Annotated in this window: 119 protein-coding genes, 2 tRNA genes, 1 other RNA gene and 1 pseudogene (1 of these 123 running past the window's edge); 74 read left to right on the forward strand and 49 right to left on the reverse strand. The window is 69.8% G+C overall.

Features of this window, described 5'->3' with window-relative positions:
* Positions 1-715: 715 nt before the first annotated feature.
* From A3G1_RS40250 to A3G1_RS0100610, 4 genes are all read left to right on the forward strand, one after another.
* On the forward strand, positions 716-895 hold the full coding sequence (locus A3G1_RS40250; RefSeq protein ID WP_281167824.1) for a putative dsRNA-binding protein: 180 nt from the start codon (positions 716-718) through the stop codon (positions 893-895).
* 334 nt (positions 896-1,229) lie between these two features.
* A complete protein-coding gene (locus A3G1_RS0100600) occupies positions 1,230-1,724 on the forward strand; it encodes a hypothetical protein (RefSeq protein WP_157640817.1) in 495 nt (164 codons plus the stop codon).
* Between the two features lie 159 nt (positions 1,725-1,883).
* Positions 1,884-2,318: a hypothetical protein gene (locus A3G1_RS0100605; RefSeq protein ID WP_018347514.1), complete on the forward strand. Its 435-nt coding sequence runs from the start codon at positions 1,884-1,886 to the stop codon at positions 2,316-2,318.
* A gap of 12 nt (positions 2,319-2,330) precedes the next feature.
* Positions 2,331-2,582, forward strand: coding sequence for a hypothetical protein (locus tag A3G1_RS0100610; RefSeq protein ID WP_157640818.1), 252 nt, complete (start codon positions 2,331-2,333; stop codon positions 2,580-2,582).
* Positions 2,583-2,682: 100 nt separating this feature from the next.
* On the opposite strand, the gene A3G1_RS37955 is transcribed toward A3G1_RS0100610, so the two are convergent.
* Positions 2,683-5,427, reverse strand: a complete 2,745-nt coding sequence (locus A3G1_RS37955; RefSeq protein ID WP_157640820.1) for an SEL1-like repeat protein — start codon at positions 5,425-5,427, stop codon at positions 2,683-2,685.
* 471 nt (positions 5,428-5,898) lie between these two features.
* Here A3G1_RS37955 and A3G1_RS0100620 point away from each other — a divergent pair, with 471 nt between their 5' ends.
* Positions 5,899-7,341 (forward strand): hypothetical protein, encoded by a 1,443-nt coding sequence (locus A3G1_RS0100620; RefSeq protein ID WP_026211664.1) that lies wholly within the window; start codon positions 5,899-5,901, stop codon positions 7,339-7,341.
* 533 nt (positions 7,342-7,874) lie between these two features.
* Here A3G1_RS0100620 and A3G1_RS37960 read toward each other — a convergent pair.
* On the reverse strand, positions 7,875-8,864 hold the full coding sequence (locus tag A3G1_RS37960; RefSeq protein WP_018347519.1) for a GNAT family N-acetyltransferase: 990 nt from the start codon (positions 8,862-8,864) through the stop codon (positions 7,875-7,877).
* A 54-nt stretch (positions 8,865-8,918) separates the two neighbouring features.
* Positions 8,919-9,626 (reverse strand): LysR substrate-binding domain-containing protein, encoded by a 708-nt coding sequence (locus A3G1_RS0100635; RefSeq protein ID WP_018347520.1) that lies wholly within the window; start codon positions 9,624-9,626, stop codon positions 8,919-8,921.
* A 58-nt stretch (positions 9,627-9,684) separates the two neighbouring features.
* Here A3G1_RS0100635 and A3G1_RS0100640 point away from each other — a divergent pair, with 58 nt between their 5' ends.
* The 3 genes from A3G1_RS0100640 (at position 9,685) to A3G1_RS41565 (ending at position 10,612) form a co-directional block, all read left to right on the forward strand.
* On the forward strand, positions 9,685-10,062 hold the full coding sequence (locus A3G1_RS0100640; protein ID WP_026211665.1) for a DUF5997 family protein: 378 nt from the start codon (positions 9,685-9,687) through the stop codon (positions 10,060-10,062).
* A gap of 97 nt (positions 10,063-10,159) precedes the next feature.
* Positions 10,160-10,375, forward strand: a complete 216-nt coding sequence (locus A3G1_RS40255; protein WP_018347522.1) for a hypothetical protein — start codon at positions 10,160-10,162, stop codon at positions 10,373-10,375.
* 114 nt (positions 10,376-10,489) lie between these two features.
* A complete protein-coding gene (locus tag A3G1_RS41565; RefSeq protein WP_018347523.1) occupies positions 10,490-10,612 on the forward strand; it encodes a hypothetical protein in 123 nt (40 codons plus the stop codon).
* A gap of 56 nt (positions 10,613-10,668) precedes the next feature.
* Here the strand turns inward: A3G1_RS41565 and A3G1_RS40260 are convergent, their stop codons facing one another.
* The 5 genes from A3G1_RS40260 to A3G1_RS0100675 all read right to left on the reverse strand — a co-directional run bounded on the left by A3G1_RS40260 (position 10,669) and on the right by A3G1_RS0100675 (position 17,694).
* Positions 10,669-10,806: a hypothetical protein gene (locus A3G1_RS40260; RefSeq protein WP_018347524.1), complete on the reverse strand. Its 138-nt coding sequence runs from the start codon at positions 10,804-10,806 to the stop codon at positions 10,669-10,671.
* A gap of 105 nt (positions 10,807-10,911) precedes the next feature.
* On the reverse strand, positions 10,912-13,797 hold the full coding sequence (locus A3G1_RS32500; RefSeq protein WP_051110380.1) for an AfsR/SARP family transcriptional regulator: 2,886 nt from the start codon (positions 13,795-13,797) through the stop codon (positions 10,912-10,914).
* Positions 13,798-14,284: 487 nt separating this feature from the next.
* Positions 14,285-15,262 carry a serine hydrolase gene (locus tag A3G1_RS37965; protein WP_018347526.1) on the reverse strand — a complete coding sequence of 326 codons (978 nt, stop codon included), beginning with the start codon at positions 15,260-15,262 and terminating at the stop codon, positions 14,285-14,287.
* A 209-nt stretch (positions 15,263-15,471) separates the two neighbouring features.
* The gene (locus A3G1_RS32510) at positions 15,472-17,292 is read right to left on the reverse strand and encodes an Hsp70 family protein (protein WP_051110381.1); all 1,821 of its coding nucleotides are present in this window, start codon (positions 17,290-17,292) and stop codon (positions 15,472-15,474) included.
* 45 nt (positions 17,293-17,337) lie between these two features.
* Positions 17,338-17,694, reverse strand: coding sequence for a nuclear transport factor 2 family protein (locus tag A3G1_RS0100675; protein WP_026211666.1), 357 nt, complete (start codon positions 17,692-17,694; stop codon positions 17,338-17,340).
* A 117-nt stretch (positions 17,695-17,811) separates the two neighbouring features.
* Between A3G1_RS0100675 and A3G1_RS0100680 the strand changes: the two genes are divergently transcribed.
* From A3G1_RS0100680 to A3G1_RS37970, 7 genes are all read left to right on the forward strand, one after another.
* On the forward strand, positions 17,812-19,236 hold the full coding sequence (locus A3G1_RS0100680) for a serine hydrolase domain-containing protein (RefSeq protein ID WP_018347528.1): 1,425 nt from the start codon (positions 17,812-17,814) through the stop codon (positions 19,234-19,236).
* Entirely contained in the window at positions 19,236-20,183 is a 948-nt protein-coding gene (locus tag A3G1_RS32515) for a sensor histidine kinase (RefSeq protein WP_018347529.1), read from the forward strand. The genes A3G1_RS0100680 and A3G1_RS32515 overlap by 1 nt, the downstream gene beginning before the upstream one ends.
* 37 nt (positions 20,184-20,220) lie before the next feature.
* The gene (locus A3G1_RS0100690) at positions 20,221-20,886 is read left to right on the forward strand and encodes a response regulator (RefSeq protein WP_018347530.1); all 666 of its coding nucleotides are present in this window, start codon (positions 20,221-20,223) and stop codon (positions 20,884-20,886) included.
* A gap of 78 nt (positions 20,887-20,964) precedes the next feature.
* The gene (locus tag A3G1_RS42250) at positions 20,965-21,576 is read left to right on the forward strand and encodes an alpha/beta fold hydrolase (protein WP_425411367.1); all 612 of its coding nucleotides are present in this window, start codon (positions 20,965-20,967) and stop codon (positions 21,574-21,576) included.
* Between the two features lie 329 nt (positions 21,577-21,905).
* Entirely contained in the window at positions 21,906-23,453 is a 1,548-nt protein-coding gene (ligD, locus tag A3G1_RS0100700; protein WP_018347532.1) for a non-homologous end-joining DNA ligase, read from the forward strand.
* An 18-nt stretch (positions 23,454-23,471) separates the two neighbouring features.
* On the forward strand, positions 23,472-23,702 hold the full coding sequence (locus A3G1_RS0100705; RefSeq protein WP_051110382.1) for a DUF6158 family protein: 231 nt from the start codon (positions 23,472-23,474) through the stop codon (positions 23,700-23,702).
* A gap of 93 nt (positions 23,703-23,795) precedes the next feature.
* Positions 23,796-26,651: a hsp70 family protein gene (locus A3G1_RS37970; protein ID WP_018347534.1), complete on the forward strand. Its 2,856-nt coding sequence runs from the start codon at positions 23,796-23,798 to the stop codon at positions 26,649-26,651.
* Between the two features lie 8 nt (positions 26,652-26,659).
* Here the strand turns inward: A3G1_RS37970 and A3G1_RS0100715 are convergent, their stop codons facing one another.
* From A3G1_RS0100715 to A3G1_RS0100725, 3 genes are all read right to left on the reverse strand, one after another.
* On the reverse strand, positions 26,660-27,133 hold the full coding sequence (locus A3G1_RS0100715; protein ID WP_018347535.1) for an HD domain-containing protein: 474 nt from the start codon (positions 27,131-27,133) through the stop codon (positions 26,660-26,662).
* A 188-nt stretch (positions 27,134-27,321) separates the two neighbouring features.
* Positions 27,322-27,711, reverse strand: coding sequence for a hypothetical protein (locus A3G1_RS0100720; protein ID WP_018347536.1), 390 nt, complete (start codon positions 27,709-27,711; stop codon positions 27,322-27,324).
* 721 nt (positions 27,712-28,432) lie between these two features.
* The gene (locus A3G1_RS0100725; RefSeq protein WP_157640822.1) at positions 28,433-28,912 is read right to left on the reverse strand and encodes a hypothetical protein; all 480 of its coding nucleotides are present in this window, start codon (positions 28,910-28,912) and stop codon (positions 28,433-28,435) included.
* A gap of 317 nt (positions 28,913-29,229) precedes the next feature.
* On the opposite strand from A3G1_RS0100725, the gene A3G1_RS0100730 reads away from it, so the two are divergent.
* Positions 29,230-29,760, forward strand: a complete 531-nt coding sequence (locus tag A3G1_RS0100730) for an RNA polymerase sigma factor (protein ID WP_245563413.1) — start codon at positions 29,230-29,232, stop codon at positions 29,758-29,760.
* On the forward strand, positions 29,757-30,848 hold the full coding sequence (locus tag A3G1_RS0100735) for a hypothetical protein (RefSeq protein WP_018347539.1): 1,092 nt from the start codon (positions 29,757-29,759) through the stop codon (positions 30,846-30,848). Before A3G1_RS0100730 ends, A3G1_RS0100735 begins: the two co-directional genes overlap by 4 nt.
* 26 nt (positions 30,849-30,874) lie before the next feature.
* Here A3G1_RS0100735 and A3G1_RS0100740 read toward each other — a convergent pair whose 3' ends face one another.
* The gene (locus tag A3G1_RS0100740) at positions 30,875-31,309 is read right to left on the reverse strand and encodes a hypothetical protein (RefSeq protein ID WP_157640824.1); all 435 of its coding nucleotides are present in this window, start codon (positions 31,307-31,309) and stop codon (positions 30,875-30,877) included.
* A gap of 44 nt (positions 31,310-31,353) precedes the next feature.
* Between A3G1_RS0100740 and A3G1_RS32525 the strand changes: the two genes are divergently transcribed.
* From A3G1_RS32525 to A3G1_RS42045, 3 genes are all read left to right on the forward strand, one after another.
* A complete protein-coding gene (locus A3G1_RS32525; RefSeq protein WP_018347541.1) occupies positions 31,354-32,469 on the forward strand; it encodes a C45 family autoproteolytic acyltransferase/hydrolase in 1,116 nt (371 codons plus the stop codon).
* 277 nt (positions 32,470-32,746) lie between these two features.
* Positions 32,747-33,373, forward strand: coding sequence for a DUF6230 family protein (locus A3G1_RS0100750; protein ID WP_018347542.1), 627 nt, complete (start codon positions 32,747-32,749; stop codon positions 33,371-33,373).
* Between the two features lie 69 nt (positions 33,374-33,442).
* Positions 33,443-35,059, forward strand: coding sequence for a DUF6114 domain-containing protein (locus A3G1_RS42045; protein WP_211216198.1), 1,617 nt, complete (start codon positions 33,443-33,445; stop codon positions 35,057-35,059).
* Between the two features lie 53 nt (positions 35,060-35,112).
* Here A3G1_RS42045 and A3G1_RS0100760 read toward each other — a convergent pair whose 3' ends face one another.
* On the reverse strand, positions 35,113-36,774 hold the full coding sequence (locus A3G1_RS0100760) for a DUF885 domain-containing protein (protein ID WP_018347544.1): 1,662 nt from the start codon (positions 36,772-36,774) through the stop codon (positions 35,113-35,115).
* Positions 36,775-36,805: 31 nt separating this feature from the next.
* Positions 36,806-37,672 (reverse strand): prephenate dehydrogenase, encoded by an 867-nt coding sequence (locus A3G1_RS0100765; RefSeq protein WP_018347545.1) that lies wholly within the window; start codon positions 37,670-37,672, stop codon positions 36,806-36,808.
* Between the two features lie 43 nt (positions 37,673-37,715).
* On the opposite strand from A3G1_RS0100765, the gene A3G1_RS32530 reads away from it, so the two are divergent.
* The 6 genes from A3G1_RS32530 (at position 37,716) to A3G1_RS0100795 (ending at position 41,037) form a co-directional block, all read left to right on the forward strand.
* Positions 37,716-38,846, forward strand: a complete 1,131-nt coding sequence (locus A3G1_RS32530) for a hypothetical protein (RefSeq protein WP_157640825.1) — start codon at positions 37,716-37,718, stop codon at positions 38,844-38,846.
* Between the two features lie 43 nt (positions 38,847-38,889).
* Positions 38,890-39,213, forward strand: coding sequence for a hypothetical protein (locus A3G1_RS0100775; protein ID WP_018347547.1), 324 nt, complete (start codon positions 38,890-38,892; stop codon positions 39,211-39,213).
* A gap of 78 nt (positions 39,214-39,291) precedes the next feature.
* Positions 39,292-39,459, forward strand: coding sequence for a hypothetical protein (locus A3G1_RS41060; protein WP_169437509.1), 168 nt, complete (start codon positions 39,292-39,294; stop codon positions 39,457-39,459).
* A 186-nt stretch (positions 39,460-39,645) separates the two neighbouring features.
* Positions 39,646-40,140, forward strand: a complete 495-nt coding sequence (locus tag A3G1_RS0100785) for a tRNA adenosine deaminase-associated protein (protein WP_026211671.1) — start codon at positions 39,646-39,648, stop codon at positions 40,138-40,140.
* A gap of 4 nt (positions 40,141-40,144) precedes the next feature.
* Complete coding sequence (locus tag A3G1_RS0100790) at positions 40,145-40,603, forward strand: nucleoside deaminase (protein ID WP_018347550.1); 459 nt, start codon at positions 40,145-40,147, stop codon at positions 40,601-40,603.
* A 20-nt stretch (positions 40,604-40,623) separates the two neighbouring features.
* Entirely contained in the window at positions 40,624-41,037 is a 414-nt protein-coding gene (locus A3G1_RS0100795) for an OsmC family protein (protein ID WP_026211672.1), read from the forward strand.
* A 37-nt stretch (positions 41,038-41,074) separates the two neighbouring features.
* On the opposite strand, the gene A3G1_RS0100800 is transcribed toward A3G1_RS0100795, so the two are convergent.
* Positions 41,075-41,164 (reverse strand) — tRNA-Ser (locus A3G1_RS0100800).
* A 133-nt stretch (positions 41,165-41,297) separates the two neighbouring features.
* Here A3G1_RS0100800 and deoD point away from each other — a divergent pair.
* From deoD to A3G1_RS37975, 4 genes are read left to right on the forward strand one after another with little or no spacing between them, the layout of a single operon-like run.
* Positions 41,298-42,005: a purine-nucleoside phosphorylase gene (gene deoD / locus A3G1_RS0100805; protein ID WP_018347552.1), complete on the forward strand. Its 708-nt coding sequence runs from the start codon at positions 41,298-41,300 to the stop codon at positions 42,003-42,005.
* A gap of 47 nt (positions 42,006-42,052) precedes the next feature.
* A complete protein-coding gene (locus A3G1_RS0100810; RefSeq protein WP_018347553.1) occupies positions 42,053-43,174 on the forward strand; it encodes a thioester domain-containing protein in 1,122 nt (373 codons plus the stop codon).
* A 9-nt stretch (positions 43,175-43,183) separates the two neighbouring features.
* Positions 43,184-43,309: a hypothetical protein gene (locus A3G1_RS42050; RefSeq protein WP_281167817.1), complete on the forward strand. Its 126-nt coding sequence runs from the start codon at positions 43,184-43,186 to the stop codon at positions 43,307-43,309.
* Positions 43,310-43,318: 9 nt separating this feature from the next.
* Positions 43,319-44,359 (forward strand): ScoMcrA-related endonuclease, encoded by a 1,041-nt coding sequence (locus tag A3G1_RS37975; RefSeq protein WP_157640827.1) that lies wholly within the window; start codon positions 43,319-43,321, stop codon positions 44,357-44,359.
* 56 nt (positions 44,360-44,415) lie between these two features.
* Here the strand turns inward: A3G1_RS37975 and A3G1_RS0100820 are convergent.
* A tRNA-Ser gene (locus A3G1_RS0100820) sits at positions 44,416-44,500 on the reverse strand.
* Between the two features lie 61 nt (positions 44,501-44,561).
* On the opposite strand from A3G1_RS0100820, the gene ffs reads away from it, so the two are divergent.
* Positions 44,562-44,658: signal recognition particle sRNA small type (ffs, locus tag A3G1_RS39330), an RNA gene on the forward strand.
* A 28-nt stretch (positions 44,659-44,686) separates the two neighbouring features.
* Here ffs and A3G1_RS0100825 read toward each other — a convergent pair.
* Entirely contained in the window at positions 44,687-45,181 is a 495-nt protein-coding gene (locus tag A3G1_RS0100825) for a DUF402 domain-containing protein (protein WP_026211673.1), read from the reverse strand.
* A gap of 104 nt (positions 45,182-45,285) precedes the next feature.
* On the opposite strand from A3G1_RS0100825, the gene A3G1_RS0100830 reads away from it, so the two are divergent.
* Positions 45,286-45,846 (forward strand): carboxymuconolactone decarboxylase family protein, encoded by a 561-nt coding sequence (locus A3G1_RS0100830; protein ID WP_018347556.1) that lies wholly within the window; start codon positions 45,286-45,288, stop codon positions 45,844-45,846.
* On the opposite strand, the gene A3G1_RS0100835 is transcribed toward A3G1_RS0100830, so the two are convergent.
* Positions 45,830-46,759, reverse strand: coding sequence for a sigma-70 family RNA polymerase sigma factor (locus tag A3G1_RS0100835; protein ID WP_245563414.1), 930 nt, complete (start codon positions 46,757-46,759; stop codon positions 45,830-45,832). The two genes, A3G1_RS0100830 and A3G1_RS0100835, sit on opposite strands and share 17 nt — an antisense overlap.
* A gap of 31 nt (positions 46,760-46,790) precedes the next feature.
* Here A3G1_RS0100835 and A3G1_RS0100840 point away from each other — a divergent pair, with 31 nt between their 5' ends.
* The 3 genes from A3G1_RS0100840 to A3G1_RS0100850 all read left to right on the forward strand — a co-directional run bounded on the left by A3G1_RS0100840 (position 46,791) and on the right by A3G1_RS0100850 (position 49,451).
* Entirely contained in the window at positions 46,791-47,642 is an 852-nt protein-coding gene (locus tag A3G1_RS0100840) for a PPK2 family polyphosphate kinase (protein WP_018347558.1), read from the forward strand.
* 130 nt (positions 47,643-47,772) lie between these two features.
* Positions 47,773-48,399, forward strand: coding sequence for a DUF47 domain-containing protein (locus tag A3G1_RS0100845; RefSeq protein WP_018347559.1), 627 nt, complete (start codon positions 47,773-47,775; stop codon positions 48,397-48,399).
* 41 nt (positions 48,400-48,440) lie between these two features.
* Positions 48,441-49,451, forward strand: coding sequence for an inorganic phosphate transporter (locus A3G1_RS0100850; protein ID WP_018347560.1), 1,011 nt, complete (start codon positions 48,441-48,443; stop codon positions 49,449-49,451).
* A gap of 58 nt (positions 49,452-49,509) precedes the next feature.
* Here A3G1_RS0100850 and A3G1_RS40265 read toward each other — a convergent pair whose 3' ends face one another.
* The 3 genes from A3G1_RS40265 to A3G1_RS0100865 form a co-directional block, all read right to left on the reverse strand.
* Positions 49,510-49,683, reverse strand: a complete 174-nt coding sequence (locus A3G1_RS40265; RefSeq protein ID WP_018347561.1) for a hypothetical protein — start codon at positions 49,681-49,683, stop codon at positions 49,510-49,512.
* A gap of 66 nt (positions 49,684-49,749) precedes the next feature.
* Positions 49,750-50,385 carry an NUDIX hydrolase gene (locus A3G1_RS0100860; RefSeq protein ID WP_018347562.1) on the reverse strand — a complete coding sequence of 212 codons (636 nt, stop codon included), beginning with the start codon at positions 50,383-50,385 and terminating at the stop codon, positions 49,750-49,752.
* On the reverse strand, positions 50,382-51,188 hold the full coding sequence (locus A3G1_RS0100865; protein WP_018347563.1) for a GNAT family N-acetyltransferase: 807 nt from the start codon (positions 51,186-51,188) through the stop codon (positions 50,382-50,384). The genes A3G1_RS0100860 and A3G1_RS0100865 overlap by 4 nt, the downstream gene beginning before the upstream one ends.
* A gap of 25 nt (positions 51,189-51,213) precedes the next feature.
* On the opposite strand from A3G1_RS0100865, the gene A3G1_RS0100870 reads away from it, so the two are divergent.
* Positions 51,214-52,371, forward strand: coding sequence for a thiolase family protein (locus A3G1_RS0100870; protein WP_018347564.1), 1,158 nt, complete (start codon positions 51,214-51,216; stop codon positions 52,369-52,371).
* Here A3G1_RS0100870 and A3G1_RS0100875 read toward each other — a convergent pair.
* From A3G1_RS0100875 to A3G1_RS0100890, 4 genes are all read right to left on the reverse strand, one after another.
* Entirely contained in the window at positions 52,368-52,883 is a 516-nt protein-coding gene (locus A3G1_RS0100875; protein WP_026211674.1) for an RNA 2'-phosphotransferase, read from the reverse strand. The two genes, A3G1_RS0100870 and A3G1_RS0100875, sit on opposite strands and share 4 nt — an antisense overlap.
* 60 nt (positions 52,884-52,943) lie before the next feature.
* Positions 52,944-53,417: a GNAT family N-acetyltransferase gene (locus A3G1_RS0100880; protein ID WP_018347566.1), complete on the reverse strand. Its 474-nt coding sequence runs from the start codon at positions 53,415-53,417 to the stop codon at positions 52,944-52,946.
* A complete protein-coding gene (locus tag A3G1_RS32555) occupies positions 53,414-54,172 on the reverse strand; it encodes a hypothetical protein (protein ID WP_157640829.1) in 759 nt (252 codons plus the stop codon). The genes A3G1_RS0100880 and A3G1_RS32555 overlap by 4 nt, the downstream gene beginning before the upstream one ends.
* Positions 54,173-54,325: 153 nt before the next feature.
* Positions 54,326-55,762, reverse strand: coding sequence for an MFS transporter (locus tag A3G1_RS0100890; protein WP_018347568.1), 1,437 nt, complete (start codon positions 55,760-55,762; stop codon positions 54,326-54,328).
* Positions 55,763-55,904: 142 nt separating this feature from the next.
* Between A3G1_RS0100890 and A3G1_RS32560 the strand changes: the two genes are divergently transcribed.
* Together A3G1_RS32560 and A3G1_RS0100900 are read left to right on the forward strand one after the other, a co-directional pair.
* A complete protein-coding gene (locus A3G1_RS32560; RefSeq protein ID WP_169437511.1) occupies positions 55,905-56,630 on the forward strand; it encodes a TetR/AcrR family transcriptional regulator in 726 nt (241 codons plus the stop codon).
* A 271-nt stretch (positions 56,631-56,901) separates the two neighbouring features.
* Positions 56,902-58,389: an Ig-like domain-containing protein gene (locus A3G1_RS0100900; protein WP_018347570.1), complete on the forward strand. Its 1,488-nt coding sequence runs from the start codon at positions 56,902-56,904 to the stop codon at positions 58,387-58,389.
* A gap of 200 nt (positions 58,390-58,589) precedes the next feature.
* Here the strand turns inward: A3G1_RS0100900 and A3G1_RS0100905 are convergent, their stop codons facing one another.
* From A3G1_RS0100905 to A3G1_RS40270, 5 genes are all read right to left on the reverse strand, one after another.
* Positions 58,590-58,916 (reverse strand): DUF1416 domain-containing protein, encoded by a 327-nt coding sequence (locus A3G1_RS0100905; RefSeq protein WP_026211675.1) that lies wholly within the window; start codon positions 58,914-58,916, stop codon positions 58,590-58,592.
* 2 nt (positions 58,917-58,918) lie between these two features.
* Positions 58,919-59,758 (reverse strand): sulfurtransferase, encoded by an 840-nt coding sequence (locus tag A3G1_RS0100910; protein ID WP_018347572.1) that lies wholly within the window; start codon positions 59,756-59,758, stop codon positions 58,919-58,921.
* Between the two features lie 155 nt (positions 59,759-59,913).
* The gene (locus A3G1_RS42255; RefSeq protein WP_425411368.1) at positions 59,914-59,988 is read right to left on the reverse strand and encodes a putative leader peptide; all 75 of its coding nucleotides are present in this window, start codon (positions 59,986-59,988) and stop codon (positions 59,914-59,916) included.
* 52 nt (positions 59,989-60,040) lie between these two features.
* On the reverse strand, positions 60,041-60,751 hold the full coding sequence (locus A3G1_RS0100915; RefSeq protein WP_018347573.1) for an LmeA family phospholipid-binding protein: 711 nt from the start codon (positions 60,749-60,751) through the stop codon (positions 60,041-60,043).
* Between the two features lie 20 nt (positions 60,752-60,771).
* Positions 60,772-61,689: a hypothetical protein gene (locus tag A3G1_RS40270; protein ID WP_018347574.1), complete on the reverse strand. Its 918-nt coding sequence runs from the start codon at positions 61,687-61,689 to the stop codon at positions 60,772-60,774.
* Between the two features lie 88 nt (positions 61,690-61,777).
* Between A3G1_RS40270 and A3G1_RS0100925 the strand changes: the two genes are divergently transcribed.
* The 9 genes from A3G1_RS0100925 (at position 61,778) to A3G1_RS0100965 (ending at position 69,961) form a co-directional block, all read left to right on the forward strand.
* The gene (locus tag A3G1_RS0100925; RefSeq protein ID WP_018347575.1) at positions 61,778-62,467 is read left to right on the forward strand and encodes a winged helix-turn-helix transcriptional regulator; all 690 of its coding nucleotides are present in this window, start codon (positions 61,778-61,780) and stop codon (positions 62,465-62,467) included.
* Positions 62,464-63,372: a mycothiol synthase gene (gene mshD / locus A3G1_RS0100930; RefSeq protein WP_018347576.1), complete on the forward strand. Its 909-nt coding sequence runs from the start codon at positions 62,464-62,466 to the stop codon at positions 63,370-63,372. Before A3G1_RS0100925 ends, mshD begins: the two co-directional genes overlap by 4 nt.
* 53 nt (positions 63,373-63,425) lie before the next feature.
* Entirely contained in the window at positions 63,426-64,907 is a 1,482-nt protein-coding gene (locus tag A3G1_RS0100935; protein WP_018347577.1) for a hypothetical protein, read from the forward strand.
* 165 nt (positions 64,908-65,072) lie between these two features.
* Positions 65,073-66,176: a phosphate ABC transporter substrate-binding protein PstS gene (gene pstS, locus A3G1_RS0100940; protein WP_018347578.1), complete on the forward strand. Its 1,104-nt coding sequence runs from the start codon at positions 65,073-65,075 to the stop codon at positions 66,174-66,176.
* The gene (pstC, locus tag A3G1_RS0100945) at positions 66,176-67,141 is read left to right on the forward strand and encodes a phosphate ABC transporter permease subunit PstC (RefSeq protein WP_018347579.1); all 966 of its coding nucleotides are present in this window, start codon (positions 66,176-66,178) and stop codon (positions 67,139-67,141) included. The genes pstS and pstC overlap by 1 nt, the downstream gene beginning before the upstream one ends.
* Complete coding sequence (gene pstA, locus A3G1_RS0100950; protein ID WP_018347580.1) at positions 67,141-68,184, forward strand: phosphate ABC transporter permease PstA; 1,044 nt, start codon at positions 67,141-67,143, stop codon at positions 68,182-68,184. The genes pstC and pstA overlap by 1 nt, the downstream gene beginning before the upstream one ends.
* Before the next feature lie 6 nt (positions 68,185-68,190).
* On the forward strand, positions 68,191-68,967 hold the full coding sequence (pstB, locus tag A3G1_RS0100955; RefSeq protein WP_018347581.1) for a phosphate ABC transporter ATP-binding protein PstB: 777 nt from the start codon (positions 68,191-68,193) through the stop codon (positions 68,965-68,967).
* Between the two features lie 150 nt (positions 68,968-69,117).
* Positions 69,118-69,360, forward strand: a complete 243-nt coding sequence (locus tag A3G1_RS42260; RefSeq protein ID WP_026211677.1) for a type II toxin-antitoxin system HicA family toxin — start codon at positions 69,118-69,120, stop codon at positions 69,358-69,360.
* Positions 69,353-69,961, forward strand: coding sequence for a hypothetical protein (locus A3G1_RS0100965; RefSeq protein ID WP_018347583.1), 609 nt, complete (start codon positions 69,353-69,355; stop codon positions 69,959-69,961). Before A3G1_RS42260 ends, A3G1_RS0100965 begins: the two co-directional genes overlap by 8 nt.
* Before the next feature lie 9 nt (positions 69,962-69,970).
* Here A3G1_RS0100965 and A3G1_RS0100970 read toward each other — a convergent pair whose 3' ends face one another.
* Positions 69,971-70,333 carry a DsrE family protein gene (locus A3G1_RS0100970; protein WP_018347584.1) on the reverse strand — a complete coding sequence of 121 codons (363 nt, stop codon included), beginning with the start codon at positions 70,331-70,333 and terminating at the stop codon, positions 69,971-69,973.
* A gap of 34 nt (positions 70,334-70,367) precedes the next feature.
* Between A3G1_RS0100970 and mtfM the strand changes: the two genes are divergently transcribed.
* From mtfM to A3G1_RS32565, 3 genes are all read left to right on the forward strand, one after another.
* Complete coding sequence (gene mtfM, locus A3G1_RS42055; RefSeq protein ID WP_018347585.1) at positions 70,368-70,469, forward strand: small membrane protein MtfM; 102 nt, start codon at positions 70,368-70,370, stop codon at positions 70,467-70,469.
* A 71-nt stretch (positions 70,470-70,540) separates the two neighbouring features.
* Entirely contained in the window at positions 70,541-71,116 is a 576-nt protein-coding gene (locus A3G1_RS0100980; RefSeq protein ID WP_018347586.1) for a heme-binding beta-barrel domain-containing protein, read from the forward strand.
* Between the two features lie 279 nt (positions 71,117-71,395).
* Positions 71,396-72,511, forward strand: a complete 1,116-nt coding sequence (locus A3G1_RS32565; RefSeq protein ID WP_040477278.1) for a serine hydrolase domain-containing protein — start codon at positions 71,396-71,398, stop codon at positions 72,509-72,511.
* A gap of 59 nt (positions 72,512-72,570) precedes the next feature.
* Here A3G1_RS32565 and A3G1_RS32570 read toward each other — a convergent pair whose 3' ends face one another.
* Positions 72,571-75,714 carry a Kelch repeat-containing protein gene (locus A3G1_RS32570; RefSeq protein WP_157640831.1) on the reverse strand — a complete coding sequence of 1,048 codons (3,144 nt, stop codon included), beginning with the start codon at positions 75,712-75,714 and terminating at the stop codon, positions 72,571-72,573.
* Positions 75,715-76,085: 371 nt separating this feature from the next.
* On the opposite strand from A3G1_RS32570, the gene A3G1_RS0100995 reads away from it, so the two are divergent.
* Entirely contained in the window at positions 76,086-76,481 is a 396-nt protein-coding gene (locus tag A3G1_RS0100995) for a winged helix-turn-helix domain-containing protein (protein WP_245563435.1), read from the forward strand.
* Here the strand turns inward: A3G1_RS0100995 and A3G1_RS0101000 are convergent.
* Positions 76,449-77,228, reverse strand: a complete 780-nt coding sequence (locus A3G1_RS0101000) for an aminotransferase class IV (RefSeq protein ID WP_245563415.1) — start codon at positions 77,226-77,228, stop codon at positions 76,449-76,451. The two genes, A3G1_RS0100995 and A3G1_RS0101000, sit on opposite strands and share 33 nt — an antisense overlap.
* Before the next feature lie 44 nt (positions 77,229-77,272).
* On the opposite strand from A3G1_RS0101000, the gene ygfZ reads away from it, so the two are divergent.
* Positions 77,273-78,277 (forward strand): CAF17-like 4Fe-4S cluster assembly/insertion protein YgfZ, encoded by a 1,005-nt coding sequence (gene ygfZ / locus A3G1_RS0101005; protein WP_040477426.1) that lies wholly within the window; start codon positions 77,273-77,275, stop codon positions 78,275-78,277.
* A gap of 8 nt (positions 78,278-78,285) precedes the next feature.
* Here ygfZ and A3G1_RS0101010 read toward each other — a convergent pair whose 3' ends face one another.
* Genes A3G1_RS0101010 through A3G1_RS0101020 form a run of 3 tightly spaced genes read right to left on the reverse strand, consistent with a single transcriptional unit; the run spans position 78,286 to position 79,490 of the window.
* The gene (locus tag A3G1_RS0101010) at positions 78,286-78,549 is read right to left on the reverse strand and encodes a type II toxin-antitoxin system RelE family toxin (RefSeq protein ID WP_018347592.1); all 264 of its coding nucleotides are present in this window, start codon (positions 78,547-78,549) and stop codon (positions 78,286-78,288) included.
* Positions 78,546-78,797, reverse strand: a complete 252-nt coding sequence (locus A3G1_RS32575; protein ID WP_018347593.1) for a type II toxin-antitoxin system Phd/YefM family antitoxin — start codon at positions 78,795-78,797, stop codon at positions 78,546-78,548. Before A3G1_RS32575 ends, A3G1_RS0101010 begins: the two co-directional genes overlap by 4 nt.
* A 54-nt stretch (positions 78,798-78,851) precedes the next feature.
* Complete coding sequence (locus tag A3G1_RS0101020; protein WP_018347594.1) at positions 78,852-79,490, reverse strand: phosphotransferase family protein; 639 nt, start codon at positions 79,488-79,490, stop codon at positions 78,852-78,854.
* 76 nt (positions 79,491-79,566) lie between these two features.
* Here A3G1_RS0101020 and A3G1_RS42265 point away from each other — a divergent pair, with 76 nt between their 5' ends.
* The 9 genes and pseudogenes from A3G1_RS42265 (at position 79,567) to A3G1_RS0101065 (ending at position 86,591) form a co-directional block, all read left to right on the forward strand.
* Positions 79,567-80,523 (forward strand): dihydrofolate reductase family protein, encoded by a 957-nt coding sequence (locus A3G1_RS42265; protein ID WP_026211680.1) that lies wholly within the window; start codon positions 79,567-79,569, stop codon positions 80,521-80,523.
* Positions 80,520-81,347, forward strand: coding sequence for a beta-keto acid cleavage family enzyme (locus A3G1_RS0101030; protein ID WP_018347596.1), 828 nt, complete (start codon positions 80,520-80,522; stop codon positions 81,345-81,347). The genes A3G1_RS42265 and A3G1_RS0101030 overlap by 4 nt, the downstream gene beginning before the upstream one ends.
* Positions 81,344-82,300 (forward strand): asparaginase, encoded by a 957-nt coding sequence (locus A3G1_RS0101035; protein ID WP_018347597.1) that lies wholly within the window; start codon positions 81,344-81,346, stop codon positions 82,298-82,300. Before A3G1_RS0101030 ends, A3G1_RS0101035 begins: the two co-directional genes overlap by 4 nt.
* A gap of 47 nt (positions 82,301-82,347) precedes the next feature.
* A pseudogene (locus A3G1_RS32580) lies at positions 82,348-82,776 on the forward strand (helix-turn-helix domain-containing protein); the annotation flags it as partial.
* A 43-nt stretch (positions 82,777-82,819) separates the two neighbouring features.
* The gene (locus A3G1_RS0101045; RefSeq protein ID WP_018347599.1) at positions 82,820-83,458 is read left to right on the forward strand and encodes a hypothetical protein; all 639 of its coding nucleotides are present in this window, start codon (positions 82,820-82,822) and stop codon (positions 83,456-83,458) included.
* 54 nt (positions 83,459-83,512) lie between these two features.
* Entirely contained in the window at positions 83,513-83,836 is a 324-nt protein-coding gene (locus tag A3G1_RS0101050; protein ID WP_018347600.1) for a DUF2516 family protein, read from the forward strand.
* A complete protein-coding gene (locus A3G1_RS0101055) occupies positions 83,833-84,615 on the forward strand; it encodes an alpha/beta fold hydrolase (RefSeq protein WP_018347601.1) in 783 nt (260 codons plus the stop codon). The genes A3G1_RS0101050 and A3G1_RS0101055 overlap by 4 nt, the downstream gene beginning before the upstream one ends.
* Before the next feature lie 32 nt (positions 84,616-84,647).
* Entirely contained in the window at positions 84,648-85,388 is a 741-nt protein-coding gene (locus A3G1_RS0101060) for an EI24 domain-containing protein (RefSeq protein WP_018347602.1), read from the forward strand.
* A gap of 9 nt (positions 85,389-85,397) precedes the next feature.
* Positions 85,398-86,591, forward strand: coding sequence for an allantoate amidohydrolase (locus A3G1_RS0101065; protein ID WP_085985647.1), 1,194 nt, complete (start codon positions 85,398-85,400; stop codon positions 86,589-86,591).
* On the opposite strand, the gene A3G1_RS0101070 is transcribed toward A3G1_RS0101065, so the two are convergent.
* Positions 86,588-87,160: a GNAT family N-acetyltransferase gene (locus tag A3G1_RS0101070; protein ID WP_245563417.1), complete on the reverse strand. Its 573-nt coding sequence runs from the start codon at positions 87,158-87,160 to the stop codon at positions 86,588-86,590. The two genes, A3G1_RS0101065 and A3G1_RS0101070, sit on opposite strands and share 4 nt — an antisense overlap.
* 29 nt (positions 87,161-87,189) lie before the next feature.
* Here A3G1_RS0101070 and A3G1_RS0101075 point away from each other — a divergent pair, with 29 nt between their 5' ends.
* Genes A3G1_RS0101075 through A3G1_RS0101085 form a run of 3 tightly spaced genes read left to right on the forward strand, consistent with a single transcriptional unit; the run spans position 87,190 to position 89,303 of the window.
* Entirely contained in the window at positions 87,190-87,780 is a 591-nt protein-coding gene (locus A3G1_RS0101075) for a TetR/AcrR family transcriptional regulator (RefSeq protein ID WP_040477430.1), read from the forward strand.
* A 25-nt stretch (positions 87,781-87,805) separates the two neighbouring features.
* Positions 87,806-88,312, forward strand: a complete 507-nt coding sequence (locus A3G1_RS32585) for an O-acetyl-ADP-ribose deacetylase (protein WP_018347606.1) — start codon at positions 87,806-87,808, stop codon at positions 88,310-88,312.
* A 22-nt stretch (positions 88,313-88,334) separates the two neighbouring features.
* Positions 88,335-89,303, forward strand: coding sequence for a UDP-N-acetylmuramate dehydrogenase (locus A3G1_RS0101085; RefSeq protein WP_018347607.1), 969 nt, complete (start codon positions 88,335-88,337; stop codon positions 89,301-89,303).
* On the opposite strand, the gene A3G1_RS0101090 is transcribed toward A3G1_RS0101085, so the two are convergent.
* Together A3G1_RS0101090 and A3G1_RS0101095 are read right to left on the reverse strand one after the other, a co-directional pair.
* Complete coding sequence (locus A3G1_RS0101090; RefSeq protein ID WP_018347608.1) at positions 89,223-90,020, reverse strand: SAM-dependent methyltransferase; 798 nt, start codon at positions 90,018-90,020, stop codon at positions 89,223-89,225. The two genes, A3G1_RS0101085 and A3G1_RS0101090, sit on opposite strands and share 81 nt — an antisense overlap.
* Positions 90,020-90,754 carry an SDR family oxidoreductase gene (locus tag A3G1_RS0101095; protein WP_026211684.1) on the reverse strand — a complete coding sequence of 245 codons (735 nt, stop codon included), beginning with the start codon at positions 90,752-90,754 and terminating at the stop codon, positions 90,020-90,022. Before A3G1_RS0101095 ends, A3G1_RS0101090 begins: the two co-directional genes overlap by 1 nt.
* A 73-nt stretch (positions 90,755-90,827) precedes the next feature.
* On the opposite strand from A3G1_RS0101095, the gene mshA reads away from it, so the two are divergent.
* Together mshA and A3G1_RS32595 are read left to right on the forward strand one after the other, a co-directional pair.
* On the forward strand, positions 90,828-92,102 hold the full coding sequence (gene mshA, locus A3G1_RS32590) for a D-inositol-3-phosphate glycosyltransferase (protein ID WP_051110386.1): 1,275 nt from the start codon (positions 90,828-90,830) through the stop codon (positions 92,100-92,102).
* Positions 92,103-92,112: 10 nt separating this feature from the next.
* Positions 92,113-92,646, forward strand: a complete 534-nt coding sequence (locus A3G1_RS32595; RefSeq protein WP_018347611.1) for a type III secretion system chaperone family protein — start codon at positions 92,113-92,115, stop codon at positions 92,644-92,646.
* Positions 92,647-92,893: 247 nt separating this feature from the next.
* Here A3G1_RS32595 and A3G1_RS0101110 read toward each other — a convergent pair whose 3' ends face one another.
* The 3 genes from A3G1_RS0101110 to A3G1_RS0101120 all read right to left on the reverse strand — a co-directional run bounded on the left by A3G1_RS0101110 (position 92,894) and on the right by A3G1_RS0101120 (position 96,668).
* Positions 92,894-94,093 (reverse strand): MFS transporter, encoded by a 1,200-nt coding sequence (locus A3G1_RS0101110; RefSeq protein WP_018347612.1) that lies wholly within the window; start codon positions 94,091-94,093, stop codon positions 92,894-92,896.
* Between the two features lie 89 nt (positions 94,094-94,182).
* Positions 94,183-95,439, reverse strand: a complete 1,257-nt coding sequence (locus A3G1_RS0101115) for an MFS transporter (protein WP_018347613.1) — start codon at positions 95,437-95,439, stop codon at positions 94,183-94,185.
* Positions 95,436-96,668, reverse strand: coding sequence for an MDR family MFS transporter (locus A3G1_RS0101120; protein ID WP_018347614.1), 1,233 nt, complete (start codon positions 96,666-96,668; stop codon positions 95,436-95,438). The genes A3G1_RS0101115 and A3G1_RS0101120 overlap by 4 nt, the downstream gene beginning before the upstream one ends.
* A 106-nt stretch (positions 96,669-96,774) precedes the next feature.
* On the opposite strand from A3G1_RS0101120, the gene A3G1_RS0101125 reads away from it, so the two are divergent.
* The gene (locus A3G1_RS0101125) at positions 96,775-97,518 is read left to right on the forward strand and encodes a phosphoglyceromutase (protein ID WP_211216200.1); all 744 of its coding nucleotides are present in this window, start codon (positions 96,775-96,777) and stop codon (positions 97,516-97,518) included.
* A 68-nt stretch (positions 97,519-97,586) separates the two neighbouring features.
* Here A3G1_RS0101125 and phoU read toward each other — a convergent pair whose 3' ends face one another.
* Positions 97,587-98,228 carry a phosphate signaling complex protein PhoU gene (gene phoU / locus A3G1_RS0101130; protein ID WP_026211685.1) on the reverse strand — a complete coding sequence of 214 codons (642 nt, stop codon included), beginning with the start codon at positions 98,226-98,228 and terminating at the stop codon, positions 97,587-97,589.
* A gap of 150 nt (positions 98,229-98,378) precedes the next feature.
* Here phoU and A3G1_RS32600 point away from each other — a divergent pair, with 150 nt between their 5' ends.
* The 3 genes from A3G1_RS32600 to A3G1_RS0101145 all read left to right on the forward strand — a co-directional run bounded on the left by A3G1_RS32600 (position 98,379) and on the right by A3G1_RS0101145 (position 100,996).
* A complete protein-coding gene (locus A3G1_RS32600; RefSeq protein WP_425411369.1) occupies positions 98,379-99,542 on the forward strand; it encodes an ATP-binding protein in 1,164 nt (387 codons plus the stop codon).
* A complete protein-coding gene (locus tag A3G1_RS0101140; RefSeq protein WP_026211686.1) occupies positions 99,539-100,219 on the forward strand; it encodes a response regulator transcription factor in 681 nt (226 codons plus the stop codon). Before A3G1_RS32600 ends, A3G1_RS0101140 begins: the two co-directional genes overlap by 4 nt.
* Positions 100,220-100,390: 171 nt before the next feature.
* A complete protein-coding gene (locus tag A3G1_RS0101145) occupies positions 100,391-100,996 on the forward strand; it encodes an HIT family protein (RefSeq protein ID WP_026211687.1) in 606 nt (201 codons plus the stop codon).
* Between the two features lie 160 nt (positions 100,997-101,156).
* Here A3G1_RS0101145 and A3G1_RS0101150 read toward each other — a convergent pair whose 3' ends face one another.
* Entirely contained in the window at positions 101,157-101,723 is a 567-nt protein-coding gene (locus A3G1_RS0101150) for an NAD(P)-dependent oxidoreductase (RefSeq protein ID WP_018347620.1), read from the reverse strand.
* Between the two features lie 3 nt (positions 101,724-101,726).
* On the reverse strand, positions 101,727-102,554 hold the full coding sequence (locus A3G1_RS0101155; protein WP_018347621.1) for an alpha/beta fold hydrolase: 828 nt from the start codon (positions 102,552-102,554) through the stop codon (positions 101,727-101,729).
* Between the two features lie 66 nt (positions 102,555-102,620).
* On the opposite strand from A3G1_RS0101155, the gene A3G1_RS0101160 reads away from it, so the two are divergent.
* Positions 102,621-103,148: a CGNR zinc finger domain-containing protein gene (locus A3G1_RS0101160; RefSeq protein ID WP_018347622.1), complete on the forward strand. Its 528-nt coding sequence runs from the start codon at positions 102,621-102,623 to the stop codon at positions 103,146-103,148.
* Positions 103,149-103,407: 259 nt separating this feature from the next.
* Here the strand turns inward: A3G1_RS0101160 and A3G1_RS0101165 are convergent, their stop codons facing one another.
* Both A3G1_RS0101165 and A3G1_RS32605 read right to left on the reverse strand, forming a co-directional pair.
* Positions 103,408-105,096 carry an NAD(P)/FAD-dependent oxidoreductase gene (locus A3G1_RS0101165; RefSeq protein ID WP_040477280.1) on the reverse strand — a complete coding sequence of 563 codons (1,689 nt, stop codon included), beginning with the start codon at positions 105,094-105,096 and terminating at the stop codon, positions 103,408-103,410.
* Positions 105,096-106,340 (reverse strand): cytochrome P450, encoded by a 1,245-nt coding sequence (locus A3G1_RS32605; RefSeq protein ID WP_018347624.1) that lies wholly within the window; start codon positions 106,338-106,340, stop codon positions 105,096-105,098. The genes A3G1_RS0101165 and A3G1_RS32605 overlap by 1 nt, the downstream gene beginning before the upstream one ends.
* Before the next feature lie 95 nt (positions 106,341-106,435).
* Here A3G1_RS32605 and A3G1_RS0101175 point away from each other — a divergent pair, with 95 nt between their 5' ends.
* On the forward strand, positions 106,436-107,935 hold the full coding sequence (locus tag A3G1_RS0101175; RefSeq protein WP_018347625.1) for an aldehyde dehydrogenase family protein: 1,500 nt from the start codon (positions 106,436-106,438) through the stop codon (positions 107,933-107,935).
* Between the two features lie 168 nt (positions 107,936-108,103).
* On the opposite strand, the gene A3G1_RS0101180 is transcribed toward A3G1_RS0101175, so the two are convergent.
* Together A3G1_RS0101180 and A3G1_RS32610 are read right to left on the reverse strand one after the other, a co-directional pair.
* Entirely contained in the window at positions 108,104-108,868 is a 765-nt protein-coding gene (locus tag A3G1_RS0101180; RefSeq protein ID WP_018347626.1) for a hypothetical protein, read from the reverse strand.
* 223 nt (positions 108,869-109,091) lie between these two features.
* A complete protein-coding gene (locus tag A3G1_RS32610) occupies positions 109,092-109,925 on the reverse strand; it encodes a DUF3109 family protein (RefSeq protein ID WP_051110387.1) in 834 nt (277 codons plus the stop codon).
* A gap of 34 nt (positions 109,926-109,959) precedes the next feature.
* Here A3G1_RS32610 and A3G1_RS0101190 point away from each other — a divergent pair, with 34 nt between their 5' ends.
* Positions 109,960-110,556, forward strand: a complete 597-nt coding sequence (locus A3G1_RS0101190) for a type III secretion system chaperone family protein (RefSeq protein WP_018347628.1) — start codon at positions 109,960-109,962, stop codon at positions 110,554-110,556.
* Positions 110,557-110,559: 3 nt separating this feature from the next.
* Positions 110,560-111,197 carry the 5' portion of a Ppx/GppA phosphatase family protein gene (locus A3G1_RS0101195; RefSeq protein ID WP_018347629.1) on the forward strand. 277 nt of this gene lie beyond the right edge of the window, so 638 of the gene's 915 nt are visible here — the first part of the coding sequence; its start codon is at positions 110,560-110,562; its stop codon lies off the right edge, out of view.

Consider the following 111,197-nt stretch of genomic DNA (forward strand, 5'->3'; position numbering starts at 1 on the left):
CCGGCTCCCGGCTCCCGGCTCCCGGCTCCCGGCTCCCGGCTCCCGGCTCCCGGCTCCCGGCATCAACGATTGGGATACCTGCCGGTTATGGATGCGCCGAGCGGGGATGGCGCTCGCGGAAGCTGTGGCAAGGTCAAGACGGTGCACCCGATGACCGTATAGCCAGGAAGCGGTTCGGCGAAAAGCGGTCAGGCAAAGACACGCACTCTGGGATGAGGGTATCTGGGGTGAATCGACATAAGTCAACTAAAAGCCTCGCCAATTCGCCGGGCGGGTGTACATCCCCTCTGGGTGAGGCGGCGGCTGCTAGGGAAATCAGGAACGAGGTGCCATCAGCAAGCGGCGTATGTCGATGATCAATCGCTGGTCCGGGCGACTCGCGCGGCCTCCGCGTCGTTATACATGCAGACGATCGGGCCACCGCTTCAGGTGGCGGGAGGTGCTGGCATGGGCAGGCAGAAGCGTGGTGACGGCGCAAGCGATGCGGTAGTCGTCGAGGCTGATGGGATGTTGTGGAAGCCAAGGCCGGGAGCGCGGATCAGCGCAGAGGTGTTCCTGGCTGCGCGCAGGTTCTACTTCGGAACACTGGAAGCGGCTGAGTGGAATCCGTGGCTGAGGGAGGAGCGGGCTGCGGATTCCTCGCGCAACGGGCAGGCACCCCGCCGGTGAGCCTGGTCTACGAGCTAGAGCAGGCAGGGCTCATCCACGTTCCCGCCTGGACGGACAGCCAGGAAGGCCCTCACACCAGCCGACTTTCACGGTGACCATCACCGTCATACGCCGCGATGGCAGCGACTACCTCAGCGGCACGGGATCCGCGCCCGCCAAGAACGCGGCCCGCACCGCCGCCGCTCAGGAACTACTCCGCGAACTCGCCGCGCCACCGGTGCCCTGACCGCCACTCAACCCGCCCGCTCTCGCGCCGATCGGGCCTTTGCGGCGCGCCGCGCTGGGCCCGCAGCAAGTCGGTGCTGGGCTGTGGCGTCCAGCCCGGCGCCCTCCGCACCCGCTGGGCCGGGATAAGGCCGCACGTGAACGGGCCGCGCGGTTCCTCCACGATCGCTGCCGCCCTGGCGCAACTCGCCCCTCGGAGCCGGTCCATCTCCACCGCGACGGCATCGCTCCTGGCCCCCAGATGCGCCCCGAACCTAGGTTAGGAAAGCAATAATTGGTCTGTGTTTGATAATAATTGCTGCACCTTGGGTGAGCCTGGCCCAGGCGGATGGACTTTGACGCGCCGCACTGCAGACGTCCTTCACGCCTGCCTGCAATACCTCGCCGCAGGCCTTCGCTCCGACATCGAGGAACGCGGGGGCGAACCCGTGACAGACCCCGAAGACTGGAAAGTGATGGGATGCCTGCCGCGCATCACCTGGACAACGACCACAGCCTGGCGCCGCCGCCTTGCCCTGGCCGCCGACGATCTGATCTGTGACCTTGAAGAGGGGCGATGGCCGATTGCCCACTGCGCAGGCGAAGCCGCCGTGCTGTGGCTGGCCATCACTTACTCGCCACACCTGACGGACACTATCGCTGCCTTCGGCGATCACCAGGCACTCCCTGACCAAGAGGGCGACTACGACTGGCAGAAATGCGAAGAACTCATCCTCGCCAGCGACCACGACGACCGGCAGTGCTTCGACTACCGCGATCTCCCCGCCTGGTGGTTCGTGCCATTTAGCGGAGCCGAACCACGTGACCTCAGGCGCGAGCCGCAATCCTGAAGCTACCCATTAACGGTGTCGGTGACCTTGGTTTCCCCGCCCACCTGTCCAGGTCAGCCGAGGCCAGAGGCCGTCGTCGCCTGGCGCATCCACAAGGCGAAGATCTTTCGCGCTAGTTACCCGGAGAAAAATGTCATACCCGGGCAATACCGTCGCTCTGTGATCAATCTTGCTGACCTGGCCGCGTCCGTCGTCGACTTCGCGGCCAGCAATACTCTGACCATCATTCCGGCCGTTCCCGAGAAGGGCAGGGGGCCCGAGGTCCTGCTCACTCCCGGCAACCAGGCGCTCCCGCAGTTCCTCGAACTGGTGCTCGCTTGGGGTGGCGGGGCCGTTTACCTCCAGACGGTCATGTTCGATCCAGACGAGGAAGGCGACGCCGGTGAAGAGTTCGCCCGGCTGCGCAAGAAGGCGGGCCAGATCGGGGAGATCAACGTCGCCTTCGTCTCCGGCGGACTGGTGCACTTCTGGACGCAGGTCGAACCGTGGCTGGCGGAGTGGCGCGACGGCGCCGACGCCCGCCACCGCCAGCCAGCCCCATCGCAGCGCCAGGACGGCGGTGACCGGCCTGGCGAGGTCGATCAGGCCCGGTAGGTGAAGGAGATCGTGGAACGACTGCTTGCCGATCCAGAGTTCCGGGCAGCTAAACAGGGGGCGCGGCAGCGGATCGCCAAGCTCGCGGTCCCGGAGGAGGTCAGCCGGTGGGCGGGCTGGGAGGTGACCAGTCAGGCATGCGAGCGGGCCGAGCACCTCGCCGCCCGCGCCGATGGTTTCGCGCCCCCGGCTGGCGTGCGCGACGAGCTCTATGCCCAGGCCCAGAGGGTGACGAGGAACCCGCAGCGCACCAGCTTGCTTTGACGGGCTGGAGTCGCGGCGGCGGCCGGCGCGGTATTGCTGCGAGAGCAGGGTGGTCGGCTATCTCAGTGATGAGGCTGGTGCCGTCCTTCTCGCGTTGGCTTTAATTTGACCCCTCAAGCCTGTGCGCCGCTTGCGGGTGCCCGAGAGCGGCCGCACGACGCCAGCAGTTCTGGGCTCCGCCCAGATCGCCTCGTTGGTGGAGTAGGAACCCGAGGTTGTACATCGCGCGAGAGTGTCCGGCTTCGGCGGCCAGGTTGTACAGTTCCTCGGCCTTGGGCAGGTCACCTCGCCGGTGCAGCAGTACGCCGAGGTTGTACGTCGCGCCGATGTTCCCAGCATCTGCGGCGCGGCGGTACAGCTCCTCGGCTCCTGCCAGATCACCGCGTTTCTCTTTCAGCGCGCCGAGGTTGGTCATCGCGTTGGTGTTCCCGGCGTCTGCGGCGCGGGTATACAACTTCTCGGCCCCGTCCGCATCGCCCCGGTTCTCTACCAATACGCCAAGGTTGCTCATCGCATTGGTATCCCCGGCGTCGATGGCCCGGTTGTACAACGCTTCGGCTCCAGCCGGATCGCCGCGCTTTTCCGTCAGTACGGCGAGGTTCGTCATCGCGTTGGTGTTCCCGGCGTCGAGGGCCCGGTTGTACAGTTCCTCTGCTCCGGCCAGGTCACCCCGGTGCTCCACAAGTACGCCGAGGTTGTTGATCGCGTCAGCGTTGCCTGCGTCTGCGGCGCGGCGGTACAGCTCCTCCGCCCCAGCCAGATCACTTCGCCTCGCCAATAGCCTGCCTAGATTGTTCAACGCGGCGACGTTGCCTGCGTCAGCGGCGCGGCGGTGTAGTTGCTCAGCCCTGGCCAGCTCGCCACGCTTCACGAGCAGCAAGCCAAGATTGGTCATCGCGTTGGTGTCCCCTGCGCCGATAGCCCGGTTGAACAGCTCCTCAGCCCTGTCCAGGTCGCCACGCCTCTCCACCATTACGCCAAAATTGTTGAGTGCCGCGGTGGACCCGGCTTCGATAGCCCGGTTGTATAGATCCTCGGCCTTGGCCAGGTCGCCACGCCTCTCCATCAGCAGGGCAAGATTGTTCACTGCGCTGGCGGACCCGGCCTTGATAGCCCGCTTGTACTGTTCCTCGGCCCCGGCCAGGTCGCCACGCTTTCCCAGCAGCACCCCGAGGTTGCTCATCGCGTCTGCGTTCGCGGCGTCGATGGCCCGCTTGTACTGTTCCTCGGCCCCGGCCAGGTCACCACGCCTCTCCAACAGCACCCCGAGGTTGCACAACCCCTCAGCGCTCCCGGCGCCGATAGCCCGGTTGTACAGCTCCTCGGCCTTGGCCGGGTCGCCACGGTTTTCTAACAGCACACCCAGGTTGTTCAGCGCGTCGGTGGCCCCAGCGTCGGTGGCCCGGTTGTACAGTTCCTCGGCCCCGGCCGGATCACCCCACTCAGCCAGCATCACCCCGAGGTTGAACATCGCGAAGGTGTTTCCTGCGTCGGCTGCGCCTCGGAGGGCTGTCTCGGCGATGGTGTTCTCACCGGCGTAGTAGGCGGTGAGCCCGATATTTATCTGCTGTTCGGGACCGGCGAGGCCGAGTAACGCGTGCCATGTGGCGGCGCCAATGGGTGCTGCGGCTAGAGGGCTGGGTGGCTGGCCGGCCTGGTCGAGGAGGTAGTCGGCGGCCAGGTAGGTGTTCCCTGCCAGGGGTGTGAGGCAGGAACTGGTGTGAGTCCCCGCGAGTGGTCGGCTGGCACGGGAGAGTGCTTGGTCGATCGCGGGAAGGTCGGCGCGGCGAAAGGGGCCGGGCAGATAAACGGGTGCGAGGGTTTCCAGGACCCTGGCGGGAATGGGCAGGTGGAACCCGGCTCTGCGGCAGTCCACGGCGGCGCTGATCACCGCCCTGGCCAGGTGTGCTGCGGGCGTGTCGCCGTTGGCCCAGTGGTCCAGCATCGCTGGGCCGGCAATCAGGTACTCGCCAAATCCGGCCGCCGTGGCGACAGCGTCACGGATCCGGGTGTCTCCGGCCTGGGCCTGGGCCTGGGCGGTCATGGCACGCTCGCGTTCCGGGCCGCTGAGTGTCTTGTCAAGGACGATGAGACGGCCGTTCTGCTTGAGCTGGTGGATCAGGCGGGCACCTGGCCGCTGGATACCGCTGCTCTGGCGGTCTTGCCGGGAACTGGTCTCAGCGTCCAGGAGGGCGTCGAGTTCGTCCTGCCGGATCGTTGCCACCACAGCGACATCGGTACGGTCCGGCGGACAGAGCCTCTCCACCAGTGCTTCGTCAAGACCGGCGGGTACCAGGAAACGCTCCAGGTCGTCGAGCCACACGACCGCGTCACGTACCGTAAACCCTTCATCCAGCAACGCGCGCAGCGCCTCAGGTGCCGACGGCACCAGCAGCGACCGCCGCGCCAGAAGCGGTGCCCCCAGCAGCGCGGCTGCCGCCCGGGTCTTTCCAGCCGTGGCAGCACCATGCAGGACAACCATCCCGCCCCGGCTCGCTAGCCCGGCGAGTACCGCATCAACGTCACGGCCCACATATCCGGTCAGGCCGAACTGTGCGGTACCCAGAGGCTGCTTCACCCCCAGGTCCACCGGTGCCACCTCGCCCGCTCGAGGTGGCTTCCCGTTACTCGTGAACCGCAGGTACGCCGTCACGTCCACCGAGGCCCGTGCCGACGAAAGCTTCTGGCAGATCCACGCAAGAGCGGTACCCACCGCGACCAGCATCGACACTATTGAGGCGATCTCGTTGCCTAGCGTGGTGCCCTTCGCCAGCGCCAGCCACACAGTGCACCCCAGAACCATCACGGCCACTAGGCCGAACAGGACCTGCCATGCCGCACGCATCTCGCCATTGTGGACCACTGGTCCGCCCAGCAGCTCACCAGAGCATCGGCGGAGGTCAGATGATGGTCAAGCTGGCGGGCGTGCCTGCGGGCTGGGACCGGTACCAGGTGGCACGGTGGGGGTACGGGGGAAACAAGAAGACCGAGAAGGCTGGCGAGCGCCGCTACGAGGTTCTGGATAGGGCGCTGACCGCGTTGCGGGAAAGCGGGCTGCGGGGGGAACCTCCACGACCTGAACTACTGGCGCACGCTGGAACGCGGATGGGCGATCGAATGGCAGCAAGGCCCCATCGCGCATGAGGTCGCCGCCGAGCTTGTTCGCCAGAGCGTGACGCCGAACGAGTGGCCAGATGCCGTGCCTGGCCGTGTCGTGCCTGCCTGAGAAAAGGCCCAAGCCCCGCTCCCACGAGGCGCCTCGCCGCGGTGGTCGTGTGGGCCGCCGACAGCACGATCCACATGAGATGCTGGCTTGGTGAAGCAAGCTGAGCTGGTGGTCGGTGACGTCTACGCTTTCCCGACGTACAAGCCGTATGACGATGCTCCCTTGGTGGCGTGCGTCCGGGTGGTGTCCGTCGACGGGAACGGCAAGGTGACCGTGCGGGTGGTAGAGCCGGGCGCCATGCCCCCAAAGGGCGCGTGGGGTGCCCAGGCGGTCAAACGGAACGAGAAGCTGCAGGTCACTACGCGGTCGATCGTCTGCCCGTGGGATGAATGGCCGGTGCACGCTGAATCGATCAGGGCTGAGCAGCGGGCGGTCCAGGCGAAAAACGCAGCCCGGCGTCTTGAGGCGGAGGAGCGTCATGCGGATCGTGTCCTGGTCGATGGCGCGAGGGCACTGCCCGTCCGATACCGCGATGAACTGCTCGACGACCACGAGTACGACGGGGAGCGCGACGCGCTCGCCGAGGCGTACATCACGGCCCGGAAGTTAGGACCGTACGCGAAGGCCGAAGACGTCAAGGGGCTTCTCGAAGACTTTCCCTTGCTGGTGGCGCGGGACATCATCGCAGCCGACCCCCGGGACCAGGGTGCGCCCGGCACTGTCGGTGCCACCTTTATGCGGGCGGCCCGGGTGCTTGAGGCCGCCCAGTACCCCAGCGAAACGGTGCTGCACCCGGATGACCTGCTCGGCGAGTCCGATGTCGCGTTCGTCGAAGCGGTCTGCGGCAGCATCGCCGCCGCTGGGGGTGAGGTAGTGCTGCCTGTTGTGCCGCCCCTGCCGTCCTGGGTGGATGAGGAGCACCGCACCGTGGCGGGCTCCCTGGGCTGGTTGCGGGTGGCGATCGGAGACACCTACAGCGGGCAGCGTGTGCACGCAGTCGGATGCAGGAGGGTGCAGTCGCGGCCCGTATCGCAAGCCGACCACAAGCCTTGGTGGCTGCTCATGCTGGAGTCGCGGGACCGGTTGTGCGGCGTGTGCGATGGGCCGGGCGCGCGGGACCTCAAAGCGCTAGCCAGCTTCGTGGCCGCCGCCGACGTGTGGCGCGATCGCGAGGGCGGCGAGATTGAACCCTGGCAGCAAGTCGCGCTGTTGCGGCTCCTAGCTGCAGCCAGTGCGGCAAGGGCGGTGATCGCTGAACCTGATATCACCCTCGCGACCCGGATCACCACAGCCCTGGCTGACAATGCTCCCGGCGAACTGGGGTGGGCAGCCTATGCGCTGATGCGCGGAGCCTGGGGCCGCCGGGAACTGCAACGATTCACGCCGCAGGAGCAGGAATCGGCACTCGCCCTCGCACGTGATCGTCTCGCGACGGCAGAAGCAAGCCTGCCGGACTCGCAGCGGCCTATCCGGCTGCCACAGCGGGCAGACCCGGATCTAGTGCGCCAGCGGTACCAAAACCTCAAGACCCTCCTGGAGGACACTGTTCCGCAACTGGACCGCCTCCTGTTCACCCTCCCTGGCGCTGACTAACCCTGGACCAGGGTGCCGGGACACGGAAGCGCCTACCCCCCCGAATCAAGAGCTTTCCTGCCGGATGGAGCACTGACCGCAGTTTCGGCGCCCTGGCCTCGTGGCGGCCCGCCAGGTTAGCGAAACAGCGGAGCAGCAACGGAGCAACACGGCCTCAGAATATGGACAAAAGCCGCTCGATATCAATCTATATTGCCTGGTCGGGGTAATTTATAGTACATCTGACCTGGAATCCTACGGATCAGAAGGTTAGGGGTTCGAGTCCCTTCGGGCGCACAGTAAGACAGAGGGTCTGACCAGCGGAAACGCAGGTCAGGCCTTCTTCTTTTTCTTCCCCTTGCCCTTGCTGGTAGCAGAATCGCCGAGCAGCAGGTTCCCGACGCTGGCCGAGACCTCCTTCAGCATCTCGTCCCAAGGGCGGCCCAGTTGCGTGCGGGACGGTCGAAACGTCTGGCCAGCTGAGAGCGAGTCAGCGTTCCTTCTCTGCGGGTCGTCCTGAGCGGACGTTCGTGCAGGGTGATGGTGACAGGTGATCAGGGCAGGGATACCGAAGTGGTGTCTGCTTCGAAGTTGAGGTGGATGGCGCGGGTTTCGAAGCCGAGGGCGCGGTTGATGCGGAGCATCGCCTCGTTGTCTGAGGCGTTGGCGGTGTGGACGCGCTCGGCCTGCGGGTACTCGGCGGTGAGCCGGGCGAGCATCGCGGTCTTCATGGCGAGCCCGAGGCCGTGGCCCCGGTGGGCGGCCAGCACCGCGGTGTCGTCCTGCTGCGCGGTGGGGACGCCCTCACGGATGTTGACGATGGTGTGGCCGGCGACGGCGCCGGTGGCCTCGTGTACGGCTGCCACGACCAGGTGCGCGAGGCCCGCTTCGCGGCGGGTGGCTTCGTGGTCGCGGACCTTGCTGCCGGTCCAGCGGGGCGAGCGGTAGCTCATCTGGTGGTGGGGTGCGTCGTCGATGGCGCGGCGGGCGGCGGCGTAGGACTCCAGGAGTTCGTCCGGGGCGCTGCCGGTCCAGGTTTCCAGGCGGTACCCGGCTGCGACGGCGGACGGTGCGGGCTGGGTGCCGAGTTCGAGAAGCTGGACGTGGTGCCGGTACGCCTGCTGGAAGCCGCGGTGCCGCACCCAGGCGGGACCCGGGCTGGCCTCGTTGACGCAGGGGGTCAGCAGGCGGGGCCGGCCGGCGAGTTCGGCGGCGCGGACCGGTGGCGCGAGGAGGGCCGAGCCGATGCCCCGGTCGCGGTGGGCCGGGTGGACGTTGACGCAGATCGCGGCCAGCTGTTCGTTCGGGGATTCGAGCTCGCCCAGCCAGGACAGCCCGATGAGTTCGCCTTCGCCGGAGCGTGCCACCCAGAACTGGTACCGGCCCGGCCACGAGGGCTGTTCGCGCAGCAGAGCGTCCATCATGGCCCGCGGAGGCGGGGGGAACTGGGGAGCGTCGGCCGCTGTCGTCGCGGCGCGCAGCCGGTAGTGGGCGTCGTAGTCGGCTTCGGGAGCGGCGTGCGGATCGAACGATTCGACGATCATGACAGTGGAAACTACCCGGATCGATGCAGCTCCGCTGTCCCGTTCAATCCCGTCTCAGCGGCGCTTGCGGCGTTGCTGGGGGCCGGGTGGGGTGCGGCGGGGGCGTTTGGCCGGTTCGGGGTTCCGGGGCGGGGGTGGTGGCTGGGTGCGGCCGCGGGTGCTGTTCGCTGTCCGGCCCCGGACGACGCCGATCATCTCCTCGATCAGCTCGTCGTCCTCCTGGTCGCGTAGCCAGGCGAGCGCGACGGAGGACTGCGGGGCGTCGGTGACCACGCGGTAGGTGACGTCTTTGCGGTTGTGGAGCCGGGCGAGGGACTGCGGGACGAGGAGCACGCCGACGGTCGCCGCCACGAGCTCGACAGCGTCCGGGGTGGTGGCGGGGCGGTCCGTGGTCACCGTCAGGTCCGGTGAGCTGGTGAGCGCGAGTACGTCGTCCAGCGGCTGGGTGAGCGTGTAGCCGGCCAGATCAGCGACCGTCAGCTCGCCGGACGCGGCGAGCGCGTGATCGCGGGGCATCACGACGACGGTCGCCTCGGTGTACAGCGGGATGGCGTGGAACGTCTCCTGGTCGACGGGCAGCCGGACCAGGCCGGCGTCGGCGCCGCCATCGAGGAGGGGGCCGAGCTGGGCGTGCGCGGCCGGCACGATCCGCAGGGCGACGCCGGGTTGCCGCTCCGACCACACCCGGTTCCACTTGTCGACCGTGACGCCGGGGACGATCAGCAGGCGGAACGTCGCGGGCGGGCGATCGGCGGCGGGCATGCTGGTCAGGGTACTGGGGGAACCGCCCGCCCAGCGGCCGGCCCGCTAATCTGGCCAGGTGAGCAAGCCCAAGAAACCCCAGATGATGAAGCCCTCGACGGCAGCGTTGAAGCTCGAGGTGTACCTGCCGGCCACTCCACCGGAGTTCCAGGAAGGCATGGTGTCCCGGGAGGAGTTCGACGATCTCCAGCGCAACCCGCCGCCGTGGCTCGCCGAGCTGCGCAAGAACGGCCCGCACCCCCGGCACGTCGTCGCCGCCCGGCTGCGCGTGTCGAACAGCGGGCTGGCGCGCGGCGGTATCACGGAGCCGCTCACGACCGAGCAGATCGCGGCCCTGATCGCCGACCCGCCGGCCTGGCTGGTCCGTGAGCGCGAGACGTTCGCCGAGGTGCAGCGCGAGCAGCGGGAGCTCAAGGAACGGGAACGGCAGCAGTAAACACGTACTGACATGTGGTGTCAGCGGGGTCGGCGAGCCTTCCGGCATCAACTCGACGACGAAGATCTCCCGCCCCCGCAGCGTCACCCTGGCTGGCGTGCTCCAGTTTCTCTTCGCTTGCGCGTTCCTGATCGCTCCGGTGGCCGGGATGGTCTACGGGGCCGACGTGCAGGCCGCAGCGGAGGCCGAGCTGGCCAGGCAGGGCTTCTCCGGCTCGCTGCTGGCTGACAAGGCCATCCGGTTCGACGAGAGCGGCGTGGCCATGATCGTGCGGTCGGTACGGCGCTCGTCGTGGCGCTGCTCGGCTGGCTGAACCTGGCCGGGCGGCGGGCCGGGCGGATCACGACGCTGATCCTCCAGCCGCTGTTCCTGCTGCTCGACGTGTTCGTGCTGGCCAGCCAGCTCGGGCAGGCGAAGTACCTACGCCGTGTACCTCTCGTGGCTCCAGGCGCTCACGGATGGCCGGCTGGCACTCACCCCGGTGATCAGTGTGACCGTGATCGTCCTGCTTCTCCTGCCGCCGGCTCGCGCGTACTTCCGCCAGAAGTAGACAGACGGCGGCGCCCCGCCCGCGGGGAAGCTGGGCGGGGCGTGCGTGCCGGTGGTCTACCAGCCGTTGTCGATGCTGAGTGGCTTCGGGCCGTCGGCGGCCGCCTGCACGGACGGCGCGGTGGGTTCGGCCTGCTCCTCGGTCTCGTCGAGGGTCTCGAACTCGTCCTCGGTCAGGTCGGTGGTCTCGGTCATCGCCTCGCTCGCCTTCTGCGTTCCGCTGGTCTCCGTGCACGGAAGCCGTGCCGGAAAGTGCCTGCTCAGGCTATGGAGCGCCGGTCAACAAAACGTCAACGAAGGTCAACAGGCCGCAGGGGCGTCCAGGAGTGCTGCCAGGTGGGCCGCCGCCGGGTGGCCGGCCCGGCGGAGCAGGTCGTGGCCGTCGCGCCAGTAGCTGGCCGCGAGGTCCGGCTCGCCGGTGATGGCGTAGGCCGTGCCGGTCACGCCGAGGGCCTGGCCCAGCCCGGCCTCGTCGCCGACCAGGCCGAGGATCTGGGCGGCTTCCTCGGCGCAGGCCAGCGCCTCCTCCGACTGGCGGGCGTCCACATGCGCCTCTGCGAGGCGGATCAGCATCCAGCCCATCCCACGTCCGTGGTAACCCTCGGCGCGATAGATGGCCAGGCTTTCTTTGTGGTACCCGATGGCGAGCTCCAGGTCTCCCGACTGCCGGGCGACCCGGCCGAGCACGTGCAGCGCGTGACCCTCGCCCTCCACGCCACCCGCCTCGCGGTGCAGGTCCCTGGCCCGGCGGCCGGCGGCGAGCGCCTCCGGGTACCTGCCGAGTTCGCCGAGCGCCAGTGCCTGGTTGGCGAGCGCGTCGGCCTCGCCGGTCAGGTACCCGATGTCCTGGAAGAGCCGTTGCGCCTCGGCGCACAGATCGGCTGCCTCGGCCGGCCGGTTCATGGTCCAGGCGAGGGTGCCGGCGGACTTGCTGGCCCTGGCGAGGCTGACCGGGTCGCCGGCCTCCCGGCACAGCTCACGCAGGCCGGTCAGCCCGCCGAGGCCGGTCAGCTCGGTGTCGGCCTCCGCGACCCGGCCGCGCCCGGCGAGCAGCGTCCACGCCGCGTACCTGGCCCGCGCCTCGGCGATCGGCAGCCCGGCCTTCGCCGTCTCCGCCGCGACCTGCCGCGCGACCTGCTCGGCCTGTGACCAGCCCGGCTGCCAGTGCAGGGTGTCGATCAGGCCGAAGAGCAGGTCGGCGGCGAGCGCGCCCGGCTGCTGCCGGCAGGTGGCCAGCAGCCCGTCGTACTCCGTGGCCAGCCACTCGCGCGCAGCTCCCCGGTCGCCGATCGGGTCTCCGGGCTGACTGGTCGCCGCGAGCTGGCCGATCAGCGGGCTCGTGGCGGGGATCGCCGCCTGGAGCAGGTTCTTGACGGAGGCGAGCTGGTGGTCGAGCAGCCGGTGGAGTGCCGTCTCCCGTTCGCCGGCCCCGTCGAGTGCCTCGCTCGCCCGGCGGGCGGTGGCGCGGACCAGGTCGTGGTACTGGTACCTGCCGGGATGCGCCGAAGCCAGCAGGCTCGCGTCGACCAGTTCCTCGGCGATGGCTTCGGCCTGGCCGGGGTCGAGGCCGAGCACCGCAGCCGCGGCCCGTGCGGAGATGTCGGCGGCGTCCGGGGTGGCCAGCAGCCGGAAGGCGCGGGCGGCCTCCGGCTCCAGCTGCGCGTACCCGAGCCGGATCGAGGCCTCCACGGCCAGGTCCCCGACCCGCAGCACGTCGAGCCTGCTCCGTTCGTCGCGGAGCCGGCCGGCCATCGCTTCCAGCCGCCACGCTGGCCGGGTGGCGAGCCGGGCTGCGACGATGCGCAGCGCGAGCGGCAGGCGTCCGCACAGCTCGACGAGTTCGGTGGTGGCTTCGGGTTCCGCGTCGGCCCTGGCTGTACCGATCACGGCCCGGAGCAGGTCACGCGACTCGTCCAGGGTCAGCAGGTCCAGGTCGGCGGCGTGCGCGGGCAGGCCGGGCAGCCGGTGGCGTGCCGTGACGAGTACCGCGCACTCGGGCGTGCCCGGCAGCAGCGGTGTGACCTGCGCGAGGTCGGCGGCGTTGTCGAGGACGACGAGGATGCGGTGTCCGGCCACAGTGGAGCGGTACAGCGCGGCGCGGTCGGCCGGCTGGTCCGGGATCGCCTCCGCCGGTACGCCGAGGGCGCGCAGGAACCTGGTCAGCACCTCGGCCGGGTCCAGCGGCTCCGCCGCCATGCCGAGCAGGTCGACGTAGAGCTGGCCGCCGGCGAAGTCGTCGCGTACGAGATGAGCGAGGTGAACGGCGAGGGCGGTCTTGCCGGACCCGCCCGGCCCCGACAGCGCCACGACCGGCAGGCCCTTCCTGTGCCCAGCGGTACCGGTCAGCAGGCCGGCCAGTTCGGCTGTCAGCCCCGCCCGGCCGGTGAAGTCCGGGAGGTCGGCGGGCAGCTGGGCCGGCTGCGGTACGCGGTGCTGCGCAGGAACCGGCAGTTCGCCCGTGAGGATCTGCCGGTGGACCTCCTGGAGAGCCGGGCCCGGGTCGGCACCCAGCTCGTCGGCCAGCAGTTCCCTGACCTCCGCGTAGACCTGCAACGCTTCGGCGGCCCGGCCAGCCTGGTGCAGCGCTGTCATGTGCAGCTCGCGGAACCGTTCCCGGAGCGGGTGCGCGGCGGCCAGCGCGGCCAGTTCCCCGGCGACCTGCCCGGCCCGGCCGAGCCTCAGGTCCAGGTCGAGCCGGGTGTCGAGGATGCTGAGCCGCAGCTCGGCCAGCCGGTTGCGCTGGGCTGCGGCGTACGGGCCTGGCAGCCCGGCGAGCGGCTCGCCGTGCCAGGCGTCGAGGGCCTGGCGGAGCGAGGCCGACGCCGCCTGCTGGTCGGTGAGACCGGCGGCGTGCGCGACCGCGTGCTCCGCCGCCTCCAGGTCGAGGCTGCCGGGCGGGCGGCGGAGCAGGTAACCACGGCTGCCGGTCTGGAGCGCGTCACCGAGCACCTGGCGCAGCCGGGAGACGTACGTCCGGATCGTGCCGATCGCTCTGAGTGGTGGCTCCTCGCCCCACAGGCCGTCGATCAGTTCCTCGGCGGTGGCCAGCCGGCCGCCTCGCAGCAGCAGCGCGGCGAGCACCGCGCGCTGCTGCGGGGAGCCGAGATCCAGCTCGTGCCCGTCGTGCCAGGCGCGCACCGGGCCGAGCACGGCGAACCGTAAACCTGCTTTGTCCTGCGATGACACTGCCGCCCCCCTCAGGGCCACGAGACTGGGCCCTTGGTCCTGCCCGGTGGACAGGACTGCCGCCCCCACGGCAACCTGGGCAGTGTAAACAGGTTTCTTTCCTGACTGGATGATCAGCCGGCCCGAAGCCGCGAAGCCGACAGTCCACCATGTACTCCGCGTATGTGCCGACTACGTTCCGTGATCCTGGAGCAGTGCCGGCCACGCCTGCGGGCCGCAGGCCCCGCCCACCACGCGGAGCCACCTGAAATACCGGCAATTTCGGTAGTCCCAGCACTCCCAGCAATCCCGGCGCCGGCGAAGACCTGCTCCCAGCCGTCCGTGCAGTGGAGCAACGCAGCCATGGCCGTCCCCTCTGTGATCGCGCCAGTTGATCGCACGCCTCACGCCGATCCGTTGTGGATCGGGCGTGGTGTGTGATCAGCCTCGGAGATCCCGGTAGACAGCCGGTCAATAGCCGGTCAACGGCATCCTGCCGGGCGCGGAGTCACTCGTCGGGGAAGGTGGCCGGAGCCGGGGTGGGCTGTCCCGCCAGGATGGCGGCCAGGTCGGTGAGCAGCTGGCCGCCGGCGGCGATGCTGCCCGGCTCGGCTGGCATCGGGTACATCGCGGCGAGGACGTAGCGCTCGCCCGGGCCGAAGAATCCGACGGTGATCGTGTTCCAGCCGGAGACGTCGTCCCCCGCGTCCAGCCAGCCGTTCTTGACGCCCGGCCGCTGGGCGGGGCCCGCGCCCCACACCCCCCACCGCTGGACATCGCCGACCGAGCGCATCGCGGCCACCACCCAGGCCCGGTCCTCGGGGTGCAGCCGGTCCAGGACGTGGGTCATCAGGGCGACCAGGTCGGCGGGGCGGCAGGCGAGCGCACCCCAGTCGTTGTTGGTGCCTGCCATCTCCAGGCCCGTCATGCCGTACCGGTCGCGGAACACCTCGGTCAGGTCATCGGCGCCGTAGTGCTCCCAGACCCGGGTGGCCGCCTCGTCATCCGACACGTGCAGCATCAGCCCAAGGTCGTCACGGATGTCCGCTGTCAGCGGCTGGGCGCCCGACCTCGCCTCTTCGAGCGCGTAGGTGACGAGGGCGAGCTTGCTGGTCGAGCCCGTCCAGCTCACCCGGCCCGCCGGGCCTGCGGTGTGCCGGGCGCCGGTCCTGCGGTCGTACAGGATGAATGCAGGGTTTCCGGGGGCCGGGCCGACGAGAGCGCTGGCGGCAGCGAACCGGGGTGACCAGGAGCAATCCCACCCGCCGGCCACGCAGGACGCCGAGCCGTGAGCCGACTCCGGTGAAGGCGACCGCGCCGCCCGGCCTGCGGCATGCGTGACCGGCCCGGAGGTCAGCGGATAGGCCAGCCCCGCGCCCACCAGGACCGCGGACAGCGTCAGCAGCGCGACACGGGTCAGCAGTGCCGCGCGCGACGGCGAAGCCCCGGGGCTGCTGGCGGGGGATGCGCGACGTGGCGTGGTCACCAGGCCTCGCCTGCGGCCGACGCCAGAACCTCACATGAGTCATCGATGACGCCCAGCAAAGTCCACACTGTTCACATCCGGTCTGCCCGTGGCCACGGTGGCGTTTGCGCATGCGCATGGGAAAGGCCACCGGAGAAACTCTCTCCACTATCGACGGCAGGGCAGCCGCGTGCAACACGCGCCGCCGCCAGTCATTGAGTTAGGACCTCTCAGGCCTTGGGCATGACCGTGAAGATCTGCTTGGCCAGCTTGGCGGCCGCTTCCTTGAACTGGCTGCTCGGGCGCTCGTAACTGATCACGATGATGGACAGCGCCAGGTTGCCGCTGTAGGTGCACATGGTGAAACTGCTCATCACGTACCGCCCGGCCGACCCGCCCGGCAACGGCGACGTCCCCGAGGTGTCAGGGGTGTAGTTGTAGACGGCCTCCGTCCCGACGCCGGGAATCGTGCCCTTCTCGGTGGCCGGCTGCGCGGTCGTGGCGGAGCAGGTGCCCTTGGCGTTGGCCGCGTACTGGTGCGCCGTCGCGGTGACGCTGAAACTCGTGTACTGCGTGAGCGAGCCCGGCTGGGTCAGCGAGGCCGTGCAGGAGGTCACGCCGCCGTAGGTGCCGATGTCCGTGGGCTTGGTCGGGTACTGCTGCCGTGGCTCGCCGCCGAAGTCCTTGACCAGCGACCAGTCGGTCACAGCGCACAGGTCGACGTTGTACCCGTACCTCGGCCCGGAGGGCTGCTGCGCGCCCGTGGCCGACGGCAGCGGCCCGGGAGTACTGCCGTCGCCGCCTTTGTTGTCAGCGTGGGTGCCGCCGGGGGAGCGCTGGCTCGCCACGAGGTAGATCCCGCCCGCGACGAGTACTGCGAAGGCCAGCGCCCCGGCCGCGACGATCGCCGCGATCTTCCGTCCGCTGCGGGGCTTGGTCACGGCTCCGGGCGGCGGTCCAGCCATAGTGGACGGTTGCACAGGCACGAGGGGCGCCGTCGCGTGCAGGGCTCCCTCGGCGACGACCAGCTCGGGCTGTTCGAGGACGGTGGGCGCGATCCCGGTCGCCTGGTGCAGGGTCGTCGCCACGAGCGGTACCCGGGTCGAGCCTCCGACCAGGAACAACCCGGCCACCGTCGATGGGTCGAAACGGCGGAGCACGCTGGCGGTCAGCTCGGCCGCGCGGCTGAGCGGTACGCGGGCCGCCGCCGCGAACTCCTCCTGCCCGACCTGGAGATCGAGGCCGAGTACCTGAAGGGAGGCGTTGGGCTGGCGTGACAACGTCTCCTTGGCTGCCCGGGCGTCGTCCCACAGCTGCCGGGCGAGCCGGTGATCGTCCGCAATGGACGGTGTGGCGATCCGCGCCCACAGCGACGGGTCGACGGTGCGGTCCTCGACGGTCCGGCCGACGAGCCCGACGACGATCGCGTCCAGGTCCACGCCGCCGAAGTCCGGCATGCCCTCGACAGCCACGACCTCGAAGCCGTCCGCCGTGCGCCGTACCGCGCTGACGTCCAGCGTGCCGCCGCCGAGGTCGTAGACCACGACGATCTGCCCGGGGCCGACCCGGTGACCGAGGGCCGTCGCGAAGTACGCCGCGGCTGCCACGGGTTCGGGGACGAGGCGGGGCGCTGGCAGGCCTGCGGCCCGGGCTGCGTCGGCGAGGACGCTGCGGCGGACGGCGGCCCACGTCGCCGGGTACGTGATGGCGACGTCGCCGGGCATGACTCCGGCCACCCGCGTCGCCTCCTGCGCGACGGCCCGCAGCGTGGCGGCGATGAGCATGCCTGCGGGCAGCGAGTGCTCGCCGAGCAGCACGCCGCCGTCGATGATGTGCCGTTTGGGATTCGGCTCGTACCTGGCCGGCTCGGCCCGCCCGGCCCGCTCCGCGTCCCGGCCGATCAGCAGCCGGGCGTCGGGGGCCGCGAACACCGCCGACGGCAGCAGCGGCGAGGAGTCGAACAACAGCGGCCGGGTCCGGCCGTCCGGCCAGCGCAGCATGGCGACCGTGTTGGACGTTCCATAGTCGATGGTGAGCCGGAAACCATTCACGTCAGCGAGTGTATGGCCAGGGCAGGGATCACCTCCCGGGGGCGATCAGCCAGGAACGCGCATGTACCACTCGGTGAACTCCTCGCACTGGCCCTGCGCGTCGAGCCGGATCAGCCACAGGTTGCGGTACTCGCGCCGTTCGGCCTTGTACACCGTGTGGCCCTGCACCACCGCCAGCCCGTGCGACAGGCTGAGCAGGTCCCAGCTGAACTCGGTGTCGCCGGGCTCGTCGGCGTTCTCCAGCCACTGGCGGACGATGTCGGCGCGGCCGGTCCACGGCTCGGCGTACGGCGCGGTGAAGTAGCGGGCGTCCTCGGTGAACAGCACGCCGATGTCCTCGGCCCGGTTGCTGTTCCATGCCCGGACGTACCCGTCGATCCAGCCCGTCACCCGGGGATCCATGACCGCAGCGTAACCCCGCCCGGTGGCCGGCCGTGGCGGAACCACTGACGAAAGTCGGTATCGGCTCCCGCCCTTCGTGCACTGTCCTGACCTGCGGAAATTTCTACGGTTACCGGCATGATGATCAAGAGGATGGCCCTGGCGGGCGCAGCGGGCGCGATGGTCGCCGTGACCCTGGCGCCGGGGGCGGCGCTGGCGGAGACCGGCACGGCACCGGCCATGACCCCGGCCGCGATCGACGAGTACGTCTCCAGGTACGTGAACGAGACCGGCCTGCCGGGCGTCGCGGTGGCCGTGGTGAGGGACGGCCGGGTGCTGCACGCCGCCGGGTACGGGCGGGACGCGGAAGGCGCGCCGATGACCGCCTCGTCGCCGGTGTCGCTGGCCTCGCTGAGCAAGTCGTTCACGGCTGCCGCTGTGCTCCGGCTGGCCGATGACGGCAGGATCCGCCTCGACGAGCCGGTGGCCGCGCAGGTACCGGAGTTCCGGATGGCCGACGGGCGCGCGGGGCGGATCACCGTCCGCCAGCTCCTCAACCAGCGGTCGGGCATCTCCGACACCACAGTGGACATTCCGGCCGTGACGGGTTCGGGTTCGCTCCCGGAGGCTGTCGCGGCGCTGCGGAACGGGCGGCTCAGGGCCGATCCGGGTACGCGCTACGAGTACTCGAACCCGAACTACGTCCTCGCCGCCCGCCTGGTCGAGGTGGCCAGTGGTGAGCCGTTCCCCGTGTACCTCGACCGGGCCATCCTCCAGCCGCTCGGCATGACGGGCACTGCGGCGACGGGCGACCTGCCGCGCGGGCACATCGACGTGTTCGGCGTCTGGGTACCCAGGGCGGAGCTGGACGCCTTCGGCCTCGGGGCTGGCCGGATGGTGAGCAACGCCGGTGACATGGGCCGGTGGCTGGCTACTCAGCAGGACGGAGCCGGGGTGCTCAGCCCGGCAGCGAGGACCGCGATGCACACCCCGCCCGAAGGTGGTGAGTACGGCATGGGCTGGGCGCGCCGTACCGAGAACGGCAAACTCCGGATCGACCACGGCGGGAATCTGTTCACGGCCACCGGTTCGATGACGCTGGTTCCCGGTTCTGGCTACGGGTTCGCAGTGCTGTCGAACAGCGCTGGCATCACCGACGACGCGTACCCGATCGTGGATGGCCTGATCGCCCTGTCCGAGGGCCGCTCGCCGGGTGAGCCGGGCGCGGTGCTGCCCATTGTGGACGCTGTGCTCGCCGCGCTGACCGGGCTGGCTGCCGTCCTCGGTGTGCTCGGTTTCCGCCGGTCCCGCCGGTGGGCGCAGAAGCGCGCGGGTGCTCCCCGGTGGCGGGCGGGGCTGCGGATCGCGGGGGTGCTGGTGCCGGTCGCGTTGCTGGCCGGGTACATCCCCATGATCGAGTTTTTGATGGGTGGCAGGACGGTGACGCTGGGGCAGGTCGCCTACGCCTCGCCGGCCCTGCTGGTCCTGCTGAGCGTGGCGGCGGCAGCTGGGCTGGTCACGGCCATGATCAGGATTGTGCGGCTGCGGGTAGCCTTGCCGTGATGACGCAGGCACGATCCCTCCGCGCGGCCCTCGGACATGCCCTGGCGGCCCTCGCTCCGGTGATCGTCTGGAACTCGGTGGCTCTCGGGGCGTCCGTGCCCCCGGCCCGGGTGTTCCTGGCCGCGCTCCTGGCGGTGCCCGCCTATCTGGCCGGGCGCTGGCTGCCAGCCCTGGCCCCGCTGTGGCTCGCCGGCCTGGCGGGCGCGGTCAGTGTCCCGGTGTGGACGCGGGAGCCGTGGAGCGTGGCCGACGGCCTGATCGGGCTGGCGGTCACGCTGCTCTGCCCCTGGGCGATCGGCCGTTACCGCAGGCAGAACGCCGCTCTGCTCGCGGCGGCCGTCCAGCGCGCCGAGCAGGCCCGCCTCCTCGAACGCCACCGCATCGCCAGCGACATGCACGACTCGCTCGGCCACGGCCTGAGCCTCGTCGCCCTCCAGGCCGGCGCGCTCGAACTCGCCCCGGACCTCCCCGGACGGCACCGCGAGGCGGTCACGGCGCTGCGCGTCAACGCGGTCAGCGCCACGGAGCAGCTCCGCGAGATCCTGGGGCTGATGCGGGAGGAAGAGCAGCGTGCGCCGCTGGTCCCGGCAGGGGAGCCGGTCCGGGATCTCGTCGCCCGCGCCCAGTCTTCCGGTGTACCTGTGACGCTGTCCCCACCTGACGCCACCACCACTGACCGCACGGTGTACCGGGTGGTCCAGGAAGCCATCACGAACGCGGTGAAACACGCGCCCGGCGCGCCGATCACCGTCCAGCTGGCCGCCGGCGGTGTCACTGTCCGGAATGGACGGCCCCGAGCCGCGGCCTCCGGGGCTGGCGGTCCGGGGCAGGGCCTGGCCGGGCTGGCGGAGCGAGTACGCCTCGCGGGTGGCACGTTCCGTGCGGGTCCGCTACCGGACGGCGGGTTCGAGGTCGCTGCGGAGTTTCAGGTGGCCGCGATCTCATGATCTGCTGCGCCCCGCCGCCCCCGATGCTGGAGGAACGATGATCCGGGTACTGCTGGCCGACGACGAGCTGATGATCCGCGCCGGAGTGCGGGCGATCCTCACCACCGACCCCGGCATCGAGGTAGCCGCCGAGGCCGGCGACGGGCGCGAGGCGATCGACCTGGCCCTCGCGCACCGGCCCGGCGTCGCGGTACTAGACGTGCGGATGCCGAAGCTCGACGGCCTGGCCGCCGCAGCGGAGATCCGGCGCACGCTACCGGAGACGGCCGTCGTGATGCTGACGACGTTCGGAGAAGACGACTACGTGGCGCGGGCGCTGGCGGCTGGCGCGGCCGGCTTCCTCCTCAAGGCCGGCGACCCGCGCGAGCTGATCGCCGGAGTGCGGGCCGTCGCCGAGGGCGGAGCGTACCTGTCGCCGCGCATCGCGCACCGCGTCATCACCGAGCTCGGTGGCGCCCGGCTGGCCCGGACAGCCACGGCCCGCGAACGCTCGGCCTCGCTCACGCCCCGGGAGAAGGACGTACTGGCGCTGGTCGGGGCCGGGTTGTCCAACGCGGCCATCGGCCGTCAGCTGCACCTGGCCGAGGGCACGGTGAAGGCGTACATGACCACGATCATGGGGCGGCTCGAAGCCCGGAACCGCGTGCAGGCCGCGATCATCGCCTACGAGGCGGGGCTGGTACCGGGGCCGGGGAACGGTTAGCTTGCTGCGACGTGGCTGGAGACCGGGCACGGAGCTTTCCACGTCGAGGACCACGGCCCGCATGACGCGCCGGTCCTGCTGTTCGTCCACAGTGGACCAGGGGCGAGCTGTTACGAGTTCACGGAGTACCAGGCCGGGTACCTCGCGCGGTCGGTGCGGCTGATCGCGCTGGACCAGCGTGGCGTGCTGAGGCCGGCCCCGCTCCCGCCCGGCGGGCCGCTGTCCGAGGCCGATCTGGTGCGCGACCTGGAGACCGTGCGGCAGGCCCTCGGGGTGCGGAGCTGGTCGGTGCTGGGGCATTCGCATGGCGGGCGGGTGGCGCTGCGATACGCGCTGGCCTGCCCGGACGCGTGGACCGGGTCGTCTTCGAGTCGCCGGGCTGGGACGTCGCCGGATCAGCCGGCCGGCTGCGCGCCGCGGCCCGCGTGGACGCCCTCGCCGGAGCTTCGGGCCTCGCGGCCTGGGACGCCACAGTGGAGATTCTTGGCAGGCTGGGGACCAGGCGGAACGAGCTCTACGTCCGCGCCCCCGAGGCAGCCAGGAGGATGGCTGACTGTGTCGCCTCGGCACCGTTCCCGGCGGAGCTGTGGGCGCGCTGCGGCGAGCACGGTGCCGCGATCGCGAAGGACTCCGGACTGCACGAGTCGCTGCTCCCGTCGCTGGGTGCGCTCACGCAACCCGCGCTGCTGATCCTCGGCGGCCGGGACCCGGTCGCGGGGGAGGCGGAGCTGGCGGCGTTCGGCGCGGTACGCGACGGGCGGGCCGAGGTCTTCCCCGACGCCGGCCACTTCGTCCACCTGGAAGAACAGGCGCGATGCCTGACTGAGGACTTCTCGATCACTGAGTGACGGAACGGCCGCCCGGATGCCCCGAAGGCCCGGGCGGCCGTTCTGTGTCCGGTTCTGTGCTGTTTTCCTGGGGCGCTTCCGGGGCCGGGCCGGCGTTCGGTGTTTCGAGTCCGGGCGGAGTGGTCATTGATGTGTGATGGGAGGTGAGTCTCCGGGACGGAGCCGAAAGGGATGAAGCGGGCTGCGAAGGCGCAAAGTTCCGGCCTGGCGGAGTACCAGAGCCGCCGGGACTTCACCCGTACCCCGGAACCGGCGGCGGGCGGCGGCCCCTCGGGAACGGGGCGGAGGTTCGTGGTGCAGCGGCACCGGGCGCGCGCACTCCACTACGACTTCCGGCTGGAGATCGACGGAGTGCTCGTGAGCTGGGCCGTGCCGAAAGGGCCGACGCTCGACCCCGGCGTGCGGCGGGCAGCCATCCACGTCGAGGACCACCCGCTGTCGTACTACGACTTCGAGGGCGTCATCCCGGCCGGGCAGTACGGCGGCGGCGACGTGATCGTGTGGGACGCGGGCACGTGGCAGCCGTACCCGGCAGACGCCGACCCGGCGCGAGAGCTGGAGGCGGGCACCCTGCACCTCGACCTGGCCGGCGAGAAGCTGAAAGGGCGCTTCGTCCTGGTACTGACGAAGAAAGAAGCCGCGAAGAAGGAGCAGTGGCTGCTGTTCCACAAGCACGACGAGCAGGCCGTGGAGGGCTGGGACCCGGAGGACCATCCGGCATCCGTCCTGTCGGGACGGACCAACGAGGAGGTCAAGGCGCACCCCGAACGGGTATGGCAGTCCAACCGGGGGCCGGTGGGCGAGGCGCTGGACGCGCTCGGGCAGCTCGGCGGGGCCGGCCGGTGGGAGGCGTTCGGCCGCGAGGTGGCGGTGACCAACCTCGACAAGGTCCTGTTCAGCGGATCGGGGTCAGAGCCGGCTGTCACGAAGCGGGAACTGCTGGAGTACGCGGCGAGGATCGCGCCGGTCGTGCTGCCGTACCTCACCGGCCGGGCGATCAACCTCCACCGGTACCCGGACGGTGAGGCCACCCCCGGCTTCTGGCAACGCCACCTGCCCGCCCACGCCCCCGGCTGGCTGGAGCGCTGGGCCAGCCCCGACGGCGGAACCTCCCTCGTGATCAGCGAACCCGCCGCCCTCCTCTGGGCCGTGAACAACGGCGGAGTGGAGTGGCACGCGTGGACCTCGGCGACCGGCGCGCCGGACCTGCCGGGGTACGCGCTGATAGATCTTGATCCGGGGGAGGGCACGTCATGGGAGGACGTGCTCGTCCTCGCCCGCCTCCACCGGACAGCCCTGGAGCACCTGGGCCTGAGCGCCTGCGCGAAGACCACCGGCCGCCGAGGCATCCAGATCTGGGTACCGATCGCGCCCGGGCCGACATTCGACGAGGTCAGAGCATGGGTGGCCCAGCTGTCCACAGCCGTCGGCGCTGTCGTACCCGAACTGGTGAGCTGGCAGTGGCAGCGCGAGGACCGGGCAGGCCGCGCCAGGCTGGACTACACGCAGAACGCCCAGCACAAGACGCTCGTCGCCCCGTACAGCCCGCGAGCCGTGACCGGTGTGACCGTGTCGGCGCCGATCACGTGGGCCGAACTCGACGACCCGCACCTCGACCCCGGGCTCTTCACGATCCGGACCATGCCGGGGCGCGTCGAGGCCGCCGGGGACCTGTTCCGGCCGGTACAACGCCATGACCAGCAGCTACCCGAACTGTGAGCAGCAGAAGACAAGGATGTGGTGACAGTGGACGAATATGCCGAACAGCTGGGCATCGACCCGGCCGAGCTGAGTGAGGACGACGTGATCCGCGAACTGGAGAGCCTGCACCGGACCCGGCTGGACACCCTCCGGCACGGATCAGCGGCAGCACTCGACCACCACCTGCGCCGCACCGCCGAGCTGGAAACCGAGTACCTGGCCAGGCACCCCGGCCGCGAGGTCGACCCCAACCGGCTCCGCGGCTGACCCGCTCCACGGTTGTCATGGTTTGTTAAAGGGCCGAAACCCGACCGAATGACCGTACGCAGGTGGCGGGCTTGTCGCGTAGATTGACAAGCCGTGCGCATCGGGATCGATCTGGGTACCTCCAACACTGTCGCAGTGCTCCGCTGGCCAGATGGGCGCACCCGCAACCTGCTGTTCGACGGCGGCCCGCTGCTGCCCTCGGCCATCTTCCGTGACAACAGTGGCGTGCTGCACGTGGGCCGCGACGCGCTCCGGCTCGCAGCCCTCGAACCAGCCCAGTTCGAACCCAACCCCAAGCGGCTCATCGACCAGCGGACCGTCCTCCTCGGCGACCAGCCCATCCCCGTCGTCGACCTGCTCGCGGCGATCCTGAAGAAAGTCGCGGCCACCGCGCGCGAAGCAGCCGGAACGCTCCCCGAAGCCGTCCTCACCTACCCGGCAGCCTGGGGCCGGCCCCGCCGCGACGTCCTCGTCGCAGCCGCCGCCCAGGCCGGATGGCACCACCCCCAGCTCGTACCGGAACCGATCGCCGCCGCCCGGTACTTCACCTCCGTCCTCCGCCAGCCCGTGCCGCCCGGCGGAGCTGTCGCCGTCTTCGACGTCGGCGGCGGCACAGTGGACGTCGCGGTGATCGGCGCGGATGGCGACGGTACCGGCCTCACCGTGCTGGGCTCGGGCGGCGTCGCCGATGTCGGCGGCGTCGACATCGACCACGCGATCATCGAACACCTCGGACGGCTGCTGAGCCCGGCCCACCCGGAGGAGTGGAAACGCCTCATCGGCCCGCAGAACGAGACGGACAGGCGCAACCGCCGGTTCCTCTGGGAAGACGTCCGCGGCGCGAAGGAGATGCTGTCGCGGACCACCAGCGCACCCCTGCCAATCCCGAGCATCCCCGGTGCCGTCCACCTGACCAGGGACGAACTCGAACAGCTCGCCACGCCGCTGCTGCTGCCGGCCGTCGCCGCCGCCGAAGAAGTACTCGCGGCGAGCCGCATCCCGCGCGACCGGATCACGATCTTCCTCGTGGGCGGGGCGAGCCGCATGCCGGTCGTCGCCCGGCTCCTGCACACCCGCCTCGGCGTCGCGCCGACCGTCCTCGAACAGCCAGAATTCCCTGTGGCGGAAGGCGCGCTGATGGGCGGCGCGCCGAGCGGGGACCGGAGCCCGGTGCCCGTACTGGGCGCCGCGCCGGCAGCCGAGGAGCGGGAAACCGACCGGGAGCTGCCGATCTGGCCGGTCGAACCGCCGTTGGCTGTCGCGCCGGTTCCGGTTCCGGGTCCTGTCACTGGTGGGACGGTGCCTCTGCCCTCGGGAGGCGGCGCGCCGGTTTCTGGTACTGAGGTTCGCGGGTTTGCGCCGCCAGTGAGTCCGGAAGTCCTTGGTACTGGCGCTCCGGCGTCTTCGGTGACTGTGCCCGTGGTGGCTGGGGCGCAGACCTCAGCTCCGCCGGTTTCTTCAGTCCCGCCGGCTCAGCAGGTTCCGGGCGGTGGGCATGCCACGGGAACTCTTTATGGTGTACCGGCTCAGCAGTCCGGACATCCACAGTGGACTCCACCCGTCACGGGACCGCCAGCCCTTCCCGTACCGGGGCCGAGGAAGCGGAAAGGGCGCGTGGCGTACCCGGTGCTCGCCGGGCTGCTCGTCCTCGCACTGGTGGCAGCCGGAGCCTGGTGGCTCAACCGGGACAAGGCCAAGGACCAGGGCGACTCCGCCGGATCGGCGACAATCGCGTTCGAGCTGGCAGCGGAGGCGCCGCTCAAGGGCGCCGGCGGCAAGGCCACGAGGCTCGCCACGTACGGGGACATCCTGTACCTGGCCAGCCCGGTCGCCAGCGATGTCGAGGTCAGCGCGATCGACCTGCGTACCAGGAAAGAGAAGTGGACCAAGCGCGTCGGGGGCGGTACCGCGGCGCAGGAGCTGGTAGCGGGGCCGACCGGTGTGCTGGCCCGCGCGACGGACGGGCCGCTGGTGCACTTCGCCGCGGAGAACGGGCAGCCCACCAGGTACGCGGAAAAGATCGGTAAGGAGGCCGACACGCCGCGCCTGGCCAAGGACCGGGTGGTCCTGATCCGCCAGCAGAACATCACCGGCAGCTCCACAGCGAACAACGCGCAACTGTGGAGCCTGCCGTGGACACCCAACATCATCCGGCTGTACGCGGTCACCACCTGGGCGGAGGAAGGACGGCCGCTACAGCTGGACCAGTCGTACACGCAGCAGCCAGCCCACGAACGCCAGCAGCTGCTGATGCTCGACAAGGCGACCGGCGCTCGCCTGATCAACGTGGGGGATGGCACGTTCACGCCCTCACCATCCGAGGCCGGATGGTCGTACAGCGACACGTTCCTCGGGTACGGGGACCACATCTTCGTCACGTCGCCAGGTACCGGGAAGAAGCTGCGGGCCTACAAGACCACCGACCTGCGGAAACCGGTGTGGGAGGCGAGCATCCCGGCCGGCCAGCGGGCGCACTGGCTCAACATCTGCGGCGAGAACCTGGTCTGCCTGCTCAGCGGCGACGCCGACGCCAAGGGGAGCACGCAGCTCACCGCGTACGACGTGAAGGGCGGAACTGGGCCGCGCTGGTCCCGGTCGTTTCCGGCGCTCTCGTGGGTCGCGGCGATCGGCGGCCGGATCGGCGTGAACCACACCGGCGGCGCGGCACTCCTCAACCCGGCGGACGGTACTCCGGTGAAGTCCTTCCCCACATCGGTGATGATGCGCGCCGACGCCAAGACCGGGATCCTGTTCACGAACACGAACACGAACACGGCCATCAACACGGATGCGGTCGGCCCGACGACGATCAGCCAGGTTGCCGTGGACTCGCTCACGGTCACCGAGATCGGCAAGGGGAAGGTGCAGGCCAACTCCTGCCTGGCCACCGCCGCGTGGGTGACGTGCCTGGACAGCAGCAAGTACTACCTGTGGCAGCGCAAGAACTGACCCCGGTGTCAGCGGGGCTGCTCGCCGGCCGCGAACTCGTCGAGCCTGGCCAGCGCCGAGGCGTACTTGACGCGCAGCCGCTCCTGGGTGGCCGGGCCGAGCTGGGCCAGGCGCTCAGGGCTCGAGTTGTGCATGACGTCGGCGCGCTTGACAAGAGCCGCGCCGGGGACGGCGACCAGCCGGTCGAGATACTGCTCGTGCGTCTCAGCCCCGGAACGCTTCGTCAGCGCGTCCACCAGCGTCACGACCTCGGCAGGGATGCCGATCATGACGAGCTCGTCGAGGGTGACGTCGACATCCTCGACGGAGTCGTGGAGGAGCGCGGCGAGCTGCTGGGTGAGGCTGCCACCGAGTTCGGCGGTGATCACCGCTACGGCCCGGCAGTGCTGGATGTACGGCTGCCCGGACTTGTCGACCTGGCGGCGGTGCAGAGTGGTGGCGATCGCGTCTACGGCTTCGAGCGTGTCGAACACCCGGTGCACGGGCCTCTCCCATCGTCGGCGGCAACCCTGCTGCCGCCCAAGGTACCGGGACGGGGCAGGGCTCGGCTGACTGTGCTGGAAGCAGGCTGAGAAGCGGAGCTGTCGCGGGGTGGTCGCGGAGCTGGCCGGGAGGGGAGGCCTCCCGGCCAGCGGCGGGTAACTACCGGTATGGCCGGTGTTCGCTGGTGCTACTTGGAGACGTGAGCCAGGACGGTCGCCGGGCCGTTGTTCTCCTTCACGATGTGCAGCACGCCGTGCCAGGCCGCACCCGTGTGCGTGTTGTCCTGGGTCCACACCGTCCACGTCTCGCCGGCCTTCACGACCCGGGAACCCGACTCCGGCAGGTTCACCGACGTCTGGTTGTCGTACCAGAGCTGGGCGTCCACGTAGATCCGGGAATCTGCGGAGCAGGTCACGCCCCAGCTCGCCGAACGGTTCGCCAGATCCAGGTTGGCGTACGTGGCGGTGCAGACCGGGCTGTTGGCCTGGGCGGCAGCGGGGGCGGCGAGCAGGGCGGTGGCGGTGAGCGCTGCCGAGCCGAGCACGGCGGCAGCACGCTTCGCGGTCAGAAGAGCCATGATTCTCACTCCCGTATGCATGTCGTGTCCAAAAAGGACAGTGAGATTTCGCAGGTCAGGCGCGCCTTTGATCAAGCTACCTCAGGTTCTGGTAAATACAAACAAACTTTCCAGTAACTTGCGGTGTGACAATGTCCACTCAGGACTGTGATGGGGTGGGGGAATAGGAGGTGGTGGGGAGGGGTGGGGTGGTGGCCTGTTTGCTGGCCGGTTGGGGTGGTGGTGATACGGGCTCATTCCGGATCCGCTTCGCTTGCCTTGCCCCGCCTCACCCGGCCTGGTCTGGTCTGGTCTGGCCCGATCTGGTCACGTTGGTGGGGTGGGGCCCCCTCCCCCTCCCCCCACCCCGCCCTCCGCCCATCCCCAAGCCCCGCCGCCCCACGCGTCTACTCACGACGCAGGCTGACGCCCGCCCCGGTGACCAGGTGACTCACGTGCCAACCTGCCATCCGCAGCGCATCCGCTGACCGTGTCGACTCGGCCAGCGCGCAACAGCCCAAACCATCCGGGCGCCCATCAGGCGCGTGTTCGCCAGAAGCCCCGCCACCAGCCCATCAACGGGCGCCTTCGCCGCCCCAGCCCGGTCATAAGCTCGGCGACCTGCCCCTGCCTAGCCGCCGTATACCCACCGCCCCTTTCCGCCCGAACTCAGCTCCAGCCCCCGCCCACCTCCACCCCGCCCTCGAATCCCAGCAACCACCCACACCGGACCTTTCCCGCCTTAGCCCTCCCCACCCTGAGCCGCGTCACCCAGAGAACCCTCACCCTGACCTCCGCCACCCTGACCTCCACCACCCGGATCTCCGCCACCCCGGTTAACCCACCGCTGGGCGTATCCCGAGCTGCCCTCCGGAATAACGCCGAGCCGCTCCAGCCGGGCCGCGATCGCCCCCTTGCTCCGGCTGAACTCCTGAGCCAGATCCGGCAGCCCGGCTCCCTCCGCGTGCCGGGCCACGAGCCGCAGTTCCTCTGCCTCGGTCCAACGGGCGAATGCCTGGGGGCTCTTCTTCTTGCGGCGCTCGGCTGGCATCGCGACTCCGCTCGCCTGTGCCGGCCCGAACAGGCGCCCCACCGACCCCACCAGGTCCGCAGCGATCGGCAGGTCCCCGGGCGGTAGGACACCCTCCAGCCGGAGAACCTCATCGCCCCCCGGGCCTGCTCCCGTCAGCCTGATCTCCAGGCGTTCGTCCCCGGTGGACACGGCGACAACCTGAAACCGGCGCTCTCCGACCTGATGCTCTCGCCGGAACTCAAGCCGATCCGCGACCAGCACCTGCTGCGCCGAAGTCTGCGTCTGCATCCGTGTATGCGTCTCAGTCATGGCCGGAAATGTAGACGGCGCCTATGACATTTCTTCCTAGATCGCCATTACAACTTCAAAGCTAACGAAAAACGACACAATGCCAGCTCAAACAGCGATCACTACACCACCATCCGGCCACCTGGGCACCCTCCGCAGACCCTCTCCACTCAGGACTGTGACCTTCCGCCTTGTCCTGGCGTGTAGGTGCCATGACGATGACCCACGCACACGCACGCGACGGTACCCAAGCGGAGGAGGGCATGGACCACGGCTTCGCCGAGCTCTACCGGGCCAACTTCCGTGAACTCTCCGCCCAGCTCTACGTGTACCTGGGCGATCTGCCGGAAGCTCAGGACGCCGTGCAGGAAGCGTTCTGCCGGGCCTGGGTCAGGTGGGGGCGGATCTCCCGGTACGACGACCCGGTGACGTGGGTGCGCCGGGTCGCCTGGAACCTGGCCACCAGCCGGTTCCGCCGCCTGGTCACGGCCCGCCGGTACGCGCACCTGCACCGGGAGGAGCCGCACGCCGGCCCGGGTCCCGAACGGGTGGCCCTGATGACCGCGATGGCCGGGATCCCGGCGAATCACCGCAAGGCCCTGGTCCTGCACTACCTGGCCGGCTTGCCGGTGGCGGAGATCGCCGAGGCGTGCCGGGTTCGCGAGGGCACCGTCAAGACGTGGCTGTACCGCGGGCGCGCAGCGCTGGCCGAAAGGCTCCGCGGTGACGAGAAAGGCGTAAGCGCATGAAGGACGAGGACTTCGACATCCGGGCGGCGCTCGAATCCGCCCGCGACGACGTACTGGACGAACGCTCGCCCCACACCCTCGACGGCGTCTCGGCCGCGAAACAGCGGCACCGGACCCGGGTGGTCGCAGCGGCAGCCGTCGTTCCCATCGCCATCGTGGCTGCGGCCTTCGGTGCAGTGAACCTGCTCCCCGGCTCAGAGCCGACGCCCGGCACCGCTGGCCTCGCGGCCCCGCCCAGCGCCACCGCAGTCGTCAAGCCGAGCCCGACCCCACCCCCGTCACTGACCTCCACCGCGCCGACCGTGCAGACCACAGTGGACGGTCTGTCTGTGACGGCCCCCGACAAGGTCCGCGTCGAGCTCATTCTGGGATCCGGCCCCTACAGCGGGAAGCTTCCCGTCACCCTCAAGAACAACGGCTCGAAGCCAACCGGCGCGATGAAACTCCAGCTCACCAAGGAAACCCCGATCGAGGTCACAGCCAGCCCGGGGTGTACGCGCACCAAGGACTTCATCGAATGCGAGGTGGCCGACCTGCCGCCCGGCCAGGAACGCAAGCTTGACCTCAACGTCACCATCATGGGCCAGTTCTTCGGCCCGCTGCCGCTCACCGGGAAGGTCGGAGGCCAGTCCTTCGTCACCAAGTTCATCGGAGACAAGGGCGAAGCAGAGCGCGGCCAGCTCGACATTTCGCTCGCCGGTCCCAAGGAAGTCACGCTCATACCCAAGGACGGCGGATATGAGGGTGTGGTCCGCATGGAGGTATCCGGTATCGCGCCGCAGGCCAGCCCGTACAACGTGGGTTTCGGGGCTGGGGGCTCGTTCGGCTCGATCACTGTGACCACGATCAGTGGCCCGTTCCAGCTCGGCCGTAGTTACAAGACAAACAGCGAGCTCGGTGACGAAGTTGACGCATCCCAGCTGATCGGCACGGGGACCGTGGTCGTCGAGTTGAGGATCCGCGCGACAGGAAAGGTCCGGTACGACCTGGTCTTCCACGCCGGTCCGTCTGAGAAGGCGAACGGCGTCCTCCCGCAGGACACTGACTTCTCCAACAACGAACTACGGGTCGGGATCCGGTACAACTGACCAAGCCCGGTGTGCGTGCTCTGTGTTCAGTCCCCGAACCAGGTGAGGATGTCCCACCCCCACGGGCTCACCGAGGCGGCCACGACGCACGCGTTGGCCGCGACCCCAGCCACCAGCAGGTACCACCACCGGCCGCGCGCCGCACGTTCCGTGTCGAGAAGGGGTACCGCCGAGGAACCCATGAGGATCAGGCTGCCCAGCCACCCGCAGAGCAGGACGTAGACGTAGGCGGCCATGTCCACCGGTACGAGAAAGGGCAGGGAAAGGTCTTTCGGGTCGTGGAGCCCGCTGATCAGCTCGGCGTGACTCCCCGCCTCGGCCAGCCCCCGGACGTAACGCAGCACCACGCCCACCAGGTACACGAAAGCGATGGCCAGCAGCACAACGGCCCGCACCCGCCCACGCGGCCTGCCCCGAACACCACCCCGCGCCACGCCCGCGCTGTCATCGATGACGGTCATGTAGCGCACTCTAATCCGCTGGGCGGCCGGGATAGCCTGGCCGTATGTCACTACCCCTCATCGTCGCCAACGGCACCCCGGCCGAGATCGGGGCCAGTTACGGCTCGCAGGCCGCTACCCTCATCGCGGGCAATCTCGAGGACTACCGGGCCAAGTTCCGCAACCTCGCAGGCCTTGACTCCGCCGAAGTGACCAGGGCCGGCGAGGAGTTCCGGGAGACGACCCGGAAGTTCGTGCCCCGCACCGCCGAGACGCTCGACGCCATCGCCGACGCGGCCGGGATCGCTGTCGGTGACATCTACGCCCTCAACGCCCGTACGGAGCTGATGCTGGAGGGCAACAAGGTCACCGAGTGCACCGGCCTGGCTGTCCTCCCCGAGCACACGGCCAGCGGTCACACACTGCTCGGCCAGAACTGGGACTGGTACCCGACCCAGGCCCCCTACACGATTCTCCTCGCCACCCAGGACGAGCGCGGTCACGAGATCCTCACCCTCGCTGAGGCTGGCATGCTCGCGAAGGCCGGCCTGAACTCCGCCGGGGTCGGGGTGTGCGTCAACCTGCTGGGCAGCGACCGGGACACCCGTTCGGGCGGAGTGCCGTACCACGTCCTGATCCGTGCCCTGCTCGACCGTCCGGAAGGGATCTCGGCCGCCCTCACGGTGACCGCGCTACCACGCAGCGTGTCGATCAACATGCTGATCGCCACCGGCGGTCCGCACGGCGGCACAGCACTCGACCTCGAACTCGCCCCGGGCGCCGTCGGCCGCCTGTACCCGCGGGACGGCCTGCTCAGCCACGCGAACCACTTCTCGGCCGACCTCCCGCTGCGCGACCGGGTCGTCACCGACTACGGCGGCTCGACGCTGTTCCGCGAGTTCCGCGTCCGGCAGGTCACGGCCGACGCCGCGGCCGATCGCAGCGTGTCGGAGAAGGACCTCGTCACGGCGTTCACCGACCACGTCGGCTTCCCGCACTCCGTCTGCAGGCACGTGAATCCGTCGGACCCGGAGGAGCTGCACTCGCTGACGGCCAGCTCGGTAGTGATGGACCTCGATGAACGACGCCTCATGATCACGGACGGGCCGCCGTGTGAACGGGAGTACCGGACGTACTCGCTCGATGGCATCTTCCGGCCCGAGTTTGTTACCAAACCGTAATAACAGGGTTTCCGTCGCCGTGGGTGACCTGGATCACGGTTGTTTCATCCAGGTTTCCGGCGAATGTCGGGTGGGTTGATTACCGAGCGCTGGCCGGTAACGGGGCGAGGCTACCGGGGAGTGTTACTCGCTGGTAGCCCCGCCTCTTGTGGTGTGACGAGGATCGCGGCAGCATCGTCGTCACTGGTTGAGTGACCCTCATCACCACCAGACCCCCCGACCCCCACCGCGCCAGCCTGCCGCCGTGCCGGCGGCGCCATCGCGAGGAGGAAAACTCGTGAAGGAAACCCTGGTCGGCCGGACCCGCTGGCGGAAGTTCGCCTACGCGATGGTGCCGGCCACCGCTGCTGTGGTCGTGATGTTCACCGGGCTGAGCAACGGCGCCATCGCCGCGTCGTTCGCGGTGTCCGGTCACGACTTCCAGGTCTCGGCATCCTCCATGGACGTCGACGGCTTCGCCCAGTACGGCGGCGTGGACGTCGAGGTCAACGGTGCAGGAAACAAGGACAAGATGCACGCCGTCGCCATCGCGGCAGCCAAGTCGGCCAAGGTGCGCGACCTGTGCCAGTCCGTCATCCAGGAAGTACCGGTGATCGGCAAGGTCACCATCAAGATCACGGCCGGCAAGGACGCCGACGTCATCGCCGAGAACCTGTTCCTGGACATGACCCAGCTCAAGGGCGACGCGGTCTTCACCGACATCCAGATCGGCCAGGACGCCAGCACCCTGAGCAAGGGCGGCCCAACCGGCAAGGGCGCCGTGGGCGGCTTCGGCCAGCAGGCCACCAGGGCCCAGATCACCAATGTCAAGCAGGTCGCGTGGGGCGTCAACGCCGGTACCTTCAAGCTGACCGGCATGCACCTGCAGGTACTCAACGGCGTGCACCCCTGCTTCACGGAGTAGCACCCATCTTCACCGGGTAGCACCCCGTACATCCTGTAACACCCCTGTTCCACCCTCCGACGTGCACACATGACCCGGTACTCCGGGCGTGCACTCATCCGGATTCCAGGAGGCGGCGGGGCGGGCGGCACCCCGCCCCGCCGTCCCCTGTCCGCCCAGGCACCGGCAAGTACTCGCGGCAAGACCCAGGAGGCGTACGTGCGAGGGAAGTTGTGGCAATGGGAGCCCTGGCGTACGTGGCGCAAGAGCAGGCCGTTCTGGGGTGGCCTCCTGACCATGCTCGCCGGGTTCGAGATCATCGCGCTGCCCTGGGCGCCGATGGATCTGATCATCCGGGTCGGCATCGGCGCGCTGTCCGGCTTCATCATCGGCGGCGTGCTGATCCTGGCCGGCCTGCTGCTCTGGTTCCAGCCAGCGCAGCGGACGTTCCTCAGCATCGTGGCCATCCTGCTCGGCCTCGCGTCGTTCCCGTTCACGAACCTCGGCGGCTTCGTCATCGGCATGCTGATGGCGCTGATCGGCGGCTCGCTGGCCTTCGCGTGGGAGCCGGTGAATCCCGACGCGCAGGCCGCCAAGGGCAAGAAGAAGACCAGCGACGACGCTGACGACGACACGGCCACCCCGGCCGAGGCGAAGGACGAGACGGCGACAGCGGAACTGCCCGGCCTGCCGCTACAGCCCCACACCCCGGCCTCGGAAACCACAGAGCACAGTGGACGGCACTCGGCCAGGCCCGGAGCCGGTAACCCGGAATCCGCCAGCACCGAAACCGCGAACACCGAAGTCAGCGGCGGCACCACCAGCCCGCGCAAGATCGTGGCTGGCGCGATCCTGCCGCTCAGCCTGCTCGCAGCGGGCCTGATGGCTCCCGGGCTCGACATGCCGGCTTTCGCGGCTCCCGGCGACGGCGCGATCCCGTGCCCGCCCGGCGTCCAGGCCCCGGCGCAGCCCGGCGCACAACCAGCTCCGGCTCCAGCCCCCAACCCGAACCCGGCTCCCGCCCCTGTACCGGCCCCGAGCCAGGGCGTCCCGACCGTCCCGGCCCCGACGGCCCCGGCGACCACCCGGCCGGCCACGGCACAACCCCCGGCCTCGCCGACACCCAGCCCGAGCCCCGACAAGCCGTGGTGGTGGCCGTTCTCCCACAGCGCTCCGGAAGGCACAGGCAACACAGCCGGGCACCCGGCGGTCAAGGCCGCGCCCAACGCCGCACCAGCCAAGCCCTCGGCCACCACCAGCCCGCTCTGCCACCGCAAGGTCGCCGCAGCGGCCGCCCAGCCACCCGTCTCCTGGTACCCGTCGCGGATCAAGGCCTCGGTGCAGGAGATGACCGGGATGAAGTACGTCGGCGTGGTCGAGCTGCCCAGGCTGAACCAGGCGCCGATCAGGACGCTGTACTTCCAGATGAGCTCGTCGACCTCGACGCCGTTCGAGATGAACAGCCCCGACGAGGCGACCGGCAAGACGCTCAACCAGAAGTCCTCGCGGCTGCGGGTCAGCGGCGACGTGCACTTCTACGCCAGCAAGTTCCACGCGAAGCTGCTCGGCATCCCGGTGACCTTCACGCCGGACTCGCCCCCGCCGCTGGTCCTGCCGTGGATGATCTTCACGGACGCCGAGATCGATCTGGTCTTCCTCGACACGAACAAGCTCGAAGCACCGAACCTGATCGTCAAGTACGTCTGAGAAACACAGAAACGGCCGCGTACCCAGAAGGGTGCGCGGCCGTTTCCGCCGGTTCAGATCCGGGCCAGAGCTGCCCGCAGCGGGTCGAGGCCCAGTGCCCCGAGGTCCAGCGCGGCCCGGTGGAACTCCTTCAGGTTGAAGTCAGCGCCCTTGCGGGCCTGCGCGTCCGCCCTGGCCTGCAGCCAGATCCGCTCGCCGACCTTGTAGGACGGGGCCTGGCCCGGCCAGCCCAGGTACCGGTCGAGCTCGAACCGGAGGAACTCGTCCGGCATCCGGCAGTTGGCCCGCATGAACTCGTACCCGATCTCCGGCGTCCACTTCTGCCCGGCCCACTGGTCCCAGCCGGCCCCGCGCGGGATCTCGAGTTCGAGGTGCATGCCGATGTCGACCACCACGCGGGCGGCCCGGAACAGCTGGGCGTCGAGCATGCCCAGCCGGTCGCCCGGGTCGTCGAGGTAGCCGAGCTCCGCCATCAGCCGCTCGGAGTACAGCGCCCAGCCCTCGCCGTGACCCGAGCTCCAGCACAGCAGCCGCTGCCAGCGGTTGAGCAGCTCGCTGCGGTACTGGGTCTGCGCGACCTGGAGGTGGTGCCCCGGCACGCCCTCGTGGAACACCGTGGTCACCTCCCGCCACGTCGAGAACGTGGTGACGCCGTGCGGTACCGCCCACCACATCCGCCCCGGCCGGGAGAAGTCCTCGCTCGGGCCGGTGTAGTAGATGCCGCCGTCACTCGTCGGGGCGAGCATGCACTCGATCCGGCGTACCGGCTCGGGAATGTCGAAGTGCTTGCCGTGCATGTCGGCGATCGTCTTGTCCGCGAGCCCCTGCATCCAGTCGCGGAACTCCTCCTTGGACCCGATGTTGCGCGCCGGGTCGGCGTCGAGTGCCGCGACGGCAGCGTCGACCGAGCCGCCGGGGACGATCAGCTTCGCCGTCGCCTCCATGTCGGCCCGGAGCCGGGCGACCTCCTCGAAGCCCCACGCGTAGGTCTCGTCCAGGTCGACGGCCGCGCCCAGGAAGTAGCGGGAGTGCAGCTGGTACTGCTCGCGCCCGACAGCCTCCTTCTCGCGGCCCTTCGGGGCGAACTCACGCAGGAACGCGCCGAAATCGGCAGTCGCGGCGGCAGCGGCGGCAGCGCCGGCCTCCAGGTCCTTGCGGAGCGCCGGGGAGGCCTCCAGCCGGCCGGCCAGCGCCGGGTAGAAGTTGTCGCCGGCCGGGTCGACCCACACGTCGCACTGCGCGGCGACCTTCTCCATCTGCGCGCGGGCGCCGACGTTGCCCTTGGCCGCCTCGGCCAGCAGCGTCTCCTTGTACCCGGCGAGCGCCTGCGGCACCAGCGACATCCGCAGCGCGATGTTGCGGACGGCCTCCTCGCCCTCCGTCGGCATCATGTCGAAGGTCATCCGGACCTCGTGCGCCTGGCTCGCGATCACGTTGATCTGCGCGCGGCGCCCGGCCTCGTCCATCTCCACGGCCAGCCCGAGCCGCTCCTGCATGGCCTCCTTGGCGACCTGCTGGCGCTCGTCGCCCGGGGTCACAGCCGCGAGAGCCGCCAGCGTGCGCCGGTCCAGGTCGGCCAGCGCGTCCAGCCCGGCCGGGCTGAGGTCCGACATCTTGTCGTCAAAGCCTGCGATGCCGACCGAGGAGGCGCTCAGCGGGTCGAGTGGCGCCCATTCGTCGACATACCGGTTCGCGATGTCATCAACGTTTCCCATGCGCTCAGACCCTAGACGGTTGCGGCCCAGCTCACGTAACAGATTCGCCCCGGCGTCCCGCGGCGAGGAGACCAGCGCGGTCCGCCGGGATCTCCCGCGCCGTCTCGGCCCATGGCCATTTTTCCCGTACTCCGTTACCAGCGGACAGCCACGCCCTGAGCCCCGCCGGGTCGTCGAGCACGTCCCGCACAGCGAGGAGCGCGCCGATCAGCTCGTCGAGGGCTGGCCGGACAGCCTCGGCGTTGCCCCCGCACATCGCGGCCACGAGCGCCGGTGACGTGGCGGCCACCCGCGTACCGTCCCGGAACGACCCAGCCGCCAGCGCCAGCACGCCCGGGTCGGACGCTCCGGCGGCCAGCGCGCTCGCCACCAGGTGCGGTACGTGGCTGATCCGGGCGACGGCCGCGTCGTGCTCGTGGCTGGTGGACGGGATGACCCGGGCGCCGAGGCTCTCGCCGGCCAGCCTGGCCAGCAGCCACCAGTCGTCCACACTGGTCTCCTCGTCCAGGCACAGCACCCACGGCTGGCCACGGAACAGCCCGGGATCGCTCGCCTCGAAGCCGGACAGCTCCTTGCCCGCCATCGGGTGCCCGCCGACGAACCGCGCGAACCCAGCCTCCGCCAGCAGCTTCGCCATCGGCCCCTTCACCGAGGTCACGTCACTCAGCAGCCCGGGGTATCCGCCGAGCTCGGCGAGCAGTGCTGGCACCGCTGGCAGCGGTACACAGAGAAAGGTCAGCTCCGTGCCATCGATGGCCGCGGCAGCGGACCCGGCGGCACCTGCCAGCGCACGCACGCGCGGGTCGGTGTCATAGCCGGTGACCTCGTGGCCCGCGGCCCGCAGGGCGCGGAAGAGGGAACCGCCGATCAAGCCGAGGCCGAGCACCGCGATGCGCATCCGCCCATTGTCCCCGCAGGCCCTGGCCCTAAGCTAGGAGCTTATGCGCCTTTTGTGGGTATTAGCGGCACTCGTTCTGACCGCCGCCGCGAGCCCGGCCAGCCCTCCGCACGTCGTGTCCGACCTGCCCGACGACTCGGTGGGCTTCAACGCCCCGGTGCACGCGCTGGCCCGGGCCGGGGACGTCGTCTACGTCGGCGGTGAGTTCAGTCACGCCATAGTGGACGGTCAGCGGTACCGCAGAGCAGGCCTCGCCGCCGTCGACGCCCGCACCGGCGACCTCCTCGACTGGGCACCCACCGCCGACGGCCCGGTGTACGCGCTCGCGACCGCACCCTCCGGCCTGATCGTCGGCGGAGCCTTCGACGAGCTCAACGGCGAACCGCGCAGGCACATCGGCCGCATCGGGTACCGCGACGCCAGCCTCGACCCCGACCTCGCGCCGAAGGTGTACGGGGAGGTCAGGGCCCTCGCCGTCGGCCACGGCCGGGTCTACGCCGCCGGCGAGATCAAGGCCGTCGGCGCCGTCGAGCGCTCCAAGCTCGCCGCGTTCTGGCTGGACAACGGCGAACTCGACCAGGACTGGTACCCGCGAGCCGACCAGCAGGTCCACGCCCTCGCCGTCAGCGGCGGCCGGGTGTACGCGGGCGGGGCCTTCGAGACCCTGAACGGCTCGGCAGACTACGACCACTTCGCGGCCGTGCACCCCGTGACCGGCGAGATCGACACCAGCTTCGACCCGAAGGTCCACGTACTCGTCCGCAACGTCCACATTGGCGAGCACGGCATCTACGCGGCCCTCGGCGGCCAGGGCGGCCGGCTCGTCGCGTACACGAGCACGGGCGAGGAGCGCTGGCGGGTCACGGCGGACGGCGACATGCAGGCGATCGCCGAGTACAAGGGCGTCGTCTACGGCGGCGGCCACTTCGACGCTGTGTGCCGCTCCGACCGGACCGGCGACTTCGGGATGTGTCTCGACGGCAGCCAGGAACGGTACAAGCTGCTGGCGGCAGACCTCACAGGACAGTTGCTGCCCTGGGCGCCCGACGCCGACGGCGTGATCGGCGTGGCCGCACTGGCCGTGGCCGGCGGCAAGCTCGCGGCTGGCGGCACGTTCACCACCCTCGGCTCCGGCGAGATCCCCCAGCTCCGCTTCGCGACCTTCTCCCCGTAGTCTTCCTGGATTTCCGTACAGCCATCTCCGATACGCTCGGGCTGTGACGCCTTACTACCCGCGCTGGGAGCCCCGCCCCACGTACCGCGAGCCGCATCCGGTGCGCTGGCTGGGCGTGCTGGCGGGTGCCGGGGCCGCAGCGGCCTGGTACCTGCTGTTCGGCGTGTTCTGGTGGGGCAGCGCCGCCGGGTACGTCTGGCTGACGATCGTGGCGGGGATCATGGCCACGCTCGCGACCGCCCTGCTGATCGCCCGCGGCGACCGTGGCGTGGCGGTCGGCATCGCCCTGACCAGCAGTTTCGCCCTCATGGTCGCGGGGGTCGTGCTGACGGCCCAGTGGGTACGCGGCGACTGGCTGTTGTGGTGACATCACGCCATGTGATGGTTCATGCCCACTTTGCGAGCCATGCTTGACGCGGCCCGGCTTCCTCGGCACGGTGGGTACATGTCGATGAGGCTGGACCGGCTCGAACCAGATCGCCGCAGGCGCCGTCTGCAGCTCCTCGCGGAGCTTGCCGACATGAAGGCGCTGCGCGACCGGATGCAGCCCCGCCGAGCACGGACCGAGCGGCTCCGCGAGCTGATCGCGCTCCGCCGCCGCTGGGCAGCCTGAAGCCAGACAGCTCTACGTCACCAGACAGCTTCACGTCAGGCGGCCACTATGTGCCACCGCCAGACCGGTACCAGGAGTCACCGCTAGACCGGCCACCCTGCCTGACCTCGCAGGACCGCGCGCCGCTTGTTGCCATGACTATCAGCCGGGTACGCTCCGGCAGTCAACGACTTGGCCGGGGGGATCGTGTCGTACTTCGCAGCCGCCACCGTCCGGGGCAGTGCCGGATGGTCCGCATCGGACATTGACCTGCGCGGGATCACCGACGTCGAGGAAGCAGCCGACCGGCTGCGCGACCTCGCGGAGGGCGACCTCGGCCTGCTGTTCGTCGAGGCCGACGACGAGTATCTCGTCATCCTGCGCCTCGACGAGAACGACGACCTGCGCGTCTTCGGCTCCGACGCCGGATACGCCGAGGAGTCGGCCCTGGGCGCGGCCCTGCTGGGCGACCTGGAGCCCGAGCGGCTGCCAGACCTCGACGACGACGAGTCCGAGGACGACCGGCCGGCGGCTGACCCCGACTCCAACCCGGTCGGCGACGCCGACCTGCTCGGCGACCTGGGCATCCCGGCCGTCGCCCTGCTCAAGTTCTGCGCCCAGGAAGGCATGCTGCCCTCCGAGGTGACGGCGAAGATCTGCGAGACCCTCGGCTGCGCCGACGAGGTCGAAGAGCTCCGCTAGCCAGATGCTGCGGCCAGCCCATCCGGGCATGATCAGGCGCGCCCTGGAAGCCGCCAGCCAGGCCGACCCCCGGGACGTACCGGTCGGCGCGGTGATCTACGCCCCGGACGGCACCGAGCTGGCCACCGGATTCAACACCCGCGAGGCCACCGGCGACCCGACCGGCCACGCCGAGATCATCGCGCTGCGGGCGGCCGCCGACATCCTCGGTACCTGGCGCCTCGAAGGCTGCACGATCGCCATCACCCTCGAACCGTGCACGATGTGCGCCGGCGCCCTGGTCCTCGCCCGGATCGGCGCGGTCGTCTTCGGCGCCTGGGAGCCGAAGACCGGCGCGGCCGGCTCGCTCTGGGACGTGCTCCGCGACCAGCGGCTTAACCACCGGCCAGAGGTGTACGGCGGCGTGCTCGAAGCCGAGTGCGGCGACGTGCTCAGGGAATGGTTCCGCACCCAGCACCGCTGAACCGTGCGACAGTGGAGGACGTGGGCTTCACAGTCGAGACCCGGACAGTGGACGGGCGCACGACGGCGCTCGGCGCGGCCGGCCACTTCACGCTCGTCGTCGACCGCCCGGCCAAGGACGGTGGCGGCGGGCTCGGCTTCAACGGCGGCCAGCTCCTGTACCTCGCCGTCGCGGGCTGCGTCTCCAACGACCTGTTCCGGGAGGCCGCCGCGGCCGGGATCACGCTCGAACGGGTCCATGTCCGCGTGCACGGCGACTTCACGGGCGACCCGGCCGTGTCCGCACCCATCCAGTACGAGGTCGAACTCAGCGGCGACGCCCCAGCCGACCGGCTCCGCGAACTCGTGGACCACGTCGACGCCATCGCGGAGATCCCCAACTCGCTGCGCGGCGGCACCCGCGTACACCTGTCCGCGGTGACCGTCACGACATGAGAAAGAGCCGGCACCCAGTCGGGTACCGGCTCTTCGCTGGCGGTGGCGGCGGGATTCGAACCCGCGGAGGGCTTGCACCCTCACACGCTTTCGAGGCGTGCTCCTTAGGCCACTCGGACACGCCACCGCCGACGAGGTTACAGCACGGCGGGGGCCGGTGTCGTTCCGGGTGACCGCATATCGCCTCCGGCGGTGATCCGGGTGACCCGGACCGGGTGACCTGACCGGCCAGCGGGGCAGAGCCTGGCAGGATCAGGGACATGAGTACGCACATCGGAGCCAAGCCGGGCGAGATCGCTGAACGGGTCCTCATGCCCGGCGACCCCCTGCGGGCCAAGTGGATCGCCGAAACGTACCTCGAGGACGCCAAGTGCTACTCGACGGTGCGGAACATGTTCGGCTTCACCGGGAAGTACAAGGGCGTCGACGTCTCCATCCAGGGTTCTGGGATGGGCATGCCGTCCGCGTCGATCTACGTGCACGAGCTGCTCGACCAGTACGGCGTGAAGACCGTCATGCGCGTCGGCAGCTGTGGCTCGATCCAGGACGACCTCGACCTGCGTGACGTGGTCGCCGTGATCGGCGCGAGCACCGACTCCGCGATGAACCGGCAGCGCTTCGACAACTTCGTCGACTTCGCGCCGGTCGCCGACTTCGAGCTGCTGCGCACGGCCGTCGACACCGCCGCGGCCAAGGGGATCACCCTCCGGGTCGGCCAGGTGCTCGCCGCCGACGCGTTCTACGGCGACCAGCCGGACCTGTACCCGAAGCTGGCCAAGTACGGCGTGCTGGCCGTGGAGATGGAGACCGCCGCGCTGTACACGATCGCCGCGCGGTTCCGGGCGAAGGCCCTCACTCTCCTCACTGTGAGTGACCACATCTTCCAGGGCACGGCCATGCCGGCCGAGGACCGGGAGAAGACGTTCTCGCAGATGGCGGAGATCGCCCTGGAGACGATCATCGCGTAATCGGTGATTACTATCACCGAGTGGTTAAATTTGGACTTTTCCGTACAGTGAGGGCAATCCTCGCTGGTATAGCAGTAGCAGCCGTCATCGCACCCGGCCTCGCGTACGCCGACCACGGAGTACGCGGCCGGGTCGATTACGCAGCGTCGAAGATCGGTAAGCAGGAACTCCGGCTCACCCAGCGGCACGGCGGCGCGTACACGGCCGACACGGCCCTCTACGCCGTCAAGCTCGCCGACGGGGCCACCGTCCACGCCTACTGCCTCGACCTCGCCCAGAAGGCCGTCGACCGCGCGCCGATGGTCGAAGCCGGGTACGACGAGCACCCGACCGGCAACGACTTCCAGCGCAACAGCTCCCAGGTCAACTGGATCCTCCAGAACTCGTACCCGAAGATGGGCCTCGCGGCGTTCAGCGGCAAGGTCGGCAAGGGACTGACCCCGGACGACGCTGTCCGCGGTACCCAGGCAGCCATCTGGCACTACACCGACGGCATCACCATCGCGCCCCAGGACAACAACGCGGCCACCACCGCCGTGTACTCGTACCTCACCGGCGCGGCCAACACCGGCGTCCCGACCGAGCCGAAGGCCGCCCTGACGCTCGACACGCCGACCCGGCCGCAGGACGGCTCGCGGATCGGGCCGATCACGCTGCACACGACGTCTGAGGGCCCCGTACCGGTCACGCTGACCGAGGCCCCGGCCGGCGCCAAGCTCGTCGACGCCCAGGGCAAGCCGGTCACCGCCCTCAAGGACGGCCAGCAGGCCTTCGTGTCCATCCCGACCGGCGCGACCGCTGGCTCGGCGACGATCACGGCCCGCGGCAAGGCCGTACTCCCGGCAGGCCGCATGCTCGTCCAGCGCGACCAGAAGACCCAGACCCTCGCAGCGGCCTCCGACCAGGAGATCAACGCGGACACGGCCGCGAGCGTGAGCTGGACGGGCATGGCGGTGGCCAACATGTCCGGCACGTCGGCCAACACCGGCTCCGCCGACAACACGGGCTCCACCGGCACCACGACGACCCAGAACTCCGCCGGCGCCAGCTCCCTCCCCGTGACCGGCGTCGCCCTCTCCGTCGCCGCCACGGCCGGCGTCATCCTCCTCGCCCTCGGCGTCACGGCCATCATCGTGGTCCGCCGCCGCCGTCGCCTCTTCGTCAGCTAAACGATGCCGATGGCGCTGCCGCCCAAGTGGGCTCGGCAGCGCCATCGTGCTGTCCAGTACAAGATCAGTGTTTTGGCGCTGGAAGTGCTGAATTTCGTTCGTTTCGGGGCTGAAACAGCGATCAAGGAGACCTAGCCTGAGGAGATGCCACCCCCTGAGCTGACCGTTGACGGAGTGCTGTCTGCCATCGCCGCCTACGATGCCGAAGGCCGGCTGACCTTCATCAAGAACCGCAAACTTCCCAGGACGAAAACGCTGTTCGTGGATCTCGACGGGCGGCTGTACGACACGAAAGCTCTCGTCGCCTCGATCCTCGGACCGCTGGGCGTGCCGGTGCCCCTAGACCGGGAAACCGCGGCGACGTGGCTCGCTGAGCTGGGATTCCAGATTCGTGACATACCCGTGCCGGTCTGGAAGAAGGAAGAGATCATCCTGGCGTGTGAGCTGGTGAAGGCCAACGGTGGCCGGCCGCTCGACCATCATGACCCTCGGGTCGTCGCCCTTTCCCAGCTTCTCCAGTCCGGCCAGTGGTACCCCCATGACAAGCGCGGCCCGGACTTCCGTAACCCTGCCGGGGTAGCACGTAAGACCGCGAACATTGCAGCGAGCAGGTCGGCACAGCGGACGAACGACAACCGCCTGGATGGCGAGGTGTTCGACGAGTTCGAGGCCGACCCTGTCGGCATGCTGGCCAGAGCTGCCGGGATCCGGGCACTCCTGGTAGCCCGGGAAGCGGTGGAAACAGCGCAAGATCAGCATGGACCGACGGTGCGGGACGTCGCTGTCGAGGCCAGCCACACCAGCACTTTCACGTCCGCAGGGCGCGAGGCGATCATCGCCGAGCGACGTGAGTCGCTGCTGGTCCAGCGGTATCGTGCCTGGGTTGCCGAGCAGGGCGGCGACCTGACCAGCAAGGAAATCAGCCTCTCCGGCCAGAGCAAGCCGCTCAAGATCGACCTCTATCACGTACAGGACCAGGAACTGATCGAGGCAAAGGGCACGGTGGCCCGCGACAGCATCCGGCTCGCCCTCGGGCAGCTTCTCGACTACGGGCGTCACATCTCACACCAGGCGAAGGCTGTTCTGTTGCCGGCCCACCCGGGCGAGGACCTGATCAGTTACCTCCACGACCACCAGACGAGCTGCATCTACGAGGTACCTGGCAGCGGCTTCGAGCGGGTGTGAGCCCGGACATGCTCGAAGGGCCGGTACCCGATGGGTACCGGCCCTTCTATGTCGAGCGGAGGATAGGGGATTCGAACCCCTGAGGGGTTTCCCCCAACACGCTTTCCAAGCGTGCGCCCTAGGCCACTAGGCGAATCCTCCGCAGGAGAGGCTACAGGACGCACCCCGGGGTGCGCACGTCGGGAGGTCCAGCTAAGCTCAGAGCAGCTTCTCGTGCGGCGTTCATCTCGTGAACCTCCCCAGGGCCGGAAGGCAGCAAGGATAAGCGGGCTCTGACGGGTGCACGAGAAGCCCTTATTTTTTTCCCGGGCGTTTCGTACCCGAACCTCAGGGCACCAGGGCCAGCCACTTCTCGTGCGTGTCGTCGAAGGGCGCCTGGCGGGTGCGTACCGTGCCGAGCAGCCACTCCGCCGAGTCCACGGCCGCGGTGACCACGTCCGGCGGGTAGTGGTACTTGGCCTGGTGCTCCACGAACTCGTCCTCGTCGAGCAGGCTGACACTGCCGTCGCGGTACCGGGTGATGTCGAGGTCGAGGTCGACCATCGTCACCTCTCCGCCGTCGAAGACGGGGACGGTCGTCACGTCGCAGTACAGCTCGGTGCGGTTCGGCCGGGCGTTGAAGCTGGCTGTGTACCAGCCGTCGCGCGGGAAGAGCATCACGAACCGGTAGGTGAGCACCTTGGGTGTCGTGTCGCGGAGCAAGGTCTGACCGGCCGGTATTCCCAGCCACACCCCGTGCGAGTCCTCTCCCAGGTACATCGCCGGGTGGTTCCAGTGCAGACTCCCGTCGTATTTCGTGTATCGGACGAACGTTGTCTCCATCTCCAGAACACTAGCCCGCCCGGCGGAGTGTGTAGGGCTGGTGTCACGTTCCCGGCGGCTGTCTCGTCCATCTCCCAGTGCAGGCGACGGAGGAGGTAGGCGAGATGGCGAGGATTCCGCTGGTGGAGAAGCCGGGCGTGCTCGGGCGGCTGATGTACTGGTACGCGAGACGGCGGTTCGGTGCCGTCCCGGAGCCGTTCATGGCGAGCATGCACCACGCGAGGCTGACCCGGGCGAGCGCGATGCACGAGATGCTGGTCGAGAAGGCGTCGAGTGCCCTGCCGGCGGCCGTGCGGGAGCTGGCGGTGTACCGGGCGGCCACGCAGGTCGGCTGCTCGTGGTGCGTGGACTTCGGCACGATGCTCCAGCTGACCCACGGGCTGTCCGTGGACCGGCTGATCCGGATCGACCAGTACGAGACCTCGGACGAGTACAGCCACGAGGAGCGGCTGGCGCTGCGGTACGCGGACGCGATGACCGCCCAGCCGATGACGGTCACCGACGAGCAGGTCGCCGAGCTGCGCACCGTGTTCAGCGACGCGCAGCTCGTCGAGCTGACGTACCACATCGGACTGGAGAACCAGCGGGCCCGCGTGAACAAGGCGCTGGGGCTGACCGCCCAGGGGTACACCAGCGGGGACGCCTGCGCTATTCCTCCCCGGTAGCGCCGTCCTCGGGGTCTTCCCCGGTGAGGACGATCGCGTTCGCCGCGTCGATGGCCGGTACGTGCTGGAGCTTTTCTGGGTTGAGCTGGTCCCAGACGGCGCTGACCTGGCCGTCGGCGATGGCGAAGGACATCACGACCGTCCCGCCCGTCGGGCTGGTGGCCATCAGGCCCAGGTCGCCGTTGACCTCGACGATCTCGAAGCTGGTGTGCTGTTTGCGGGCCATCCTGGCGAGGCCGAGCATGAAGCGGGCGACGCGCAGCGCACCTGGGATCGGCGTCGCCGCCGCCGGCGCGAGGCCGTTGCTGTCTCCCGTGACGACGACGTCGGGCGCGAGGACGGCCAGCAGGCCCTCCAGGTCGCCGCGTTCGACGGCGCCGAGGAAGGCCGCGAGGACCTTCTGCTGCTCGGCGCGGTCGGCGGTGTGCCTGGCCTTGCCGTCGGCGACGGCCTTGCGGGCGCGGGAGGCGAGCTGGCGGGCGGCGGCGGTGGTGACGCCGAGCGTGGCGGCCAGGGTCTCGAAGGGCACGCCGAAGACGTCGTGCATGACGAAGGCCGCCCGCTGCTCGGGGCTCAGGGTCTCGAGCACGACGAGCAGCGCCATGCTGATGTCCTCGCCGGCCACGGCGCGGTCGGCCGGGTCCGGTTCGGACGATGGCTTGGTGACGAGGGGTTCGGGCAGCCACTGGCCGATGTAGGACTCACGGCGTACCCGGGCCGAGCGCAGCACGTCCAGGCAGATCCGGCCGGTCACAGTGGTCAGCCAGCCCCGCGCGTCGGCGATGACGGACTGGTCGGCTGCCGCGAACCGCAGCCACGCCTCCTGGACGGCGTCCTCGGCGTCGGCGCGGGTACCCAGGAGCCGGTACGCCACGCCGAACAGGTGGCCCCGGTGCTCTTCGAAAACGTCCACGCCGGACACGGTAGCGGGGCACGATGGGGGCATGCTGCTCAGTGACCTGCTCCGGGCCGGGCCGGGTACCAGCCTCGCCGGGATCGATCCGCGCTCCACGCCCGGGGTGAAGCCCGGCAGGAGCAAGGACGCGAAGGAGTGGTCGCGGCGGGAGGTCGCGAAGATCGGCGCCGATCTGGCCAGGTACCAGGAAATGCTCTTCGCGAATGCGAAAACGGCCGGTGACCTGCGCAGAGTGCTGCTGGTGCTCCAGGCGCCCGACTGCGGTGGCAAGGACGGCACGGTGAAGAACGTCGCCGGGCAGTTCAATCCGATCGGGCTGCGGATCGCCGGTTTCGGGGCGCCGACGAAGGAGGAGCTGGCGCATCCGTTCCTGTGGCGGATCCGCAACGCGCTGCCGCCCGCCGGATATGTCGGCGTGTTCAACAGATCACACTACGAGGACGTACTGGTCGTCCGGGTGCGCGGTCTCGTGCCGCGGCGGGTGTGGGCGCGGCGCTACGACACGATCAACAAATTCGAGGCCGAGCTGGCCGGTTCGGGCCTGACGCTGGTCAAGGTGATCCTGCACATCTCGTACGAGGAGCAGCGTGCCCGGCTCGCCGAGCGGCTGACCGACCCGGAGAAGTACTGGAAGTACAACCCGGGCGACATCGACGAGCGGGGCTACTGGCGGGACTACCAGGAGGCCTACGACGCGATCATCGAGAAGTGCTCGACGGAGGCCGCCCCGTTCCACGTGGTGCCCGCCGACCGCAAGTGGTACCGGAACTGGGCGGTCGCCAGCCTGCTCCGCGAGCATCTCGCCGGGCTGGGACTGAAGTACCCTGAACCGGACTTTGATCCGCAAAAGGAACTCGAACGCCTGGAGACTGCTACATGAACGCCAGGTGAACAAGATCTGAATCGACGTTAAATCGGGGTACTCGACTGTTTGGGCTGGTCAGTGGGTGCCTAGCATTGCCACCGGCCGGACGGAATCCGGCCGCATCGGAAGCGAAGACGAGGTTGCCGTGCCATTCAAGCTACGTCCCAGCGAGGACGCGTTCTACGTCCTGTTCAGCCGGGCCGCGCAGAACCTGGTCCGTGGCGCTGAGATCCTCAGCGAGCTCGGCCTGGCTGACGCGGACATCCCCTCGATCGCCGAGCGGCTGGTCGACGTCGAGCACGACAGCGACGCCATCACCCACGAGCTGTACAACAAGGTGAACTCCACGTTCATCACGCCCTTCGACCGGGAGGACATCTACCGGCTGGGCTCGCTGCTCGACGACTGCATGGACCACCTGGAGGCGGCGGGCAGCCTCGTGTACCTCTACGGCCTGACCAAGCTGCCGGTGCTCCCCCGGGAGATGCACGAGATGGTCGAGGTGCTCAACCAGCAGGCCAGGGTGACGGCCGAGGCGATGGGCCGGCTGAAGAGCATGAAGAACCTCAAGGACTACTGGGTCGAGATCAACCGGCTGGAGAACGGTGGCGACAAGGCCTACCGGATGCTGCTGGTCCGGCTGTTCTCCGGTGAGTACGACGCGCTCACCGTGCTGAAGATGAAGGAGGTCGCCGACGAGCTGGAAGCGGCCTGCGACGCCTTCGAGCACGTGGCGAACACCATCGAGACCATCGCGTCCAAGGAGTCCTGAGTGCGGCCCCAGCACGGCTCGGCCCCGGGTGAGGTGACCGCGTGAGTGAGGCACTCATCGCCGTCATCGCCGTGATCGTGGTCGCGATGATCTTCGACTACACCAACGGCTTCCACGACGCGGCGAACGCCATCGCCACCTCGGTGTCCACCCGGGCGCTCACCCCGCGTGCGGCTCTCGGCCTGGCCGCGATCGGCAACCTGATCGGCGCGTACTTCGGCGGCGAGGTGGCCAAGACCGTCGGCTCCGGCCTGGTCAAGCTGCCGGCCGGAGCGAACAGCCTGTGGCTGGTCTTCGCCGGCGTGGTCGGCGCGATCACCTGGAACCTGGTGACCTGGTACTTCGGCATCCCGTCCTCCTCCTCACACGCCCTGTTCGGCGGCCTGGTCGGCGCGGTGCTGTTCGCCTCGGGCGGTGAGGTGCTGTGGGGCGGGATCCTGGAGAAGGTCCTGATCCCGATGGTGCTGTCCCCGCTGGTCGGCCTGCTCCTCGGCTTCCTGGTCATGATCGCCGTGATGTGGATCTTCCGCAGGGGTAACCCTGGCAAGCTCAACAAGGGTTTCCGGCACGCGCAGACCGTCTCGGCGGCCGCGATGGCCGTCGGCCACGGCATGCAGGACGCGGCGAAGACGATGGGCATCGTCGTCCTGGCCCTGTACACCGGTGGTTTCCAGGACAGCAAGACGCACATCCCGTGGTGGGTGTTCCTGACCTCGGCCACCGTGCTCGCCCTGGGCACGTACGCCGGTGGCTGGCGGATCATCCGCACCCTCGGCCGCCGCGTGATCCACCTCGACCCGCCGCAGGGCTTCGCGGCCGAGACCGTGGCCAGCAGCGTGCTCTACTTCAACGCTCTGGTCCTGGGCGCGCCGATCTCGACGACGCACACGATCACCTCCGCGATCATGGGCGTGGGGGCGACGAAGCGGCTGCGCGCCGTGCGCTGGGGCGTGGCAGGCAACATCGTGACGGCCTGGGTGCTGACGTTCCCGGCGGCCGCGCTGGTCGCCATCGTCGTCCACTTCCTGCTCAAGCCGTTCGTGCACGTGTAACCAGTGTGCAGAAAGAAAGCCCCGGTCCGCTCGGACCGGGGCTTTCTCGTTCTCGGCGTTACCTGCGTTTGGCCTTGCGCGCCTTGCGGCCCTTGGTCAGGGCGAGACCCGCGCCGGCGATGGCCACAATCCCGGCCAGCACCGCGAGCTTCCTGCCCGCTCCCCGCCGCTTCGGTGCGTCCGCCGCGACCACCGGGTCCGTCGCGGACTCCCAGGCATCCTGCTTAGCCATGTCTGCCCCCTCGCCGACATCGTGACTATTACCGGGTAGCCTAAGTCACAAAGCAGTCATTACTGGTTAGTATCCATCCTCACCGGGCAGAACCATCCGCGCGCCGCCCTCGACCAGCACCGCGCGCGGCACGATCGCGGTGAGCGCGTCCCGGCCCGCGGCGGCAGCGAGCACCGCGGCGACGTCCGGGTAGCCCATGATCTGGCGCAGGGTCTCCACGGTCGGCGGGAGCATCGCGAGGGCGCCGGCGGCGTGCTGGGTGACGGCGTCCGCTGGCCGCAGCCAGACCACCTTGTCCGCTTCACCCCCTTCTGTGTACTGCGGTGAGGCGCCCTCCGGCAGCCGGGCCACGAAGAAGTCCGTGTCGTACCGGCGCGGCTCGAACTCCGGCGTGATCCACCGCGACCACGGGTACAGCTCGCCGAGCACCAGGCCGGTCTCCTCCTCGACCTCGCGCCGGGCCGTGGCCTCGATGTCAGCGTCGCCCGGCTCGGCCGCGCCGCCCGGGAAGGCGTGCATCGCGGCGGCGAAGGCCATCGTGGTGGCGCGGCGCAGCAGGTACACCTCGACGCCGGCCGGGGTGTCGCGGAGGATCAGCACGGTCGCGGCGCGCCGGGGCTCCACCGGGGTACCGGGCTCGGCGGCCCAGGCCCTGGCCCGCTCGACGAGCCACTCGGGGAGCACTCGCGCGGGGTCGGTCACGACGACACCTCAGGCGCGGCCGGCTCGGCGACCATGGCGGTGGCGACCTGGCGGTAGCCGAGGCTCTCGTACAGCCGGGCCACGTCCTCGTCGCCCGCCGACAGGAACACGACCTCCGCCCCGCCGGCCAGCGCGTCTGCGGTCAGCGCCCGGGTCAGGGCAGCGCCCAGGCCCCGGCGGCGCGCGGACGGCAGCGTGGCCACCCCGACGATCTCCGACACCGGGCCGATCGGCTGGTGCATGCCGGCCGCGACCGGCCCGCCGTCGGCGTCGAAGACGGCGTAGACGACGGTCAGGCCGTCCGCGATCCGCTTGCGCAGGTCGGCGAGGTCTTCCTCCGGGAGGGTGCCGGCGTCCCGTTCGGCCGGGCCTGCCACCCCGACGGCCGTGCCGCCGTTGCCGAAGCCCACGTTCTGGACGGCGCGGATCCGGCCCAGCTCCGGGTCGTCAGCCTCGACCTTGCGGATACCCGGCACGTCCCGCCCCCCGGTCAGCTCGCCGAGAACCAGGACCGGGTGCGAGTGCACGTGCAGCCCGGCCTCGGTGGCCGCGCCGGCCAGGCCCGGGGCCAGCTCGGCGACCCACTCGAAGGACTCGGGGATGCCCAGTTCGCGCTGCCGCTCGCGGACCTTGGTCACGTCGGCGGCCGTGATCTCGGCGGTGCCGCCCAGGGTGGGGCGGGCGTAGTACGGCCAGCCTGCGCCGGTCCTGACAAAAAGGGTCAACGGCCCGAACTCTTCGGTGCGGCTGCCGGGACGGGGTACGGCGTCGTAGAACGCCTCAAGCTGGAGAAGATCATTCACGCTGACCAGACTAGGCTTCCACCTTGTGGACGCCTACCTCATTGACGCGGTCAGGACCCCCTTCGGCAAGCACCGGGGCGGGCTCTCGCACATCCGCACCGACGATCTGGCCGCCGTGCCGCTCCGCGAGCTGATCGCCCGGCACCCCGGCCTGGACCCGGCCCGGATCGACGACATCATCCTCGGCGACACCAACGGGGCCGGCGAGGACAACCGCAACGTGGCCCGGATGGCCGGCCTGCTGGCCGGGCTGCCGGTGACGGTGCCGGGCGTGACGGTCAACCGGCTGTGCGCCTCGGGCGGCGAGGCGATCACGCAGGCGGCCCGGGCGATCGGCTCCGGGGACGCCTCCGTCATGGTCGCTGGTGGCGTGGAGAGCATGAGCCGCGCGCCGTTCGTGATCGGCAAGCCGGACAAGGGCCTGCCGCCGAGCCTGGAGCTCGTCCCGACGCAGGTCGGCTGGCGCATGGTCAACCCGCAGTTCCCGGCGGACTGGACCCGCTCGCTGGGTGCCTGCGCCGAGTCGGTGGCCGCGGAGCTGGGCATCTCCCGCGAGGAGCAGGACGAGTGGGCGGTGCGCTCGCACACCCTCGCCGCCGCGGCCTGGGACAGGGGCCTGCACGACGACTACGTCCTGGAGGTCGACGGCGTCAAGCGTGACGAGTCGATCCGGGTGTCCTCGATGGAGTCCCTGGCGAAGCTCAAGCCGGCCTTCACCAAGGACGGCACGGTCACGGCTGGCAACTCCTCGCCGATCAACGACGGCGCGATCTCCGTGCTGATGGGCAGCCGTGCGGTCGCCGACGAGTTCGGTGGCCCGCTCGGCCAGGTCGTCGCCTCCGCCACGGTCGCCGTCGACCCGGACAGGTTCTCCGTCGCCCCGGTACCGGCGATCCACAAGGCCCTCGCCAAGGCCGGCCTGGCCGCGAAGGACATCGCGGTCTGGGAGATCAACGAGGCCTTCGCCGCGATGGTGCTCTCCTGCCTCGCGCAGCTCGACATCGACCGTGACCTGGTCAACCCGAACGGCGGGGCCCTCGCGATCGGCCACCCGCTCGGCGCCTCAGCCCCGCGCGTCATCGTCGACCTCTGCCGCGAGCTGCGCCGCCGGGGTGGCGGTTACGGCGTCGCGGCCGCCTGCATCGGCGTCGGCCAGGGCACCGCGATGGTCGTGAAGGTCTAGTCGAAGGACAGATACGCCGGGGGCACGTGCTCGGTGAGCCACACCCCGTTCGCTGACTGGTAGAAGGCGTGCCCATCGGCGGCCATCCGGCCAGAGTGGACGGTGATGATCACCGGCCGTCCCCGGCGTGCGCCGACCCGCCGGGCGGTGTCCGTGTCGCCGGACAGGTGCACGTGGTGCCGCCCGCCCTTGCTGAGGCCGGTGGCCCGGATCGAGGCGATGTTGCCGATCGGCGTGCCGTGGTAGAGGACGACGGGCGGGTCCTTCGGCTCGTACCCGAGGTCGACGTCGATCGAGTGGCCCTGGCTGGCCCGGATGCGGGTGCCCTCGATGGCGAACCGCTGCTTGTCGTTCTCCGCGACGACCATGTCCAGCTCTTCGCGGCTGATGCCCAGCGCCGCCAGCAGGTCGGAGATCTCGGCCCAGCCGCCCTCGTCCAGCCTGAGGCCCAGCCGCTCTGGTGAGTGCCGCAGGGCGCGGGACATGCGCTTGCTGATTTTCACTACGTCCATAACAAGGGCACGATATCTGTGTACCGGCCGGCGCGGCCCCGATTTATCGCGATCCCCGCGTTATCGCAGCTCCCGCCGCATGACCACCCGCGTACCGAGGGCGTCGAGCCCCAGTTCGCCCTCGTGGGCCCGGAGTTCGCCGAGCCCAGGCGTCAGCTCGGTCAGTGGCTCGAAGCCGTGTCTGGCGTAGAACGGCGCGTTCCACGGCACGTCGGCGAACGTGATCAGCGTGATCGCCGGGAACCCTTCCGCCGCCGCCCAGGCACACGCGGCCTCGACGAGCGCCCCGCCAAGACCCCGGCGGCCGTGTTCAGGATGGACGGACAGCTGCTCCAGGTGCGCGAGCCCGTCCACGATCTCGACCCGGGCGAAGCCAGCCGGCGGATCACCGGCGACCAGGACGAGCCGGGCGGCGGCAAGCTCCCCGGCCGACCCGGCCGGCGGCAGGTCCATGCCGTCGAACATCTCGTCGGCGGCCGTCTCCACGGCGGGCAGCAGGGCAAGGTCCTCAGCGGACGCTACGCGGACCGTCATGGCGTGCAGTTCGCCACCGTCTGGCTCAGGGTCAGCTCGCCGCCGGAGGCGCTGACCACGATGGTGACGTCGCGTTCCCGGTACACGACCTTGTCGGGAGTGCTCAGCACCAGCGTCTTCCCGGCGAACTTCTCCGGCAGCGGCCCAGGGCTCGCACCCGGCGCTGACGCGGTGACCGTGGTGGCGCAGAGGACCTGGTGCACCTGCCGGTCAGCGGGCTGGACGGCGAGCAGGGCGAGGGCTTCGCCCAGTCCGCGATCGTCCGCCGCGGCCTTGAAGGTGGCGAGAGTGTCCTCCGGCCGGCACCCGGTGTAACTCGACACCCGTACCTGACCCGGGCCGGGCACCGTTCCCGTCACCCGGACGAACTCGCCGGCGTCGGCCCACAGCGTCCCGGCCTTGATCTGGGCGTCGTACGAGGCGGGCAGCCCGGCGCGCAGCTTCTCCAGCAGCGCCTTCTCCTCGCCCTGCTTGACGTACAGGTTCACGACGCGCTGGTAGTTGACGCCCGGCCTGGCCGCGCTGATCTTGCAGGGGGCGCGCAGCTCGTACCCGCTGATCTCGGCAGCCGTGTCAGGCCCCGCCGCACCGAGCACCACGCTGGTCGCCCGGTCCACGACGGGCTGCGCCTGGCTGATCGACCGCTGCTCCCGGACGGTGGCCTCGCCGTACCTGGCCATGTACACGGCCCCGGCGGCGAGCAGTACACCCCACGCCACTCCGAGCCCCAGCACCCATCGCCCTTGCTTAGTCACATCGGTATGGTACGACCCGCTGAGAACCAATCTGGACTGCGCATTCGGGGCTCCCACGTACAACACCGGTACGAGGGAGCCCCGAATGCTTGCCAGATTCGCCCTCAGCGGGCCACCGCGCGTCAGATCAAGAGCAAGATCAATGTCAAAGACTCAGTGGGCGTCTTCCCGTGGCTTGCGAGGGAGGAGGAAGACCAGGGCGAAGGTCAGGACGTAGAACCCGCCGGCCACCCAGATCATCTCCTGCGTGGCGTCGAGGAACGTGGCGGGCGAGGGCTGGCCCGCCACCCGGTCGAAGAACAGCGTGCCGACCAGAGCCACGCCGATCGCCGCACCGAGCTGCTGGAACGCAGTCAGGACCCCCGAGGCCGAGCCGGCCTCGTGCTCGCCGACCTCGCCGAGGGCGAAGCCGAAGAGCGGCACCATGCTGATGCCCATCCCGATCCCGCTGACCAGGCCAGCCGGGGCCAGTTCCCAGCCGGTGACGGCCGTGCCCTGCGCCGACAGCGTCCACCAGAGCCCGAGCATGCCCGCCGCCATCACCAGCAGGCCGAGCTGGACGACCTTGCGGCCCAGCTTCTGGGTGAGAACGGCGCCGGACAGTACGGCGCCGACGGCGATGCCGAGCGACCACGGTGCCTGGGTGAGGCCGGCCTCCATCGCCGAGTACCCGAGCCCGAGCTGGAGGAACAGCGTGAAGACCAGCAGGAATCCGGTCATCGCCGCGAAGAAGCCGAGCAGGACGGCCAGGCCGCCCGTGAACCCGCGCTGCCGGAGCAGGCTGGGCTCGATGAGCGGGGAGCCGGCGGTCCGCCGCTGGTACCAGACGAAGACAGCGAAGATCGGGACGGACAGCGCCATCAGGCCCCACATCCAGGCCGGCCAGCCCTCCTCGCGACCCTGGACGAGCGGGTAGATCAGGGCGAGCGAACCGGCGGTGACCAGCGCGGCCCCGAGCAGGTCGAGCCGGGGCCTGGCCGGCGAGGTGACCTCCGGCATGACCTTCCATGCCCCGAACAGGGCGAACAGGCCGACGGGCAGGTTGATCAGGAAGATCATGCGCCAGCCGGTACCGAACAGGTCGGCGCTGACCAGCGCGCCGCCGACGATCGGGCCGAGCACCGCTGACAGGCCCATGACCGGGCCGAACATGCCGAAGGCCTTGCCCATCTCCTTCGGCGGGAACACGTGCCGGATGATGCCGAGCCCCTGGGGGATCATGATCGCCCCGAGCGCGCCCTGGAGTACCCGGAAGGCGAGGAGCTGGCCCGGCGTCTGGGCCAGGGCGCAGGCGGCGGAGGCGAGGGTGAATCCGGCCGCGCCCACCAGAAACATCCGGCGGCGGCCGAAGATGTCGCCCAGCCGGCCGCCGGTGATCAGCATGACGGCGAAGGACAGGACGTAGCCGGCGGAGATCCACTGGAGGGTGGTGTCCGTGCCGCCGATGTCCGCCCGGATGGACGGCCCGGCGACGTTGACGATGGTCGCGTCGAGCAGGTCCATGACCTCCGCCGCGAGCACCAGCGCGAGGACGAGCCAGCGGCGCTGGTAGTGGCGCTGGTGCCCCGGCGCCTCGACGTGGGTGAGCATTCCGATCCCTTCCGAACAACGTTCGTAGCTGACGAACAATGTTCTACATGGCGAACGGAGTTCGAGTCAAGAACAATGTTCGTAAGCGTCGAACGTGGTTCGCTACGACGAACGCCGTTCGAGATCGGGTATGCTGGCCGCCATGAACCTCCCGGTACCGCCCTGGCAGACCCCGAAGAAGCGCCCGGCCAAGCAGCCGCTCAGCCGCGAGGCGATCGTCGCCGCCGCGCTCACCGTGCTGGACGCCGAGGGGCTCGACGCGCTCACCATGCGCAGGCTCGCCGAGGAGCTGGGTACCGGGCCCGCCTCGCTCTACGCCCACGTCAAGGACAAGGAAGAGCTGTACGACCTCCTGATCGACGCCGTGTGCGCCGAGGTCCGCGTGCCCGAGGCCTCGGCAGAGGACTGGGAGGAGCGGGTCAAGGACTTCGTGCGCGAGTCGGTGCGGGTGCTCACCTCGCACCGTGACATCGGGCGGATCGCGATGGCCCGCATCCCCACCGGGTTCAACGTGCTGCGGGTCGCCGACGGGATGCTCGGGGTCCTGAAGGCCGGCGGGCTGTCCGACCAGGACTGCGCGTGGGCCGTGGACATCCTCAGCCTGTACGCGAACGCCCACTCCTACGAGTCCTCGCTGTTCGAGCAGAAGCTGGCCTGGCAGGAGAACATGCTCGAGGTTCCGTTCTTCGAGCAGCTCGCCGAGTACTACAAGGCGCTCCCGGCCGACACGTTCCCGAACCTGGCTCCGATGGCGGCCGTCATGCTGACCGGGAACGGCGACGACCGGTTCGAGTTCGGGCTCGACCTCCTCGTCCGGGGCCTGGCGAGCCGGCGCCCCACGGTCAGCCCCGAGGTCAGGCCGGCGTAAAACGTAACGAGGCCCGGGCTGTCGCCGATGAGACGTATGGCCGGTGGGCTTGCCCGGGGTGCGTACTATTGCCCGGCAGCCGGTTGACGCCTGCCCGCGCTGAGCACGGATCCCGTTCCCCGTCAAGGGAAACGACGGCTACACGATCACGCCTTGCGCCGGGGTCGCGCCGGGCGATACATCTCCCTGCGAGTATTTCCGCTTCGAAGCTCCTGGGTGGGCCCTGGCTTCGCGGATCTCCAGCTCAGCCCCTCTATCGCAGGGAAGATGCATGCGCACTCGCTTCTTCAGGACCGCTGCCTTCGCAGCGGTCGCCGTCGCCGTCGCTGTCCCGGGCCAGGCTTTCGCCTCCGATGAGGACACGTACCACTACTCCGCCGACTCGCTGCTCGCCGCCGACATCGCACACGCCGACTCGGGTACCCCGGCTGAGGACGCACCGGCCGCGCCGCAGGGTTTCGGGGCCATGAGCGCCGGTGAGCTGTCCGCGCGGGCGGAGTTCCCGGCACAGTTCTGGTACAACGCCGGGTCGGTGTCGACCGGCATCCACGCCTCCAGCGGTAATCCGGCCGTCACCCGCTACTCGGCCGTCGTCTGCGGCATCCACTCCGCCGTGACGACCCCGCCGCCCGGCGGTGGCATCGCTGACCTGTTCACCGTGCCGACCACGCACACCCGGGCCGACCCGTGTGGCCCCGGTGGCCGCCGCGTCGGTTCGAGCCACATCACCAGCGGTTCCGAGACCGACCCGAGCAAGCCCGACGGCAACGTGCTGATGGCCTTCCCCGACAAGCCGGTCAACGGGCTGTGGGGCATCTACGCCGTAGCGATCGGCCCGAACGACACCGTGTCGGTCCTGCCGGCCAAGGTGGACGCCGTCCTCGGCCTCGACCGGGTCGCCCCGACCGTGGGCATCACCGCGCCGGCGGCCAACTTCCACGCCACCACTTCTCAGGTGACGCTCAGCTTCGACGCCGCCGACCAGGCCGGCCTGTCGGGCATCGCGAAGACCGAGTGCCGCAACGGCGGCGGCGAGTGGAAGGAATGCGTCAGCGGTCAGCCGTTCACGCTGTCGGAGGGCAACGGCGCCAAGAGCATCGAGGTCCGGGTGACCGACGGTGCGGGTAACACCGCTACAGCCGTCGTGAACGGTGACGCCGAGCTGAGCGCCGCGACCACCACCACCCTGACCGGTGCGTCCATCGTGTACGGCCAGTCCGCCGCGCTCACCGCGCAGGTGGCGAGCCCGGTTGGTACCCCGACCGGCACGGTGACGCTGTCCAACGGGCTGACCACCGTCGGTACCGCGACGCTCGAGGCGACCGGCAAGGCCGTCTTCACGGTCGGCGGGCTCGCGGCCGGCAGCCACCCGCTGACGGTCTCCTACGCCGGCGACGCCAGCCACACCGGCAGCACCGGCAGCTACACCCAGGTCGTGCTCAAGGCCGGCACGTCGATCGACGCGGACGGCGCGCACTTCCGGATCAGCCAGTGGACGGTGTACTTCTCCGCGAAGATCGTCGACGGCAGCGGCAAGCCGATCGCCGGCGCGACCGTGAACATGTCGCGCAACGGCATCGCCTACTGCTCTGGCGTGTCGAACGCGAGCGGTGTCGCCACGTGCGCCACGAACCGGCTGACCGTCGAGCTGCTGACCTGGGTGATCCTGGGCGGCAAGTACGAGGCCTCCTACGCCGGCAACGCGAACTACACGGCGACCGCAGATGTTTCCCGGCGTTCCTGGATCAGCTTCTGCTGACAGGTACAAAATCCAGGTTCTGATCCTGGGTTTGAACTGGTGGTGCCAGCAAACGAACGGCCCCGGGGACTCCAATCCCGGGGCCGTTCGTTTCTTGCTGTCTTGCTTGCGGAAGGGGGTCTCGGGCGCCGCCCGCGCCCGGGACCCCCTTCTTCTTTGGGAACCTGAACATCCCAAAGTCTTGTGTGTACCCGGTGTCGCTAGGCGACCTTGACGGTCACCTCGGAGATGCCCCGCTCGACGTTGACGACGGCGTCGCCGTTGCCGGCCCGGGACAGGGCACGCAGCGTCCAGTCACCCGGAGCGGCGAAGAATCGGAACACGCCCTCGGCGGAGGTGACGACCTCGGCGGTGAACTCGCCGGTCGCGTCGAGCAGGCGCACGTATGCGCCCGGCACGACCTGGTCACCCGCGAGCACCACTCCGGTGATCACGGTTTCCTTGGCGAGGTCGACGCTGGCCGGGATCGGGGCGGCCTGGTCGGGGGCCGCGCAGGAGGCGGCGTTCACAACGGTCGCAGTAGCCATGATCAGTTACCTCCAGGGGTGTCGCCCAGCGCGATCGGCACGCCGACAAGTGAGCCGTACTCAGTCCAGGAACCGTCGTAGTTCTTCACGTTCTCGCGCCCGAGGATCTCCTTGAGCACGAACCAGGTGTGCGAGGAACGCTCGCCGATCCGGCAGTAGGCGATGGTGTCGCGCTCGTCGAGGTCGGCGTAGAGGGCACGCAGCTCGTCGTCGGACTTGAAGGTGCCGTCCTCGTTCGCGGCCTTCGACCACGGGACGCTGATCGCGGTCGGCACGTGGCCGGCCCGCTGCGACTGCTCCTGCGGCAGGTGGGCCGGGGCGAGCAGGCGGCCGGCGTACTCGTCGGGGCTGCGCACGTCGACCAGGTTGGCCGTGCCGATCGCGGCGAGTACCTCGTCGCGGAAGGCGCGGATCGACAGGTCCTGCGGCTTGGCCTCGTAGGAGGTGGCGGCCCGCTCGGGAACCTCCGTCACCAGTGGACGGCCGTCGAGCTCCCACTTCTTGCGGCCACCGTCGAGCAGCTTGACATCGCCGTGGCCGTAGAGCTTGAAGTACCAGTAGGCGTACGCGGCGAACCAGTTGTTGTTGCCGCCGTACAGGATGACGGTGTCGCCGTTGCCGATGCCCTTGCTGGACAGCAGCGCGGAGAACTGCTCCTGGTCGACGAAGTCCCGGCGGACCTGGTCCTGGAGCTCGGTCTTCCAGTCGAGGCGCACGGCCCCCGGAATGTGGCCGGTGCCGTAGGCGGCGGTGTCTTCGTCGACCTCGACGAAGACGAGGCCCGGCTGGCTGAGGTTCTTCTCTGCCCACTCGGCAGAGACGAGCGCGGTGTCGCGGCTCATGGGTATACCCCTTTTGTGCTGGTTGAGGACGTGATGATGTGCGACGCCGCACCGAGCCCGGCCGGTTGGGGACGTGACTCAGCTACACAAACGGGAGCTACGCAAGAAGAAGAATGGTTGCGGTGCTCAGGGACGTCGCGTCAGAAGACGGTCGATCAGCCCTGGCGACACAGCGCGGTGGCGACTCGACAAAAGTCGATCGCCCGTCGCTTGGTGAGCCGCATAGCCATAGTTCGGGAGACTAGCAAAGACCCCGGGCATAGTTCCAGGGTGAGGAGGGTCTCAACCGGAGAGTGGCACGTTGCGTGCGCTCGCGGACACGCGGAGTCCACCGTCGGTGACCTCGAGTTTGTCCAGCGTGAGGCTGTACGGCAGGGCCGGCAGCGGCACTTCCTGCGAGAGCCTGCCGGTCAGTTCATTCACGAGCCGCTGGCTGCCGGCCGGGAACGTGCCAGATTCCGGGCGGGCGTCGGAGAGCACGAGCTTCAGTCGGCCGTTGCTGAGGGTCACGGCCCCGGTCGCGAGCACGACGACCGGCTGGCCGGCCACGCGGACGGTCGTGCGCAGCTTGAGCTTCCCGTTGTCGGCGGTCACGGTGAGATCCGGCTGCCCGAGCAGGCCAGCCACGGAGGCGTACGGCACGGTGCCCGTCGCGCTGACCACGCCGGCGGTCGCGGACTTGGCACTGAGGTCGGTCCTGACGCCGGTGGCCTTCACTTCGAGATCGGTGATCGCCACGCCGGTGGACCGCACCTCGCCGACCCCGATGGTCACCTCGTCGAACTCGCCCCCGACGACCTGCGTCAGGAACGGGAAGCCGCCGATCGCCACATCCGGCTCGCCCTTCGCCTCGATGCCCCGGCCCTTGAGCTGCGTGGACACCTGGTCGGTGAGCACATCCTCCGCGACGACGGCCAGCACGCGGTCGGCGGCGACCGTCAGGATGCCCAGCGTCAGGACGACAGCGATCGTGATCTTCCCGGCCTTGTTCACACCGCTCCTCACACCGTTCCTCAGACGGCGCCCAGGATCAGCACCCCTGCCACATAGGTCACCGGGATCGCCACAGCGAAGGCGAGCAGCGGCCCACGAGCCGAGGCTAGCCACGAACTCGCGTCGCTGCCACCCGGCCCGTCCGCGTCGTGGAAGCAGGCGACGAGATCAGCGAGAATCGCCGCACCCGCCACCAGGAGACCGATCAGCGCCGCCCGTGACACCGACAGGTCGGTGCGCAGGCCACCGGCCAGGACAGCGATGCCGGTACCGCCGGCGATGCCGATCAGCATGCCGAACAGCAGCCGCGGCACCTCGGGAGCCAGCCGGGGCCCGATCGGCACGATGTCGGCGACCCGGGCCAGCGCGACGGCCGCCCCGGCCGCGAGGAGGCCGATGGCGAGGATGCGGGTACCGGTGTCCTGGCGCACGAGGACGATCGCGACCGGGTAGCTGGCCACGACGACCGCGAGGAACACGGCGGCCCCGAACGCGTCGGTCAGCCCCTCGCGCCCCTTCCGCCGGGCGAGCTGGCCGAACATCGCGAAGAGGAAGCCGCTGGCGATCGCGTACCCGATCGGGATCAGCGAAGGCTCGTTCCACAGCACGGCACCGGCACTGGCCAGCACCGAAACGGCGGCGCCAGGTACGGCGACGAAAAGCCAGCCCTGCGGCCGGGCGGCGGCGATCCACGTCCGGATGTAGAAGAACTGGACGGCCAGCAGCACCCCGGCGTGCACCCAGTCACCGAGCCGCGCGGCCAGCAAGAGCAGCACGGTCAGCCCGGCGGCGAGCGCCGACAGCGTCAGCGAGCGGAACTTGGGAACCGGCGGATGGGCCAGCGTGCCCTCGGTCGCGGCCTGGCGGCGGGCAGCCCGGCGTCCGGAGTGCCGGCCGGCGCGGCTGGGCTCGCTGAAAGCTATCTCAGGGGCGGTCACCTTGTTATTCTCAGCCCAGCCAACCGTCACCGGCGCCGGGGTAGCGTTAACAAGCGCCCGGAGGTGAGCTTCTGTGGAAATTCTGGTCATGACGGCCGCGTCCAGCGGCGTCCTGCCCGCACTCGATCTCCTGCCGCACACCGTACGGGTCGCCGAGCGTGACGTGCGCGCGCTGATGTCCGGGCCGAGTCCCGACGTCGTGCTGGTCGACGCCCGCCGCGAGCTGGCCGACGCCAGAGCCACCTGCCGCCTCCTGCACGCGACCGGGATCGGCGTGCCGCTGTTCGCGGTCGTGGAGGAGTCGGGGCTGATCGCGGTGTCCGCCGACTGGGGGCTCGACGACCTGCTGCTCGCCACGGCCGGGCCCGCCGAGGTCGAGGCGCGGCTGCGGCTGGCCGTCGGGCGGGCCGGGGGCGGGGCGACGACCGAGGGCCTGATCAAGGCCGGTGAGCTGACGATCGACCCCGACACGTACGCGGCGAAGGTGAAGGGGCAGCCGCTCGACCTCACGTACAAGGAGTTCGAGCTGCTGAAGTTCCTCGCCCAGCATCCCGGGCGGGTGTTCACGCGTGACCAGCTCCTGCGGGAGGTCTGGGGCTACGACTACTTCGGCGGTACCCGGACTGTCGACGTGCACGTCCGGCGGCTGCGGGCCAAGCTCGGCAGCGAGTACGAGTCGATGATCGGGACCGTGCGGCAGGTCGGGTACAAGTTCGTCACCCCGCCGTCCAGCCGTGAGCCGGTGAGCGCGCCAGGGCCGGTTACCGTTGCCCGGTGACCTCCGTGACGGAAATCGCCGAGAAGCTGACCGCTGACCAGATTGACCGGGTACTCGCGCTGCTGCGCGTAGCCGGGGACGCCGACGGGGCCAACCCGGTGTCCGAGCATGCCGTGCTCCAGCTGAAGGACGGGCAGCCGGCGTTGCACGTGCTGGTGATGGCAGGGGACGAGCTGGCCGGGTACGCGAACGTCGACGTCTCCGATCCGGCGGGCGGGCCGGGCGCGGAGCTGGTGGTGCATCCGATGCTCCGCCGGCGCGGGTACGGGAGGCAGCTGGCCGAGGCCGTGGCGCGCATCGCCGAAGAGCGGGACGCGGACGGCCGCCTCAGGGTGTGGGCGCACGGCGACCACCCGGCGGCCAGCCTGATCGCGCTGCGGCTGGGCTTCGAGCGGCACAGGTCGCTGTGGCAGATGCGCCGGTCACTGCGCCGGCCGATCCCGCAGCCCGAGCTGCCCGGCGACGTGACCATCCGGCCGTTCGAGCCGGGCCGGGACGAGGACGCCTGGCTGCGGGTGAACGCCCGCGCGTTCGCCGACCACCCGGAGCAGGGGAAACTGACCCGCCGCGATCTGGATCTGCGGATCTCGGCCGCGTGGTTCGATCCGGCCGGTTTCCTGCTCGCCGAGCGGGACGGGGTCCTCGTCGGGTTCCACTGGACGAAGGTGCACCCGGACGGGGTCGGCGAGGTCTACGTCCTCGGGGTCGATCCGGAGCTGGGCGCTGGTCTCGGGCTCGGTACGAGCCTGACGCTCGCTGGCCTCCACCACCTGCGCGAACAGGGCATCGACGAGGTGAACCTGTACGTCGACGAGGGCAATCCGCGTGCCGTCTCGCTCTACAGCCGGCTCGGCTTCATGCGCTGGACGGCGGACATTGGTTTCCAGCGGATCACAAAGCGGTAATAGCCCGTTCGTAGCCCTTCCATGTGGGCGTGGCGGGGGTCACTATCAGTGCCATGCTGCGCGGTGGGTCGCCTCCCGAGGAGTACGTAGCCTTCGTGGTCGCGTACGCCGATGCGCTGCGTCGTGCCGCGACCCGGGCGGTCGGGCACGACCAGCAGACCGAGTCCGCGCTGCACGAGACGCTGAGCGCCCTGGCGCTGCGCTGGGGCCGGCTCGCCGAGGACAGGCGCCTGCCGTACGTGCTCAAGCGGCTCGACCAGAATCTGCGCGAATGGCGTGAGGGCGCCCATCCGGTACCGCTGAGCCTGGAAGACACCAACGGGACAGCTGGCGAGGCACTCTACGTCGGGACCCGCAGCGGCAAGCGCTGGGTGGCCGAGCCCGCCACCCTGGCGGAAGCCGCCTGGTCGGGCGCCGGGGTGATCCGGCGCCGGAGGTTCCTGATCGCTGGCGGCGGCGTGGCGCTGGCCGGGCTGTTCGCGCTGGGCAGCCAGGTCACGGCCGAGCCAGATCCGGACTCGACTGAGGAACCGCCGCCCGCCACCCTGCCCAGGGAAGTGCTGCTGCTTCCGGACCCTGGTGCCCTGGTCAAACTGCCGCAGCGCAGGATGGCACTCCCGGTCCAGATCGCGCCGCTCGACACTGCCCCGTCACTCAGTGCCTCCCCGGTACCCAAGGCGCTCGCGCTCCTGGAGACGTCGGAGGCCGTGTTCGTGCTCGGCTCCGACGGCCTGTACCGCAAGCTCCCCGACATCGTGGTCACGCTCAGGCCCTGGGTCACGCCGACCGCACTGACCAGGGACGGCACCCGGGCGGTCTTCGCCGGCAACAACGTCATCCACGTCGTCGACTTCCCGTCCGGGCAGACCAGGACCTTCCCGATCCGCGGCTTCCACGTGACGGGTTCCTGGCTGGCCGACGGGCGGGCGTTGATCGGGCAGGGTGCCAGGTCCTTCGTCGTCGACCCGGTGACCGGGCAGACCCGGCCCGTGCCGTACGAGCAGGAGGACATCGCGATCGGCCCCGGGCTGCTCCAGCTCACCGTGGCCAGGGAAGGCATGCCGGCCAAGCTCCAGCGCTGGCCGGACAGCGCGACGGACTCGGCTCCCGCCGGGCCGCCGACCGGTGCCGTACCGGACGGCACGCCAGCCACCCGGATCGAACTCCAGGCGTCGCCGGCCATGCGCTGGGTCGGTTTCTGGGACGGCGCGGCCTGGCTGTCCGGCGACCTGGTGGCCCGGGTGTGCTCGGCGAGCAGCCTGCGGATGCCGCGCGGGTACGGCAGGCCCCAGTGGGCTGTGGCCGTGGTGAACACGGCAGGGCAGGTCAAGCACGCTCTGGTCCAGCAGTCGGTGAACGGAGCCGTCGTATCGACTCCGGTGATCCTCGGCTGGCTCGACGCGCAGACGCTGCTCGTACGGGCGGGGGACTCCACGTATCGTCCGATCGTCGCGTGGACGCCGTCCACGGGCGCATTGGAGCTGGTCAGCGGGGTACACGCAGAGACAAAGGTCGCTGTGTCAAATCTGGCCTGACGAGCCAGTTCACGTGACATCCATCTCGCCCACAGTGTGTCGTCACCTGTGATGGCCGACGAGTTCACCGTTCGTTCATTCGACTCCGGGGAACCCGTCACCTGGCGCTCCTAACGTCCCAGACAACCGGTGAGCAGCACCGGCACCTGCTCTGAGAGGACCGAAGTGAAGCTCCAGCGACTCGGCATCATCGCCGGTGTGGGCCTGACGGCGACGCTAGCGCTGACGGCCTGCGGCTCCGACAACACCACGACGAAGCCCGGTGCCACCGGTGCAGCGGCTGCCAAGATCGAGTGCGCCGGCGGCACCCTGAACGTGGCCGGTTCCTCCGCGCAGAAGAACGCGATGCTGGAGTGGATCAAGGCGTACAAGGGAGCCTGCAAGGACGCGAAGATCGAGTACAACGCGAACGGCTCGGGCGCGGGCATCCAGGGCTTCACCGCGAAGACCGCTGACTTCGCCGGCTCGGACTCGGCGCTCAAGGACACCGAGCAGCCGGCCGCCGACGCCCGCTGCGCCACCGGCAAGGCCATCCACCTGCCGATGGTGACCGGCCCGATCGCCATCGTCTTCAAGGTCGACAACGTCGACAGCCTCCAGCTCAAGCCCGCGACGCTGGCCGGCATCTTCTCCGGCAAGATCACCAAGTGGAACGCCCCGGAGATCACCGCCGACAACCCCGGCGCCAAGCTCCCGGACGCCGCGATCCAGACGGTGCACCGCTCGGACAGCTCCGGCACCACCGAGAACTTCACCGACTACCTGACGGCCACCGCCAAGGACGCGTGGACGTTCGGCAAGGCCAAGGAGTGGAAGGCTCCGGGCGGCGTCGGCTCGAAGGGTTCCGACGGTGTCGCGGCCGACGTGGCCAAGACCTCCGGCTCGATCGGCTACGTCGAGATGTCCTTCGCCGAGACCGCCGGCCTGAAGAAGGCGAAGATCCAGAACGGCGCCGGCGAGTTCACCGAGCTGACCCCGGCCTCGGCCGCCAAGACGGTCGAGAGCGCCGAGGTCAAGGGCTCCGGCGACGACCTCAAGCTGAAGATCGACTACAACACCAAGGCCGCAGGCGCGTACCCGCTGGTCCTGGTCACGTACGAGATCGCCTGCTCGGCGGGTAACGGCGACAAGGCCGCGCTCATCAAGGGCTTCCTGACCTACACCTCGAGCACCGAGGGCCAGGCCCAGCTGACCAAGCTCGGCTACGCCCCGCTGGCCGAGTCGGTCCGGGTCAAGGTCGCAGCGGCCGCGGCGAAGATCGCAGCCTAATGACCAGCAGCACCACCACGAAGCCCGCTGCCGGGGCGATGCTCCCCCGGCGGCGGCGCTTCGGCGCGGAGACGATCTTCCGGTGGCTGACCACCGGCGCTGGCACGGCCGTCCTCGTGATCATCGTGGCCATCGCCACCTTCCTGATCGCCGAGGCCGTCCCGGCTCTGCGGGACAACAAGGAGAACTTCTTCACCTACAAGGAGTGGTTCACCGGACCGGCCGACCGTAAGTTCGGCATCGCCGCCCTTGCCTTCGGTACCGTGCTCAGTGCCACGATCGCCCTGCTCCTGGCAGTGCCGGTCGCGCTGGGCATCGCGTTGTTCCTCTCCCACTACGCGCCGCGCAGGATCAGTACGACTCTCGGCTTCCTGATCGACCTGCTCGCCGCGGTCCCCAGCATCGTCTTCGGGCTCTGGGGCCGCGACTACCTGGTCGATCCGGTCAAGGACCTGTCGGCCTGGCTGAACGAGTACATGGGCTGGCTCCCGCTGTTCGGCGGCGACGGCCCGTTCGGCAAGTCCGTGCTGCTCGGCTCGATCGTCCTCGCGATCATGGTGCTGCCCATCATCACCTCGCTGTCCCGCGAGGTGTTCATGCAGACTCCCAAGGCGAACGAGGAGGCGGCTCTCGCCCTCGGCGCCACCAAGTGGGAAATGATCAGGACCTCGGTCCTGCCCTACGGCCGCCCCGGCATCATCGCCGCCGTCCTGCTCGGCCTCGGTCGCGCGCTCGGCGAGACGATCGCGCTGGCGATGACCCTGGGCACCACCTTCGTGATCTCGTTCAACCTGGTCGAGACCGGCGGTAACTCGATCGCCGCGAACATCGCGAACAAGTTCGGCGAGGCCGACGACTTCGGCCGGGGCGCACTGATCGCCTCCGGTCTCGTGCTGTTCACCATCACGCTGATCGTCAACATGACCGCCCGGGCGATCGTGTACCGGCGGAGGGAGTTCCGGTGATGGTTTCGCTGACCGCCCGCAGGCTGCCACGGTTCGCCCCGCTGGCGATCGGGGCCGGTGCGGTGGCCGTGGCTGCCGGGCTGAGCTTCGGGCTCGGCCTCGGTGGCCCGGTGATGACGGGCATCCTCGCCGCCCTGCTGTTCGTCGCCGCGCTGTTCGGTACCGCCTGGCGCGTCGAGGGCTCCCGTGCCGCACGCAACCGGGTGGCCTCCGCGCTGATCTACGGTGCCTTCGTCCTGGCGGTGATCCCGCTCGTCTCGGTGATGTTCACCGTGGTCGACAAGGGCTGGGCCCGGCTGGACGGCACGTTCTTCGGTACCTCGATGAACAACATCAGCGCCTTCGACGCGCACGGCGGCGCGTACCACGCGATCATCGGCACCCTGGAGCAGGTCGGCATCGCGGTCCTGATCACCGTGCCGCTGGGCATCCTCGGCGCCGTGTACATCGTGGAGTACGGCCGGGGGAAGCTCGCCTCCTGGATCCGCTTCTTCGTCGACGTGATGACAGGTATCCCGTCCATCGTGGCCGGTCTGTTCATCCTGGCCTTCTGGGTCATGGTGGTCTCGCCGATGTTCTCGGCGGACGGCGCGCCGACCCTCTCCGGGTTCGCGGCCTCGCTGGCCCTGTCGGTGCTGATGCTGCCGACCGTGGTCCGCTCGACCGAGGAGATGCTCCGCCTCGTGCCGAACGAGCTCCGCGAGGGCTCGTACGCGCTGGGCATCCCGAAGTGGAAGACGATCACCAAGATCGTGCTGCCGACGGCCGGCCCGGGCATCGTCACCGGTGTCATGCTGGCCATCGCCCGCGCGGCCGGCGAGACGGCACCGGTGATGCTGGTCGCCGGCGTGAACTCGGCGATCGCCTTCAACCCGTTCGAATCACAGTCCTCCCTCTCGTACTACGTGTTCGACCAGGCGACCGACTCCTCCAAGTACGCGGAACCGCGTGCGTGGGCCGGCGCGCTCACCCTGGTCGCGATCGTCCTGACCCTGACCGTCGTGGCCAAGCTCCTGGCCCGCCGCAGCAAGCTCTCGAGGTGACCTCGCATGGCCAAGCGAATTGAAGCATCGGGCGTCACGGCCTACTACGGGGCGTTCAAGGCGATCGACAGCGTCAGCATGACGATCGAGCCCAAGTCGGTGACGGCGCTGATCGGCCCGTCCGGCTGCGGCAAGTCGACCTTCCTCCGCTCGATCAACCGGATGCACGAGGTGCTGCCGGGCGCCAGGGTCGAAGGCAGGCTGACGGTCGACCACCAGGACATCTACGAGCGCGACGTCGACGTGACCGCCGTCCGCCGCATGATCGGCATGGTGTTCCAGCGGCCCAACCCGTTCCCGACCATGTCCATCTTCGACAACGTCGTGGCCGGCCTGCGGCTGAACGGCGTCCGGGGCAAGGCAGCCCTGGAGGAGGCCGCGGAGAAGGCCCTGCGCGGCGCCAACCTGTGGAACGAGGTCAAGGACCGGCTGAAGAAGCCCGGCGGCGGCCTGTCCGGCGGCCAGCAGCAGCGGCTGTGCATCGCCCGCACCATCGCCGTCGAACCGCAGATCGTGCTGATGGACGAGCCGTGTTCCGCGCTCGACCCGATCTCGACGCTGGCGATCGAGGACCTGATCTCGCAGCTCAAGGACAAGTACACGATCGTCATCGTCACGCACAACATGCAGCAGGCCGCGCGCGTCTCCGACCGGACGGCCTTCTTCTCGATCGAGAAGACCGGCGACCCGGGCCGCCTGGTGGAGTACGACGACACCCAGAAGATCTTCACCAACCCGGCGGAGCGCAAGACCGAGGACTACATCACGGGCCGCTTCGGCTGATTTTTCCTGGTACCAGTCAGCGAAAGTGCCCGGCACACCACGTGGTGTGCCGGGCACTTTCGCTGACTGGGATGCCGGGAAATTGTCAGATCTTGAGCAGAACATCCCTCGGGTGGCGATCTTGGTATGAAAGTCGAAGACTTGTTGCCTATGGGAAATGAGTGGCCTTCGGTGAAGGCCAGAGTGCTGCTTCGGCTGCTGGAACGGGAGTTGGGCTACTGTGAGGTGAGGCGTACAGGGAGCCACAGGAAGCTTCGTTCGCCGGGTTACCCAGACATCACGTTCGCGTTTCATGACGGTGTGACCGTGTCTCCGCGCCTCGTGCGCATCATACTTGTACAGCAGGTAGGGCTCTCCCTGGACAAGGCGAAGGAGTTGATCAAACGTGCCTGACGAGACAATTGATCTCATCGTCGTCGTGCCCAGCCAGGACGACGAAGGCTACGGGATCTACAGCCCTCAGATTCCCGGGTTGGTAGGCGGCCGGGCCTCGATGGGGGAACTCAGGGATGACCTCGGCGAGATCCTGACCTCAGCCGGGCTGTCCCCGCATGTTGGCGTGCGCATCCACACTGAACAGGTGTTTTTGGCTGGTGAGGCTGAGTATCTCGTCCGAGTGCTCAATGATGCGTGCCAGGAAGAGCGGCTGCATATCGCCGACCGGATCAACGCAGTAATGGCGGAGCCGGGTGAGCGGGATGCTCTCCTTGAAGGCCCGACAACTCGCACCGGTGAAGTGTTGTTTATCTGCGTAGTCGCTTCGGACAGGATTGGTGACGTCGCGGCTCAGCTGCACCCTCAGGGTGACGTGGCTGTCCTCGTTACCTCCGTTGCCGACAATTTCATCTGCTCTACCAGAATTTCCAACTCGCCGGATCTGCTGGAGAACGCTCAATCGGCTGAGGAACTGGGATTTTCCTCGGAACTGACGGTTGGTGAACTCATGAGGGCAGCGGCGTTGGGCCTGAAACCACGACACCTGCTGGTTGCGTAGGCGGTCGTTTCAGTACACCAGGGCCTGGGCGCCGTCGGTGAGGCATTCCTCGACGAAGACGGCGGCGCCGGCGATGCGCACCCCCGGCAGCACGTCACTCTCGGTGAGTTCCCGGCGGGCGGCGCACTGGGTGCAGAGCGTGACCGTGCCGGCGGCCAGGATCGCGTCGAGCAGCCCCGGCAGCGGGGCGGAGTGCGGCAGGTCGAACTCGGCTGCCTTGCCCGGTACGGCGAACCAGGACGCCTCGCCCGTCAGCCAGAGTGACACGGTGGCCCCGGCGGCGAGGGCGGTCGCGGCGACCGTGAAGGCCTGTGCGCAGCGTTCCGGCGCGTCGGCCCCGGCGGTGACCTTGACAATCAGTGAGCGCGGCATGCCGGGAGTCTAGCCCGGTCGTTAGACTCAGCCGGTGACCGAGATCGGGTTCGTCAGCCTCCTGGTGGCTGGGTTCGGCGCGCTGGCTGGCGGCCTGGGGTACCTGGCGCTGCGGGTCGCGCGCAGCCGCTGGTAGGCACACGCGCCCGGGCGGGCACAGCCGAAGCATCAGGCCATCAGGCACGAGTGACGTGGAGAAGGAGCAGCATGGAGACGCCGCCGTGGCTGAACGCGCCGCCGGTTGAGGAGTACCCGTACGAGGAGACCCACGATCTGCGGGTCGGCCCGGATCTGCACCCGGGGCTGCTGGGCCTGCTGCCCTATGTCGGGGTGTGGCGGGGCCGGGGTCGTGGTGGGTACCCGGACATCGAGGACTTCGACTTCGCGCAGGAGATCCGGTTCAGCCACGACGGCAGGCCGTTCCTGTTCTACGAGTCGCGTACGTGGCTGCTCGACGGCGACAGCAAGCCGATCCGCCCGGCGTCGCGTGAGGTCGGCTGGTGGCGGCCGGTGATGGTGAACGGGCAGGCCGGCGACGACGTCGAGGTGCTGCTGACGATGCCGACCGGGTTCCTGGAGCTGTACATGGGCCAGATCGACGGGCTGAAGGTCGAGATGTCGACCGACGCGCTGGTCCGCACGCCCACGGCCAAGGAGGTCACCGGCGGTCACCGGCTGTACGGGATCGTGGAGGGCGCGCTGCTCTACGCGTACGACATGGCTGCGATGGGCCACGGGCTCCAGCCGCACCTGTCGGCCCGCCTGATCCGGGTCGCCGGGTAGCGCCGGGAGTCTGACCAGCACGAACCGCCGCCGGGATAGTTCCCGGCGGCGGTTGTCGTTTCCCGCCACGTGAGGACCGGCCGGCGCGAGCGCTGGGAACCTACGTGAGGACCGGCCGGCGCGGGCGCGGGGAACGTGCACCCGGGACTGTGCACGTTTGCACAAAGGAGTGTGCACGTTTGCATGTGCACCTGTGCACACGTGCAAAAACTCACCTAGGGGTACCGGGCGGGAAAGCCCCGATGGTGATCAGCCTCCCCGGCCACCAAGCTATTGATCATGAAGTCGCTGAAGATCGTCCTCGCCGCCGGAGTCGCCGCCGCGGCCATCGCCACCACGGCCGGGCCGGCCGCCGCCGCTGCCACTCCGCTCAAGCCGCTCGACCCGGCGGCACTCCAGCAGGCGCTCACCATCGACCAGCCGGGAGCGGCGACCGCCGCCCTGCTCCGGGTCAGCGGTACGGCGGGGAGCTGGGCCGGTGCCTCGGGCGTCGCGGATCGGCGGACGGGCCGGCTGGCCTGCCCGGACGACCGGTTCCGGATCGGCAGCGTGACGAAGGTGTTCACGTCGGCTGTCACGCTCCAGCTGGCGGCCGAGGGGAAGATCGGGCTGGACAAGCCGGTGCAGTCCTACCTGCCGGGCCTGCTGCCAGCTGCCTTCGAGCCGATCAGCGTCGGCCAGCTGCTCAACCACACCAGCGGCCTGCCGTTCGAGGTGAAGCCGGACTACGACTTCGCCAGCACGGCCTGGCAGCTGGAGCACCGGTACGACGTCGCGGACCGGGAGGAGTTCATCCGGTACGTGACGCGGACGGGGCCGATGGCCAAGCCGGGTACCGCGCAGCAGTACAACGGGGCCAACTACATCCTCGCCGGGCTGCTGATCGAGCGGGTGACCGGGCACTCGTACGCGACCGAGGTGGAGCGCCGGATCAGCCGCCCGCTGGGCCTGCACCACACGTCCTCGCCGGTGAACGACACGCGGATCCGGGGGCACCACACGCACGGGTACCAGATCACTGACAACGGCCTGGTGGATGTGACCCGCTGGAACCAGTCGATGTTCGTCGGCGAGGGGAACATCGTGTCGACGACGGCGGACGTGGACCGGTTCGTGACGGCGCTCCTGAGTGGACGATTGCTGCCCGCCGAGTACCAGGCCAAGCTGTTCGAGCTGCCCGCTGTGCCTGGGGCGAAATTCAGCATGGGGCTCATGGCGTACCAGATCAACGGGGTGCTGTTGTGGGGCAAGACCGGCAGCCGGCCCGGGTACACGAACGGGGTTTTCGGGACCGCCGACGGTCAGCGAGTGATCACCTACTCGGTGAACACGACGGACATGCAGAGCACCACCATGCCGGTGATCGTGCAGAACATCGCGAAGGTGACCTTCTAGAAGGACACGAAGAAGCGGGTGCCACCTGGATGGTGGCACCCGCTTCCTGTTCTACGTGGTTACTGGAGTTGCGGGTCGCGGAACAGGCTGCCGCACGAGCTGACCGGCCGCAGCGAGAAGTCCGCAGTGGTCACCAGGCCTGCCGGGACCGACACGTCCCGCGCCTGCGGGATCCAGCCGTCCTTGGCCACGATGATCTGGTACTTGCCACGCGGCACCCAGTACGTGAACTTGCCGCCGGCCACCGAGGCCTTCAGCGTGAACTGGTTGCTGCCCGAGCCGTTGAGCTGCACGGTCGCCGGGACCGGTACCGGGGAGCCGCCGCACGGCGTCCCGGTCACTGTGCCCGTGATCTTGCCCCAGCCACTCGGCGGCTGGGCGTGCAGCAGGACGTCGGTCTTCGGCGCGGCGTACGGGGTGACGCCGCCGGCGCTCAGGGTCGCCGTGTAGTCGCCGGGCTGGTCGATCCCGTTCTCCGGCTTGGCCGTCATGGCGACCAGGACCGTCTGCGACTTGCCGGGCTGGAGGGTGAAGGTGGCCGGGGTGGTGGCGAGCCACGGTACGTCGCCGCCGCTGGCCGTTCCGCACTGGTCGAAGCCAGCCAGCGCCTCGACGCCGGCCGAAGGCGTGAACGGGCCGGTCCAGCCACCGATCTTGTAGGCACCGCAGGCACCAGCACCACGCGCGGTCGGTACCCGGGCCTCCGGCAGCTCGGCCCACGTGTTGCCGGCCGGGTCGTAGGCGAACGACCGGTTGGTCAGCATCGTGGAGTTGCCGGTGATGCCGCCCATGAGGACGAGCTGGCCGTTGGCTGCGGCGTCGCTCGAACCCCACAGGTCGATCGGCAGGTCGGCGATCGCGGTCCAGGCGTTGGCGCCCGGGTCGTAGGAGTAGCCGTCCTTGTAGGCGCTGTCGGCGGCGCCACCAGCGCAGACCGCCTTGCCGCCCAGCCCGGCGCAGCTGGTCCAGGAGACGCCGTGCGGGTACGCCGCAGCGGTGCCGAACGTGCCGGCCGCCGTGTCGAACACGACCACGTCGGACGTGTCGTCACAGGCGGAGTTGGCGCAGCCACCGACCAGGTAGATCTTGGTACCGATGACGGCGACACCGGCACCGGCCTTCGGAGCCGGGTTGGTCACGCCGAGCGTGCTCCACGTGTTGCTGGCCGCGTCGTAGACGTCCACGGAGGAGTTGTTACCGCTCGCGCCGAAGCCGCCGAAGGCGTACACCTTGCCGCCGACGTAGGCGACCTGCGGCTTGGAGCGGGCGGTCGGCATGTCGGCGCCGGCCGACCACGCGTTGGTCTCGCGGTCGTAGATGTAGATCTTGCGGGTGTTCGGCCCGTCGGAGTTACCGCCGACCGAGTACACCTTGCCGCCGCCGGCCGTCGCCGAGTTGTCGGAGATGGCTGACGGGTAGGACGCGACGTCCGACCAGCTGCCGTCGGCGACCGGGGCCAGCGAGGCCGGGGTGTGCGTGACGCCGGAGCGCTCCTTGTCGGCGTCGGCTGCGACGAACTTGCCGCTGCCGTCAGCCGCCACGAAGCCCTTGCTCACGCCACCGGCCACGACCACCGTGCGCACACCGGCGCCCGGCTTGTTCATGGTCGGGGTCACGGTGCCCGCCTGCTCGCCGAGCGTCACGTCGACCGGCGCGGAGCCGGTGTTCTTCACGCTGACGTAGGCGTTGCGGTTGCTGCCGACCGTCGTCCACGCCTCGATCAGCGGGGAGTCGAAGGCCAGGCGCGGGGCCTTGAGGGCCGAGTCGGACCGGACCGCGCCGTCGGCGGCCACGTTCACGACCGGCGTCTCCTTGACGTAGCCGGCCTTGGCGACGGAGAACTCGGTCGAGCCCGTAGCCGAGGAGAACAGCCAGAAGAAGCCGTCGGCCAGGTTCGGGTCGTCCGGCGTACCGGCGGTGGTGGCCTTCTCGGCCGGCTTGGCCACGCTGGCCACCGCCGCGCCGTTCACGGCCGAACCGGTGTTGACGTCGGAGACGTTACCGACGACGAGGCCACCGGCCACCGGGTCGCAGGACCGGTTCTGCACGGTGACGTTGTCGACCTGCCACCAGTAGTCGTACGTGCCGACGTACTTGAACCGCAGCTGCGCGGCAGGCTGCCCGCCGAAGTCGGCGAGCGAGACCTCGTTGACGACCGGGCCGCGCTGGCTCTGCCCGGCCTGCCGGTGCCAGAGGTTGACCCAGGTCGCGCCGCCGTCGGTGGTGATGTCGACGTCGACGGTGTCACGGGTGAAGGTCCGGTAGTCGCTGTTGAAGCGGAGTACCGGGGTCGCCGTGCTGGTCAGGTCGAACACCGGGGACAGCATGGACGTGTCCTGGTGCTTGCCGGAGCCGTAGAAGTCGCTGTCGGCGATGGCGAAGCCGCCGGTACCGCCGGTGAGGTTCCCCCGGGGCTTCGGGTCGTTGAAGACCCAGTTGCCCTGGGTGGTCTCCGCAGTCACGGTCCAGCCTGCCGGGGTCGTGCCGCCGTCGAAGGTCTCGCTGAGCACCGGTGCGCCCATGTTGACCTTGTACCCGGCGGCGGTGCACGCCCCGTCGACCTTCAGCGGCGCGTCCTGCACGATGTCGGCCTCTGAGCCGGGCATGGTGACGACGCGTTCGGAGTAGCCGCCGTACACCGGGGTGTACGCGATGATCGTCTTCACGCCCTTGGGCACGGACAGCGTGTACTCGCCGGTCGCCGGGTTGGTGTACGTCGCGGACGGCTGCCCGACGACCTGCACCTTGGCGTACAGCGGGTACCCGTGGCCGGAGGCGTCCTTGACGACACCGCTGAGCTTGACGCTCGGCGCCGGCGTCAGGTTCACGCTCTTGGTAACGGTGCCGTCCTCGGTGACGTCCACAGTGGTCGACAGCGGTGCGAAGCCGTACGCGGAGAATTCAATGGTCTGCGAGCCGGCCGCGGCCGTGAGTGAATACCTGCCGTCTGGCTGGGTGAGCACGGCGGTACCGTTGACCTCGACCCGCGCGCCGGAGATGGCCGCTCCGGACGAAGAGTTGTAGACGTAGCCGGACACAGTCCCGATGCCGGCGACGTTGAGGTTTGAGTTCTGGCTGGTGAGGGGAGTAGTGCCACCAGTGGCCGCGACTGCGGGCGCTGGGCTGGCGCCGAGCATCGCCAGCACGGTGGCTGCCGCGAGTGCCGGTGGAGCGAGGATGCGTCGTGCGTGGACTATCGCCACGTGTGACCTCCGGTTTCGCTGGTTCCTGACTGATCGATGCTCCCCACTGTGGAATCAGGCATTCAAGACCATGATTCTGGCAGTTTCTGGTCAGGTTCCTGTCAGTAGTAACGCCACTGTCCGTAGTGGGGTCTTGACGTCAGCCGGGCGGGTCGGATTGGCTATGAGACGAACGTCCCCCCGGAAGGTGGTACGACATGGTGGCTCCAGTCATCCGATTGGCCGAGGTCGAGCCGGCTGGGGCCGTGCGCCGCCGGACGAATCTCGGCCAGGCGCTCGAAGGCGAGCTGCCGCTGGTCGTCTGTGTCACGCCGGACGCGGGGCTGCGGCTGCGGCTCGCCAAGGAGCTCGACGGGGCCGGTGTCGTTCTCATGTGCCCTGACCTGGACACTCTCCGTTCCCTGCTCGCCACGCCCGTCCGGACTGGTCCGCCGGTCCTCACCGACCCCGGCGTCGTCGAGGTGGGGGAGCTGACGATGGACCGGCGGGCGGCCCAGGTCACCTGGCGGGGCAGCCCGGTCGAGCTGACCAGGATCGAGCGCGAGCTGCTCGACAGCCTGGCCACCCCGGCGGGCCGGGTCTGGAGCTACGAACGGTTGTACAGAAGGGTGTGGCGTTCCGCCTATCTCGGCGACGCCTCGGTGCTCCACTCCGCCGTGAAGCGCCTGCGCCGCAAGCTCCGGGAGGCCGGCGTCTCGGTCGGCGTGGAGACGGTGCGCGGGGTCGGCTACCGCCTACGGCAGGGGATACCCCGCGAGGTGCTGTAGTTCGGCCGTCGCGGCCGAGGGTTCCAGCGGCTGGCCGTCGATCGCGGTCACGGCCACCAGGCCACGCAGGGCCGAGGTCAGCCAGACCCCGTCCGAGGCCCGGAGGTCGTCCACTGTGGCATGCCCGGTCGCGGCCGCGAATCGCGAGTTCGCCAGGACAAAGGCCGATGTCGTACCCGCGAGCAGCGGCGCACTGTCCCCAGTGGTGTGCAGGGTGCCGCCCGCCAGCCAGAGCAGATTCGCGGTCGGGGCCTCCACGGCGTACCCCTCGGCGGAGATCCACAGCGCGTCGTCGTGGCCGGCGGCGGCTGCGGTCTTCAGTGCGGCGAGGTTCCCGGCGTACGAGAGAATCTTGGCGCGGGGGAACGGCAGGTCCGGGAGCGGCATTGTCATGATCGACACACCCGTGCGCCGGGCCAGTTTGCTCTTGTCCGGGACGGGGGCGACGGTGACGTACGCTGCGCCGCCGCGCGTCAGGACGATCCGGAGCGCTCCTTCGGCCTCCGGCCAGGCGGCTGCGGCCTCGAAGGCGAGTTCTCGCAGGCCAGAGGGCATGGTGAGACCAAGATCTGCGGTGCTCCGGGCGAGCCGGGCGAGGTGGTCATCGATCAGCCAGGGCTGCCCGGACCGGACATGCACGGTCTCGAAGGCACCATCACCCCGCAGGGCACCAGGGTCGTCCGCGCGCAGCACGGGCGTCTCCGGCGGGACAAGTCCCCGGCCGAGCACGGCGAGAAGGCGGCTCACCCCGCCATCTTAGATACCATCGAAAGGTGAACCGGGGAGTGATCATGAACGCGGTGATGGGTGAGGGACGAGACGCCGGGGTGCCGGTGCACTATGGCGACCCAGCCCGCGAGCAGCGGATCCTGGCGAATGAGGCCGGTCTGGTCGACCGCTCGCACCGCGGGGTGATCGCCGTTCCCGGCGAGGACAGGCTGAGCTGGCTGCACGACCTCACCACGCAGTACCTGCACGGTGACGTCTCGGGCACCGAGCTGCTCTTCCTCTCCCCGCACGGCCACGTCGAGCACCACGCCGTGCTCGCCGACGTCGACGGCACGGCCTGGCTCGACGTCGAGGGCGCCCCGAACGGCCTCCTCGAATACCTGCACCGCATGCGCTTCCTGCTCCGCGTCGAGCCGTGCGACATGAGCCAGGAGATGAGCCTGTACTCGCTCGTCGGCCCCGAAGCCGCCCTCGCCGGCATCGACCTCGGCCCCGTCGACGAGCTCCCGGTACCCGGCCCGAAGTTCGCCTCGGCCGACCTGCCCAAGCGCCCATCCGTCGCGTACCCGGTCGCGCCGCTGCCCGGTGGCGGGTTCGCCCGCCGCATGCCCTACGGCATCGACCTGATGCTCCCGCGCGGCTCGAAGTACCTCGACGAGATCGAGGTGCCCTGGTGCGGGCTGTGGGCCTTCGAGGCGATGCGCGTCGAGGCGCACCGGCCACGGCTGGGCTTCGAGACCGACCACAAGACCCTCCCCGCCGAGGTCGACTGGCTCGCCAGCGCCGTGCACCTCGACAAGGGCTGCTACCGGGGCCAGGAGACCATCGCCCGCGTGCACAACCTGGGCCGCCCGCCGCGCCGCCTGGTCCTGCTGCACCTCGACGGCGTGGACGAGGAACTGCCGGCCGTGGGCTCGGCTGTCGAGCTGGACGGCCGGGCCGTCGGCTTCGTCGGCACGACCGTGCGGCACCACGAGCTGGGCCAGGTCGCCCTCGCCGTCCTCAAGCGCTCGGTCGCCGACGACGCCAAACTCAAGATCGGCGCCAGGGCCGCAGCGATCGACTAGCTACGCGATCACCGTTCGTAGACTTCGCGGCGGTTGCCAACCCGGTAGACAGTTACTGTGCGGGGGCCATCGTCCACCACATAGATCACCCGATAGTCGCCGGCCCGAAGACGGTATGTGCCTGATGGCTCGCCGGTCATCGCCTTGATTCCGTGCGGCCTGGGTTCGGTGACCAGGCCGAGGATGGCTTTCAGCGCTTCCCCGAAAGCGGCACGTGGGAGTTTCTGGAGCTCGCGGAGCGCCGCTGGGTGGATGTCGACCTGATAGGTCATGCCGCATCGAGCTGGCGGAGAGCCTCATCCAGCGGGATTGGCTTCTGGCCGTCAGCCATGCGCTCACGGACCAGGGCCATGTCGGCCGCGTCGCGGAGGGCCTCCAGCTCCTGCCAATCCTCGAAGCCGATGATGACTGCCTCTGGGTGACCGTATCGGGTGATGACGGCGGGCTCACGTGTGCGCTGAACGTCCAGCACGATCGAACCGAGCTGATCTCGGGCGTCCTTGAGCGGGAACTCAGTCATGCAAACAGTGTACACACTGTGCCCTCTGTACCGTTGCCTTTGGTTTGCTGGCGACTACTGGCTGGCCTCCGTCCATGTCGCGACGGTCGCCGCCCGGTCGCGCCACTGCTGGACGCCGTCGCCGCCCGGTACCCAGCGCTCGCAGAAGTCCTCCAGTGCCCGGCACCTGGTGAGCATCGCCGCCTGGCGGAGTTCCCAGGCTGGGCGGCTGCCGTAGCCGGTGAAGAGCGCGCCGAGGGCGGTGACGCTCCCCAGGTGGTGCATCCGGACGACCCACTCGCACCAGGCGAGGTCCTCGATGCCGTCGCCGATGTGCGCCCACTCCCAGTCGAGGATGGCAGACACCTCCAGCGTGGCCGGGGCGAAGAGCAGGTTGTTCGGGCCGAAGTCGCCGTGCACGAGCCCGGGCTCGGCTGCCTGCAGCCGGGCGAGCATCCGCCCGCAGGCATCCAGGATCTCCGCCGGACGCTGGTCCAGCAGCTCCTGCCCGTGGACGCCCTCGACGAAGCCGAGCGTCGAGCTGGAGTCGTCCCCGTCCAGCACCGGCGGTACGGGAAGCAGGCCCCGCATCCGGCCCAGCCAGAGCCGCTCGGTCGCGGCCCGGTCCTGGGCGTCGGGCCCGGCGTAGCGCTTGACGACGATCCGGCCGTCCCCTGACGTGTCGTTCGTGTACCCGTGAGCCAGTCGCCGCATTCCGGCCACCCTAGAGATCAGCAGGTCGCCGCGCTGCCCCGTCGCCCGCAGGCCACCCGCAGGCACCGGTCAGACTATGCGTATGTACGTGCTCCTGAGTTGTGCCACTTCCGTCGACGGGTACCTCGACGACAGCTCCGACGCCCGGCTGCTGCTGTCCAACGCCGCGGACTTCGACCGGGTCGACGCCGTCCGGGCCACCTGCGACGCGATCATGGTCGGCGGGAACACGTACCGCAATGACCAGCCCCGGCTGCGCGTCCGCTCGGCCGAGCGCCGGGCGGCCCGGGTGGCAGCCGGGAAGCCGGAGAACCCGTACCGGGTCGTGATCAGCCGGACCGTCGAGCCGGTCGACGACTGGCTGGTGTACTCCGATGTCGACACCGCCCTCAAGGATCTCGCTGACAGGAACGTCACGCGGCTGATGGTCGAGGGCGGGGCTGCGCTGCTCGCGCAGTTCCTCTCCCGTGGCCTCGCCGACGAACTCCAGCTCGCCGTCGCCCCGCTCTTCGTCGGCGACCCCGGTGCGCCCCGGCTGCACGGCATCGCACACGCCACGCTGGCTGGCGTCGAGCGCCTCGACCAGGTCGTCGTGCTCCGCTACCACCTCCGCGACCACCACTACCTCCGCCAGGCGATCGAGCTGTCGAAGCTGTGCCCGCCGAGTGAGACGGCCTTCGCGGTCGGCGCTGTGGTGGTGCGTGACGGGGAGGTGCTCGCCACCGGGTACAGCAGAGAGAGCGACGAGCACATCCACGCGGAGGAAGCGGCACTCGCGAAAGTGGCAGACGCCCGGGGCGCGACCGTGTACAGCAGCCTGGAGCCGTGCAGTATCCGCAAGTCTGGCCGCAGGCCGTGCGCGCAGCGGATCATCGACGCCGGAATCGCCCGGGTCGTGTACGCCTGGCGGGAACCTCCGCTCTTCGTGCACGGCGAGGGCGCCGAGGTGCTGAAAAACGCCACGATCGAGGTCACAGAGCTGACCGAACTGGCGGCCGAGGCCCGCGCGGTGAATGCCATGATGGGCTCATGACGCTGATCACTGTGGCGCCGACCGGCGCGGAGTCGAGCAAAACTGACGTACCGGCCCTTCCGGTGACCCTTGCCGAGCTGGTTGGTACGGCGCAGGAGTGCGAGGCGCTCGGTGCGGCCGTCATCCACATCCACGTCCGGGACGCCGAGGCCAAGCCGACCCTGGACCCGGGCCTGCTCAAGGCGACCGTGGACGCCGTGCGGTCCGAGACGAAGCTGATCGTGCAGCTGTCGACGGGCGGGGCGGTGACCGACCCGGAGTCGGCCCGGCTGGCCGTCGTCGAGGCCGGGGCCGACATGGGCTCGTGTTCGATGGGCACCGTCAACTTCGGCGACGACGTCTTCATGAACCGCTGGGAGTTCATCGTCGCCCTGCACCAGAAGATGCAGGACCACGGCGTCGTGCCCGAGTACGAGATCTTCGACCTCGGCCACCTGTACTCGCTCGCCCGGCTGCTCAACAAGTACGGCATGCCGGCCGGCGGGCACGTGCACGTCGACTTCGTCCTCGGGGTGCCGGGTGGCGCGCCGGGCGACGCGGAGACCGTGATCGCGATGAAGCAGGCCATGCGGGACCTGCCGGAGGGCTCGACGTTCTCCGCGACCGGCGTCGGCCGCAACACGCTGCCGGTCATGCTCGCCGCGCTGTCGGCCGGCGGGCACCTGCGGGTCGGCATGGAGGACACGCTGACCTACGCGAAGGGCCAGCCGGTCGACGGGAACATGCAGCTCGTGGCGCGGGCCGCCGGGTTCGCCCGGCTCGCGCAGCGCCCGCCGCTCACTCCGGCCGAGGCCCGCACGATGCTGGGGATCCAGGCACGATGACCGCGTACCAGGGTGGCGAGGTCCTCGCCGAGGTCGTCCGTTCCGGTTTCGTCGAGGGCCTGCACCGGGGTTCCGTGGTGGTCCTCGGCGCCGATGGCTCCGTGGTCGCCTCCGCCGGTGACATCACCGGGGCGATCTTCCCGCGTTCGTCCAACAAGCCGATGCAGGCCGTCGGGATGCTCCGCGCCGGGCTGCGCTTCGAGGACTCCGCCGACCTGGCTCTCGGTTCGGCCAGCCACTACGGCGAGCCGGTGCACGTCGACCGGGCGCGCGCGATCCTCGCGGCCGGCGGGCTGGACGAGTCGGATCTGGCCTGCCCGCCGGACCTGCCCGTCCTGGCCAGCGCCCGCCGCGACGTCCTCGCTGCCGGTGGCGGCCCGGCCCGGCTGTTCATGAACTGCTCCGGCAAGCACAGCGCCATGCTGCGCACCTGCCAGGCGGCTGGCTGGCCGACGGAGGGGTACCGCGAGGCCGGCCACCCGCTCCAGAAGACCATCCAGGCCACTGTGGAGGACCTGATCGGCGGGCCGGTACCGGCGGCCGGAGTGGACGGTTGCGGCGCGCCGGTCTTCGCGCTGTCCCTGACCCAGCTCGCGAAGGTCTTCCTGAACCTCGTGCACGCCGAGCCGGGCACGCCGGAGCGGCTCGTGGCCGACGCGATGCGGGAGCACCCGCTGCTCGTCGCCGGTACCGGGGGCGACGACACACTGCTCATGCAGGGCATCCCGGGGCTGCTGTCCAAGGGCGGTGCCGAGGGTGTGGCCGCGGTGGCGATCCCGGGCGTGGGGGCGATCGCGGCGAAGATCGACGACGGGGCCTCGCGGGCGCGTACCCCTGTGACGGTCGCCGCACTCCGCAAGCTGAACGTGTCGGCCGGGGTCCTCGACGACCTCGCTGAGCAGGTACTCCTGGGTGGCGGCCACCCGGTCGGGGCGGTCCGTGCTGTCTGGTAGTTAGCGCTTGCTTGCAGTTGTTAGCACGCCGGGGTACCGTCGGGAGCATGACCAGTGCTCCCCGGGACCTCGGCGAATTCATTCGCGACCTGCGCCGCACCGCGCAGATCTCGCTGCGTGAACTCGCCGACCGCGCCGGGGTCAGCAATCCCTATCTGAGCCAGATCGAGCGCGGCCTGCGCAAGCCGAGCGCCGAGGTGCTCCAGCAGATCGCGGGCGCGCTGCGCGTCTCGTCCTCGATCCTCTACCACCGGGCCGGCCTCCTCGACCCGAGGGAAGGCACCCCCGACGTCCTGCTCGCGATCGCGGCGGACCCCGATCTGGACGGGTCGCAGAAGCAGACCCTGATCCAGATCTACGACTCCTTCCGCCAGCAGAACAAGCACGCGGCGAAGGAACCGGCACCGGAAACGGACCCAGAGACTTCCCGGCAGCCCGGCGGCGACGATGCGGCCGAGCCAGCCGTCCCCCCGGCCGAGCTGTGACCACGGCTGGCCGACGAAGCGACAAGGAGCAGACATGACCACGCAGAGCAAGCTGCCCACCGCCCTCTACGCCGCGGCCGGCGCCGCTGACCTCGCCCGCGAGCAGATCGAGAAGATCCCGGGCCAGGTGGAGAAGATCCCCGGTGCAGCGGCCAAGCTCTCCGAGCAGATCAAGAACGGCGAGCTGAAGGAGAAGGCCCTCGACGCGGGTGGCCGTGCGCTCGGCGACCTGGCCGGCTTCGGCGGCCGGGCGTACTTCGAGCTGGCCGGCCTGCGCCGCAAGGCCCGCAAGGGCCAGCTCAAGTCCAAGCTCGCCCAGGACGCGGCCAAGGCGGCCAGCGCGGCCCAGCGCGGCGCCGACAAGGTCGCCAAGCGGGCCGAGGAGGCCTTCGGCAAGCTGGTCGAGCGGGGCACCGTCGTGCTCGACGGCGAGCCGGAGCCGGCCCGCGAGCCGGTCAAGGCCCAGGTGACCATCGAGGCCACGGCCACAGAGACCGTCACCGAGCCGGTCGCCAAGCCCGCCACGGCTCCCAAGCCTGCCGCTGCCCCCAAGGCCGCCGAGCCCAAGGCCGCTACGGCCGAGGCCACGGCAGCCGGTGACAAGCCCGCAGCCCCGAAGAAGCGGGTCGCGAAGAAGGCCGTGAAGAAGGCAGCCCCGAAGGCAGCCGAGTAACACCGGCGACAACGCCTCCGTCCGAGGGTGCCCCGCTGCGGGTACCCTCGGATCATGTTCTCGATACCGGTCGACGGGCCCTGGGTGTTCGCCGTGATCGCGGTGATCGACTACCTGATCGCCATCTTCGCGCTGGTGATCTCCGTGGCGGCCTTCGTGCACTGTGTCCGGCAGCGCGCCGACGCGTTCGCGGCGATCGGCACGCTCGCCAAGGGGCCCTGGACGGCCCTGCTGGGCGGCGCGGTGCTGGTCTCCCTGCTCAGCGGGCTGGGCGGCGGGGGCCTGGGCATCTTCAGCATCCTGGCCATCACGGCTTCGGCGGTCTATCTGCTCGACGTCCGGCCCGGCCTGCGCGACGCCACCAACGGCCACTGGTGAACCGGCTCGTCATCGCCCCCGGCGTCGAGCTGGAGACACTGTCCACCGGGCACGGCCAGCCCACGACGGTCTTCGCGCACGGCCTGGGCGGGGGTATCGCCGACACGCGGGTGCTGGGCAGCGGGGTCCGGGGCACGAAGGTCTACTTCCAGTTCCGCGGGCACGGCGCGTCGATCGCTCCGCCCGGCGACTGGACCTACGAGCATCTGGCCGGTGACCTGCGCGGGGTCGCCGACGCGACCGGCGCGACCCGTGCGCTGGGGGTCAGCCTCGGTGCCGGAGCCATGCTGCGGATGCTCACCGAGACGCCCGACCGGTTCGACCGGGTGGTCTTCTTCCTGCCCGCGATCCTCGACCAGCCCCGCTCGGAGCCGGGAAAGAGCCGCCTGGCGGGCCTGCTCACGGCGATCGCCGCTGGCGACCAGCGGACCGTCGAGGAGTTCGCAGCATTGGATGTACCAGCTGAGCTGCGCGCCACCACGGCCGCCCGCGCCTTCATCGTCTCCCGTGCCCGCACCCTGATCGCCGGTGGCCTGGGCGAGTCGCTGGCCGGGCTGACCGGCCAGAGCGCGATCCCGGACCGCTCGGCCCTCGCGAAGGTAGCGGCGCAGGCTCTCGTGCTCGGCTGCCGTGGCGACGTCCTGCACCCGGCGGAGGTCGCCGAGGAACTGGCCGACTCCCTGCCCGCCGCGACCCTGCACGTCTACGACGAGCCGCAGCCGCTGTGGCGGCACCGTTCCGACATCCGTGACCGGATCAGCGGCTTCCTGAACGCCTAGCGGCGCAGCCGTACCCTGTGCCAGTGAAAACTGTGCGGGATTTCTTCGCGGGTGTCGGGTACCTGGGCAAGGGCATCGGGATGTGGTTCCGCTCGCCGGGGTTGCTGGCTCTGGGGCTGATTCCGGCGCTGATCGCCGCCGTGCTGCTCGGCGGGGTGCTGATCACGTTCTGGGTGAACCTGGGTGACATCTCCGAGGCGCTCACCGGGTACGCGGACGGCTGGTCGGAGGGCTGGCGGACGACGGTGCAGGTCGTGACCGGCGTGGCGCTGGCCGGGGCTTCGCTCTTCCTCGGCATGCTGCTGTACACGGCGCTCACGCTCGCGATCGGCGACCCGTTCTACGAGAAGATCTCCGAGAAGGTCGAGGCTCAGCTCGGTGGCGTGCGGGGTGAGGTCGAGGTGCCCTGGTACACCTCGCTCGGCCGGTCGATCGTGGACTCGCTGCGGCTGATCGCCATGTCGATCCTGTTCGGCATTCCGCTGTTCCTCTGTGGATTCATCCCGTTCGTCGGGCAGACCGTCGTGCCGGTGGTGGGGGCGCTGATCGGCGGCTGGTTCCTCGGGGTGGAGCTGGCGGGTGTGCCGTTCCAGCGGCGCGGGTTCCGGCTGAAGGGCCGGCGGGCGGTGCTGAAGCAGCGCCGGGCGATGGTGGTGGGCTTCGGCGCGACGGTGTTCGTGCTGTTCCTGATCCCCGGCGGGGCCGTGCTCGTGACGCCGGCTGCCGTGGCGGGCGCGACCCTGATGGCCCGCGACATTCTCGGCGAGTCATAGAGTCAGGCCATGAGTTTTGAGGAGATGTGGCGCGACCTGGCGCCGGTCGGCCGGTACGACGCGACGGGTGGTTACCGCCGTTACACCCTCGGGGCCGCCGAGCTGGAGTGCCGGGCGTGGTTCCGTGAGGAGGCCGCCAAGCGCGGGCTGACCCTCGAAACCGACCGCAACGGCAACCTGTGGGCCTGGTGGGGCGACCCGGCGGCCGGGGACGCGGTGGTGACCGGGAGCCATCTCGACTCGGTACCGGATGGGGGTGCCTTTGATGGCCCCCTGGGGGTCGTGAGTGCCTTCGCCGCCGTGGACCTGCTGCGGTCTGAGGGGTTCGTGCCCCGCAGGCCCATCGCCGTGACCGCTTTCGCCGAGGAGGAAGGCGCGCGGTTCGGCATCGCGTGCCTGGGGTCGCGGCTGCTGGCCGGTGCGATCTCCGCGGAGAAGGCCGCCGGGCTGACCGACGCGGCTGGCGTGCGGTTCGGGGATGTCATGGCAGAGGCGGGGTTCGACCCCGGGCCGGATCCGGCGCTGATGGCGAAGATCGGTGTCTACATCGAACTGCATGTCGAACAGGGCCGTGGCCTGATCGACATCGGCCGGTCTGTGGCTGTCGGCGAGGCGATCTGGCCGCACGGCCGGTGGCGGCTGGACTTCACCGGCGAGGCCAACCATGCGGGCACCACCCGGCTCGAAGACCGGCGTGACCCGATGCTGACCTACGCGAACACCGTCCTCGCCGCCCGGAAGAAGGCGGCGCAGGGCTCGGCCGTCGCGACGATCGGCAAGCTCGTCTGCGAGCCGAACGGCACGAACGCCGTGCCGTCGCGGGTCACGGCCTGGCTCGACGCCCGCGCGCCGAAGGAGACTGACCTGCACGCGGTCGTCGCCGAGATCGAGCGGGCGTCGGCCGAGCGCGCGGCGCGCGACGAGACCGGCTTCGCGATGGTCAACGAGTCGTACACGGGCGACACGCCCTTCGACCCCGTACTCCGCGACCGGCTCGCCCTGCTGCTGAACAACGCCCCGGTTCTGGGCACGGGCGCAGGCCACGACGCGGGCGTGCTGTCCGTGGCCGGCGTACCGACGGCGATGCTCTTCGTCCGCAACCCGACCGGGGTGTCGCACTCCCCGGCCGAGTACGCGGAGATCCCTGACTGCCTGGAGGGCGTGATCGCCCTGGCCGACGTGCTCAGGGAACTGGCGGCCTAGTCCTTCTTCCGCTCCGTGGTGAGCAGTGAGAACACCATCGTGTTCCGCCGCTCGCCACGGTAGAGGAACTCCTCGCGGAGCGTGCCCTCGTGCGTGAAGCCGAGGCGCTGGGCCGTGGCCTGGCTGCGCTCGTTGCGGTCCCAGCACTCCCACACGATCCGGTGCAGGCCACGGGTGTCGAAGGCCCAGTCCAGCAGGACGCGCATGGCGGCGGTGATCAGGCCGTGGCCCTGCCCGGCTTCCTCCAGCCAGCAGCCGGCCTCGGCGTGCCCGGACGCGGCGTCCATCCCGAACAACATCACGCCGCCGACCAGCGTGCCTTCCAGCCAGATGCCCGCGATCCGGCCGGTGTCGGCGGCCTGGAAGTTCGCGTACTTCTGGAGGGTCTTGCGGGCCGACTCCAGGTCCGGCGAGAACGTGCACCACGGGATGTAGGGGTCGACGTTGGGCCGGGCCCGGTCGATATGGGCCAGGAACTCCTCGGCCTGCCAGGGTTCGAGCGGGCGGAGCTGCGCGGTGGGGGAGAGGTCGATGGCGTACACCCGGTGACTCCACTCGTGATTCTGCATAACAAACGTTTGGCATGTACCGTAACACCATGCCGCCAGCCCGTGGAGATCACGATGCCCGCCGCCGCGACGTCTCGGCCGCCGTCTGGCGGGTGCTCGCGACCCAGGGCTTCGGCGGGCTGACCCTGCGTGCCGTGGCGGCCGAGATGGGCTCGTCCACCGGGCTGCTGACCCACTACTTCCCGAACAAGCGCGCCCTGGTCGCTCACGCGATCGACGTGCTGCACGACCACTCGGAGTACCGGCCGCGCCTGCAGCCCCCAGCCCCCGGCCTGGCCGCGCTCCGGACGGCGATCCTCGGGATCCTGCCCGCGACCGAGGGCGACGAGCCCGACAACCGGATCTGGGTCAGCTCGTGGGGAGCCGCGCTGGCCGACCCGGAGCTGCGGGCGGGGCAGGCAGCCCGGTACGCGACCTCGCGCGAACGGCTGCGCGTGCACATCGCCGCAGCCCAGGAACGGGGCGAGATTCCCGATTCGGCCAATGTGGACCTGCTGGCGGCCGGGGCGATGTCCTTCGCGCTCGGGCTGGTCGTGCAGACCCTGCTGGACCCCGAGGCGTTCCCGGCCAGCGAGCAGGTCGCGATCACCGACGAGTACGTGAAGACGCTCGCTAGCTGAGTAGCGATTCCGCTACCGTGCGAGCATGCGGATCGAGCTGGCGCAGGGCGACATCACCGAGTTCGAGGTCGACGCGATCGTGAACGCAGCCAACTCCTCGCTGCTCGGCGGGGGTGGCGTGGACGGGGCGATCCATCGCAAGGGCGGTCCGGACATCCTGGCCGAGTGCCGGGCGCTGCGGGCCGCGCACCTGGGCAAGGGGCTGCAGCCGGGTCAGGCGGTGGCGACCACGGCCGGGCGGCTGGCCGCCCGGTGGGTGATCCACACCGTCGGCCCGGTGTACTCGTCCTCCACCGACCGCTCCGCCACCCTCCGGTCCTGCTACACCAGCTCGCTGGAGGTCGCCGACGACCTGGGCGCGCAGACGGTCGCCTTCCCGCTGATCTCGGCTGGCGTGTTCCGCTGGCCACCCGAGGACGCGGTCAACCAGGCGCTGGTCGCGATGCAGCTGACCCAGACCCGGGTGACCGTGGCCACGCTCGTCCTCTTCACCCCCGATCTCTACGAACTGGCACGACGGGTCGCTGGGTAGGGCATGTCCTAGTCTGGTCGGCATGCAGCAGCGGCTAGACCAGTACACGACGCTCCGGCTCGGCGGCCCGGCCAGGGACCTGATCGAGGTACACAACGCGGCGGAGACGATCGCTGCCGTGAAGACCCCGGGCCGGCTCCTGCTGCTCGCCGGGGGCAGCAACGTGGTGATCGGCGACGCGGGCTTCGACGGCACCGTGGTCCTGCTGCGTTCCCGTGGCCTGTCGATGTCCGGTGGCGAGCTGACGGTCGAGGCCGGGCATCCGTGGGACGAGGTCGTCGAGTGGGCCGTGGCCAGCGGATACTCCGGGGTCGAGGCGCTGAGCGGCATCCCGGGCTCGGCCGGCGCGACGCCGATCCAGAACGTGGGGGCCTACGGGCAGGAGATCGCCGAGCGGGTCGTGTCCGTCGAGCTGTTCGACCGGCAGACCGGCCAGACCGAGGTGTGGGGGCCGGAGCGGTGCGGCTTCTCGTACCGTAACAGTGTCTTCAAGAATAATGAGCGGTTCGTCCTGCTCCGGGTCACGCTGCGGCTGGAGGAGTCGGCGGTGTCGGCGCCGATCCGGTACGCGGAGCTGGCCCGGGCGCTCGGCGTGGAGGCCGGCGAGCGGGTGCCGCTGGAGGCTGTCCGGCCGGCTGTGCTGAAACTGCGTGCTGGCAAGGGAATGGTGCTCGACCCGGCCGACCCGGACACGTACTCGGCCGGTTCCTTCTTCACCAATCCGATCGTCCACAGTGCACCGGAGGGTTCCCCGCACTGGCCGCACGATGGCGGCATGGTGAAGGTCAGCGCGGCGTGGCTGATCGAGAACGCTGGCTTTCCCAAGGGGTACAGGAAAGGCGGGGTTGGCATTTCCACGAAACACACCCTCGCGCTGACCAACCGGGGCGAGGGCACGGCGGCGGAATTGCTAGCGCTGGCCGAGGAGATCGAAGCGGGAGTCCGGGCGCGGTTCGGCATCGACCTCCATCCCGAACCCGTGCTGGTCTAGCGTCAGCTCGCCCAGCCGCCAGCGTCGTGGCCGGTCACGCACCGGCCACCCGGCGTCTTTCAGTGTGCGCACCGACCGCACCCATCGCTCTCTCGGCCCGAAAGCCTTGTAGGGGGCGGCATTCAGCCATGCATTGTCCAATGCGGACAGTAGTGCGTGCACGGGCTCGCCCGGCACATTGCGGTGAATGAGGGCCTTGGGAAGTCGTTCGGCGATGACGGCCGGGCGTTCGAGATGATTCAGGCTCACGGAAAACGTCACGGAAACCGGGCCGTCTTTCGTCACCGCGAACCACGAGCAGATGCGGCCGAGTTCGTCGCAGGTGCCCTCGACCAGAACCCCACCGGGCTGCAACGCGGACGTCATCGCGCCCCACGCTTCGACCACAGCACTTTCCTCGTACTGGCGCAGCACGTTGCACGCCCGGATCAGCGTCGGCCGCAACCCGGCCAGCTCGAAGCCGCCCCGCCGGAATTCCAGACCCTTTTCCGTGTACGGCCGCGCGGCCGCCACCCGCTCCGGATCGATCTCCAACCCGACCGTCCGGAGTGGACGGAGCCGGCGGTGCATCTCCACCGTGGTGATCGGCGAAGCCCCGTACCCGAGGTCGACGACCAGCCCGAGCAGCTCCGGATACGTGTGCGCGATCCACCGGTCGAAACGGCGCAGCCGATTCGGATTGGTCGTACCCCGGGTGATCGCGCCGACGGGCTTCACTACTGGACTCGGTGCACCTTGTGCTGGGCGGCCTGGGCGAGGGGCCGGAGCACGAGCCGGTCGACGTTGACGTGGTGCGGCCGGGTCGCGCACCAGGCGACCGTGTCCGCGACGTCGGCTGCGGTCAGCGGCTCGGCGACCCCGGCGTACACCGCCTCGGCCTTGGCGGCGTCGCCACCGAACCTGACCAGCGCGAACTCGTCCGTCTTCACCATGCCCGGGTCGATCTCGACCACCCGGACCGGGCGGCCGCACAGTTCGAGCCGGAGCGTCTCGGCCAGCGCGGTCTGCGCGTGCTTCGCCGCCGCGTACCCGCCGCCGCCCTCGTAGGCGATCAGACCGGCCGTCGACGAGATGATCACGATCGTGCCCCTGCCGCCGCGCTCGATGGCCGGCAGCAGCGCCTTGGTGACCCGCAGGGTACCGAGGACGTTGACGTCGTACATGCGCTGCCAGTCGGCGACGTCGGCGTTCTCCACGTAGTCCGAGCCGAACGCGCCGCCGGCGTTGTTGACGAGCAGCTCGCACTCCGGCACAGCTGCCGCGAGGGCTGCCACGTCCTCGTCCTTGGTGATGTCGCAGGTCACGGCCGTGCCGCCCAGCTCCTTCGCCAGTTCCTCGATCCGCTCGGCGCGCCGTGCGGCGAGGACCACATGGAAGCCCTCCCCCGCTAGGGCGCGGGCCGTGGCGGCCCCGATTCCGCTGGAAGCTCCGGTTACGACAGCGATGCGCATAGTTGTCGAGAGTACTGGTGTGACCCGCGACACGACGGGGAAGAGTGCTCGCGAGAGCAGAGTTAACCATCGCGTGGCATTCTCTTCTGACCTCCCCCGCCGGATCGCCACGCTTTCCGTGCACACCTCACCGCTGCATCAGCCGGGCACCGGTGACGCCGGCGGCATGAACGTGTACATCGTGGAAACCTCGCGCCGCCTGGCCCAGGCCGGGGTGGAGGTCGAGATCTTCACGAGGGCGACGTCCAGCGACCTGCCCCCGGTGGTCGAGATGGCGCCGGGGGTGAGCGTGCGGCACGTGCACGCCGGGCCCTTCCAGGGCCTGTCGAAAGAGGAACTGCCCGCACAGCTCTGCGCCTTCACCACCGGCGTGCTGCGCGCCGAGGCCGCCAGGACCCCCGGGTGGTACGACCTGGTGCACTCGCACTACTGGCTGTCCGGCCAGGCCGGCTGGCTGGCCAAGGACCGGTGGGGCGTGCCGCTCGTGCACACCGCGCACACCCTCGCCAAGGTCAAGAACGCCCAGCTCGCCGACGGCGACAACCCCGAGCCCAAGGCACGCGTGATCGGCGAGGAGCAGGTGGTCGCCGAGTCCGACCTGCTGGTCGCCAACACCGAGGCCGAGGCCCTCGAACTGATCAACCTGTACGAGGCAGACCCGTGCCGCGTGGACATCGTCCAGCCCGGCGTCGACCTGGACCGGTTCACGCCCGGGTCGCGGGAGGCTGGCCGGCGCAGGTTCGGGCTGCCCGCCGACGCGCACGTGCTGTTGTTCGTGGGCCGCATCCAGCCGCTCAAGGCCCCCGACCTGCTGGTCAAGGCCGTCGCCGAGCTCTCGCCAGCGGAGCGGGAGAAGCTGGTCGTCGTGATCGCCGGCGGTAACAGTGGCTCGGGGCTCGACCTGGGCGCGCTGGCGGGCCAGCTCGGCGTCACCGACAAGATCCGGTTCGTGGAGCCGCAGGGCGGTTCGGCGCTCGCCGACCTGTACCGGGCGGCCGACCTGGTCTGCGTGCCCAGCTACAACGAGTCGTTCGGGCTGGTGGCTCTGGAGGCGCAGGCCTGCGGTACGCCGGTCGTGGCCGCCAGGGTCGGCGGGCTCACCACCGCAGTCCGGGACGGGTTCAGCGGGATGCTGATCGACAGCCACGACCCGCACGACTGGGCGCGGGCGCTCGGCGGGCTGCTGCGGGCCCCGGCGCGCCGGTCGGCCCTTGCCGCCGGAGCCGTCCAGCATGCGCAAGACTTCTCCTGGGCACGCACGGCGGAGGGCCTGCTCGCCGGGTACCGGGACGCGCTGGGCAGGCACCGTTCCCGGCTGCTGGAGGTCGCCGGGCTGACCGGCATCTAGGAGGGGGCACGTGGTGGACGCGCACGCCGCGATCGAGGGCTTCCTGGCCGCCAGGGAGATCGAGTACGAGAAGACGGAGCGCGGGTACGCCGTCGTGCTGCCCGGCACCCACAAGCTCAAGACGGTGTGCAACCTGATCCCCGGCGCCCACGCCCTGCGGGTCGAGGCCTTCGTGATCCGCCAGCCCGACGAGAACCGCGAAGAGGTCTGGGCGTACCTGCTCCGCAAGAACGCCGGCATGTACGGCGTCTCGTTCGCGATCGACGCGGCCGGCGACGTGTACCTGACCGGCCGGATGCCGCTCGGCGTGCTCGACGAGGACGAGCTGGACCGGCTGCTCGGTGCCGTCCTCACCTACGCCGACGAGAACTTCGACCCGCTGCTGGAGCTGGGCTTCGCCTCGGCGATCCGGCGGGAGTGGGCGTGGCGGGTGTCGCGGGGGGAGTCCCTGGCGAATCTGGCGGCCTTCGAGCACCTGGTAGCCGAGCCGGGCGCGGCGGAGGGCCAGGTAGGCGACTCGGGCGCGAGTATTACCAGACAGTAACCATGTGAGCCAGCAGACAGTTTGCAACGCTTGCGTATCAATTTGTTGATCACTAGGGTTGGCCGTAGCTACGGGGGTAGCGGTATCGCGCTACGCCGGGTGTATGGCGGGGGGCTGTGCACCTGAAGCCGAGGCGCGGTACTGGCCGCAGAGCGCTGCCGGGGGGTGGCGGACGCCGCGGTGAAGGTTGGCGGGCGCGGAAGCGGAGTCGGGGGGCTCCTCCTTCCGCGCCCGCCCTTTTTGCTGTTCAGACCAGTGCAGGCTCGCGCTCCGGCTGCTCTGCCGCGCGGAGTTCGGCGGCGCGGCGGTCACGGCCGGGTGCCGTGCGCAGGTGACCGAGGGCCGCGCCGAGCCCGAGTACCAGGCAGATCGCCCAGTGCCAGTCGCCCAGGTACTCCAGGCTCAGGCCGCCAGCCGCCGGGGCCGCGAACGCCGCGAGCGCGAACGACAGGTTGAACACGCCCTGGTACTGGCCACGGAGCCGGCCCGGTGCCAGTTCTGCGATGATCGCGGCGTTCGGCGGGGCGGCGAGCATCTGCCCGGCCGTCCACACGGCGACGGTCACGGCGTACCCGGCGAGGCTGCCGGTGAGGGCTGTCGCGCCGAAGCCGACGCCGATCACGAGCAGGGCGAGCGCGAGCACCCGGCCCTTCGCCGAGCGGCTGATCAGCCTGGGCACGAAGAGCTGGCCGAGGACGACCATCGCGGCCGACAGGGCCATGACCAGGCCGTACTGCCCCGTGCTCAGCCCGTCGGCCTTCATCGCGAGCGGGAGCATCGTCGTCGACTGGGTCAGCAGCACTGCGAGGACGAAGGTGAGGCCGACGAAGCCGAGGTACGGGCGGTCGGTCAGGGCGAGCTTGAGGCCTCTGTTGCCGGTGGCGGGGTGCTTGACCAGCGTTTCCGGTACACGGAAATAGATCAGGACTGCGGCGGCCAGCGCGCTGGCGGCGTCGAGGCTGAACAGCAGCAGGTGGGAGACGTCGGCGAGGACGCCGACCAGGAGCGCGGCGATCGCGGCCCCGGCGAAGAACGCCCAGTACATGAAGTTGAAGGCGCGGAGCCTGGCCGGCTCGGGTACGACGTCCGTGATGGCCGCGACGCCGGCCGGGCCGCCGAGCATCACGGACACGCCGAGGAGGGCTGCCGACACTCCGATGAGGACGATGTGCTCCGACACCGCGACGGCCATCAGGAGGGCGGCGTTGGAGACGTACGCGAGGAGCATGGTCTTCCGGCGGCCCCAGCGGTCGGCCAGTACCCCGCCGGCCAGCACGCCGACCGCGCCCCCGGCGCCGTGCAGGCCGATGATCAGGCCGGTCGCCGAGGTGCTCAGCTCCCGGACGTCCTTGAGGTAGATGGCGAGGAAGATGATGGCGAAGCCACCCAGCCGGTTGATCAGGATGCCGGTCCAGATCGCCCAGTAGGTGCCGGAGAGGGCGCGCACTGTGCTCCTATGTCGCTGGCGTACGTGTCGAGGCTAGGTGCGGCAACGCGCGCCTGACATGGCCCGATCAGCCGTGCCGGGCCTGGCCCTTACGCGGCGACGGGCTCCTTCTTCCCGGCGGGCTCCGGGGCCGGCACGGCATGGGTGGCGCGGATGATCGCCGTACGCCGGGCCCGGGCCGGACCCGCCGCCAGGTTCGCGAGGGCGAGGAACAGGCCGAGCCCGAACACCGCGATCCACAGTGGAGCCGAGCCGAAGTGCGTCGCGACCAGCCCGCCGCCGACCGGCCCGAGGAACGTCGCGCCGGTGAAACCGAAGGACGCCACGCCCTGGTACCTGCCACGGGCGTCGGCCGGGGACAGCTCGGCGATCACCGCGGAGTTGGTCGTCACCATGAGCATCTCGCCGAACGTCCACACCGCGACGGTCAGCGCGTAGAACCACACGGAGTCGGCGAAGACCACCAGGCCGAAGCCGCCGCCGAGGAACAACGCCGACACGGCGAGCACCCGGGCCCGGGGGAACCGCGACACCAGCTTCGGCAGGAAGAGCTGACCGGCCACGATCATGATCATGTTGACGGAGATGATGGTGCCGAAGGACGTCGGGTCGAGCCCGTCCTCCTTCATCGCGACCGGCAGCATCTCCAGCGTCTCGATCATCGTCCACGCGACGAGGGTCAGGCCGACGAAGACCAGGAAGATCCGGTCCCGGAACACCACGCCCAGGCCGACGCTCTGCGCGCCACGGGCGGTCGGCGGTACGGCGGGGCGGGACTCGGGGACCTTGAGCGCGACCACAGCGGTCGACAGCAGCAGGGCGAACGCGTTGCCGGCGAACAGCAGCGTCGGCTCGGCCCTGGCCAGCCAGCCGGCCAGCAGCGCGGCGACCGAGCCACCCAGGTTGATCGCCCAGTAGTTGAGGTTCAGCGCGCGGATCCGGTCCTTGTCGCCGACGACGTCGATCATCGTCGCGCCGAAGGCCGGGCGGGCCAGGCCGAGGAACACGCCGAGGAGGAGCGACAGTCCCAGGATCGCGAGCTTGTTGTCGACCAGCCCCAGGCTGAGCATCGCGGTGGCGGCCGGCACGGCGGGCAGCAGCATCGCGGGCCGGCGGCCCCAGCGGTCGGCGATCACGCCGCCGGCCAGGGTACCGAGGGCGTTGCCGATGCCGCCGAGGCCGATGACGAGGCCGGCGTAGGACGGCTCCAGGCCGCGGATGGAGATCAGGTACACGCCGAGGTACAGCATGGTCATGTTGCCGACCCTGTTGATCAGGGTGGCTGACCACAGGTACCAGAAAGTGGTGGGGAGGCCCCCGGCAGTCTGCCGCAGCCAGCCTGTCATGCCTTGACCTCCGCAGGTGTCTGCGCGCGTAGCACCGCACCGCGCCGGGCCCAGGACGGACCGGCGACCACGCAGAACGCTGCGGTGAGAATGCCCAGCGCCAGGCAGCTCAGCCAGAGCGCGGCGCTACCGAAGTGCTGGAAGACGAAACCGCCGGCCAGCGGGGCCACGAACGCGGCGGCCGAGAAGGCCAGCGAGTACGCGCCCTGGTACCGGCCGCGCGCCGCGACCGGGGACAGGTCGGCGCTCAGGGTCGATGCCGCCGGGGCGTTCAGCATCTCGCCGAAGGTCCAGATCAGGATCGTGACCGCGTACGCCCAGGCGTCGTGCGCGAAGGCCGTCAGCCCGAAGCCGATGCCCATCACGAGCTGGGCGAGAGCGAGGACGCGCGCGGTGTCCCGGCCACGGACCAGCCGGGGAATGAACAGCTGCCCGACCACGATCATGATGCCGTTCAGCGAGGCGACCAGGCCGAACATCGTCGGCGAGAAGCCCTCACGCTCCATGGCGAGCGGCAGCGAGGAGACGTGCTGCATGAAGATCATGGCGGACATGAAGGTCAGGCCGACCAGGATCATGAACGCGGGATCGGTGAACGGGTTGGTGCCCGGAGCTTCCTCAGTCTTCCGCTGGACCACCGGCACGTCCTGTGGGCGGCTCTCCGGGACCAGGAAGAAGACCAGCAGCGCCGTGACCAGCATCGTCACCGCGTTGACCACGAAGATCAGCAGGTAGTCCAGCTCGGCGACCAGGCCGCCGAGGATCGCGGCGAACGAGAAGCCGAGGTTGATCGCCCAGTAGTTCAGGTTGAACCCGCGCATCCGGTCGGCGTCCGGGATGATGTCGGTCATCATCGCCGTGAAGGCAGGCCGGGACATGTTCTGCACCAGGCCCACCGCGAACGAGGCGACCAGGATCTCGGCCTTGGCGTGCGCCAGGCCCAGCAGGACCAGCGCCGCCGCCGTGCCGGTATTGGCCAGCAGCAGCGTCTTCCGGCGTCCCCAGCGGTCGGCCAGCTGGCCGCCGAGCAGGACGCCGATCGCGCCACCGCCACCCATCAGGCCGATCACGAGGCCGACGAACGTGGCGTCGAACCCGCGGTCCTTCTTCAGGTAGAAGGTGAGGAGCGTGATCACGAAAGCGCCGGACCGGCTGATCAGCGTCGCTGTCCACAGGAACCAGAAAGTCCGTGGCAGCCCCCCGGCCGTCTGCCGTAACCACCCGCTCAACTGCCACCTCCGTGTAAGGGTCGGTGCGTAGAGCATCGCTTACATGCCGGGGCCGGGTCACGCGGTTTCCGACGTGTCCTCGCTCACTGTGGGTAGCGTCCTTAGGATGAGCGGCATGACGACGGGAACCCTGGTACTGCTCCGCCACGGCGAGAGCGTCTGGAACGCCAAGAACCTCTTCACCGGCTGGGTGGACGTCGAGCTCAGCGCCAAGGGCGAGGCCGAGGCCAAGCGGGGCGGTGAGCTGCTGCGCGAGCACGGGCTGCTGCCGGACGTCCTGCACACCTCGCTGCTGCGCCGGGCGATCCGCACCGCCGAGCTGGCCCTCGACGCCGCCGACCGGCACTGGATCCCGGTGCACCGGCACTGGCGGCTCAACGAGCGCCACTACGGAGCGTTGCAGGGCAAGGACAAGAAGCAGACCCTGCAGGCGTACGGCGAGGAGCAGTTCATGCTCTGGCGCCGGTCGTACGACACCCCGCCGCCGCCGATCGACCCGGGCGACGAGTGGTCCCAGGCCGGCGACCCCCGGTACGCCGGCATCCCGGCCCCGCTCAGCGAGTGCCTGCTGGACGTGGTGGACCGGACCATGCCCTACTGGTGGGACGCCATCGTGCCCGACCTGCGGGCCGGCAAGACCGTGCTCGTCGCCGCGCACGGCAACACGCTCCGCGCGCTGGTCAAGCACCTCGACAACATCTCGGACACCGACATCGCCGGGCTGAACATCCCGACCGGTATCCCGCTGCGCTACACGCTCGACGCCGACCTCAACAAGGTCTCCTCGGCGTACCTGGACCCGGAGGCCGCCGAGATCGCCGCGGCGGCCGTGGCCAACCAGGGCCGGTAGTACTGACGAAGACGAGGAGCCGCTGCCATCCCCCCGGGTGACAGCGGCTCCTCGCGGTCTGCGGGTCCTTACAGCGCGGCGCCGTTGACCAGGTACACGACCTGCTGGCCGGCGTTGACGGCGTGGTCGGCGTAGCGCTCGTAGAACCGGGCCAGCAGGGCGACGTCCACGGCGGGCTCGACCCCGTGCTGCCAGTCGTCCCCGAGCAGCTTGGCGAACAGCGTGCGCTCCAGCGCGTCCATCTGGTCGTCGTCCTGCTCCAGCTCGGCGCCGGCGTCGGCGTCGCGCTCGGCCAGCACCGAGACGACCTTCTTCGCCATCCGGTCGGCGATCGTGCCCATCTCGCGGAAGATGTCGTGCAGCTCGGCGGGTACCGCGACGGCCGGGTGGCGGCGCAGCGAGGTCTTCGCGATGTGCTCGGCCAGGTCGCCCATCCGCTCCAGGTCGGTGGCGATGTGCAGGGCGGTGATCACCATGCGCAGGTCTCCGGCCACCGGGGACTGCCGGGCGAGCAGCTCGTACACGCTCTCCTCGACCTTGCGGTAGAGGGCGTTGATGCCCTCGTCGTCGGCGAGGACGTTCTCCGCGAGGACCTGGTCGGCCTCGAGAAGTGCCCTGGTCGCCTGCCGGAGGGCCCGGCGGACCTCACCGGCCATGGCCACGAGGGTGCCGGCGAGCTGGGCGAGGTCGGAACGGTATACGTCGCGCATGAAGCTCACCGTAGGTTCCTTGGGCTACCGGTGGATGAACCCCGGTGAACGAGGATGATCTGAAGGGTGAACATTGGGGGTAACCAGGCGATTCAGCTTTTCCTGGCTGGCGGATTCCGAGCACAGTCCCCCTACGATCGCCCTGTGAATGTGGTGCTGGCAGTTGTTGTGGGCGCCGCGGTGGGTGCCGGAGTTGCCGCGTGGCTGACCCGCCGCGCGACTCGGGGGAGACAGAAGAGCGTGCTCGTGGAGACCGACCTCGCCCGGACCAGCCTGGATGGGCTGCGTGCCGGGGTCATCGTCCTCGATCCCGGCGACCGGGTGGCCCTGGCCAACCCCGCCGCGATCGGAATGAAACTCCTCAAATCCGACGAGAGCGGCCTCTCGCACGCCGTGCTGCGCAGCCTGGTCGCCCAGGTCCGCCGCAACGGCGAGGCCCGGGACGTGGAGCTGGACCTGCCGCGCAGCGGCGGGCGTAACCCGCTCGGCGTCCGGGTCAGGGTGTCCGTCCTCGACGACGACCACGTCCACCTGGAAGTGGAGGACGTCACCGAGGCGCACCGCGTCGCGCGGGTCCGGCGGGACTTCGTGGCGAACGTCAGCCACGAGCTCAAGACCCCGGTCGGCGCGCTCCAGCTGCTCAGCGAGGCGCTGATCGAGGCGGTGGACGACCCGGAGACCGCGCGCAGGTTCACCGAGCGGATCCAGCACGAGTCGGCCCGGCTGGCCAGGCTGGTCAGCGAGCTGATCGAGCTGTCACGGCTCCAGGGCGCCGAGCCGCTGCCCGAGCCGGAGCCGGTGGGCGTCGACCGCATGATCAACGAGGTGCTGGACCGGAGCCGGACGGCTGCGGTGGCCAAGGAGATCACCGTCCGCTGGGAAGGCGAGCACGGGCTGACCGTCTACGGCCACGAGGGGCAGCTCGTCACCGCGCTGGCCAACCTGGTGGAGAACGCGATCGCGTACTCGCCGGAGAAGACCGCGATCACCATCGTGACCGAGAAGTCGGGCAAACGCGTGAAAATCGCCGTGGCGGACGAGGGGATCGGCATCGCGCCGGAGGACACCGACCGCATCTTCGAACGCTTCTACCGAGCCGACCAGGCCCGGTCCCGGGCGACCGGCGGAACAGGCCTCGGCCTGGCGATCGTCAAGCACATCGCCAGCAACCACGGCGGGCGGGTCGAGGTGAGCTCCGAGCTGGGCTCGGGGTCAACGTTCACCCTCCGGCTACCCTCCAGGCCCCCAGGCGCCGCCCGCGCGTCGAAAAGCCCGGCTCGGATGGCTGACATGAACACGAAAGGACGCTCGTGACCAGGGTACTTGTGGTGGAGGACGAGGAGTCCTTCTCGGACGCGCTGTCGTACATGCTGCGCAAGGAAGGCTTCGAGGTCTCGGTCGCCGCGACCGGCACGGCCGCGATCACGGAGTTCGACCGGGCCGGTGCCGACATCGTGCTCCTGGACCTGATGCTGCCGGAGATGTCGGGCAGCGAGGTCTGCCGCCAGCTCCGCACCCGGTCCAACGTGCCGATCATCATGGTCACCGCGCGGGACAGCGAGATCGACAAGGTGGTCGGCCTGGAGATCGGGGCCGACGACTACGTGACGAAGCCGTACTCCCCGCGTGAGCTGGTCGCCCGGATCCGTGCGGTCCTCCGCCGCCAGACCGAGCCCGCCGAGCTGCTCCCCGGCACGCTGGAAGCCGGCCCGGTCCGGATGGACGTCGACCGGCACACGGTCAGCGTCGGCGGGGCCAGCGTGCAGCTGCCGCTGAAGGAATTCGAGCTGCTGGAGCTGCTGCTCCGCAACGCCGGGCGGGTGCTGACCCGAGGCCAGCTCATCGACCGGGTCTGGGGCGCCGACTACGTGGGCGACACGAAGACGCTCGACGTGCACGTGAAACGGCTGCGGTCGAAGATCGAGCCGGAGCCGTCAACACCCCGCTACATCGTCACGGTCAGGGGCCTAGGCTACAAGTTCGAATCTTAAGACCGTTTGGACCCGGTGAGCGAAAATCTGAGCTGCGCAACGCAAAAGCCCGTGTACAACCAGTACACGGGCTTCCGCGTTGCTTGTCAGATTTCCGCTCACCGGGCCACTGCGCGTTAGATCAAGATCAAGGGGAGTAGGTCAAGATCCTTTTTGGGTACTGTCCGTGGCATGGCTTTGGATCCTGATGAGTTCTATGCGCTCGCGCTGGCTGCTGCTGATGGTGATGGGCGGTTGCCGTTGGCGCGGATGACGGGGTGGGAGGTCAGCCCGTTCGAGCAGGAGGGGCTGCGGGTGTCGCCGCTCCGGCCGCCGGTGGTGCCGGAGAAGGCCCGGCACGGCGAGGACCCGGCGGGCTGCGACATCTGCCGCGACCGCGACAAGGGCATCTGGTTCACGGGGAACTGGCGGCTGGAGCGGATCAGAGGAGTCGGTGTACCGCTGATCCTCATGCTCTACCCGCGCGAGCACTACGACATGGACGACCTGCCCGATGAGCTGGCCACCGAGATGGGCCTGCTCGGTACCCGCATCGTCCGCCACATGCAGGCCATCCCGAACATCTCCCGTGCGCACATGTACCGGATCGGCGACGGGGCCGTGCACCTGCACCTGTGGTTCTTCGCGCGGCCGGAGGGGCAGGCACAGTTCTTCGGCTCGTGGCTGCCGGTGTGGGACGACCTGCTGCCGGAGTACCCGGCGGATGTCGCGGACGCCGATGCCGAGGCCGTGGCGGACGCGCTGGTCGAGTCGTTCGGCGGCAGCCGGACTCCCTAGGGCCTGTCCGGTAGATCTTTGCCGGGCTGCGGCGGCCTCAGAAGCCGCCTGCCTGCGCCGTTTTCCTCCCGGAATACAACACCGGTATTCCGGGAGGAAAACGGCTTGTCAGCCGACTCCTGAGACTCGCCTCGCACCGGCAAGATCTACCGGACAGGCCCTAGTACGCGGCGGAGATGCGCTGGCGGGGGAAGGTGCCCGACTCGACGGTGTCGAGGACGGCCGAGGCCAGGTCGCCGACCGTGATCCTGCTGTCGCCGGTCGCGTCGAGCAGCGGGACGTCGGTGGCCTCGGCCCGGTACACGCCGGTCTTCTCGCCGGGGACGAGGTGCGCTGGCGGCGGGCTGACGAACGTCCAGTTGAGACCGGAGCCGGTCTCCCGGAACACGTCGAGTGCCGCAGCGGCGTCCAGCGCCTCCGGCTTGTACTGCTCGGGGAAGTGCGGCAGGTCGACCAGCCGCTCCCCGTCGGGCGTGCGCAGCGAGCCCCCGCCGCCGACGAACACGACACGGGCCGGGCCCGCCGCGACGAGCGCGCGGGCCGCCTCGGCCGCCGAGCCCTTCACAGCGGAGATCACCGCGTCGTACTCGCCGAGCGTGCCGGCGTCGCGGGTCACGTCGAACCCGCCGCTCCTGGTCAGCGGGGTCAGCTCGTGGCCGCGCGCCGTGACCTCGGCCGCGATGGCCGATCCGATGAAGCCGGTGGCGCCGATGACTGCGATCTTCATGACTCAGTTCCCTTCGATGAACTTGCTGATCAGTGCCGCGATGGCGTCGACGTCCTCGACGAGGGCGAAGTGGCCGGTGTCGAACAGGTGCAGCTCGGCGTCCGGCAGGTCGCGGAGGTAGGCGTGCGCGCCGGGGACGAGGAAGAACGGGTCTCCGGTGCCCCAGAGGACGAGCGCGGCCGGCTGGTGTTCGCGCAGCCAGGCCTGCCAGCGCGGGTACGCCTCGACGTTGCTGCCGTAGTCGAGCGCGAGGCTGACCTGGATGTCCTTGCGGCCCGGCAGGTCGAGGTAGTGCTGGTCGAGCAGCCAGCTGTCCGGGTCGACGGCCTCCGGGTCACGGGTACCGGTGAGGTACTGCATCCGGGTGCCGTCGGCTTCGAGGATCGGGCGGATCTGCTCGGGAGTGGCCGAGAGCAGGCCGCGGGCCACCTCGCTGAGCCCGTCGGTGTACGCGTTGCCGTTCTGGACGAACAGCCCGGCGAGGCGGGCGGGCTCGGCCTCGGCGATCCGCAGCCCGACCGGCAGGCCGTAGTCGAAGCCGTAGAGGTGGAAGCTCTCCAGGCCCAGGGCGCGGACGAAGCCGGTCATCGTGACGCCGAGCTGGTCGAACGTGAACGTGTACCCCTCCGGGGTCTCCGTCCGGCCGAAGCCCGGCAGGTCCGGCGCGATCACCCGGAACTGGCCGGCCAGCCGGTCGATCAGCCGCGCGTACTGGTGCGAGGCCGACGGGAAGCCGTGCAGCAGCAGGAGCACCGGGGCTCCCGCCGGGCCTGCCTCCCGGTAGAAGATCCGGGCTCCGTCGACCTCCGCGTACCGGTAAGCCACGCTCATCACATGCCTCCTTGGCTCGATGTGGCATTAGGCTAACACAACATTCGGGTGAGATACCATTAGGGCATGGCGACGCTCACTCCGATCACCGGCGAGCACCTCGCGCTGGACCTGCTGAACACGTGGCCCGAGGGCCAGGACCTGCTGGCCGACGCGGAAGGGCTCGGCCAGTGGCTCGCGCTCGAAACAGACCGGCTATCCGAGCCCGACCGGCCGCTGACCAGCGCAGATGTGGCCCGGGTCCGGGAGTTGCGCGCGGAGGTGTCCGAGGCGCTGGAGGCAGCACGGCAGGGCCGCGAGCCCGGCCTGCGCGGGATCAACGGGGCCCTGCGAGCAAGCGAGCTGTACTGGGACGGCGAGCGCGTCAGCGTGCGGCCGGCAGCCGGTGACTATCTCGACCGGCTGTGCGGCGTACTCGCCGCGGCCGCCGGGGACCTTCTGGCGAATGTGGATCTGGGGACGATCCGGGAGTGCGCCGGTCAGCACTGCACGGTGCTGTTCATCCCGGCACACCCGAAGCGGCAGTGGTGCTCCCCGGCGATCTGCGGGAACCGGGCGCGGGTAGCCCGCTACTACCTTCGGCACAAGGGGTAGTGCCGACCCGCTGAGGACGACGATGCGCGCGTTGTCGGGAACCCGCTCAGCGGGCCACCTCGCGTTAGATCAAGAGCGGAAGGTCAAAACCAGGGCCGGGATGCGAAAGTGTCGCGCCCCGGCCCCGGTACAAAATGGTGGGTTTTCTTGATCTTGATCTAAGGCGAGGTGGCCCGCTGAGCGGAAATCTGACAAGCGAAACGAAAGCCCGTGTACTGGTTGTACACGGGCTTTCGTTTCGCGCAGCTCAGATTTTCGCTCAGCGGGTCGGCAGAACCCGCTCTCGTAGGTACTGGGTGATGGCCTGCATGGCTACGGCGCCCTGGCCGACTGCTGAGCCGACGCGTTTCACTGAGCCCGCGCGGACGTCGCCGGCTGCGAAGACGCCCGGCATGCTGGTCTCCATCAGCATCGGCTCGCGGTCCTCCGGCCAGGGCGCGGGGAGGCGGTCGGCGCGGCCGGTGACGTCGGAGCCGGTCAGGATGAAGCCGAACTCGTCGAGCCCGACCTGCCCCGCCACCCAGCCGCTGCACGGGGTCGTGCCGATCAGGATATAGAGGGACGTGGCGGAGACCAGCTCGGTCTCGCCGGTCTGGTTGTCGCGCAGGGTGAGCTTGTCGAGCCTGCCGCTGCCGTGGGCCTCGGCCAGCTCGGTGTGCTCGCGGAGGATCACACGCTCGTGGGCTTCGAGGCGTTCGACCAGGTAGGCGGACGTCGCGCTGTCCTTGATGGACGTCTCGCGGATCAGCATCGTGACCGAGCGGGCGTGCTCGGCGAAGTACAGCGCGGCCTGGCCGGCCGAGTTGCCCGAGCCGAGGATGTAGACGTCCTCGCCCTCGGTCTGGATCGCCTCCGTGAGCGAGGCTCCATAGTAGACACCGGCGTTGAGCAGGTCGGCGACGCCGGGCGCGTCGAGCCGGCGGTAGGACATGCCGGTGGCGACGAGGACGACGCGGGCGGACAGCTCGGTGCCGTCGTCGAGGGTCACGTAGCGCATGCCGTGTTCCTCGCGGAGCCCGGTCGCGACCTTCGTGCACAGCCACTCGACGCCGAACCGCTTGGCCTGGGCCAGGGCGCGCTGCGCCAGGTCCGCGCCGGACAGGCCGGACGGGAAGCCGAGATAGTTCTCGATCTTCGAGGTCGTGCCGGCCTGGCCGCCGGGCGCGTCGTCCTCGATGATCAGGACACGGAAGCCCTCGCACGCGCCGTACACGGCAGCCGCCAGGCCGGCCGGGCCGCCGCCCGCGATGATCAGGTCGTAGCTGTCCGAGGTGGCCGGCTGGGTCAGGCCGAGTTCGAGGGCCAGCTCGGCGAGGCTCGGGCCGTACAGGGCGCGGCCGTCGCTGAGCAGGACCGTGGTCGGGTACGGCTCGGGCAGGCCGAGTTCCTGGGCGATCCGGCGCGGGCCGGCGTCGGCCAGGTCCAGCCACTCGAAGGGGATCACGTTGCGGGCCAGGAAGTCCTTGATCTCGTACGAGCGGGCCGCGAACCGCTCACCGAGCACCCGCACGCCGAGCGCGGCGGCCTTGTTGTTGGACTCCCAGTCGAAGAGCAGGTCGTCGAGGGCCGGGTAGAGCCGCTCCTCCGCCGGGACGCACGGCGAGATCAGGTACCGGTCGAGGTAGATCCGGTTGATGGCGTCGATCGCGGTCTCGGCGTCTGCCGCGGAGCACAGCAGCACGCGCTTGGCGCTCGGGTGGTCGAGCTGGATCCGGCTGAGCAGCTCGGTGCCGAGGCCGTCCCCGAGGTGCTGCTGGGCGACGACGAGTGCGATCGGTGAGCCGACGGCGGGCAGCTGTGCGGTGATCGCGGCGGTCTCGCCGCTGGTGGAGGCGCCGATCACCCGGTACCGCCCGGCGTAGCGCTCTCTTAAACCCTCGACGACGTCCTCGCGACTGACGACGTCGCCGTCCACGATGATGACTGCTGGTCTGGGCTTGCTGGGCATCAGTGCACCGCCAGTGTGATCGTGAAGTGGTTGAGGAAGTACGGCAGCGGGCGGTCTGGGTTGAGCGCCGGATGCCGCAGGGTGAGCCGCCTGCCGAGCAGGGTCCTGAGTGCCGCGACGGCCACGTCCAGCGCGAGACTCCTGCCCGTGCAGTACTGGGGGCCGTGGCTGAAGTGGTTGTATGCCCAGTCCTCGCCGGCCGGCTCGCCGTTGTCGTTCAGCCACTGGCTGGGGGTGAACTGGTTGGCGTGCGGGTGGCCCCGGCGGTCGCGGTGGTGGAAGCCGTTCGGGATGATCACGAGCGTGCCTTCCGGTACCTCGGTGCCGTCGATCGTGGTGTCGCGCACGGCCGTCCGGTAGTAGATGGGCGTGGTGGGGAACAGCCGCATGGCTTCCTGGAGAGCCGCCTCAGCATACGTCTCATTTGCCATCATATCGGACACATTTTCACGTGTCTGGGCCGACACGTTCGCGTGGGCGCGGATCAGGGCGAGAGCCCGGTACGTGTTGATCGCTGTCGTGTCCTGGATCGCGAAGAGGGCATGGGGCAGCTGGCCCGTCGCGCCGGGGATCGAGGCGGCCCGCCCGGCCAGGCTCCCCGGCTCGGCCTTCTTCACGTACTCGGCGATCCGTGCCATGAGCAGCGGGAACCTGTCGCCGTACGCGGGCAGCCGCCGGTCGGCGTCCTCCTGCAGCTGGGCCAGCCACTCGCTGACCTCGGCGTCGGCGGCCGCCGCGTCGCCGAGTACGAGGCGGCGTGCGATCCGCTCGAAGGCCTCGCCGAACGGCTGCCAGGTCAGCAACGGCCGGTCGAGCAACGTGGCGACCTCCTCCGCCACGACCTCGGCCACCGGCATGGGCTGCAGCAGTTCGTGATTGATGGCCGACTTGCGCTCCCAGTCCTCGCCGCGGGCGATCGTGGCCGCCTCCGGCTCGAAGTGCGACAGCCGGGACTTCTTGATCTCCGGGTCGGCCGCGAACGGGTCCGGCGAGCGCTCCAGCACGTACCGGACGTGTGCCACGGTCAGCAGGAGCAGGCTGCGCTGCCCGGCATAGGTGATCCACAGCGGCCCGGGCGCGTACTTGCGGGCCAGCCCCTCCACGAACCGGAAGCTGCGCCCGAAGATGTCGAAGCGCTCGGCCCAGGCGTAGCCGGCCTCCTTCGGCCGCACCGTGCCGAGCCGCAGCTGCGGCAGCGCCTGCACGGCGTTGTACGTGATCGTCTCCTTGAGCGTGGCCTGCACCAGCGTCCTCGTTCCCGGTTCATCTGCCTGCTTGTGTTCCCGTGATGGGTCCCTTCGTTCCTGCATATCCTGATACAAGACGTGTGGGGGGAATAATGACGAAAGCCAGGCCCCGGCCGGGCGATGCCCGGGTCGACGGCGACCAGCTCGTGTCCGCCAATCCCGTCAGCGGCGAGGAGATCGCCAGGTTCCGGATCTCGGACTCCGGGGATGTCGCGCGCGCCGTCGCCGTCGCCAGGGCAGCGCAGCCCTGGTGGCAGAGCCTCGGCTACGCCCGCCGCCGCACCGTGCTGCTGCGCTGGGCCGCGCTCCTGGCCAGGAAGCTGCCGGACTTCGCGCGGCTGCTGCACGTGGAGGGCGGCAAGCCGATGGCGGAGGCCGCGATGGAGATCGGCGGGGCGATCGACCAGGTCGGCTGGGCCGCCCGGCACGGACGGCGGGTGCTCGGGCCGCGCCGCGTGCGGAGCACGATCTTCCTGCTGGAGTACGCGACGCACCTCGAATACCAGCCCTACGGTGTCGTGGGCGTGATCGCGCCGTGGAACTACCCGGTCTTCACGCCGCTCGGCGCGCTCGCCCCGGCCCTGATCGCCGGGAACGCCGTCGTGCTGAAGCCCAGTGAGTACACCCCGGCGGCCGGCCAGTTCCTCGCCGACACGTTCTCGCAGGTCACGGGCGGGGCTCCGGTGTTCGGGATCGTGCACGGGCTGGGGGAGACCGGTGCGGCGCTGTGCTCGTCCGGAGTGGACAAGATCGCGTTCACCGGGTCGACGGCGACCGGGCGGAAGGTGATGGCCGCGTGCGCCGGGCGGCTGACCCCGCTCGTACTGGAGTGCGGCTCCAAGGACGCCATGATCGTCGACGCGGACGCCGACCCGGGTGCCGCCGCGGCTGCCTGCGTCTTCGGCGGGATGACGAACGCCGGGCAGACCTGCATCGGCACCGAGCGCGTGTACGTCCACGAGGACATCTACGACGCCTTCCTCCGCGAGCTCGTCCAGCGCGCCGCCCGGCTCAAGGTCGGCACGGAACCCGACTCCGACATCGGCCCGATCACCATGCCCGGCCAGCTCGACGTCATCCGCGAGCACATCGCCGACGCCCTCGCGCACGGCGGGCGGGCGGTCCTCGGCGGGCTGGAGGAGATCGAGCCGCCGTTCGTGCGGCCGACGATCCTGGTGGAGGTGGGGGAGGACTCGCGGGCGGTACAGGAGGAGACTTTCGGTCCTGTGCTCGTGGTGCGCAAGGTACCCACGATGGAGGAGGCACTGGCCCTGGCGAACGCCCTGCCCTACGGCCTGGGCGGCACGGTCTTCTCGCAGCGCAACGGTCTGGATCTGGCCCGCCGGATGCGGTCGGGCATGACAGCCGTCAACTCCGTCATGTCCTACGCCGCGATGTCCTCGGTGCCCTTCGGCGGCGTCGGCGCCTCCGGCTTCGGCCGGCTGCACGGGGACGACGGGCTGCGCGAGTTCGCCTGGGCCAAGACGATCACCAGGCGGCGGGCACCGTCACCGCTGCCGCTGCTCGCCTTCCCACGCGGGCCGCGATTCACCGAGCAGGTCCAGAAGCTGCTGCGGATCGTCTACAGATAGGGGAACGGCGTGCCAGGCTGGCTGCCTGGCACGCCCGAGCGTCATCGCGATGTCCGCTGTGTAGCTGGTCTAGCTGGGTACTGCTGGGTCTTGCCGCTATCTGGTCTTGCCGGATCTTGCCAGTGGTACTTCAGGCCTTACACGTGCTCAGTACAAAGTGCTTAGTGCTTAGTGCTTCTTCGCCTTCTTGACCGGCTTCACCTTGGTGGCCTTGGCGGGCTTCGCCTTCGGGGCCGTCTTGGTGACCTTCGCCGGCTTGGCCTTGGCAGCGGCCTTCACCGGGACCGGCTTGACGGCCGGAGCCGCCTTCTTGTACGCGTTGCCGTCGCCGGGGACGTGTGCCTTCGAGTTGACGCACTCGCCAACGGTCGAAGGCGAGCCCACCGGCACGGTCAGCGCGATACCGGCGTTGACCGGGTTGTTGCACAGCTGCCCGTTGGCCGCGGTGACGTCACCGGTGTTCAGCAGCAGGCCGTTGTTGCCGACGTTGGTGTTGCCCTGGGCAACCGTCCCGCCGACCTGGCCCTTGCTGTTCACGCAGTTGTCGATCGTCTGCGGCGAGACGAGCTGCGCCGTAGCCGCGATACCCGCGTTCACCGGGCTGTTGCAGAGCTGGACGTTGCCAGCCGTGACATCGGCCGTGTTGATGAGGCCGTTGTTACCGACGTTGTTGTCCCCGCCGCTGACTCCGCCGACCTGTCCATCGGCGTTGACACAGTTGCCAACAGTCTGCGGTGAGGCCAGCTGGCCGGTGACCCCGATGACCGCGTTCACCGGGCTGTTGCAGGCCTGGACGTTCCCGGCGGTCACGTCGCCGAGGTTCACCAGGCCGTTGTTGCCGACGTTGGTCGCGGCCGAAGCCACACCGCTGAAGGCCAGGACACCCACTGCGGCGGCGAGGGCGACGCCAACCGCGCGGACCTTGATACGCACGAATATTCCCCTTTAAACCAGTTTGGTGATGCACGATCGCCGGTCCTGGGGGCCGGGTCGCCCAACTACGGCCCGAACCGACAAAGTCTTTATATCAGACATATGAGGGCAAGTTTGCAGCCCCAATATGGGAAAACCATGAAAATCCATCTTGTACCCACAGCACAGCGGCCCGCCGCGCGACGGCGCGCCGGGCCGCAGCTGGGCCGGACCAGACCTGTACCTACGAGTTTTCTGGAGCCGCCGTCGCCGTTTCCTGAGCCGCCGTCGTCGCCGGGTGCACCGCGATCAGCCCGGTGCGTACCCGGGCCGCGCACAGCTCGGCCAGCCGCCCGTACGCCGCCTCGCCGATCAGGGCCGTCAGCTCGGGCCCGTACTCCAGGTACATGGGCTGGGTGCCGGTGTGGGCCTCGGCGGAGGAGGTGCACCACCAGTGCAGGTCGTGGCCGCCCTCGCCCCAGCCGCGCCGGTCGAACTCGGAGATCGTGTCCACCAGGACCTTCGTGTCGTCGGGCCGCTTCACCCACTCCTGCTCGCGCCGGATGGGGAGCTGCCAGCAGACGTCCGGCTTGTACTCCAGCGGGTGCACCCCGTCGCGCAGCGCCTGGGCGTGCAGCGCGCACCCGGCCCCGGCGCCGAAGCCCTCACGGTTGAGGAAGACGCAGGCCCCGTCGACGGTCGCCGTACGGCGAGCCGGCTTGTCGTCCAGCTCGTCGACCTCGGTGTACTTCTTGAAGCCCTTGCGGTGGTGCTGCCACGTCTCCGGGGTCAGCCGCTTCACCGCCTCCTTGAGCCGCTGCTCGTCATCGTCGTCCGTGAAGAACGCGCCGTGCGAGCAGCAGCCGTCGGCGGCCCGGCCGGGCACGATGCCGTGGCAGCCCCGCCCGAAGATGCACGCCCAGCGCGACAGCAGCCAGGTCAGGTCGGCCCGGACCATGTGCTCGGCGTCGGCCGGGTCGGCGAACTCGATCCACTCCCGGGGGAAGTCGATGTCCACCTCGGTGTCCCGGGGCAAGGTCAGTGCGACCTGTTTGCTCTGATTCGTACGCTGAGTCACCCGCCCAGCGTACGCCCGCTGGCATGATGAGGCCGTGACCGATGACGTGTACACCGTTGCTTCCCTGCGGAACCTGGCTCTCGAGCATGGCTGGCACTACCGCGAGGACGAGCCGTCCTTCGCCGACCGGTGGGGCGCGCCGCCCTTCGACACCTGGCGCGGCTCCAAGCGGGCGGCCGACGTGGTCTCCGGCAGCTACCGCGACCACGCCGTCGCCCTGTTCTGCCTGATGACCCACGACGAGAACTACCTGGTCGCCTCGCTGGCCCTGACCAGCCGCCTGCCCCGCTTCGCGCTCGTGCCGCTGGAGGGAGCGGTGGACGCCGACCCGTTCGGGCTCGCCTTCGAGGCCGAGGACCCTGGCCTGGCCAAGACCTACGAGGTGTACGCGATCGATGCCGACCTCGCGGCCACCGTCCTGCACATCGACGCCGTGAACGCCCTGCGCGGCCACCGGCAGATGGACTGGCGGATCGAGGGCCGGGACCTGCTGGCGATCGAACCGCTCGGCCGGGAGTTCTCCGAGGAGGACCTGACCGCGACGCTCGACGTGCTGGTCACCGTGGCCAACGGCATCCCGTCCGGGATCTACTCGCGGTACCCGGCCCCGATCGCCTACCCGGCGGCCTGACCCGTGCGCCTCGGAGTGCTCGACGTCGGCTCGAACACCGTGCACCTGCTCGTGGTCGACGCCTACCGCGGCGGGCACCCGTGGCCCGCGGCCACCGACAAGACCGTGCTCCGGCTCGCCGAGCAGCTCGACGCGAAGGGCGCGATCACCAGGGCCGGGGCCGACGCCCTGGTCGAGGCGGTCGGCCGGGCGCGCAAGGTCGCCGAGGAGTCCGAGGTCGAGGAGATGCTGGCGTTCGCCACGTCCGCCGTCCGGGACGCGGTCAACGGTCCGGCCGTCCTGGCGCGGGTGAAGGCGGAGACCGGCGTCCACCTCAGCGTGCTGGGCGGTGACGACGAGGCCCGGCTGACGTTCCTCGCCGCCCGGCGCTGGTTCGGCTGGTCTGCGGGCCGGCTGCTGCTGCTCGACATCGGCGGCGGCTCGCTCGAACTGGCGGCCGGCCGTGACGAGCTGCCCGACGCCGCCATGTCCGTACCCCTCGGGGCCGGCCGCCTCACCCGTAACTGGGCCGGTGACCTCGACGGGCTCACCGCGCACGTGGAGGAGACCCTGGCGCCGGTCACCTCGGTACTGAAGGAGGAGGGGTGGGACCGCGCCGCCGGTACCTCCAAGACCTTCAGGACCTTGGCACGGCTCGCAGG

Source organism: Longispora albida DSM 44784, assembly GCF_000379825.1.
Classification (GTDB): Bacteria; Actinomycetota; Actinomycetes; order Mycobacteriales; family Micromonosporaceae; genus Longispora; species Longispora albida.

Coding starts and splice junctions, on each gene's coding strand:
- A3G1_RS37955 (WP_157640820.1), bottom strand. CDS start 5,427: ATGCGTGCGGCATGGCAGGTCCTGTTCGGCCTAGTGGCCGTGATGGTT.
- A3G1_RS37960 (WP_018347519.1), bottom strand. CDS start 8,864: ATGATCGTCGAATCGTTCGATCCGCACGCCGCTCCCGAAGCCGACTAC.
- A3G1_RS0100635 (WP_018347520.1), bottom strand. CDS start 9,626: ATGCCCGCCGCCGATCGCCCGCCCGCGACGTTCCGCCTGCTGATCGTC.
- A3G1_RS40260 (WP_018347524.1), bottom strand. CDS start 10,806: ATGACCGAGACCACCGACCTGACCGAGGACGAGTTCGAGACCCTCGAC.
- A3G1_RS0100675 (WP_026211666.1), bottom strand. CDS start 17,694: ATGGATCCCCGGGTGACGGGCTGGATCGACGGGTACGTCCGGGCATGG.
- A3G1_RS0100680 (WP_018347528.1), top strand. CDS start 17,812: ATGATGATCAAGAGGATGGCCCTGGCGGGCGCAGCGGGCGCGATGGTC.
- A3G1_RS32515 (WP_018347529.1), top strand. CDS start 19,236: ATGACGCAGGCACGATCCCTCCGCGCGGCCCTCGGACATGCCCTGGCG.
- A3G1_RS0100690 (WP_018347530.1), top strand. CDS start 20,221: ATGATCCGGGTACTGCTGGCCGACGACGAGCTGATGATCCGCGCCGGA.
- ligD (WP_018347532.1), top strand. CDS start 21,906: ATGAAGCGGGCTGCGAAGGCGCAAAGTTCCGGCCTGGCGGAGTACCAG.
- A3G1_RS0100720 (WP_018347536.1), bottom strand. CDS start 27,711: ATGGCTCTTCTGACCGCGAAGCGTGCTGCCGCCGTGCTCGGCTCGGCA.
- A3G1_RS0100730 (WP_245563413.1), top strand. CDS start 29,230: ATGACCCACGCACACGCACGCGACGGTACCCAAGCGGAGGAGGGCATG.
- A3G1_RS0100735 (WP_018347539.1), top strand. CDS start 29,757: ATGAAGGACGAGGACTTCGACATCCGGGCGGCGCTCGAATCCGCCCGC.
- A3G1_RS0100740 (WP_157640824.1), bottom strand. CDS start 31,309: ATGACCGTCATCGATGACAGCGCGGGCGTGGCGCGGGGTGGTGTTCGG.
- A3G1_RS32525 (WP_018347541.1), top strand. CDS start 31,354: ATGTCACTACCCCTCATCGTCGCCAACGGCACCCCGGCCGAGATCGGG.
- A3G1_RS42045 (WP_211216198.1), top strand. CDS start 33,443: ATGACCCGGTACTCCGGGCGTGCACTCATCCGGATTCCAGGAGGCGGC.
- A3G1_RS0100760 (WP_018347544.1), bottom strand. CDS start 36,774: ATGGGAAACGTTGATGACATCGCGAACCGGTATGTCGACGAATGGGCG.
- A3G1_RS0100765 (WP_018347545.1), bottom strand. CDS start 37,672: ATGCGCATCGCGGTGCTCGGCCTCGGCTTGATCGGCGGTTCCCTCTTC.
- A3G1_RS32530 (WP_157640825.1), top strand. CDS start 37,716: ATGCGCCTTTTGTGGGTATTAGCGGCACTCGTTCTGACCGCCGCCGCG.
- A3G1_RS41060 (WP_169437509.1), top strand. CDS start 39,292: ATGTCGATGAGGCTGGACCGGCTCGAACCAGATCGCCGCAGGCGCCGT.
- A3G1_RS0100790 (WP_018347550.1), top strand. CDS start 40,145: ATGCTGCGGCCAGCCCATCCGGGCATGATCAGGCGCGCCCTGGAAGCC.
- deoD (WP_018347552.1), top strand. CDS start 41,298: ATGAGTACGCACATCGGAGCCAAGCCGGGCGAGATCGCTGAACGGGTC.
- A3G1_RS42050 (WP_281167817.1), top strand. CDS start 43,184: ATGGCGCTGCCGCCCAAGTGGGCTCGGCAGCGCCATCGTGCTGTCCAG.
- A3G1_RS37975 (WP_157640827.1), top strand. CDS start 43,319: ATGCCACCCCCTGAGCTGACCGTTGACGGAGTGCTGTCTGCCATCGCC.
- A3G1_RS0100825 (WP_026211673.1), bottom strand. CDS start 45,181: ATGGAGACAACGTTCGTCCGATACACGAAATACGACGGGAGTCTGCAC.
- A3G1_RS0100830 (WP_018347556.1), top strand. CDS start 45,286: ATGGCGAGGATTCCGCTGGTGGAGAAGCCGGGCGTGCTCGGGCGGCTG.
- A3G1_RS0100840 (WP_018347558.1), top strand. CDS start 46,791: ATGCTGCTCAGTGACCTGCTCCGGGCCGGGCCGGGTACCAGCCTCGCC.
- A3G1_RS40265 (WP_018347561.1), bottom strand. CDS start 49,683: ATGGCTAAGCAGGATGCCTGGGAGTCCGCGACGGACCCGGTGGTCGCG.
- A3G1_RS0100875 (WP_026211674.1), bottom strand. CDS start 52,883: ATGGACGTAGTGAAAATCAGCAAGCGCATGTCCCGCGCCCTGCGGCAC.
- A3G1_RS0100880 (WP_018347566.1), bottom strand. CDS start 53,417: ATGACGGTCCGCGTAGCGTCCGCTGAGGACCTTGCCCTGCTGCCCGCC.
- A3G1_RS0100890 (WP_018347568.1), bottom strand. CDS start 55,762: ATGCTCACCCACGTCGAGGCGCCGGGGCACCAGCGCCACTACCAGCGC.
- A3G1_RS32560 (WP_169437511.1), top strand. CDS start 55,905: ATGAACCTCCCGGTACCGCCCTGGCAGACCCCGAAGAAGCGCCCGGCC.
- A3G1_RS0100900 (WP_018347570.1), top strand. CDS start 56,902: ATGCGCACTCGCTTCTTCAGGACCGCTGCCTTCGCAGCGGTCGCCGTC.
- A3G1_RS0100905 (WP_026211675.1), bottom strand. CDS start 58,916: ATGGCTACTGCGACCGTTGTGAACGCCGCCTCCTGCGCGGCCCCCGAC.
- A3G1_RS0100910 (WP_018347572.1), bottom strand. CDS start 59,758: ATGAGCCGCGACACCGCGCTCGTCTCTGCCGAGTGGGCAGAGAAGAAC.
- A3G1_RS0100925 (WP_018347575.1), top strand. CDS start 61,778: ATGACGGCCGCGTCCAGCGGCGTCCTGCCCGCACTCGATCTCCTGCCG.
- A3G1_RS0100935 (WP_018347577.1), top strand. CDS start 63,426: ATGCTGCGCGGTGGGTCGCCTCCCGAGGAGTACGTAGCCTTCGTGGTC.
- pstC (WP_018347579.1), top strand. CDS start 66,176: ATGACCAGCAGCACCACCACGAAGCCCGCTGCCGGGGCGATGCTCCCC.
- pstA (WP_018347580.1), top strand. CDS start 67,141: ATGGTTTCGCTGACCGCCCGCAGGCTGCCACGGTTCGCCCCGCTGGCG.
- pstB (WP_018347581.1), top strand. CDS start 68,191: ATGGCCAAGCGAATTGAAGCATCGGGCGTCACGGCCTACTACGGGGCG.
- A3G1_RS42260 (WP_026211677.1), top strand. CDS start 69,118: ATGGGAAATGAGTGGCCTTCGGTGAAGGCCAGAGTGCTGCTTCGGCTG.
- A3G1_RS0100970 (WP_018347584.1), bottom strand. CDS start 70,333: ATGCCGCGCTCACTGATTGTCAAGGTCACCGCCGGGGCCGACGCGCCG.
- A3G1_RS0100980 (WP_018347586.1), top strand. CDS start 70,541: ATGGAGACGCCGCCGTGGCTGAACGCGCCGCCGGTTGAGGAGTACCCG.
- A3G1_RS32565 (WP_040477278.1), top strand. CDS start 71,396: ATGAAGTCGCTGAAGATCGTCCTCGCCGCCGGAGTCGCCGCCGCGGCC.
- A3G1_RS0100995 (WP_245563435.1), top strand. CDS start 76,086: ATGTGCCCTGACCTGGACACTCTCCGTTCCCTGCTCGCCACGCCCGTC.
- ygfZ (WP_040477426.1), top strand. CDS start 77,273: ATGAACGCGGTGATGGGTGAGGGACGAGACGCCGGGGTGCCGGTGCAC.
- A3G1_RS0101010 (WP_018347592.1), bottom strand. CDS start 78,549: ATGACCTATCAGGTCGACATCCACCCAGCGGCGCTCCGCGAGCTCCAG.
- A3G1_RS32575 (WP_018347593.1), bottom strand. CDS start 78,797: ATGACTGAGTTCCCGCTCAAGGACGCCCGAGATCAGCTCGGTTCGATC.
- A3G1_RS0101020 (WP_018347594.1), bottom strand. CDS start 79,490: ATGCGGCGACTGGCTCACGGGTACACGAACGACACGTCAGGGGACGGC.
- A3G1_RS42265 (WP_026211680.1), top strand. CDS start 79,567: ATGCGTATGTACGTGCTCCTGAGTTGTGCCACTTCCGTCGACGGGTAC.
- A3G1_RS0101030 (WP_018347596.1), top strand. CDS start 80,520: ATGACGCTGATCACTGTGGCGCCGACCGGCGCGGAGTCGAGCAAAACT.
- A3G1_RS0101035 (WP_018347597.1), top strand. CDS start 81,344: ATGACCGCGTACCAGGGTGGCGAGGTCCTCGCCGAGGTCGTCCGTTCC.
- A3G1_RS0101045 (WP_018347599.1), top strand. CDS start 82,820: ATGACCACGCAGAGCAAGCTGCCCACCGCCCTCTACGCCGCGGCCGGC.
- A3G1_RS0101050 (WP_018347600.1), top strand. CDS start 83,513: ATGTTCTCGATACCGGTCGACGGGCCCTGGGTGTTCGCCGTGATCGCG.
- A3G1_RS0101065 (WP_085985647.1), top strand. CDS start 85,398: ATGAGTTTTGAGGAGATGTGGCGCGACCTGGCGCCGGTCGGCCGGTAC.
- A3G1_RS0101070 (WP_245563417.1), bottom strand. CDS start 87,160: ATGCAGAATCACGAGTGGAGTCACCGGGTGTACGCCATCGACCTCTCC.
- A3G1_RS0101075 (WP_040477430.1), top strand. CDS start 87,190: ATGCCGCCAGCCCGTGGAGATCACGATGCCCGCCGCCGCGACGTCTCG.
- A3G1_RS32585 (WP_018347606.1), top strand. CDS start 87,806: ATGCGGATCGAGCTGGCGCAGGGCGACATCACCGAGTTCGAGGTCGAC.
- A3G1_RS0101085 (WP_018347607.1), top strand. CDS start 88,335: ATGCAGCAGCGGCTAGACCAGTACACGACGCTCCGGCTCGGCGGCCCG.
- A3G1_RS0101095 (WP_026211684.1), bottom strand. CDS start 90,754: ATGCGCATCGCTGTCGTAACCGGAGCTTCCAGCGGAATCGGGGCCGCC.
- A3G1_RS0101115 (WP_018347613.1), bottom strand. CDS start 95,439: ATGACAGGCTGGCTGCGGCAGACTGCCGGGGGCCTCCCCACCACTTTC.
- A3G1_RS0101125 (WP_211216200.1), top strand. CDS start 96,775: ATGAGCGGCATGACGACGGGAACCCTGGTACTGCTCCGCCACGGCGAG.
- phoU (WP_026211685.1), bottom strand. CDS start 98,228: ATGCGCGACGTATACCGTTCCGACCTCGCCCAGCTCGCCGGCACCCTC.
- A3G1_RS0101145 (WP_026211687.1), top strand. CDS start 100,391: ATGGCTTTGGATCCTGATGAGTTCTATGCGCTCGCGCTGGCTGCTGCT.
- A3G1_RS0101150 (WP_018347620.1), bottom strand. CDS start 101,723: ATGAAGATCGCAGTCATCGGCGCCACCGGCTTCATCGGATCGGCCATC.
- A3G1_RS0101155 (WP_018347621.1), bottom strand. CDS start 102,554: ATGAGCGTGGCTTACCGGTACGCGGAGGTCGACGGAGCCCGGATCTTC.
- A3G1_RS0101160 (WP_018347622.1), top strand. CDS start 102,621: ATGGCGACGCTCACTCCGATCACCGGCGAGCACCTCGCGCTGGACCTG.
- A3G1_RS0101165 (WP_040477280.1), bottom strand. CDS start 105,096: ATGCCCAGCAAGCCCAGACCAGCAGTCATCATCGTGGACGGCGACGTC.
- A3G1_RS0101175 (WP_018347625.1), top strand. CDS start 106,436: ATGACGAAAGCCAGGCCCCGGCCGGGCGATGCCCGGGTCGACGGCGAC.